Raw genomic sequence first — 115,343 nt, forward strand, 5'->3', positions numbered from 1 at the left:
GCTCTGCCTTTGCAAAACGCAATAAAGGTTCAGTAGGTAGTAATTCTAATGCCTCGTTAATACGTTGTTCAGCGACCTCATATAGTCCTTGCATTTGATAATAATCCGCCAATGCTAATAAAACTTGAGGATATTCTGGTTCGTCTGGACGCACAGACATAAACATTTCTAATGCCTCGTCCTCATTTCCAATGTCCATTAGCAACACAGCACGGTCAATTTTTAATTGTGTTTCTTCAGGGAACAAAAATTGTAAATGCCCAAATAATTGATCTGCTTCAGTTAAAAAACCGTAATTTACTAACAGCTCAGCAATTTCATACTGTACATTTGGATCAGCCTGCATTTTAAGCTGTTCCATTAAATCTTGTATACCTTCTAAATTTCCTTGCTCAATTACTTCTATCATTTTGTTTTGAATATCCAAATGCTTCACCTATTCTCATTAATTTCAATCATTATGCTACATGACAAATTCTTTATGTACAAGGAAAAACCCTCCTATTTTGCGGAGAGTTTTCGCTTTTATTTTATTCAATTAATTACAGCTTGTACATCTTCAAAGAATGTTGGGTAAGAGACTGCAATACAATCAGCATCATCTAACTCTATTGCACCTTTAGTAATAAGTGCGGCAATTGCTCCCATCATGCCAATACGGTGATCTCCATATGTTCGAATAGTACTACCAGTTAAAGGTGTTGGTCCATTAATAATCATACCATCATCTGTCGCCACTATATCTGCGCCAAGCTTTTTCAATTCATCCACAACTGCTGTTATACGGTCTGTTTCTTTTACCTTCAGCTCTTCTGCATCTTTAATAACAGTTTGTCCATTAGCCTGTGTTGCTAATAATGCAAGAATCGGGATTTCATCGATAAGTCGAGGAATAACGTCGCCACCAATTGTCGTACCTTGCAATTCAGAAGTCGAAACAGTGATAGTTCCAGTTGGTTCAGAAGCTGATTCATCATCGATTTCAATCGACATATTGGCATTCATTTCTTGCAATACTTCAATAATACCTGTGCGTGTATGATTTAAACCAACGTTCTCTAACGTTATTTCACTATTTTTAGCAATCGTTCCCGCAACAAGGAAAAACGCTGCAGAAGAAATATCGCCAGGTACAGCGACATGAGTAGCAGTCAATTGTTGACCACCTTTTAGTGACACAATGCCATCTTCATTAGTAATTTCTGCACCAAATTGACGAAGCATACGCTCTGTATGGTCACGTGATACTTCCTTCTCGCGAATAACTGTCGTTCCTTCTGCATTAATACCAGCTAATAAAATCGCGGACTTCACTTGTGCACTTGCCACTGGCATTGTATAGTCTATTGCCTGTAGCTTCGTACCTTGAATTGCAAGAGGCGTAAATTGACCATCCATACGCCCTGTTATTTTAGCACCCATTTCTCGTAATGGATTTATAACACGTTTCATCGGACGCTTAGCAATGGACTCGTCGCCATTTAAAACTGTATGGACATTAGAGCCCGCCAGTAAACCGAGCATTAAGCGGGTTGTTGTACCAGAATTTCCGGTATATAAAATATCAGTTGGTTCCTGCCAAGTAGCCATGCCATTACTCTCGATTACGACATTTGTACCATCAAGTTCAATCTGTACACCTAATTTACGGAAACAAGCAATTGTATTTAAACAATCATCACCAAGTAAAAAACCACTTACCGTCGTGCGCCCTTTCGCAATTCCGCCGAACATAATAGAACGATGAGATACTGACTTATCACCTGGAACCGTTATTTTCCCACGTAATGTTGGCTTATTGTAATCTAAAGATTTACTCTTCACCATTCTATTCACCTACCCTTTATGAAATATAAATTTCGTATGGACTGCGCTTTTGTATACAAGCAGCAGCACGTTCACGATCTTCTGCATTTTGGAAACTAACAACTAAAATACCGAAGACATCTTCTCGCGTTTCCACGATACGAATATTCGTAATACTTATTTGTTCCTCAGCTAGATAAGCTGTAATTTCAGCAATACTACCAGGATAATCAGGTACATCTACATATAAATCATAGGTCATGTACATTGCACCTTGTGAACTAATCGGTAACTCATCACGCACCGATTTAGCTTTTGCAAAATAATCCTCAATCTGAGTTGCCTCTCCCGTAATCAGAAGGTCCTCTACACGTTTCATTTCAGCTTGCCACTCAGCCAATTGCCCTGCAATTTGTTGACGATTTTGCATCGTTATATCGCGCCATAGAATAGGATTAGAAGACGCAATTCGTGTCAAATCTCGAAAGCCCCCTGCTGCTAACATTTTTGTTATAGGGTTATCAGCTCCCTCAGCATGTAATTGATGAACTAAAGAAGCTGCCACTATGTGTGGAAAATGACTTACTACGGACGTCATATGATCATGTTCAGAAGCTGAAACACGCATTAATTTAGCGCTAGTATATTGCAGTAAATTCTGCAGTATATTAATCTTTTCTTCGTCCTCACCTTCTAAAGGTGTGAGCATATAATACGCATTTTCAAATAGATAAGGCTTGGCCGCTAATACACCACTTTTATGGGACCCTGCCATAGGGTGGCCTCCGATAAATGTAATGCCGTTTTCGCGAAGCTCAAATGCTTTTTCCATAATTAATGACTTTGTACTACCTGTATCTGTCACAATTGTAGCAGTTGGAAGTTCCCAAGATTTAAGAGACTCCATCCATTCTAGCGTAGCATTTACAGGTGTTGCAAAAATAATAATATCTACTTTTTTTGCTGTTTCTTCAGGATTTTTCGTAACATCTTGGACGACGCCAAGTACTTTTGCACTTTGTAATGTGTCTGAATTGGCATCAAAGCCAATCACTCGGACATTCGGTGATTTTTGTAGAGCTAATGCTATCGATCCACCTATTAGGCCAAGCCCTACAACAAGAACAGTTTGTTTCATGAAAAAACTCCTTGCTCCTGTAATACTACTTCTAATTGTGTTAAGAAACCCTCATTTTGAGCTTGTGTACCAATTGTCACACGAATATAACCTGGTGTACCTAGTGCATTACCACTACGGATAATGAAACCCCGTTTCATCAATTCTTGGAAAACAACATCACTGTCAACTTTCACTTCCATTAGAATGAAATTCGTATCAGTTGTAAAAAAATGTAAATTATTTTTTCCGCAAAATTCTTCGATTTGTTTTTTACCTTTATTGTTTTCCTCGCGACATTTTTCGATATATGCATCATCTTCTAATGCGACTTGTGCGATCGCTTGGCTTAAAACTGTGTTATTAAAAGGACCACGAACTGGATCCAATTTTGCAATTAATTCTTTATTGGCAATACCATATCCTACGCGGAAAGCAGCAAGACCATATGCTTTAGAGAACGTTCTTAAAATAATGACATTTGGATAGTCTTGAATATAAGGGATTGTATCTTTATGTCTAGCGTTTGTAACATATTCAAAATACGCTTCATCTAACACAACCAATACATCAGACGGAACTTTCTTCAGGAATGCTTGTAATGGTGCATCTTCTACCACTACACCTGTTGGATTATTCGGGCTACATACCCACACAACAGCTGTATTGTCATCAATTGCTTCAAGCATTGCATCTAAATCATGATTACCATCTACTAAAGGTACTTCACGAATTTCAGCACCTTCGATTTTTGCGTTAAGGCCGTATTGAGAAAATGTTGGTTTTGCCATAACAGTATTAACACCTGGATATAATAATGCACGTGTAATAATACTGATTAATTCGTCAGAACCGTTACCAAAAATTAATTCATTTTCTTCTACGCCTAGTTTAGTAGCCACCGCTGCACGTAAGTTCGTTGCATAACCATCAGGATACAACGCGAAGTTAAATGATTCATTTGCTAAAAATTCACGTACTTTTGGTGAGCTACCAAATGGATTTTCATTTGATGCTAATTTAACAATTTCATCTAAGCCAAATTCTTTTTTCACTGCATCTATTGATTTTCCAGGTTGATATGCTTTCATACCTGTGATTTGTTCTTTCCATTTCATCGAACGTTCGCCTCTTCCTTAGTAGTTGATTACTTTGCTAAATCGGGTCTTAATTTAACTGCGTCATTTAAATAAATGTGACGAATCGCTTGCTGACTAATTTCCGTATTCACGTGCAAAAGTACTCGAATACATAATGGCAACGCATCAGGAACATTCATCTCGTGCATACACATAACCGGCACATAACTCCAGCCTTCCATAGTACGTACTGCTTTCGCTGGGAATGCTGAAACTATATCAGGTGTCGTAGAAATGACAACTGATGCAACATCGTCTGCAACAATATTATTAGCTTTTACGATTTCTTCTATTAATTTCTCTGTCTCTGCTAAAACGATTGCCGCCTGATCAGACTGCACCGTTATGGCTCCACGTACTCCTCGAATCACGCGAGCACCTCCTTTATTAACACACGAAGAAGACCATCAATTTCTTGACATTCTTCTATTGATATTTGTTGAACAAACGGCTCACCAATTTTCTTTAATAAAACAAATTGTAAGATGCCATATTCTGCTTTTTTATCTTTCATTAAATAGTCTAGTAGTTGTTCAAATGTAAACTGATTAACTGCATCAAATGAGTAGCCGTTACGTATTGCAAATTCGATGAAGGAGCGAGTAACCGTTGCAGGTATTGTACCGTATCGCTCACTTAAAATAAGTGCATAGACCATCCCGATCATAACTGCCTCACCATGTGCTAATTTACCAAAACCTGAGGCTGCCTCAATAGCATGGCCATATGTATGACCAAAGTTTAAAAACTTTCGAACAGAATGTTCTTCCTCATCTTCTGCAACAATACCAGCTTTAACACGAATACCTTGCTCAAGGTGCATAGCAAGGTCAGCTTGACTGAAATCCAAAATAGAGTTTGTAGACATTAATTCCGCTAACCACTTTTCATCTGAAATAAGTGCATGCTTAATCACTTCTGCCATCCCAGAACGCACTTCTTTTTCTGGTAAAGTTTTTAAATATGAAATATCATATAAAACTCCTTGGGGCTGATAAAATGCCCCAATCATATTCTTCCCTAGAGGATGATTAATAGCTGTTTTACCACCAACTGCACTATCATGCGCTAATATCGTAGTAGGAATTTGAATAAATGGAATACCACGCATAAATGTGGATGCAACAAACCCCGTTAAGTCACCAACTGCTCCTCCGCCAAATGCGAAAACAAATGTTTTTCGGGTGCATTTTTGTTCTAATAAAAATGATTGTGCTGCAAAGAAGCTTTCAAATGTTTTACAATCTTCTCCCGCTGCTAATATATTCACTTTAAATGGGTATGGAAATTCCGCTGTAAAGCGTTCACTATGTAATTTCCATACATTTTCATCTGTAAAGACAATAATTTTATCAGCCTTAGAGAGTTGTTGATCAAATGATTTAACTGCTTCAGTTAGACTATTTGCACTTATTTGTACTTCATACGCATGGGATTTCGCTTTAACTGGAATATTCATTGTTAAAACTCCTTCGTATATTGTTTATGCGCTGCAAGCTGTTCCTTTAGCTGTGGTAATTGATCACTATGGAAATGCTCCATTACTGCATTTGCTATTTCCCAGGCAATAACATGCTCTGCTACAACAGAAGCCGCAGGAACTGCACAACTATCAGAGCGCTCAACACTTGCTTTAAATGGTTCTTTTGTTTCAATATCAACACTTTGTAACGGTTTATACAAAGTAGGAATTGGCTTCATAACTCCACGGACAACAATTGGCATACCTGTTGTCATACCACCTTCTAAACCGCCTAGACGATTTGAACTTCTAGTGTAACCGTCTTCCTCAGACCAAATAATCTCATCATGCACTTCGCTACCTTTGCGATGAGCCATTTCAAAGCCTAGACCGAACTCTACCCCTTTAAATGCATTAATACTTAACATAGCAGCTGCTAGTTTTGCATCTAATTTACGATCATAATGTACGTATGAACCGATACCAGCAGGTAAACCTTCTACGATTACCTCTACAACTCCACCAATTGAATCACCCGCTTTTTTAGCCTCATCAATTGCTTCAACCATTTTTAGAGATGCTTCTGCATCTGCACAATAGCATGCGTCTTCTTCGATTATTGCGCGGATTTCAGCGACCGATTTTCCAGCAGTAGATTCAGGATTTGCAATAATTCCACCAATTTCAGTAACATGAGAAACAATTGAAATTCCTAACTCTGCTAAAAGGGCTTTTGCTACAGCACCAACCGCTACTCGAACGGTTGTTTCACGAGCTGAAGAACGCTCTAATACATTTCGTAAATCACGATGACCATATTTCATACCACCAACTAGATCAGCATGTCCAGGGCGAGGGCGAGAAATTTGACGTTTAATTTCTTCAGGATTAACATCCTCTGCTAATGGTTCTGCACCCATGATTTTCGTCCAGTGTTTCCAATCATCATTTGTAACAACTAGCGCTACTGGAGAGCCTAAAGTACTGCCATGGCGGACGCCTGATAAGATTTCAACTGTATCCGTTTCAATCTGCATACGGCGACCTCTACCGTGCCCACCTTGACGTCTTTTTAATTCTTTATTTATTAACTCTGCCGTAATTGGCAATAGAGATGGTAACCCTTCAATGATTGTTGTTAATTGCGGTCCGTGTGACTCTCCTGCTGTTAAATATCGCATAACACTTTCTCCCTTCAACTCGCTAAAGTATATGTTTTTCACTATAACATATTTTAATCAAAAAAACAGTGAATAAACTGAACTTTTGCAAACTCTTATTAATTTGGATTTTCTACCTATTTTAGAAAAAATCGCCTTTCGCATTCATTGCGAAAAGCGTCCTTTCGTTAACCTATATATATAAAAACATTTACAGCTTTCTATAAAAAAACGTATCCTCAATATCTAATTGATATCTAGAAGGATTAAAAATTTGTTCTGTTGAACCTACAAATAATACGCCACCTGAACGAAGTGACTTACTAAAGTTATCGTAAATTTGATCCTTTGCTTCTTCAGTGAAATATATCATCACATTACGGCAAACAATTAAATCATAGTTTTGATCATATGTATCTTTTAATAGGTTATGCTTTTTAAATGTGACTGTTTTTTTTATTTCGTTTTTAACCTTATAAAAAGAGCCATCATTATCAAAATACTTCTCTTTGATATCATTTGGTACTTCTGCTAAAGAGCGTTCAGGATAAACACCCGCTTTTGCTTTTGCAATGGCATTTTCGTCTAAATCTGTTGCTGTAATAGAGATTTGGGATAATGGCACATGATTTGATAACGTCATCGCTAAAGAATATGGTTCTTCACCTGTAGAACAAGCGGCACTCCAAATTTTCAATTTCTTATTTTGCTGTAATAGACGAGGGAATATTTTGTTTTGAAGAACTTCCCATCTCTTGCCGTTACGATAAAATTCGGAAACATTAATAGTCATACGATCCAAAAATTCATCTAATAGTGCACGATCTTTGTCTAAAGCATTATAAAAATCGATGAAGCTTTTATAGCCTTTTTTTTCATACAAAGATGTTAAACGCCTTTTCATTTGAGCCTCTTTGTATAAAGCTAGGTCAATACTTGTTTTTCTCTTAATACTTTCTACAAATTGTTCGTAATCCGTCATAAGCTTATCTTCCCTCTCCTTCAACCTAATTCTATTATAATGGATATAAGTCATTACTTAAATAGTAGAAATGCAGACTTGTTTGACAATTTAAACAAATCTATTCGAATTTTTAAACTTATAAAATAACAGAGAAAAAAAGCTGTCCGCAAAATTGCGAACAGCTTTGAAAATATGAATTATACTAATTCGTTTTCGTTGAAGAATAAACCGATTTCACGTTCAGCTGCAGCTAAAGAATCTGAACCGTGAATAACATTGTGAGAAACAGTAGTAGAGTAATCTCCACGAATTGTTCCTGGAGCTGATTCAGCAGGGTTTGTAGCGCCCATCATTAAACGTGCTACAGAGATTACGTTTTCGCCTTCCCATACCATTGCGAATACAGGACCAGAAGTGATGAATTCTACTAATTCACCGAAGAATGGACGTTCAGCATGTTCTGCGTAGTGTTTTTTTGCAAGCTCTTCAGTAATTTGCATTAATTTAGCGCCTTTAAGTTCGAAACCTTTACGTTCGAAACGATCTACGATTTCACCTACTAATTGACGTTTAACGCCATCAGGTTTAACCATTAGAAATGTTTTTTGAATAGCCATTGTTAAAATACAACTCCTTAAGAAATGTTTACAGGTTTTATACCCACCGTAAAATATTATCATTGTCCGACAGATAGTTCAACATATAGTATTAAAATTTGCGCTTACCCATATATAATGCGATATCACGCAAGGATTTTTTGATCGAATTTTGCGGAAGAGCTTCAACTTCACGTAATGCTTTTTGCAAATATGTGTCGCTTATCTTTTTCGCCTTCTTAATTGCTTCTGATTCACGAATCTTCCCCAAAAACTCTTGTCTTTCATCTTCGGTCATTGTACCAGCCAATGCTTTTTCAATGAGAGGACGCATAGTAGGGTCATCTTTCACTAACAAAACGGGCAAAGTAATATTACCTTGTAGTAAATCACTTCCTGCCGGCTTACCGAGTTGTTTGTCTGTTGATGTCAAATCAAGAATATCGTCGATAATCTGGAAAGACATGCCGACAAAATAACCGAATCTCTTTAAATGGCTTGCAACGCGTTCGTCTGCGCCCGCAACAACAGCACCTAGATGGCAACTAGATGCTATAAGTAATGCGGTTTTACGTTTAATCCTTCTAAAATAGTCACGCATATTTTGATCGAGTTGCATTTTATCTTCGATTTGGATAACCTCTCCAACACAAATTTCTACCATCGTTTCTGATAAAATTTGATGCGCTTTCGGATTATCGATATCAGTAATATATTGCAGTGCTCGTGCAAAAATAAAGTCGCCAGTGTACATTGCCACTCTGTTATTCCATTGAGATTTAACTGTAGGTCTTCCTCTTCTCATTTCCGAATCATCAATAACATCATCATGAACGAGTGAAGCCATATGAATTAACTCCAATGATACTGCTACTTTTTTTATCATTTCAATATCATACTGACCAAATTTAGCAGCAAGTAAAACGAAAACGGGACGAATTCTTTTCCCTCCAGCTTTTAACAAGTGAAGAGAAGCATCATTCAAGAAGTGAGAAGACGAATTCAACGCTGTTTCTAATTCTTTTTCGATGATTTCTATATCTGATTTCAAATCAGAATAGAGTAGTTTTAACTTCATCTTTTCCACGTGAATAAACCTTCTCCCACCTAGTTTTCTTTTTTGAAGCCCATATGCATAGCAGCAGCTCCACCACTATATGCTTTATATTTCACATTTTCGAATCCTACTTGCTCGAACATTTTCTTCAATTGTTTCATACCTGGGAATTCATCCGCAGATTCCTGTAACCATGAATATTCTTTATAACTTTTAGCAAATAGCTTACCAAAAATCGGCATAATGTATTTGAAGTATAATCTAAATAATTGACGGTAACCAGGAATTTCTGATTGTGATGTTTCTAAACAAACTGCCATACCACCAGGCTTTAATACTCGATTTATCTCACTCAACACTTGCATATAATCCGGTACATTTCGAAGCCCAAAACCAATTGTTACATAATCAAATGAATTATCTGGGAAAGGTAATTCCATGGCATTCCCTTGCAAAAGATTGATTTGAGGATAAGATTTTGTTTTCTCAATGCCCACATTTAACATGTTTTGACTAAAATCCAGACCTGTTGCTTGTCCAGTTTCGCCAACAGCTTCTGCCATAGTAATCGTCCAGTCTGCCGTGCCACAGCAAACGTCTAAAGCTTTTGAGCCTGGTTTCACTTGCATACGATTCATCGTATCTTTGCGCCATTTTTTGTGTAATTGAAAGCTAATGACAGAGTTCATTTTGTCGTAGCTATCAGAGATATTCTCAAACACTTCATGTACGCGTTCTTCTTTAGATTGCGACACTGTTTTCAACCTTCTCTCGTCGTTTGATGTTCACATGCAATTCTTGGCATGCGATTTACAATGAGCGTTTTCACTTCATCTTGAAGAAATGGAGAAGTTGAAATACTTCGAGTAAATGTAGATGAAAGCTCTGATACTAACTCTTCTAAAATTCGCTCTGCTGATCTCTTCGTAGAAGTAAACTGCTCACTTTTCTCAATGGCTGCCACTATGCGAGTCTTCATATGTGTTTCTTGTAAGTTACGCAATTCATAAGATAGTCTATTTAATAATAAGCCTTGCTGCATTAGTGGTATATATTGGTCAAAATAATAATGCTTCATAAATTGTTCAATAGACTTCGATTCGATGACAGTTAATGCATGCAACCAATCTGTTATAGGTCGAATAGTTGGTTCATAGATAGCTGTCTTCTTTTCACTAATGTCAACGATACCATCCGATAATGAGCGAATCAAAGCGATATTAGGTATTTTAGACAATAGTTGATAATATATGCCACTATAAAAATCTCCTGCCAAAACCGTTAATTGTTGATCCTTCGATGTAGCGTCTACTTCATCGATTTGGTCATGAGCATGAAGTGCAGTGTAGATAATACCAATTGTTGTAGATACTTCATCTTGCTCATTAGTCCATATTTCACCATTCAAAAATGGCAACAATAGATAAAACAATGTCACATTTTCAACGATTGGCTGACCTGTATATTTGAGGAGCGTTCTATGATGCAATTGCATTAAAATATTGTTTTGTAGTTCTTGTATTTTGTTATCAATGATAGTTGCATTCATAAACTTTTCTCCATTTCAGTTCATTTCCTGTTGTCATATACTTTACGAACATTTATATTATTTTCGTGCAATACTAGTTTTTTTAAAAATTAAGTTTATGATTATTTTTTTGCTTCACTGTTTACGACGCCATAAGCTGTATGAATTTCTGCTTTACCGCGAATTTTCATAGCTGATGTATGCTCTGTAAATTGTGCAATCATAATTTCTCCGCTATCTAATTTTTCGGAGTGATGAAACTTTGTATCTGTACCGCGAGTTAAACCGATTACGTGAACGCCATCTTCTTCTGCACGGATTACTATATAGTCATTCTGAGACATATCAACATTCTCCTTGCTACATTATTTCCTTTGTTCATCATATCACAAATAAAAGGCTATTTTAAGACATTTGAATGAATGATAGTATTTCTGAACGTTTTATGTCGTCTTCTTCAAAGATTCCTTTTGATACAGATGTGATAGTCTTAGCTCCAGGCTTTTTAATTCCTCGCATTGTCATGCACATATGCTCTGCTTCAACAACTACATAAACACCTTGTGGCTTAAGCATTTCCATCAAGGTATCAGCAATTGTTGCAGTAATTCGTTCTTGTAATTGCGGACGATGCGATACTGTTTCAACAGTTCTTGCTAATTTACTTAAACCTGCTACAACGCCATCTTTTGGTATGTATGCAATATGCGCTTTACCATAAAATGGTACTAAGTGATGTTCACACATTGAGTAGAACGGGATATCCTTCACAAGGACAACCTCATCATGACCTTCATGGAAAACTGTTTCAAAATATTTTTTTGGATCTTCATGCAATCCTGAGAACATTTCTTGATACATTTTTGCAACACGCTTTGGTGTATCTAAAAGCCCTTCACGATTTGGATCTTCTCCAACTGCTTCAAGAATCATTTTAATCGCTTGTTCTATTTTATTTAAATCCGTAGTAGTCAACATTAATCCCCCATTATATCTACATTACTAGTTACCTTGTGATGTTAGCACAATCAAAGCAAAATGCAAAATGCCTTGCCTAATATTAGAGCGGGTATTTTTGGTGATTTATCCATTACCTTTTTTATCAAAACCATATTAGTTTTAAATTTTTTGATTTACTTAACTCAATAGGCAATTTCATATGTATTCACTTTTCGTTGTAATCCCTAATCCATCCATTCTAGATAGCAGGTTTTGTAGAGAATATCTCTGTACGCTTAAATACCCACTAATTCTAGAACTTATTTATTTTTCCGTTTTACAATTAAAAGCTATATAACTATATAACATACGAAACTAAAAAAGTGAATAATTCTAAAACAAATAGTATCTTAATCGCTAAATTACAGCATGAATTATTACAATTCCCTGCTCCTCACACTAGAAATGAACAAGAATAATAAATTTCTTGTTCATTTCTAGTGTCTAATTCATTTAAAAAAATCTAGCTAATAGCAAACAAAAAGAACAGCTTTCCGAAGAAAGCTGTTCTATGTACCCTAGATACTATTATTTGACAGCATCTTTAAGCGCTTTACCTGGTTTGAAAGCAGGCACTTTGCTAGCAGCGATTTCGATTTCTTCACCTGATTGTGGGTTACGACCTTTACGAGCCGCACGTTCACGTACTTCAAAGTTACCAAAACCGATTAATTGTACTTTATCACCCGTTGTAAGAGCTTCTTGAATTGTATCAAATACTGCTTCAACTGCTTTAGAAGCGTCTTTTTTAGAAAGACCTGCAGCTTCAGCAACAGAGTTAACTAATTCTGTTTTATTCACACCATTCACCTCCTCTCAAGGGGCATTGACTCAATCATGTAAAAAGATTATCACAACCGAAAACCCTATGCAACAATATTTATACTCCTTTTGCCTAGTTTAAGCAAATATAATCCTTATAAAACGCAAAAAAACCTTTTTGCACAGTCACAAAAAGGCTTTTTTTTCTTATTTTATAGGTAATTTGGTAATTATAAAATGAAAGTTACCATACCACGATCACCTTGGTTTACCATCCGTTCAATCGTTTGACGCATTCTCGTTTTTGCATGAGCTGGCACAGCATTTGTTTTATAAGCTATACTTTCCTTCATGACCTCATAAAGCGGTGTACCAAATAATTGGGTATTCCAAAGTGCATCTCTATCATGATAATATCCGTGTTTCAAATCTTTTAATAGCTGCTGACTATGAAACTCAGACCCTATTAATGGAGCAAATTCCGCTTCCATATCAATACGTAAAATATGATACGACGGCGCATTTGCCTTCATGCGTACACCAAAGAAATTATTTTGTTTAATGATTTCTGGTGGTGTTGGTTCAAGTTCTTGCATATTAGGCAGAGTAACTCCATAACCATCTTTTTTCGCTTTTTCAATGGCTTCATGGAAGCGTTTATGAGCCTGTCTAGCTTCCTGTGATTCTTTAATAAATAACAGCCATTCCTTTTTAGTAACTACTGGTTCATCCAAAAATTGTTCACAAATAGCTTGATATATATCATTTTTTACTTGAATAGTAATTCTCGCACTACCCATACCTGGATTGACATCGGTTACTTCTGCATTGGAAATATAATCTTCTTCACCTAGTTTTGTTGCAATATGTTTGACATCTCGAATTTTCGTTACAGAATCACTCCATGTAGTGATGGCGTCATTTAAAGAGACGTTAATTGTATTCGTATCTCCAATGACCTCCATCCAGTCAGGGCGTTCCACTTCGATCGATGTAATTGGAAATTCGTAAAGTGCTTCTTTCAAAATTTCATTTACTTCTTGCACACTCATTTGATCCGCAGAAGTACTAATTACTGGTACCTGATAGCGATCAGACAGCTCATTTTTCAGCGCCACAGTATCTTTATGCGCAGGCATTTTACTATTTATTACCACAACAAATGGCTTACCAATTGACTGAAGTTGCTCAATTATTTCAATTTCTGCTTTTTCAGCTGCCTGCCTTGGTATACCATTAACAGAGCCATCTGTAGTAACAACAATACCAATATTTGAATGATCACGGATGACTTTATCTGTTCCAATTCTAGCCGCTTCCTGGAAAGGAATTGGCTCATTATGCCACGGCGTGTGTACTAATTTCGGACCATTTTCATCCTCATACCCTTTCACACCGTCAATAATATAACCCACACAATCAGCTAGTCTAATTTGCATCGTAAGGGGCCCTTCTCCTACTGCAATTTGTGTTCCTTTAGCTGGGACGAATTTAGGTTCGGCAGTCATTATAACAGGGCCTGGAGAGCTTTGAGGCAGCTCGTCCTGTGCTCTTAATCGTTCTGCTTCATCTGTGATGTTTGGCAATACCATAACTTCCATTACACGCTTTGTAAACGTTGATTTCCCTACTCGTACTGGCCCTACTACCCCAATATATACATCACCGTTTGTGCGCTCCACAATTTGCTCATATAATTGTTCTGAAATGTGAATCCCTCCTATTCTACGCAATCTATTCTATGCATGAAAAAAACGTTTCATGCTAAAAGCATCAAACGTTTTAGAAGGTTATTTTTTATCGGTTAAGAAAATGACTTCATTCTTATCGTTTACTGTGTACGGTAAAGAATAGGCTGGTAAAATAGAGTATTTATCAGATAACAAATAACGGATGTCATCGCCTGATTTTACTTTTGGATTATCTTCATCTAATATACGTTGTAATTCAATAGAATAATCAATACAAATTTCTCCACTACCTTTTACAACTAAAGGCAGATTTACACTCGAATAAGGACTTGGGACTGAAGGTGATTTTTTGTAACCCATCTTCACATAATCCATTTGATAAATATCACCAATAATTTTATCAGAGATTGGGACGAAACCATTCACACCTTTTTTTATGTTCAATTCACGAATTATTTCTGCACCACGTAAATCTACTAGTTTAACAAGTGGTTTTTTACTCTCTGCATTCCAAATGACATATTGATAAATTCCACCCTTTTCATAGGCATTCCCAGGAATCTTGTCTAAATGACCATTTAGTAATTTTTCGAATTTAATGGGGTACTTTATATATTGATCTACTTTCTCATCACGATTTTCGATTGGTAGTAATCCGCCTGAAGAATCTCTAAATGAATCTATCGCCTTTTGGACAACTATTAGTTGTGCTTCATCTGGAACTTGATTCTCAGCACGTTCAGATTGCGGATACATACACCCAGATAAAAGAGTAGCTATTACAGCCATCAACAATAACATTCTCGTTTTTTTCATATACTTACCTCATTTTCTTAGGATTACCATGTGAAGACGACAAACATCATCGTCAAGAAACCTATGAATAAAAATAAATATGAGATCAACGCTATAATTGAACTCACTATTGCATTTTTGATTTTATGACGACTTAAGTAAATTAACCCCATCGCTACTAACATAAAACCAATAGAATAGAAAGATATCCACATCATATCCATTGGAGAAAAAGGAGTACCATTTAGTAGGACTAAGCTTGACAACAGACCAACCACCTTTCATTTCTAGAAACCGTTTCCATTCTCACAGATGAAATTATATCACAAAAAAACAAGAGGTGAGGAAGCATCACCTCTTGTCCATATTAATAATAGAGCTTGATATTACTGCATTTCAAACACTTTTATATCAGTTTTGTTTATCGTACAATTTTGTGACAAATGTCACAATTATTCAAAGAATCCTGCCATTTCGTGTGTTTTCATACGTTGCATAAGTTTTTCGACACCTTCAGTAGCATTTTGTTCTTCAAATAACACCTCATACAACGCTGAAGTGATTGGCATTATTACATCGTATTTCTCAGCAAGTTGATGTGCCCCTTTTGTTGTACGGACACCTTCCACAACCATGCCCATTTGGTCCAGTACTTCCTGTAACGTCATACCTTTTCCAAGCATATTTCCTGCACGCCAGTTACGTGAGTGAACACTTGTACATGTAACGATTAAATCGCCCATACCAGCAAGCCCTGAGAATGTTAAAGGCTCTGCACCCATTTTCACACCTAAGCGTGATATTTCTGCTAAACCTCGTGTAATAAGCGCTGCCTTAGCATTATCACCATATCCTAAACCATCAGTTACACCTGCAGCTAAAGCAATAACGTTTTTCAACGCACCACCCATTTCAACACCAATAACATCTGTATTCGTATATATGCGGAAATACTGATTCATAAACAGATCTTGTACACGCTCGGCAGATGCCAAGTTTTCACAAGCTGCAGCAACAGTAGTTGGATGATGTAAAACTACTTCCTCAGCATGACTTGGACCAGAAAGAACAACGATGTCTTCAATGAATGCTTCATCTATTTCTTCTCTCATAATCTCAGAAATGCGTAATAATGAATCGGGTTCGATTCCTTTTGAAACATGGACAAATAAAATTTTACGATCTAAAGTCTTCATCATTTTTTGACAAGTTTCGCGAATACCCTTTGTAGGTACAGCCATCACAATAACGTCAGCATGTGCAACCGCATCATCTAATATATGTGTCGCTCTTAATGTAGTTGGTAGTTGTACGCTTGGCAAATACTTCGCATTTGTGTGTTGCTCATTAATTTCTTTAGCCTGATCTTCTCGATGTGACCAAAGTAAACAATCATGACCATTTTCAGCTAATACTATTGCTAGTGACGTGCCCCATGAGCCCGCACCTAGAACTGTTACTTTATCCATGTTTGGATCCCCCCACCTAGATTTAACTATTATCCTCGGGCACGTGTAATCAAACGAATTGGCGTGCCTTCGAAGTCGAATGTTTCACGAATACGATTTTCTAAGAAACGTTCATAAGAGAAGTGCATAAGTTCTGGTTCATTTACAAAGACAACAAATGTTGGTGGCTTAATTGCAACTTGAGTAACGTAGTAAATACGTAATCTGCGACCTTTATCAGTAGGAGCAGGGTTTCTTGCAACAGCATCTGCGATAACTTCATTTAATATACTTGATTGAATACGCATAGAGTGATTTTCATTTGCTCGGTTAACAACTGGCAATAATGAATGAACACGTTTTTTCGTTTTCGCTGATACGAATACAATTGGCGCATAATCCAGGTATTGGAATTGCTCGCGAATCACCTTTGTTGTATGATTCATCGTTTTTTCATCTTTTTCAACGGCATCCCATTTATTTACTACGATAATGACTGCTTTACCAGCTTCATGAGCGTAACCAGCAATTTTCTTATCTTGTTCTTGGATACCTTCTTCGCCGTTTAAAACGACTAAGACAACGTCTGAGCGTTCAATAGCTCTTAGTGCTCGAAGTACACTGTATTTTTCAGTAGTTTCGTACACTTTTCCTTTTTTACGCATACCTGCAGTATCAATTATTACGTATTCCTGTCCATCAAATTCATATGGTGAGTCAATTGCATCACGTGTTGTACCAGCAATATCACTTACGATGACACGTTCATCACCTAAAAACGCATTTACTAAAGATGATTTACCAACATTCGGACGGCCGATTAAAGAGAATTTTATGACATCGTCACCATATTGCTCTTCATCATCTTCTGGGAAGTGTTTTGCCACTTCGTCAAGTAAGTCCCCTAATCCAAGGCCATGTGAACCTGAGATTGGAAAAGGTTCGCCAAATCCTAATGAGTAGAAATCATACATCATTTCACGCATATCTGGATTATCAATTTTATTAACAGCTAAAACAACTGGCTTTTTTGTTTTATATAAAATTCTCGCAACGTGTTCATCAGCTAAAGTTACGCCTTCACGACCATTTGTCATAAGAATGATAACATCTGCTTCATCCATGGCAATCTCTGCTTGGTGACGAATTTGATCTAAGAAAGGCTCTTCTCCAATATCAATTCCGCCAGTGTCAATAATATTAAATTCATGTGTTAACCAATCCGCAGAACTATATATACGGTCACGTGTTACTCCTGGAATATCTTCCACGATAGATACACGCTCACCTACGATTCTGTTAAAAATAGTCGATTTCCCGACATTCGGACGGCCTACGATCGCTACGACCGGTTTCGTCATAATTTATTCATCCTTCCAACTTCTAATAGTACATATTATACAACAAAAAAGGCGATGGTACCTTATAAGTTCCCCATCACCAACAATTCAAGTCATCATATATGTATATATTACAATGATACACAGGGCATTACAAGAAAAAAACAGGCGGATGTGAGAAGAACCCGCCTGCTCCATATAGTTATTTGTTGCATTTAACGTTTTTTATTCAGAGAAATTTTTTAATTTGTCACCAATAACATCCGCAAAAGAGAATCCTGAAGTTTCTTCAGGTAGTTCGTAGTCAGTATAATCTTCCTCTTCAGCATTTTCAAGCAACGCTTTAATACTCAATGATAAGCGGCTTTCATTTTTATTGACATCGAGCACTTTTACTTCAACTTCTTGACCTTCTTTTAGTACTTCATGTGGTGTTGTAATATGTTTATGTGCAATTTGAGATATATGCACTAAACCTTCGACACCTGGGAATACTTCAACAAAAGCTCCGAAGTTTACTAGTCGTTTAACAGTACCTGTTAATACAGCGCCTTTTTGTGCTTTCACTTCGACTTCTTCCCATGGTCCAGGTAAAGTGTCTTTGATAGATAGGGAAATGCGTTCGTTGTCTTTGTCTACTGACAATACTTTAACAGTTACTTTTTGACCTTCCGAAAGTACGTCTGACACATTTTCCACATGTCCATGAGACACTTGTGAAATATGGACTAAACCATCTACTCCACCAAGATCGATAAATGCACCAAATGAAGCTAATCGTTGAACAGTGCCTTCTATTACGTCACCCTCATTGATACCGCCTAATAATTGCTCTTTTTTAGAAGCTTTTTCACCTTCTACGATCGCTCGATGGGATAAGATTAATCGGTTTTTCTGTTGATCCATTTCAACAATTTTAAAGGCCATAGTTCTACCTTTGTAATCTTCAAATGATTCAACAAAATGATCTTCTACAAGAGAGGCTGGTACGAAGCCACGTACACCTAAATCTACCACTAGGCCGCCCTTCACGACATCTTTTACTTCTGATTCGATTACTTCACCATTTTCAAACTTGGTTGTTAACACTTTCCACGCATGAATAGCATCTACTCTACGTTTTGAAAGCACATAGTTCTCTTCTTCTACTTTTGTAATGATTAATTCAAATTCGTCGCCGACTGAGACTGCGTCGGAAGCTTTATCAACATGCAAGCTTGAAAGCTCACTGATTGGTACGACACCATCAAATGGTGCACCTTCAATTGATACGGTTACTGCCTTTTCTTCAACTTGAGCAACGATACCTTTGACGATATCTCCCTCACGGAATTCTTGACCTTGATTCAAGTTCATTTCTTCAGACATATGTAATCCTCCTTCACAACGTTCCATCTCTATTTTATTCCAATTCTCTTACAAAAACAAAAATTATCTCTTTTTTATTGGAAGTTTTTTAAATTTTCTTATAATGTTCATCGAGTATCTCTTGAATACTCGCCATAATGACCTCTGTTACTTCTTCTGCTTTTGCTCGACGTTCTCTATAAGGTGCGATATCAATTGGTTTACCATAGACCACTTTTAAGCGTCTGAATGGCTTGTACGGTCCAATAATGGCACATGGCATTACATTTGCTTCGCCTTTTAATGCGAAAAATCCTGCGCCTGAAAAACCTTTTCCAAGAGTACCTGTTTTGTTTCTTGTACCTTCTGGGAAAATACCAACCACTTGACCTTGTTTCAATAAGTCAAGAGCAGTGCGTAACGCTTGGCGGTCGCTTAATCCACGTTTAACTGGAAATGCATGAACACTTGGCAAAATACTTTTCAAAATAGGTAATTTAAAAAGCTCTTCCTTTGCCATAAAATTCACTGGTCTAGGAGAAGTAATTCCTACAACAGGTGGATCAAGTGCATCTATATGATTGGAACATAGTAAAATGCCTCCCTCTTTCGGGAAGTTCTCAAGCCCAATCACTTCCATGCGGTAAATCGGTTTTAAAGCGGTAAAGACAACAGATTTAGCAAATTGGTAAAAGTCCATCTTATGCCCTCCTTTCACTCACTAATTTTAAAATAGCATCTGCTGCTTGTTGAATAGACAGCTCAGTTGTATCTAAGAAAATGGCATCTTGTGCTTGAACAAGTGGTGAAGCTTCTCTTTCACTATCTAATTTATCACGTAGTGCAATCTCTTCTTGTAATTGCTCAATAGTAGAAACAATACCTCGTTGTTTATTATCTTCAAAACGACGACGTGCACGTTCCTCAACTGTTGCAGACATGTATAATTTTAATTCGGCCTCTGTTAAAACAGCTGTTCCGATATCACGACCGTCCATAACAACCCCGCCTAATTTCGCCATTTCTTGTTGGCGTTGAACCATAATTTCACGCATAGCTGCATGTGCTGCTACTTTAGAAACATTACTGGTTACTTCATTTGAACGAATTTCTTGAGAAACATCTTGACCATCTAAAAATACCAGCTGTCCATTTTCTGAAGGTTTTAATGTAATGTCAGTCATTCCTAATAAATTTGTTACACTTTCCGCATCTTCTAAATTTATATTTTCTTTCAATGCTTTTAATGTAAGAGCTCGATACATAGCACCTGTGTCAATGTATGTATAACCTAGAGCCTCTGCTGCAATTTTAGCAATTGTACTTTTACCTGCTCCAGCAGGGCCGTCAATTGCGATTTGAATATTCTTTTTCACGGTTTCAACCCCTTCTTTCCGTAATATTGTATCACAACCGAAATGCTGAGGCGACTCGTTTAACTACGAATCATGTAGTGCTTAAAAACCAAATTCTTGTTCTAACTTTCAGCACTTAAAATAATCACTATCATAACGCTATGCTACTTTTATTGCTGCTATTTAAAATTAGCAAAGATAGTGTCTCCTTTTTAATAGTTTTACTTAAAGTCTGCTATTTGACATATTCCCTATTAAAATAAAAAGTCCTCTAAAAATCAGAGGACTCTTTGATAATTAAAAAGCTGTTTCCTTTTTCCGAATTAAGAGTTGACGCTCAAAACAGAAGCGCACTAAGTATTGACGATCTAGTTCATCTGTGTCAGTAAAATGTAACGGTGCAATGACACAATCGTCTCTTTCAATAATTCGAATGACTGATGCTCTCGTTTGTATATACTTAACATCCTTATTTGAAAAAGGTAAAGCAATCGTCATATCAAATTCATCATTTGCTTTAAATGATACTTTTTGATTTAAAATGATTGCTAAACCTCCAGCGCTAATGTCTTCTGTGACAAATTGATAATATTCATCTTTGAAGCGTATAGCGACATCAACAGGTGTTAAGACACGAACGAATTCTCTACGTTGTATTTTATAAATTTCCTCGTCGGTTGGAAAGGACAGCATAATCATTGGAATATTAGCTTTTACCCTTCCAAGTACTTCTGTTTTGAAAGCGTGGGCTATCTTCTCTTCATCAATAAAAGATGCATGGAATTGACTGCCCCTAGACAAAAACGAAGTCTTATTAGTTGTTGTGCTTACTGGATAGTCAATATAAATATTACCATCCTTTTGTTCCACAACTTTACATTTAAAACGTTCCATAGATTCTGAATTGATGGGTTCTAACGTGATTAATGTACCTATTTTAAGTTCCATGTCAATCTCCCTTTATGCCACTTTAGTAATGGTTCAATTATGACATGGATTGTTAAAATATGCTAGAGACAATACAATATGCCCAGCACTTGGTCTATAATTTTTCATTCTTGATGATTTCGCCCGTTTCTGTATCTACCAATACTCTGAATGTATGTGGAACATTCTTATTGTAATAAACAACTGTCAACTCGTAGCACAAACGTTCTTCCATTTTATCATTTTCACTATAAGATAAAGCTTCTTCTACAATTTCAACATTTTTATCAAAAAACGTTTTCCAATCAATCTTTTTCATTGGTTGATCTTTTAATGTTTCTTTTTGAATATACTCCATACCATTAATTCCAATGATTTCACCGTTGTCTTTTGCAATCTTCACTTGTACGCCATCAGCATATACCTTTGCTTTATTAGATGGATTAATACGTACATAATTTAAATGCCATGCCATTGTATTTTCTCTAGATGCTTCAATTTCAAGATCATCGAAGCCTAGTTCTTTCATCTGTTTATTAGCCTTGTTAATAAGTTCTTCTTGGCTTAAAGTACTTTTATCAACTGGTCGTTCCACTAAAAACGATAGTAAGTGTCCGCCCTTTTTCGTAATATCTGCATAACCTAATCTAATTCCTTCATGGAAAGTAATGTGATAGAAAGGATATGGAGCTGTTTTTTCACTTTGTTCAATACGAATTGTTGCTTTTTCATATTGTGGGAACATTTCTTTAAAACGTGCTAAAGCTTCTTTTTCTGAAATTACTTTATCTTTTAATGCTATTAGATCTTTTTTCTTTTGATTATCCGTTTCACTTGATGTTAACGGAAAATCACTTTCTGCGTAAGATTTTACTGTTGCAGATAGGTTCGAAAAATTATTTTTTACATCCTTATTGGATAGTTGATTGAGCCATTGATTATAGTGCTTATCTTCTTGTAATAAATGTGCTGTAGCAACGTCCCACTCACTTGAGAATGAACTTAAATTTGAAGCTACATTGGAAACACTTTTATTCCAATTTGTTTTCGATTCTTCAGAAGTCATTGTTAGTTTTGCTTGATTACCTAAACGCCCTAAATAATTCATCCATTGTGTTGTAAATTCACGATCTAGAGGTAATCCTCCAATTGTTTGTCGAATATCCGAAGATAAACGCCAAACATCTTGTAAAGAATCATTTAATGCAGTAGGGTCACTAAAAAGTAGTGATTGTTGCACTGATTTTTGTAGCTCATTTAATTGGCTAGAAGCATCTGACATCTGATTTGTATATTGAGCATGTAATAACTGTTTTAAATTTGTTTTTTCCTTGGCCGAAGTATAACTAAATACCGAAAGAACTATAACAGCATAGACAAGAAAGAATGTTAACTTTTTCAATCAAGCACCTCCTATAAGCAAAAAATATGCTGACCTATTGTTTTGATTTGCTGCCTTGTCCAAATCCATTCACTAGTAGCTGTTTTTGGATTAAAATAATAGAGCGCATTTTCAGTAGGATCCCAACCGTTCATCGCATCAATTACTGCTTCCATTGCACGATCATTAGGTGTCAGCCAAATCTGACCATCAGCAACTGCAGTAAAAGCTCTAGGTTGGAAAATAATACCTGAAATCGTGTTTGGAAATTCTGGACTATCTAATCGATTTAAAATAACAGCTGCTACAGCAACTTGACCTTCGTATGGCTCACCTCTGGCTTCACCGTAAACCGCATTTGCCATTAGTTTCAAATCTTGATCTGAATATTTAGTTGGTAGTTGTGTATTAGATTGTGTACCTGTTCCCTGTTGAACTTGCTGATCTAGTGGTTTACCACCATAATGTGTAAATCGATTCCCCTTATTTAACTGCTCCATTACAAATTCTTTATTATAATTTGAAGCTGCAGCTAATTTTTTCTTCGTGGTTGTACCAGCGACACCATCTACTTTCAACCCATACTTTTCTTGGAAGTTTCTTAATGCCCAATACGTACCATAACCAAACTTACCATCAATTTTCCCGGTATAAAAACCGATATATTGCAATCTTGCTTGCAATTCAATTACATCATCGCCATTTGCTCCCCTTGCAATCACTTGATTAGAAAATGCTTCTCCGCGATGCACATCGTTCATTGCGAAAATAGTGAAAGTCATAAGTATGATGAGAAGTACTTTAAAAAGTCTCATTGATTGTGAGCCTCCTTTTTCGTAGAATGTCTCAATCTACGTTTTTTATACAAAACCCCATAAAAAAATGCCAAGAGAAGTAGAAGATTTCTCTCGGCATTTATATTTTTTTTTGAGCATATAGGTGTTGAATTAAGTGATTGTGTGCTTGTTTTACTTTTCTTAGTCCAAACCACCATAAAAACAACATAAAAGGAATCATTAAATAAGACCAATGATCTTGTAAAAAGAAGATTAAATTGTATGCATTGTGAAGTATAATAGGTGCACATAATGCAACTACGATATATTCATTTACTTGTTCTTTCTTAGAAAACTTTGATTTCCCTAAATAGTAACCCATGACGACACCAAATAATGCATGGCTAGAAACTGGCATTAACGCACGTAAAAATGCCGTGTTTACACCGTATGAAAGTAAGTATAAAATATTTTCTACTGTCGCAAAACCTAATGAAATGGCGACTCCATATAAAACCCCATCATATGGGTCATCAAACTCTACATGATGGTAAATGGCAATCATTAATATCAACCATTTAAAAAATTCTTCAACGACTCCAGTAAAGACGACATTTTCCAAGATCGGATTCGAAAAAATCTGCTCTTCTTGAAAAACATACTGTAAAAATAGAATAGGGAACGTTAAGATTGCGCCATATATAAATGTATGGAACAATGTTCTCCGAGGCTCCGTAGCCATCTGATTGCGTAGGTAAAAAAAGCTAAACAGCGCGAGGCCAGGAGCAATCGCCACTGTTAATAGGATAAACATGTAGTTGCTCCTTTCAATCTATGTCTATTTATTATACCATTCATAACACATAGCAAAAGTAATCCAAGGAGGATTTGTCATGAAAAAAACAATTTTATTAATACATACTGGTGGAACGATATCAATGCATGTAAACGAAGAGTCAGGTGCTGTTGTTCCAAAAGAAACTAATCCATTAATCGTAGAAAGTAAAAAACTAAGACAGTATGCTGATATTATAGAATTAGATGCTTTTAATTTACCTTCTCCACATATGACGCCTATAGAAATGCTCAAATTGAAAAATCTCATTTTAGAAGCAATCAGTAAGCAAGAAATTAATGGTGTTGTCATTACTCACGGTACTGATACTTTAGAGGAAACAGCTTATTTTCTTGATTTAACAACGAATCTAGAAATTCCTATTGTCTTAACAGGAGCTATGCGCTCTTCTAATGAATTAGGGGCTGACGGGGTTTATAATTTAGTTGAAGCAATGAGAGTAGCCGTTTCCGAGGATGCAAAAAATAAAGGTGTACTAGTTGTTATGAATGATGAAATTCATGCAGCTGCTAATGTTACAAAAACTTCTACTTCGAATGTTGGTACTTTCCAAAGTCCACAGTATGGGCCACTTGGACTTATTACTAAAACAATGATTCATTTTCACCATGCTCCTTTGCAAAAACAATATGTAGAAGTTTCTTCAATTGAAAAAAAGGTCGCCTTATTCAAAGTTTATGCAGGAATGGAAGCTGACCTTTTATTGTCGTCAATAGATAGTGGTTACCATGGTGTTGTATTAGAAGGCTTAGGCCAAGGAAACGTTCCACCCGCTGTCGTAACTGGCATTAAAGCACTGCTCGATCATCAAATCCCAGTTGTTTTAGTTTCACGCTGTTTTAACGGCATTGCACAAGGCGTTTATGGTTATGAAGGTGGCGGCAAAATGCTTGAGGATATGGGTGTCATTTATGCTCCAGGGATTAGTGGCCAAAAAGCTCGTCTTAAACTTTTAATCGGCTTAAATCAAGTGCATTCCCCTATTGAAGTTGCACATTTCTTTTAATGAATTTTTCACTTTTATCTTTAACAAAAATATTTAAATAAAAGCGAGCTGACTAATAAATCTGATTTCTACTCATTGACGATCCCTTTTGAAAATCAAGAATGTTGATTTAACAGCATTCTTGATTTTTCATTTAGTTCTTTTTGGATGATATAACCCTTTGGATAGACCATATATTTTTTAAAGCTTTCTCAATATTATTAGTTCTAATTTTGATGAACTAACTTTCAATTCCCTTTAATTTACTTCATTTATAATCTGTTGAATTATTTTCATACTCTCGATATCTTTTTGTCTAAGTTTTCTTCCTGTTCCTAATTCATGAATTTTCTTTTCTTCAAGTAATTGGTGTGGACTCAACACACAAACTGATACACCCTGTAATTTATAAAATTTAGTAGATAAAGCATCAGACCTCCATACCCAATCTGGGAAACCATTTGCTATAATGTCCCCATCTTCTGAACGCTTTACGAATACTATACTCACATCAACATCATTTTTTATAAAATCAGTTTGAAACTCGCTAACTGAGATTATCTGAAAGCCCGCATGTTCAAGGGCTTTTTCCAACTGTTCTCGATATTGTATCCATGTAACAAAATCAATATCAGAGTGTGGTCGAATAATCCTCCCAAGTAAAAAATCTATAGCCCACCCCCCTCTTAACCATAAATTATTATTAAGGGCTAAACTAATTCCATTTATCTCTTGAATTATTTTTAACTGGGTCTGTGTTTTATCAAACTCTTGAATAATGTTTTTGCTATCCACCTTAATACACATCCTTTTATATTTTTTACGTACTAAAATATATTCTCTTAATTATTTTTATATTTTTGAGATGAGATTGTGCGAAATTATACACTAACATTAATAAACATTTTGAAAACGCTTTTATTTTTGTCTTACTTAAGAACTAGTTGCCCTTTACTATACTTAGTTTTTTGATTTACAGCCTATTAATAAGTTGCTTCCAAGAGCTTTTTGCGATCATTCTCCAATCCTCAGCTTCACTATTTAAAAAAACTATACTTTGCAGAGGTAGATTAGTAATGCTAACATGAAATATATTTCATATTTGTACAAAGGGGGGGGCATATGGAAAACATCTTCATGTTCGTTCTTATATCTGCGTTATTAGTAATGGTCCCAGAAGTAGATTTATTATTGGTTATCAAAAACACTATTTAATACGGTAAAAAAGCAGGTCATTTTACGACATTAGGTATTGTAGCAGCCTTATTTGTTTGGACACTACTCGCTGTATTAGGCTTAGCTGCGATTGTAGCGAAATCATTATTTTTATTTAATTTAATTAAGTATTTAGGGGCTGCTTATTTAGGATGGATGGGAATCAAAGCTTGGCTATCAAAAGGCTCCTCACCAATTGAGTTATCTGGTAAAGAAAATGAAGTTGGAACTACTGAGTATTCCAATAAGGCGCATAAATCATGTTTTTACCAAGGAATACTAACTGATTTACTCAATCCAAAAACCTTAATTGTATATATGACACTAATGCCTCAATTTATAAATACGAATGGTAATATTATTTTTCAATTATGTATTCTTGCAGCAATATTAATGGCTTTAGCAATTGTATGGTTTATCATTGTTGTCTATGTATTAAACATTATTCGAAAATGGTTTATGAAACCAGTCGTTCAAAATATATTTAACAAAACAACAGGTGTAACGCTCGTCTTTATTGGGGTGAGGTTAGCTCTAGAGGAAAAAGCCATATAAAAAGAGCCAGTCTCCTTCTTTAATAGTTTGACTGGCTCTTTTTCAGAGTAATTATTGTAATAACTGAAGGTATTGATTTTCTTATTTTCTCCTCAAAAATATTACCTTTAAACCTAATTACGAATTCCATATACCAAATATAGTAAAAGCTGTCTCTAAGTCAAAAAGACTAGTGAGACAGCTTTTTTTATTTCTCTTTTATATAGCTGGCAATTTGGTCACCGTGGAAGCGACCATTTTCTATAAAGATTTCATTTGCATTATTACCTGCAGCAATAACACCTGCGATAAATAGGCCAGGAACATTCGTTTCCATTGTCTCTGGATTAAATGTTGGGCGTCCTGTTTCACTGTCAACTGTAACGCCCATTGCTCGAATGAAATCATGATCTGGATGGTAACCTGTCATAGCAAAGACAAAATCGTTTTTTACTGCAAATTCTTTGCCTTCTTTTGATAGGATAACTTCATCTTCCTTGAAGGCAATAACATTAGTCTCAAACATCATTTCTATTTCACCATTACGCACAAGGGCGTCGAAGTCTGGCAGTACCCACGGTTTAATACTTGGTGAGTATTCTGCACCTCTGTAAACAACTGTTACATGAGCACCCGCTTTATGAAGAGCTAATGCAGCATCAATTGAAGAGTTTTTCCCACCAACTACTAATACATCTGTATCAAAATAGGGGTGAGCTTCTTTAAAATAGTGATGGACTTTAGGTAGTTCTTCCCCTTCAATCCCCATGTAATTTGGATGATCATAATAACCCGTTGCGATAATGACATATGGAGTTATATATTGATCTTTATCTGTGTTAACTTCGAATGTACCGTTGTTTGGTGTTACATTAAGAACCGTTTCAAAGCGATTAATTTGAATGTTTTTACGTTTTACTACTTCACGGTAGTATACTAAAGCCTGATTTCGTTTCGGTTTAGGCTGTTCAATGATAAATGGTACATCTCCAATGGCCAACTTTTCACTTGAACTAAAGAATGTTTGATGTGTTGGATAATTGTAAATGGCATTTACAATATTTCCTTTTTCAATCACTATTGGTTGTAACCCAATTTCTTGTAATGAAATCGCTGCTGCTAAACCACATGGGCCGCCACCTACGATAATTGCATCTATTTGACGCATGAACCTTCACTCCTCATAAATAAACATCTCCTATAAACATGGAGATGTGACACTGTATACTCTTTTATCATCTCTATTATACGCTCATCCATTAAATATTTCTTGGTTCTTGCACTTTTTTCGACAAGGTTATGTTAAATTTAACTGCTTTTTTCTACAAAAATAGAGCTGGCTCTACAAATAGGTAGAATCAGCTCAGTTTTACTGTTGGTTATTCGAATTGTCAACGCCTTTCCGCTCCATATGCTCACTCGGGAAACCGCCCTCGCTCAAGTTGCTTTAAAGTAGCAATGAAAAATGTGATCTGTCCCTTCATATGTTACTTTATTATTATAATCTGATTTAAGTATCCCAAAAGACCAGATTAGATTTAATGATAGTCACCACAACTTGAAGTAAGAAAAAGCGTATCCATTTGATTATAGAAAAGCAACCAGTTAAAGAAACCATTCAAGTACTGTTGCAATTATATAAAGTGGTATTCCAACAATCAACATACCTGTAACAATGTAAGAAATGCTTGTTAAAATAAACTTAAAGAAATCATAGATAGCACCAGCTAAGTCATCTATAAGCCTTAACATTTCTAGCCTCCTTATTCAAAACCTGGCTATTTGTAAATTAAATATCCCTCAATCATTCATTACTTTCGAACCACTTTCATTTGACCTACATTTATCAAATAAATAAATTTCATACTAAATTGATTCGACACGCTTCCAAATATACCTGCTTTACTAAAATACGAATATAGCATTCGACAAAAAAAGCAGACAATGATTAAAACGTCACTGTCTGCAATAGAATGTTGGTGAATAATGAAACAACCACAATGTTAGGAAGATAAGAGTACTAGGTATTCTTTAGAATCATTCCACTTTACCAATCTTTTCAGATATCTATTCAATTTTATAACCATAGTTATTGTGGGATCGCCAAGCTCGATCCAACTACAACATTATCACTAGTCAAGCCATTTGCTTGTTTAATCTTCGCAATGCCATCTATACTACCGTAATACTTCATGGCTATGTTATAAAGTGTATCCCCTGTTTGAACAGTATGTAAACGACCACTCACCTGCGCTTGTTGATAGGCTTCATCAGGTGAGGTTGTATTGGTTTCAGTAGTCTGTCCGTTATTATTTGGAGTCGTTGTAACAGTATCCTTTGGAGGTTCTACCGCTGCATTGTCATCCTTCTTTGTGGATGTATCCACTTTTTCTTTAGTTGCTGTCTTTTCTTCTTTAACTTTTTCTTTTTCCTTCTTGTCTTCCGCTTTGTCTTCCGCTTTTTCTTCAGCTTTTGCTTGTGTATTTGCTTTTGTATTGGTTTCAAATTTCACATGATCTTTTTCTAATTCCGTTTCTTCATTACCACCCTTGTCATAGAAAAAACCAACATAAATAAGGATGGATATAGGAATTGATATAAAGATAACGGCTAAAATCGTTGGTAATGGATTAATACGTCGTTTCTTTTTCTTATTATTATTACCATGAAGCTGACTACGGGTCATTCTCGAAGGGTTTTCGTTATTCTCAGAATCGAGCTTTAACTTAATGGTTTGACGATGCTCTTCTATTTTTTCGCGATAATCCTTTTGAGCCATCTTAACCACTCCTTTTTCACTAGTACTATTCTATATTATGACGAAATAAAACATAAAAGTAAATGTACGTTCTGTTAAAGATTCGGCAATAAAGCAGTCAACCTCTCTTTCCACGAACCTATATTTCCCTTCATTTCTAAATGCTTCCTTCTTTTCAAAATTGAAGAAATTTCTATTCCACAATAATGGCAGCAATGAGCAGGTTTTTCTTCTAATGACTGCCCGAAATAATGTAGTAGCTGCTCACGTATACATTTCTCTGCTGTTACAAGTTCCTTCATTTCGTCTACTTGATGAACTTTACTAAAACGAATTGCAGTAAGCTTTTGTTGCACTTCTTCTGGCATCAAACTTTGCATCCAATAAGAAAGTACACGAAACCCAGTTTCACTTATTTGATGTTGATCTAGCATAATTGCTGGGTTTCCACCTTGCTGCATGTATGCTACATACTGTTCGACATGGCGTTGCTGAGGTAAATCTTCTGTGACGATAAATTTCGTCATATCCTCATCATTTGGAACATAAAGCAATATTGACAGTGCTTCCTGTCCATCACGTCCTGCACGCCCTACCTCTTGCATATAGTTGGCTACAGTAGATGGTATATGATCGTGAATGATTTGACGAACATTATCTTTGTGAACTCCCATACCAAAAGCGTTAGTTGCACAAATCCATTCGAGCTGCCCAGCCAAAAATTGCTGTTGGATAAATTGTCGATCTTCTGCCTCCATCCCCGCATGATATGCTGCTGCTCGAATACCATTAGCTAAAAGTTGCTCAGCATAGACACCCGTTTTTTTACGGGACTGTGTATATATGATCCCTGGACCACAAGTTTTTAAGACATGATCCACTATCCATGGGGCTTTTTCAGCGGTGTTTTCAAGTTGTACTACATCATAGTGTAAATTGAAACGGTCCACAGAATGAATATATTCAAATGGCTCTCTCATATGCAAATAATTCTTCATATCTTTTACAACTTGCTCTGTTGCAGTAGCACTTAATGCTAAAATCGGTGGGCGTTTCGTATCATCTAGCCAGTCAGTAATTTTTAAATAATCTGGTCTAAAATCAAACCCCCATTGTGAAATACAATGCGCTTCATCTACAACAATTAGTCCTAACTGCATTTCACGAAGTGCGCCTTGTACTTGTGGATTCATCAACATTTCCGGTGATGTAAAAATGAATCGATATTGCTGTAAATGCTGTAATACATTTCGTTTCTCAGACATTTGCAAAAATGAATTTAATGCTACAACACGCTTTTCTCCATATCGTTTTAATTGCTCTACTTGATCTTGCATTAACGATAACAATGGAGAAATGATTAATATCGGTTTATTTAATATATAACCAGGTAATTGATAACAGAGCGACTTTCCCATTCCAGTTGGTAATAGAGCAATCACATCTTGACTTTCAATGAGTGCTTCTATTACTTCCTTTTGACCAGAGCGAAATGTTGAATAACCAAAATGTTGTTGTAATAGCTTCTCCAAATTTGTCATTTCACATTTCTCCTTTCGCCGCAAGAATGAGCCTGATTTGGAAATAAGAAAGTTCAGGAACAACATCACGCAATACTTTTAATTTTTTACTATTTACTTGTTTTACAGCATGTACAATTGCCTCAACATTTTGAGACTCAACAAATTGTTCAAGTGGAAACTGCGACATAGTCATCGCCATCTCTACGAAATGATCTTCAATCGTACTTTCTTTCAAACGACGCATCGTAGCAATTTGTTCTAACGTAAAACCTTGTTGAAATAAGTTTGCAGTCTTTTGAGATGACTCTGTTAAGAGTTGTTCAATACGTACTCCTTCAGCAAGTTGTGACAAATAGTGCTTGGGCTCTTCATATAAAGTATCTAACCACATATGCAGTGCTTCTATATAAGCTAGTTGAATATCTAACAAAGAACGATTTTGTTCCCTAGCAAGCTGTTGCCACGTCCAGCCAGGTGTATTAAATCCACTTAAACGATAGAGTAAAAGATTTAATGAGGAATCTTCAACATCCAACTTATTAAGAGAATCTGAGATTTCAACTCTCATAGCATGATAAAACATGTCTGATTTATAATTATTTTTTACTAAAAATTTTTTTACCCATAATTGAATATCTTCATCTTTTTGGATTGGAGCAAACGATTTTATTTCCTGTACTGAATATGACAATGATTGTACGACTAATGATAATCTTTTGAAAAAGATATGCTCATTCCCTCGATAATACCAGCCATTAAAATACATAGGTTTACTTTTTCCAAGTACCTCTAAACCGGTATTTGTTAGTATAAAATACTGTTCATCTCTATATGTAGCATAGCCTAAGTCAATTAGTTGTTCTGCATACTCCATATATATTTCTTTTGTGAGTTTAGGTGTTAAGCCGAAAAAAGAATGGAGATTAAAATTTCCTACATCTTGAATTGTTTGTCCTGAACGTTTTCCTTTTAGCAAATGAAAACCCGCTGAAACGGAGCGTTCACCTCCAAATTTATGAAAAATCTGTAACAAAATTTGTTGTATGTACAATGCGATTTCCCCCATGAATAAGTAATTTTGGTTGAAATGTGTTGAAAAGCACTTTAGAATGAAAAGGAAGCTAATTAGGAGCGATTGTAAAAAGGAGAGAGAAGCATGGCGAAATTTACCATTGTTGATAAAGATACATGTATTGCATGTGGTGCTTGCGGCGCTGCTGCACCAGATATTTATGATTATGACGACGAGGGTATTGCCTTCGTTATTCTAGATGATAACATGGGAACTGAAGAAGTTCCAGATGATCTAATGGAAGATATGCAAGATGCATTCGAAGGATGTCCTACTGATTCAATTAAAGTAGCTGACGAGTCATTCGAAGGCGATGCATTAAAATACGAATAGTATTAAAGTACAGAGACTATTTTCACTAAGTGGAAATAGTCTTTTTTTGTTGTAGTCATATGTTGCACAACTTATCCGTATATTGAGTAAAAGTTGTCCTGCCATTATTCGAATTATAATTTATTTTCTTTATTTTTTGGCAAATAGTAATTTACATTAAAACTATTTAAGTTCAAGGGGCTGATACTTTGAAAAACTTACTCATAGGACTGATAAAATTTGCACTATCCACCTTTTTTATCTTTATCTTTGTATATATTAAGATATTTTCAGAGGCTGGTCCTCTAATGTCATTTGATTACGATGTGAGCGAAATCATATTCATCTTTATAGCTATTATGTTAGGTATGGTATCATCTGAATTGCTTATAAATGTATTTCATTACGAATAGAGAAAAAACTGCAGAATTGCTTCTGCAGTTTTTTTAATAACTTTTCGTCCGATCACGTTTCATTAAATAACTAATAAGTAATAATGCAGATCCTGCACCTAGCTGAGTAAACCAAGTAATATTAACAAGGGGACCTAGCTCATCAGTAAGGTAAAGAATAGCTATAAACAAGCCAAAAGTTACTACTCCCAAAACTCCTGATTTAACGATAGTTCTTTTCGACATTTTTTCTTCAAATGCACTTTGTTTTAACTGCTTCAATATTAGATAAAGTAAGCCTGAGCCTATTGCAACAACTGCAACGACATTTATTATAGATGAATATAAATAAATCTGATCTGATTTTGTTAAATAGCGACCAATAGCTCCAATAATAATGAACCAACCAATTATGTCACATAAAATTTCGACACCGAAAGTAACAAGACTTCCCTTCTTTTCTTTCGGCAATGCCTCCACTATTTCTTCAGCGTACAATTTTGGATTAGAACCAAACACATCACTTGCTGTTTTCCCTTCCGCTTGAGCTAATAATAAATGGTCGAGGATCTCTGTTAATACTTCCTCTGATTGACGTTCAGAGAGTAATAAATGCGCTCTAATATAGACAATTAATTTATCAAAATAGATTTCATTTTCTTTCGTTAATAGCTTACGTTTTTCATTATTATCTGCTATTAACTTCTTCACTATAACCATTTCCGCTTATCCCCTCTCGGTAGTCGTTCACACCACTTAGAATTTTATAAGATATAGAATTAATCCTTACTTACTAACCCTTCTCTTTCATTAGTTTTCCTACAGCATCAGAAATACCAAGCCATTCAGAGCGAATATCATCTAATGCTTCTTTGCCCGCTGTTGTAAGTTTATAATATTTACGATTAGGGCCATAATCTGAAGGTCTCATTTCTCCTGTAATTAATTCATTCTTTTGAAGCCGTAGAAGAACTGGATAAATTGTACCTTCACTGACATCAGATAAGCCTATTGTTTGTAGCTTTTTTGATAGCTCGTAGCCATAGACAACTTCATTTTCAATTACTGCCAATACGCAGCCATCTAATATGCCTTTTAGCAATTGACTTCTTATAGACACCCTATTCAACACCCCTCAGTACATTGCATGACAAGATAGCTATATAAATAAAACACTATTTTGTATTACAAAATAGCTACATTTACTATATATTGGAATGGTTTGGTTGTCAACTATGTGGTTATACAAAGTAGCTAAATCACTAGTTGCATTAACTACTAATTTAAGGTAGAATTTTAGTATCAGGTACTAATAGTAACTATATACAGGAGGCTATTATGGAGAACTTACTACAATTAAAAAATAAAAATATCGTCGTAATGGGCGTGGCAAATGATCGTAGCATTGCATGGGGAATCGCAAAATCTCTTTTCGACGTCGGCGCTAACGTCATCTTTACTTATCGAAAAGAACGCTCTTTAATGAAATTGGAAAAGTTAATGGCAGGTTATGAAGGCCAAGAGGCTACTTTCATCCAATGTGATGTGAATAGTGATGAAAGTATTAAAGCTGCTTTCGATACAATTGGTGCTAAAGTTGGTACAATTCATGGTATCGTACATTCAGTTGCATTTGCAAACGCAGAGGATTTAAAAAACCGTTTCCTTGAAACTTCCCGTGATGGCTATGCTTTTGCACAAGACACAAGTGCCTATTCACTAATTGCAGCTGCAAAAGCTGCACATCCTTATATGACTGAAGGCGGTTCAATTGTAACAATGAGTTATCTTGGAGCTGAACGTGTCTTAGAAGGATACAATGTTATGGGTGTAGCTAAAGCTGCCCTAGAAGCATCTGTAAGATATTTAGCAGCGGATATCGGTGCTGATAATATTCGTGTTAATGCGATTTCAGCTGGTGCGATTAAAACTTTAGCAGCAAAAGGCGTACCTTCATTCAACAAAATTTTAAACCGTATTGAAGAAAGCGCACCGTTAAAACGTAATGTTACACAAGCTGAAGTAGCTGATATGACAATTGTTATGCTTAGTCATTTATCTCGTGGCGTCACTGGCGAAACGATTTATATTGATGGTGGCTATAATATTATGGGAATTTAATAATATTACGCACTCTTAGGGGTGCGTTTTTCTCGTTATTACGTTACTTTTTCATCCTGTCAAAATAGTCAATACTTACCCTCAAATAATTTATGCACCAAAACCGCGAATGCCCACTAATACAATGATTAATAAACAACCTAGCACAACAATTGAAATAGTACTCATACCAAAATATTTTAAGGGTCCACTTTCTTTTGATTTTACACCTTTAATACCTAACCAAAAACTTACTATCCAAGAAGCAATCCATAACGAAAGCACACCATATCTTCCATTTAAAATCACTTATATCTCACTCTTATTCAAAAGATTTCAATATGATCATTCTGAATATAATCGATTACCTGATCAATATAAGATTCTAAAGGGTATGAAGTATCTATCTTTAAACAGTTTATTTCTTCTGGCTTCTTACTATTTTGAATTGTATATAAAAAATCCTCTTTTGAATTTATAGAAGCGATCTGACTCATCTTACGATTTCTTGAAGCTAACCGATGATTAATTTCTTCAAAATCATTTAGTAAGCACTCCACATACTTATAAGTTACATTATGCTTTTTCTGTAGTGAAAGACCTCTATCAATCATTTCATCATATAAGCATGGACTATCAAAAATCACACTATTGCCTAGCCCAAGATAATAATCTATTAGCTGCCAATCCATTTCATAAGAAATAGAACCTGATGTTTTTCTATCTAATATTTCTTTACAACTCGCTAATAAGGCTGATTTGATAATGTCATGATCTACTATAATCGCACCAGTACGCTTTGCAATAGCTTGCGCAAGTGTGGATTTACCTGATCCAGGAAATCCAGACATTTGAATAAAAAACACTGTTCTATAACTCCTTTCACTACCAAACTAGGTGAAGTTTATCTTTATAAAAATGAATAGCGCGCTCGTATTCCTTAATACTTTCATCTTTAGTAGACGAGATAATCACATCAAGTAATTGCCCAATAGAATCTTCGTGCTTTTTCAAATTGAACAAAGTCATCGCGTAAAATACTTGGAGCGCTTTAAAATTCGGATATTTTGTGATACCTTCTTGAAATACTTTTTCTGACTTCTGATACTCCCCAATTGTTCGATACGTGCTACCTAAACCTAGATAAGCATTAGGTTCATCTTGATTATTTAATCCTAGTAAAATAGCTTTTTCATAGTATAGTATGGCTTCATTTTCAAGACCTAGAACATCTAAGCTCCATGCAGTTTGATAATTTACTAATCCATCTTCCGGGTAATCCCGATGAATATCCATCATTAATTGATTAGAATCTCTTAATAAATTTTTCTCTCGTAGTTGTAAAACCTTTTCTAGTCTCTGCATAAATCGGCTCACTCCCTAATATACGATGGACTAATAACCCATTTTTCTAACTCTACAAAGATTACATTTATTAGTATCTCTTCCGTTTTGCCACATGCTCTAATTTCTTTGTACAACTTACACAATGAAAGTTTTTTGCTTTTCTCTCTTTATATAGCTTGTAATGCTTCGTACCTTCTATCAATTTATAAGGTTCTTTACACAAACCACAGACTACTTCATAATAAATCACCATCGTTTATTGCCCCTCTCCATATAAATTTTATTGATTTCTTCGCCTAGCATTCAATTTAAATAGCAACCAGATTTCATCAACTCTTCCTATAACTGTCCGGATCTAATCCAAAAAACTATCCGATATGATCCCGATATCGAAACGCCAAGTATCAAAATAATCAAGATTCTAAATATATCTAATCTATTTATTTCATCTAGGGCCTCCATATTGATGACCACCCAAATGCTTAAAAAGATTACTGTTAAATAAAAACATATATTAGGAATTATCCACAGCATCCTTTTCATTTTGTTGTCCATAAAAACCCCCTTTTCACTTCTCTCTAACATCTATACATCATTATCCTATATATTCAAAATAATTACATCTAATATAAAAAAGACTAACTAATTTCAGCTAGTCTTTTTCCTTTTATCAAAACCATCTAATTCAAAAAAATATTAGAGTGAATATGTTCAACATACTTTTTATAAACAATAAGAGTATTAATTAAGAGAAATGATGTTGACTTTAGATACTTACATTTCCTAAACTTAACAAGCTAACCGAGCATAACAACTTCCATATGTTCTTTCGTAAATTTGATATCTGTTGACAGCGAATATGCTGATGAATTTATCTTTGAAACAACACATTTTGCTAATTCACCATTTTTAAAGTGGACAACAGCGCCATCATCTACTGCTAATCCAGATGAAATTCTTCCATTACTTATAAGCTTAAATAGTGCTTGTTTACTCTCTTCATCATTGTAGTAAGGGCATAAAACTCCTTTTATTAAACCTAAGCCTGCGGAAATTTTGTATACTAAGGATTCGTCCTTCCATACCCCTTCTTCAAACAAGTATATTGCGCTCGTACCTGCTCCAACTATGATTTTCCCTTTATGATAGGCTTCTTTAAGTTTCTCTTCCATCTTAAATTTTCTCCATATATTGATCATAAAATTCAAGTTACCATCACCAATATAAAGAATGTCTTGTTTCTCTATTATGGAATTCAGACATTTTTCATTCATGTCAGAAATCGTAATATGTGTAGGCTTACATTTCTTAATAGAAAAAACTTTATAAAAATCTTTAATATACCTTTCATTATCCTCACTCGCTGTTGCTATAAAACAAATGCTAGGTTTTATATTTACTGCTTGCTGTAATATATATTGTTCTTGTAATGGATTATCTATATTTGTTGAAAAGTTGCCACCTCCGAGTGCAATAAATTGCAACATCTTACTGTCATCTATACAAGTCATAGTATGTTACCTCTCCAGTTAAAATTCGTTAATTTATCGTTTTTATATTTCCAAACTTCTAACACTTTCTTAATCTAATTAGGTTGGAACTTTTTTTTCACGATCCAATGATACGTAAACGTGACTGTTAAAATTACCCAAAGAATTGTTGCAAATAGATTAATAGAAAAGTTTGCCCCCACTGAGCCAGTTATAAGCAAATTCATCGCATGTTTGCTCATTCCAGCTGGATTTACCACATCTAAGACTGGATGAAGCCCTACTAACATTCTACAAATTAGTAACGTAATAATACCTATTAATGCAATTAACGCTTGGCTATTTAACACTGCGCTTAGCATTGTAGTGAACGATAAGCTAAAAAGGATCCACAATAAATAACAAAAAAGTGCAGTAATCATTAGTGATAACTCTATACCGGTAAACAGGAAATGAATGTATAACAAAGAAACGACATAACCAATCCCCACACTTATTGAGACTAATAAATAATTAGAAAGGAGCTTTCCACCAATATAAGAGCTAACAGTAACTGGCCTTGTTAAAATAAATGCTAACATTCCACTCGATTTATCTGATTGAATTAACCCCATCATAGCAATGACAATTATCATTATGCCAAGTTGATCGAATTGTGAGCCCAACGTTGCTGCAAGAACCTGCCCTCCTGTCTGTTCAGTCATAGATGGATCAATTGAAATTCCTTGTGTACCACCAAGTGCTTCTAAAATTGAGGGTAAGTAATATGTCATGATTGGCTGCGTCGCGCCTAAAAAGATAAAAACAAGGGGCAACCAGATTAATTTGAAATCATTCAACACTTGACTATATTCTTTTTTCATTAGTACAGCTAAAGAATTCATGTACCCACCACCAATTTCAAAAATATTTCTTCAAGGGTTTCGTGTTCATCAATTTCAAAACGTATAATATCAACATTATTTTCTAATGCATTCTGGATAAGAGAATTTTTATATTTTACAACATCATCTAATGTAACTTTTACTTTATGGCCAGTCATTTCTGCATCTTTTACATACGGGAGCATTTTCACTGTATCTACCCAAGATTTATCATTATGTGTGATTTCTAAATATACAACAGGTTTACTATTACGACTTATCAGGTCAAGCATTGTTGTATCTTCAATTTTTATACCATTTTTAATGACAACGAATCTTTCACAAATTTCCTCTGCGTCACTTAAAATATGGGTTGATAATAATATTGTTGTTTCTTGCTTAATTTCTTGAATCAAATTTAGAACCTCTCTTCTACCTATCGGGTCTAAAGCCGAGACCGGTTCATCCATTACGATAAAAGCTGGTTTATGTAACAACGCCTGTGCTATACCAAGTCTTTGCTTCATACCACCTGAGAAAGTTCGAACTTTGGCATCCTCTTCATCTGAAAGCCCCACTTTAGCTAATATTATCGGTACATCTCTATTCAATTCTTTTTTTGAAATACCCGACAGTTGCCCCATAAAAAAAAGTGTTTCTTTCGCGGTCATCCATTCATAAAAATTTGGATACTGAGGTAGGTAACCTATTTCACGCTTCATTTTCGAGATGTTTTTACCTTCTAAAAGTACTTCACCTTCGTCTGTATGAAGGATATCAGCAATTATCTTAATTAATGTCGATTTTCCCGCTCCGTTAGGTCCTATTAATCCTACGCATTGACCCGTTTCTAATACCATTGAAAATTGACTAACGGCTTTCTTTTCCTTAAATTTTTTTGTTACATTTTTAATTTCTAGTTTCATTATGCTCTACTATCCTTTCTTCCTATTACGAAATATAAAATCGGACCTATTGTATTGCAAAATAAAATAACAAGTGTCCAAATAAAGACATTTTCCCTAGTCTTACGATTACGATATAAATCTAATAAAGCAATCAAAATTAAAATAAATCCTACTGCCATAAAAGGTAATATGATTGGTAAAACTCCCATCCAATCTATATCCTTTAAATCTTCCAGATTATAATGTAATTGCATTTTATATCCCCTCTCTTGAATTTATTATTCATTATCATTATTGATAATGATAATATAATTGTAGTACATTTGTATAGACTTTTCTCAAATTATTTTTATTTCAACCAATTTTTGTGAATTAAAAATAATATAAATATTGTACTTGTAATTTTAATAATTCATGTTGATAATATTATCAATATGGATAATGAAAATTTTTTTCAAAGGAGAAATAATGAATAATAAAGCTGAAGTTTTAATTCACCCTGTAAGAATGAAAATATCTCAAGCTCTTATGAGAAATAAAGAAACTGGTCTCACTCCACTTGAAATGGTGAAGATTATAGAAGATGTGCCACAAGCCACTCTATATAGACATATTCAAGTGCTTTTAGATGCTGGTATTATCCAAATTATAAAAGAGAAAAAAGTCAGATCTGTATTTGAGAAATACTATTCACTAAACGAGGAAGCTGCTCGACTTGACTCAGAAGAATGGCAAAAATTATCCAAAGAAGAAAAGGTTAATTATTTATCTTATTATCAATTATCTTTAATGACTCAATATGAAAGTTATTTATCAGGATTAGAACTAGACGGATCTAAAGAAGACAAGGCAACCTTTTCACTTTTAGAGTTAAAAATTGACGATGAACATTTTGATAATTTCCAGCAAGAATTAAATAGTTTAATGATCAAGTATTACAATAAAAAAATTAACAACCAAAATATCCCTACACGTACAGTCGCAGTAACAATTATTCCAAAATCTTAGCTTTAAAATATGGTTAGGACTACACCATAATTAAGTGAAAATAATGAGAAAGTAAAGTTGCTCCTATTTGATACCTCTTCGCTATTTTCTAAATATCGGAAACTAAAGTTTAATAAATACAAAATAGGCATATAAAAAGGACTAGCTGAATTTCTAGGCTAGTCCTTTTTATATTAAATTTCATTTCATCTTGAAAATACTCAAATCGTCCATCCTTTTAATGAGAGCATATCAGATGCTCTCAATTCATCACTCTCTATAACCATCACTTGCATACCACATTCACTAGTAGTTTCATGCCATTCACCCTTGTCCCAAAACACAACATCACCGGGACCTACCGTTTTTCCGCCTTCTTTACCAGCAACATTACCTGCTCCGTTTAATACTATAAGCAATTGATTCGTTACTGTTTGATGGTTACCTATCACACCATCCTCTTCTAAAGTCATTAAACTAATATTCGTTGATGTTGAAGTTTGGCAAATATGCGATAGTTGAAAATCCGAATCAAACGCATTCATCCTTCTTTTAGTTATATTAAATATTTGCAATTACTCTCACCCCTAAATGTTTATTGCGAACTTTTTTTTCAATTGAGCTTCATAATTCCAGATTTTTTTCATGGCTACTCAAAAAACCTCTTTGCAATTGTAATAAAACTAGTGAAAGAACTACTGCATTAATAGCATAAAAAATAGCATACACAACAGACTCTTTCTTTTCGTAAACTTCGAAAATCGGTAAAATATTAGGAACTACTAATAATATTATTGTAACGACAGATGAATAAAAGATACTTTTGTGTTTAAAAACCCCAATAAAGCTTGAAATGAACACAATCAATAGAGCGAAATAATGATAGTAAGGAATAACAGACACATATTCTCTCCTCTATAATGTTATTTGTTACTGATAAAATATAATCACTTCACTTACATGATTCACTAACTTTCTTACACACAAAAATCATTGAATAACTATCATTCGTTATTAGGTTTTCTTGCCAATCTTGATATATTTGAATAACTTCAAACCCATGATTCGCAAGCATTCGTTCCATCTCCTTTGGGTAAACATACCTTAATGTAATATTAGTACTCACTTCATTTACTATATGATTTGTTTCATCTTTATATTTTCGAATTGTTGTATAATATTGCAATTGATTGAGCGCATCATATTTTGCAATTGTAGATACATCCACTTTATGTTGCGTGTCAATATCAATATACGTATACCAGTGTTCTTCTGTTTCTGGCTGTAATAATTCTTCAGCACTTGGAAATCTCGTATTAAAGATGAAAATGCCATTTTGAAAAAGATGTCTATTAACCGATGAAAATAAGCCATCTTGATCTTCATTCTTTAGAAAATGTTGAAAAGAATTCCCAACAGAGAATGCAAAGTCGGTTTTAATATTTAATTCTAACTTCGTACAGTCTTGCTGAATCCATTTTATTGGTAATTTCATTTTACTAGCTTTCTTCTTCGCTTCATTTAGCATACCTTCATGTGAATCTATTCCTACTATCTTATGACTACTTTTGGCTAGAGGTATCGTTGCCCTGCCAGTTCCACATGCAATATCAAGAATTGGACCTTCAGCCTTTGACGCCCATTTTTGTAGAAATGGAATATCATCTGTGTAACGGTTATTTTCCTTATCGTATAATACTGGATTATCATATTCTTCTGTATTGTGTTTTATTGACATAATTTAATATCTCCTTTTATCTTTTTGATTCATCAATCTACCAGTACTTATGTAAATTTCCCCCTAATAATCTTCCATTTTTTTATTGTCCCATATTTTCAAAATTATCACATTAACATTCTAAAAATACTGCTGCTAATTTTCTATTTGAGGCGCTTTTTTTGATATTAGTAAATATGAACAAAAAAACTGCGAGAGTACTCCTCGCAGTTTTCCCTTATACAATCTCTTCAAAATATTGCACTGTTTTCATCGGGTCCCCTATTTCCCTTAAGGACCACACCTCATCTAAATACACTTCAGCAAGTTTCTCATATCGTCCACCATGTTTTACTGCCCATTCGATCGCTACTACACTTTCATAAACATGCGCCATTTTCTTTGCTAATTTTTTCGCCTCAAAACTTTGTAAATCGGCATCTAAACCCGCGAATTTAGAAAGTTCTTCTGTTAATAATTTTAGCTGAATAACGACAATTTGTTTTTGCTCATTATTTGTAATTTGCTGTAGACGTTTTTGCATAACATCCGTGAATACAGTATGTGCTGAGTATTTATTTACTAAACGGATTAATTCTAATCCTAGAATATTCGCAGTCCCTTCCCAAACCGTAAGAACTTGGGCATCACGTAATAATCTTGGTGTCACAAAATCCTCAATATAGCCATTTCCACCATGCATTTCAATTGCTTCGTGTGCAAAATGAATTGCTTGCTCAGCTGTTTCCTTTTTCATAATAGCGATATACAAGCGGTTCAATATCACTTCTTTTTCCGTAGCTTCACCCGCTGTCACTCTTTCATAAAGTCCAATCAAATCAAATACGGTTGCTACTTCCACATGAAGTGTTGCTGCAAGCTTACTTAATGTATCTCGTACCATAGGAAAATCGGCCAATCTCTTGCCAAATGCATTTCTACGGGTTGCATAGTCTTTTGCCTCAAGTAATGCTCTGCGCATAATGCCAATAGATGCAACCGCATTACAAATCCGTGAGAGATTTAAAGCTTCCATCATATAGTAAAATCCTCTAGTAGGATCTCCCACAACAAAAGCTTCAGCTCCATCAAATTCTACTTCACCTGAAGGTACTGCCCTAACACCTAGTTTATCTTTCAAACGGCGCACACGTAAATGATTGACTTCTCCGTTCTCCTTACGCCAAGGTACTGCAAATAATGTTAATCCTTTTGAACCTCCTGAGGCCCCTTCAATACGTGCAAGCACCATTGCAACTCCGCACATTCCTGCGTTCGATGCGAAATATTTTTCACCATATAATCGGAAATTGTTGCCTTCTTTTATTGCTTTTACAACATTGGCACCAACGTCTGAACCACCTTGTCTTTCTGTTAAAAACGTAGCCCCTTCAAATAATGGACCTTCCCCTGTAGAACAAACAGGTGTTAAAAAACGCTCTTTTAATGACTCATCTGCATAATGGTCTAATAAATAAGCTGTAGCCATAGTTAAAGTGACAGGACAATAAAAGCCCGGCTCAGCATGGGATAATAAATATCCTTGTGCAAAGCTATATGTGTAATTCCCTTTCACACCAAGCGCAGGAATCTCCTTATGCACATAGCCCACAATCCCCGTATCATAAGTTTCCTGTATAGTTTTTTTATAGCCATCATTAACCCATACTTCAGAAACTTCTTCCCCATATTTATCATATCGTTTCAATCTCGGTTCGCCTTCACGATCAGTATGTTTTGCACGTAAGTCGATTTCGTTAGCACATAATTCACCAAAAACGCTTAATTCTCGATTAGCATAATCTAAAAAATCTGCATCTAATGTTTTTTCTAGTATAAGTTGTAAAGTTTGGTTATCATGAAAGAAGTTTCGTGCTGTTTGCTCAGTTACATCTTGTAATACTTTCATTGAGCTACACCTACATTTCTTAGAGGTTGTTTCAATATTTTTCCTGATGCATTTCTTGGTAGTGCTTCGACTTGTTCAAATAGCCTTGGCACTTTAAATTTCGCTAAATGCTCAGTTAAATAAGACTTCAACTCCTCTACATCGACTTGTTCAGCTGAAGCAAATACAGCTTTTACAGTTTCCCCCCATTCAGGATGAGGAACTCCTACTACTGCAACTTCATGAATACCAGCATACTGCAATATTTGTTCTTCAATCTCTTTTGGATAGATATTAACCCCACCTGAAATAATTAAATCTTTTTTTCTATCAACAACCCAAATGTACCCTTCTTCATCAAACTTAGCTAAGTCACCAGTTTTCAACCATTCACCTATAAATGCTGCTTTAGTTGCCTCTTCATTTTTATAGTAACCTAGCATATTACCTTCACCTAATAGAACAATTTCCCCTACTTCTCCTACCGCTACATCATCACCAATATCGTTAACTATACGTAGTTCTGTATGGAGTGGTGCACGGTGTCCTATGCTTCCTGCCTTATTTTCATGTTCATGTGCCATTAAAATCGAACCGCTTGGTCCTGCTTCTGTTAAACCATATACACATACCAAATTGTCAGTTTTAAAAGCGTGTTGAATGAACTCTACTTCTTTTTTAGATACTGGTGCACCACCATATACCCACCATTTCATTGAAGAAAGGTCAGCATCACTTAACTTTGGACTTTGTGCTGTTAATAGATATGCTACCGGTGCTCCAAAGAAATGCGTCGTCTTCTCTTCAATAACAGTATCGATGAAAAGATCTGGTGTGAAAGTTGGTGTTAATACCGCGGTTGCTCCAACAATCATTCCAGCCATTAAAAATAAGTGTAAGGGAGCAGAGTGACTAAGTGGCATCATAAGGAGTAATCTACTCTCTGGCTTCATCTCCATTTCTACACAAATCATCTGGGCAACTGTTAATATATTTCGATAACTAAATAGTACACCCTTTGGATTACCAGTCGTACCAGAAGTATAGAGAATAGTTGATTCATCATCTTCTTTTAAAGAACAATTTATTTCTTTATCTTTACTAGTAGCTACTAAATGCTCGAAACTTAACCATCCATCTTCTTCAGCACCTGTTTTAATTAGTAAACCTGGATTTTGTAATTTTTCGACTACAGGAAATAAAAGCTCATGAGTTATGAAAGCGATTGCATCTGAATGTTCAACAATATATTCCACTTCTTTTATTGAAAACTTTGCATTGATTGGAACAATTACAGCTCCTAGACGCTGTACGGCAAAATAGCTAATCATAAATTCCACAACATTCGGCATATATAAGACAACTTTATCCCCCTGTTTAATTTGCTTTTCTTGTAAAGCATTAGCAAATTGATTAACTAGTTGATTTAACTCTTTGAAATTGATTCGCTTGCCTTGACTTACAATAGCTTCCCCATGTGGATACTTTCTTGCATTGCGCGTTAATAATTGTGAACTATTCAATATAACTGCCTCCTTTTAAACTATTTAACTTTTCAGTAAAATCAAGATGTAGAGTTTCCAACTCATCTCGAATTTCCTGTAACTCCCGCATTTTCTCATCGATTTCAGCCATTTTTAATTTTCCATATGCAACTGTTCTTTCAAGTTGTTTTTTACCTGTTCTATCCTTGTCAAATAGTAAAACCATTTCTTTGATTTCCTCGAGTGAAAACCCGTATCTCTTACCTCTGAAAATCAGTTTTAGCTTTGCATAATCTGAATTTGTGTACATTCTTTTTTTTGCATTTGTCCGTTGTGGAGACAATAAACCAAGTTCCTCGTAATAGCGAATTGTCCGTGTCGTTACATCGAATTCTTTTGCAATATCTGTAATTGTCCTCAATAGCGCCACCATCCTAACAAGAACTTAGAAGCAGTATATCATTGACGTTAACGTAAAGTTCAACCAATAACTATTCTAGTTTTCTATGAAAATACAACAATTCATTAAACGAAAAGCGCACTACAAAAATGTAGTACGCCTCATAATTAATCTAAATCAATAGTCATCACTTATAAAATGATGCACAATATCCGCTACCTTCCCGGGCTTAGCTAAATACATATTTTCTCCAGCCCACATTGATAGATATTCTGCTTTTCCTTGCTGACCTGCTACTTTACGTAACTCCTTTGTTAAATCATTTTGAACTGGATAAGGAGCAATCGGTTGATTTGCCATGTAAGTCATAAAATCGTTTACAATCCCTCTAGCAGCTTTCCCTGAAAAAGCGGTTGTCAAAGCTGTTTTATCTTTTTCTGATTTTAAAATTGCTTCTTTATGTAGTGGATGTGCGCCACTTTCTTCAGTTGCTAGAAGCGCCGTACCAATCTGAATAGCTTCTGCACCTTCATTAAGTAATTCAAGCATATGCTTTTTTGTCATAATACCCCCAGCAGTAATGATGGGGATGTTTATTTTGCCGATCGTGTTTTTAAGTAGCTCCATTGTTGGAATTAACGTAAGAGGCTCTAAAAACGTCCCACGGTGGCCACCTGCTTCCCCACCTTGTAAAACTACAGCGTCTAATCCAGCTTGTTCCACCGCAATTGCTTCTTCTACAGTCGTAGCAGTGCCCATGCAATAAGTCTCATGTTTGTGTAAATAGGATATTGTTTCTTGATCTGGTATTCCAAAAGTAAAAGAGCAAATTTTCACACCCTCATCAACGACTACTTTTACCTGCTCGGCGAACTCACTGAAAGATAGCACAACCTTTTCTTCCGACAACCCAAGTTCTTGTTGAAATGGCTTTAATGCCTCGTACGCTTGTGCAATCTGTTCATCAGTTGCCTCAACCTGTTCTGGAACAAACAAATTTACTGAGAATGATTTGTCAGTCAAAGTTTTTACTTCTCGAATACTATTTCTAGTCGCTTCCGCATTTAAATACCCTGCACCAATAGAACCTAAAATACCTGCATTTGCACTTGCTGCTACAAATTCAGGCGTCGTCACTCCAGCCATTGGTGCTTGTAAGATTGGTTTATCTATCCCTAAAATATTTTGAACAAACAAAGATTCCATTACTGACTCCCCTTTATGTTTTTTTCTCACTTATTACTAACGCACCTAATATCGTCAGCGCTAATCCCCCCCAAGATAACGCTTCACTGTATTCAAAATTACGAAAGAAAAATTTCCCTGCTATAGTTAGTATACCGATGAATAATATAATGGACCCTACTATTTTGCGATTCATATCATCACATTCTTTCTGTATGGCTTTCCATCAAATTTATTATAACGAACTGTCAATACTTTATCATTTATATGTCCTTTACAATTCTCAGCTAAAATTACATTTTATTATTCATTTTCTCTACAATTTTAGTTGAAAATGCAATACGATATATTTTTATTTTTTAATATGTACTTGTAATCATCATATAAAAAAATAAATTCAATTATACAAATTGGAAAAATAATGGTAATATCGATAAAAGAGTTATTTACAATATTTTGTAGAGAAAGTAGGAATTCAATGATTTATGAAGCTGATATCAATGTAAGAAAAAAGTTAGTACCTATGTTCGAAAATATGGATAGTACTATTGTTCTCTCATGTCTACAAGGACATATGGGAACCGCTTGGGTTGACAACCTTGAAAATCCTAAAGTAGCACAAGTAACTGTGGGGATTTTTGTATTTTATGCTGGAAATCCTAATACAAAGGAAGCAGAAGAACTATTATTCAATCTACCTGATTATACACTTGCAATTGTTAATAATGATGAATGGAAACTACTAATTGAAAAAGTACATAAAGGATCTACAGAAAAATTCCAACGATATAGATTTGAAAAGGTTCCTGAACATCTAGATGTGAGCTATATAAAGAACTTATTATCTACACTACCAGAAGGTTATGAACTAAAAAAAATAGATAAAACTATAGTGAATGAACCATCTTTTCATGAGCTTTCTGAAGACTTTATAAGTCAGTTTAATTCTATAGAAGATTTTTTAGATAGAGGTGTTGGTTTTGCTATTTTAATTGAAGGGAAAGCTGTGTGTGGGGCCACATCATATAGTATTTATGATGATGGGATTGAGATTGAAGTTGCTACACACCCTGATCATATAAGAAAAGGCTTAGCAACAATAACAGCTTCTGCCTTGATATTAGATTGTCTTAACAGAGGAATTTATCCTAGTTGGGATGGTGCTAATATAGAATCTGTTAAATTAGCTCAAAAGCTCGGATACATTTTTAAAGAATCTTATGATACTTACTTTATCGATTATCAAAAATAAGCCCTAAAGTTATTTTGTTTTTATTCTATTTTTAAGGAGTGGCTCAGCATGAAAAGAGGAATCATTGATCGTTTTGAAGGGGACATTGCTGTTGTTGAATTTGAAAATAGTCTGGAAGATTTTTCACTTACTCAATTACCTAAAGGTGTTCAAGCTGGAGATGTACTACTGTTTGAAAATGGAGAGATCACAATTGATTCAGAAGGAAAAGAACAATTGGGAAAAGAAGTAGCTGATTTGATGGAAGAGTTGTTTGAGGATTAATCTTTACTTCAATTCCTTTTTTTGTTTAGATTGCTAATTAGCAGATTTTTATTTTATTACATCGAAGATATGACCTTGGATTTATAAGAAGGCTAAAATGTGAAAAAATTAATTTCAAGGGAGATATTTAGTTGTATCATTACCGGTATAGGTTTATATTTTGTTTTTTTAGAGTATTAAATGTCTCCATTTTCTATTACTTTTAATTTGTTTGTCGTTTCTTTCTCTTGATATTTTATACAATATAATAGAAAAAAATAACACCCCCTATTCCCCATAGGGGGGTGTTATTTATCCATCCTCATAGCAAAAATATTTTTTTCTTCTACAGCTGATATTCACTATTTTTATGTATCAAAACTACACTATTTCTTCCTGAAGGCGAACTTGTAAATCTTTCAAACTTCTTTACTTATAAAGGCGAAATAAAGGAAATTATTAAGGATTTTTGAAGATTTTATTCAAGACAATAGAAATTCAAGTGGTTTTCTACATCTTCTCTTATTCATCCCCCCTAATTCCAAGATTTATATTTTATCAGGAAAACTAACATTGCTGGAATCACTATCTTAGTCATTTTCAGTAACCTTTTTCAATTATTTTCTAAATTATCGGAATAATTATGATAAAATAATAAATACAAGCTATATTCTTGGATATTCTAGGTATTATATTAAATTTGAGCTCTTGGAAGCTACATCCATTGAATTATTGTGAAAACGAAGCTGGAGAATTCATATATATTCAACTTATTTTCAAGGTATATCTCTGGTTGTAAATCAATATTCTTAAACAGTCTATCAGTTTAAAGTGTCTTAGGAAATCTCATTTCATTCATAAGATGTTCCTACTTTTTAAATCTATTTCAGCGTCTTATAAATAAACTAATTACATAAATGGAGTTCATAATATGCATGTTAGAGAAAATGGATTAATAAAGCAATGGCAAGCCTTTATAGAAATCACCAAAAACATCGAAAACACTACAGATGTTCAAAAAATAATTGAAGTCGTTATCGACACAATCGATAAAGCAGACGGAGGATTCCTACTTTTATGGGATGCAACACAAGAAACTCTCATTATTGAAGCTGCTGTTAATTTTAAAGAAGAATATTATATTCAGAGCAGGCTCGCTTCTGGTGAAGGGATATCTGGCACTGTGTTTAAAACTGGAAAAACGTTAGTTATCCATGGTGAAAGCGCAGTAAAGAAAGCAATGAGTAATATGAAAGAACCTAACTATCAATATTACTTAAAGTCTTCCGTTCAGCAGGTCCCACCAAAAAGCTGCCTTTCAGTACCTATTACTTATAAGGATAAAAAAATAGGTGTCTTAACTTTAGATAATTTTTTCTCTAATGATTATTTCACTGAAGAAGAAATAGGGTTTGTTGAAGCAATTGCTACTCAAATTGCAATAGTCTTCATCCTTAGCCAAAATCTTGAGGAAAAAGAAAAACGTGCACAAACTTTGAGCTCAACTTTAGCATCTCACCATAGTTTAAATGAAATTATTTTAAATGCACGTGATACAAAACAGATTATTTTATCATTAGCTAGTATGATTGACAAAGAACTTCTGTATTTTGATGCAGAGGGTCACTATTTGTTTGGTAGCCATAGTAGTACTAATATGAATCTCCCGACGATAATAGATTGGATAGAACTATCACTTTATCAATTCCCATCAAAAAAACAGTATTTTCAAGTTTCTTTGCCAAATGAATTGACTGGATACATTTTTAAAATATCCTCTTTATATGGTATAACCGGTTATCTTCTAGTTATTTGCCCAGCAAATTCACTAGATGTCTATTCAAAATTAACACTATCTCATGGCACTGCAATAATGGCTATTGAACAAATGAAGGAGCAAAAATTTTTAGAATCAAAAGTCCAAGAAAGAATGGCACTCTTTCAACAATTACTGATTTCTCAATCAGATCAAACATTAAATACGATGTTTGATGATACATACTTTCAAGCGTACTGCTTACTTTCTTATAAGCAGGAAGGTTTTAACGAGGCGAATTATGCAAACACATTAAATCTAGAGTCACAATATCAAAATAAATTCCGACCAATTGGGAACTGCATATTTTTCCCACATAAAGATTCTTTAATCATTTTAATTGCCTTAAGAGATCAACACGAGAATATCGAAAGCTCCCTTAATAAATATATTACTCTACAAAATAATGAACGAATTTTAATTGGTCGAGTTATCGCAAATATTGAAGGGATATTTGCGTCTTATCAGGATCTAGAACTTTTACAAAATACTCAACACTTAATAGATGGAACAATTATTTCATATAAAAAACTTGGAATATATCGTTATCTACTATCCATGTCTTCCATAGAAAAACAATATTTTGTTGAAGAAATATTGAATCCTATTTTACCCTCTCAAGATAACCAACGTACTAAAAACGACTTGTTAGATACACTTATTAATTATTTTCATTGTCATAAAAATGTTGCTCAAACTGCAGAACGAATGCATATGCACCAAAATACAGTCTATTATAGAATCCAACAAATAGAAGAAAAACTCCAACTCGATTTAAACGATATTCAACATGCCATGAATATACAAGCTGCTTTATTTTTATATAACCAGCAACCATAATAAATCCACGAGACTAAAACTCTCGTGGATTGTCATTTCTATATATTCTATTAGTTGTTCTTGTTTTCAAGCAAATATTTCAGTGTTGCAGCACCTAAAGTATTTGCAGCTATTAACATAGAACGCTCATCAATATTAAATCTAGGATGATGATGAGGGTAAACCTCTTCCCAATTCGGATCTTTCGCACCTGTAAAGAAGAAAGTACCCGGTACATGATTTAGATAATAGGCAAAGTCTTCACCACCCATTACTGGCTCACATACACGAAGTTCATCCACACCTGGAACTTGTGTTGCTAGGTCCATAATGAATTCCGTTTCTTTCGTATGATTAACAACCGCAGGATACCCACGTACAAAGTTATATTCATAATCTGCTTTTGTTAAATAGCATGAAGCTTTTAAAACTTCTTCAATTTCTTTTTCCAATAAATCACGTGTATCCTCATCAAATGTACGAACCGTACCTTTCATATAAACAGAATCTGCAATTACATTAAAGGGATTTAGTGCTTCGATATGTCCTATTGATACTACAGCTGGTTTAATCGGGTCTACACGGCGAGCTACTAGTTGCTGTATATTTGTGATAAATTGAGCAGCAATAACGATCGAATCCTTTGTATTACTTGGATCAGAACCATGTCCGCCCTTTCCTTTTACAGTAATATAGATTCCATCAGCTGCTGCCATTAAAGGACCATCTTTTATCATTAAATTCCCTAATGGTTCAGGGGCCCATAAATGTGTACCAAATATAACGTCTACTCCGTCTAAACAACCATCTTCTATCATTGCAATTGCCCCACCAGGAGCAAGTTCTTCAGCGTGTTGGTGGATAAAAACGATTGTTCCTTCCAACTCATCTTGTAGCTTGTTTAACACTTTAGCTAATACTAAAAGTGTTGCTGTATGTCCATCATGTCCACATGCATGCATAACGCCATCTACTTTGGATTTATAAGGGATATCATTTAGTTCTTGAATCGCTAAGGCATCAAAGTCTGCTCGAAGCGCTACAGTTTTACCTGGTTTTGCACCATGCAATTTTGCAACTACACCTCGTCGACCGACGCCTTCAGTCACTTCATGTCCAAGGTTACGATGATATTCAGCAATATATTTCGGTGTATTTACTTCTTCAAATGATAACTCTGGATTTTCATGTAGGAAACGTCTAATTTCTATCATTTCTCCATAATTCTCTTTCAATAAATCATATAATTTTTCCATATAATTTCCCTCACTTTAAGTAAATTGAATCACCAGGTCCAAGTGGCAATCCTAATAAGAACCAAATACTAAACAACAAAATCCATCCAATCGCAAAGATAACTGAGTATGGTAGTAAAGCGGAAATCAATGTTCCAATACCGATATTTTTATCGTATTTTTTAGCAAAGGCTAAAAGAATTGCAAAGTATGCAAGCATTGGTGTTATAGGATTCGTTATCGAATCCCCTACACGATAAACTGCCTGTGTTAATGCTGGACTATAATCTAAATACATGAACATTGGAACAAAGATTGGTGCTAATAATGCCCATTTAGCTGAAGCACTTGCAATTAGCATGTTTATACTTGCACATATTACGATAAAGCCAATTATCATTGGTAAACCTGTAAAATCCATCGCTTGTAATACTTCAGCACCTTTAATCGCTAAAATTGGACCTATATTACTCCATCCAAAATAAGCAATCATTTGGGCTGCTACAAAAGCTAATACAATAAATGAAGCCATATCTGCAACAGATTTAAACATTTTCTCTGCAACATCTTTGTCACTCTTAATATTCTTTGTGACAATCCCATAAGCTAAAGCTGGTAACAGGAAGAAAAATAACATGATTGGTACAATACCCGTCATAAATGGAGAAGATAAGAAACCACCTGTTTCAGGATCACGTAAAATACCATTAGATGGTACAACCGTAATTAATAGAATAATAACATATATTGCGGTTACGATACCTGCCCATTTTAAGCCTTTATTTTCAATAGGAGTAATAGGTTCAAGTTTTTCCAACTCACCGTTAAATTCTCCAAAACGTGGTATCGTAAATTTATGTGCTACAAATGTTCCTAAACCTACTAAAACAAATGTTGAAGCAATTAGGAAATAATAGTTCATTGTTGCACGACCAGTATATTCAGGATCTACTAGATGTGCTGCAGATTCTGTGATTCCAAGTAACAGAACATCAAGAGAACTAATTAACAAGTTAGCACTAAAGCCACCCGCAATTGCGGCATATGTAACGACTAAACCAACAAGTGGATTTCGTCCAATACTCATAAAGATTAAAGCAGCAATTGGTGGTAAAACTATGAATGCTGCATCTGCTGCTACGTTTCCAACCAATCCTGTTAATATTAAAAATGGAATAATCAGTTTCTGTGGAGCACTCATCACAGATTTTTTCATCAATGCTGCGATTAAACCTGTTTGCTCTGCTAAACCGATACCAAGCATTGAAACAATAACCATTCCAAGAGGTGGAAATGATGTGAAATTTGACTGCATTTCACCTAAAATACGTATTAATCCTTCTTGATTAAGTAAATTGATAACGGCAATACTCTCATCTGTTCCGGGTTTCACAGCCGAAACATTGAACTTAGCCATTATCCATGACAATCCCAAGATCAAAAACGCCATTATAACAAAGAGCGTCACAGGATCAGGTAATTTATTTCCCGCTTTCTCTACTCCATCTAAAAATCGTTCAATTATCTTCTTTTTTGGCTTTTCGTTCATCGTTTTCGTCATCAAAAACCCCCTTTTTCTGAATATTTAAATGATAATGAATAATAAGTGATATTGATATAGTGTAAAACATGAAATTCTCTTGTTGTTTTTGGAGATTTCTCTAAAAAGACAAAAGAGTATATGTCCATGTATCATTTCGAATACTTAAAATATTTTAGAACTTCCGCTGAAATACTATTGTAATAATTGTAAAAATATTTTCTTGTTAATTAAGAGGAAACCACCTAAAACCCATTTAAACATGTTCTATTTTAGTTTTATAAAACCATCGTACAATCCATCTATACTTTCTGTTGAGTAGCATTCATGATACCCTATGATTATTTAAAGAGCTTTTAGTTGTACTCTCTACAGTTAACACCCTTTACTTTTAATATACAATTAATGTATTTGTAACCATAATACACCCAATTGTTGATAAGATAAATTAGCAAGATAAACCAATTGAAAGGGGAGAAAGTATGGAGAACATTAAGAATTATGATGATTTAAAAAATATGTTAGACAGTTTACTACGAGAACCCGAACAATTTTGGGATGAGTTTTATTCAGATCGTGAAAAGAGGATTCCCTTCTTTGAAAATAAACCAGATGAAAACCTAGTCAGTTATTTTGATCGAAAACTTTTAAACTCTGGTCATGCATTAGAGTTAGGATGTGGACCTGGTAGAAATGCAATTTACCTAACTGAAAAAGGCTATAAGGTAGATGCAGTAGACTTATCTGTAGAATCATTGAAATGGGCTAGGGATAGAATGATTGAAAAAAATATTACAATCAATTTTATTAATCATAATATTTTTGATTTATATATAGAGGATTCAAAATATGATCTAGTTTATGATTCAGGTTGTTTTCATCATATTGCACCACATAGGAGAATGGATTACATAGATTTAATTAAAAAATCGCTTAAGCAAAACGGATACTTTGCTATTAACTGTTTTATCGAAGATGGACCTATTGGAGGTTCTAGTATTTCAGATTGGGAAGTGTATAGGATAAAAAGTTTACAGGGCGGCTTAGGATTTACAGAAGAAAAGCTAAGAAGGGTTTTTCAAGACTTTGAGTGTATTGAAGTACGAAATATGAGAGTAGCCGAATCAAATGAACCCGTTTTTGGTATAGACGGACTACTAACAGCTATTTTTCAGAAAAAGTGCTGAAAGCAGAAATCTAAAAAAGCCTCTCCAAATGGAGAGACTTTTTGACGGTTTTAGCTATTAAACTTGAACTAATCTGATTTTATTAGCTACACGTTCAGTTAGCATAGTTGTTGCTTTTGGTAGTACCGCTTTGAATACTGGATTTAGGACTGGTGCTACTAAACCACCAGCATTTACTTCTAAGAAACCGACCATCTCGGTTTTTTCAGCTTCTAATGCTGTTGCTTCAAAATATCCGTTTCCAGTAAATTTATCTGTTAAACCAATAAGGTTAAATGTAATTTTAGTTGGCTCTATCCAATCAATAATATCTATTTGTACTTTCACAGTTTTTTTCAAGACACCGACATTTCCAGCAAATGTCCAAGTAGATTGACGATCATTGATGATTTCATGTTCTCTATATCCAGGTACAAGTGTTGCCCATTTCTCCATATTGCTTACAAAGTCCCAAACTTCAGTTGCTGGTAATGGAATTTCTACTGCATGTGACGCTGTTGCCATAATCGTTCACTACTTTCTCTATTGAATATTTACAATTACTAGTATAGCGAAAATCTCTTAAATAATCGACAAATTAATACATATCCAAAGTACTTTTTATCCTCCTATTTGATTAATAAGTAAAATAATATTATAGCTACAATAGCATGTTTATAATTTTATAAACTATTAAACTCACACCTAGTATGTCTTAATACCTAAAAAATCTAATCATTATCCAATATTGGATAACGATTAATTTCCTCGCATTAGCCAATCACCACATGATACTATTTATCTTGAATCAAAAGATGGTATTTTCGTGATACCTAAATATAATATTTGATTTTTAAACTCAATGATCATTTCGCTAAAAGAAATCTATTTTCCCCTAGTCATATACCCTATTTTTTTATTAATAAACCAAAGTCCTCAACCATTTTGCGTCAAGTTCTTTTCTCAGCTACTAAAATTTAGCCAAAGTCAATAAGAAACCTTTTCATTCATAACAAATTTCAGGAAAAATTAATTATTGATCATTTTAGCTATGAAGTGCTGGCCACGGATATGCACGTACGATTAGTGAAGTCTATTTTACATATCCAGATAAACAAAAAATCACTTTATTTTATTACTTTTCTCATAAAAAAAGCTCTTTTATGAACAAAGAGCTTTTAGAATTGTTTAGTTTACACCAGAGACACGGCCAAATCCTACTAAATATTGGTTCCACCAATCTAAAGATTCAACAACTACACCATTATTTTGTGCATCTAGCATTCTATTATTTCCTAAGTATATTCCAACGTGTGCAACACCTGAACCGTAACTAAAGAATACTAAATCCCCAGCTTTCGCACTGCTACGATCAATTTTTTCAGTTGCTAGATACTGCTGTGCTGCTGTTCTTGGAAGAGAGTATCCTGCTTGCTTGAATGACCATTGTGTTAAACCTGAACAATCAAACCCTGAAGTTGGATTGCTCCCACCCCATACATAAGAAGTACCTAAATATTTACTAGCTTCTGCAATGGCTTCTGTTGCAGCTTTTGAACCTGAAACATTTGGTTTAGATTGATTGCTGTCATTTGGACTACCACCATTACTGCCATTCCCAGAGTTATTTCCATTCCCAGAGTTATTTCCATTACCAACATTATTATCATCACTTACAAATCGTGTATTCTGAAGGTCTTTTAACTTCTGAGCTTCTTCTTCTTTTTCTTTGAGCTCTTTTGCAATACGTTCTTCCTCTTTTTTAGAGGCAATTTGTCTTTTTAGCTCTAATGATTTAACTTTATTTTCAGCCTTTTTTGTTTCAAGTGCGCTTTCTTCCTCTTGCATTTGTTGGAATTGTTTTTGCAATTTTGCTTGTGTTTTTTCTAAATCATCTTTTTGATCAGCCAATTCTTGTTTATCAGCTTCCTGTTCTTCTAACAAGTTTTGATCTGCATCAATAATTGTTTTAACACTCATTGCTCTACTGACTAAGTCTGTAATACTGTCAGATCCAAGCACTGCCTCTATGTATGGGCTAACTGTGCTATCATTTTTTTGATAGGCTTTAAGTCGATCGTCGATTATTTCTGAACGATTTTCTATACGCTCTTCAGTTTCCACAATAGATGCATTAACTTTTTTCAAGTCTTTTTGAGTTACTTTGTAGTCTTCCGTCTTTTTTTGTAATTTCTTCTTTAAATCTTTAATCTCATTATCTAGCTTTTTAATTTTCTTATCTATCTTTACTTTTTTTTGTGTCATTTCTTGTGATGTTGCTGCATCTGCTTGTAGAGGTTGCGCGGTGTACATAAAGCCGCTTGTTAACGCTAATGTCATAACCGCTGTGCGGCCCCATTTCGTATTCATCTTCAAACTTAGTCAACTCATTTCTCTAATCTTTATTTCATATCCCAATTTTCTCACTCATTTATTCTACCATGACTTGAAAAAAATGGGCACTGAATATCCCAACCTTAATAAAAGCGTAATTCGTGTCATGTTTTTGTAACAATTAGGTAATTTTGTCACCTTACTAATATCGGTACCTTACACATGTGTTTAATAAATGCTTTATAAAGTGATTACATTTATCGACAAGTAGCTATACTATTTTTAACTGTTAATAATTATTTTACCAGCAATTTAATGTATGCTATTATTTCTACTATATTTTTGAAAGGATGATTACCTAAATGAAGTATGCATTGATTGGAGATTTGCACTCGTGTTTTGAAGATACTAACGCAGTTTTACAGCATATAAATCAAACGGCTGAAGATGCCACAATCATTGGTTTAGGTGATTTATTTGAATGTAAAATAGGTAAAAAAAGAGCAAAAAACATTAGGGGACTAGCATTTGAAGAGGCTGCTGAGCATTCAGAGCACTTTAGCAATTTGCTACAGTTCCCTTCTGTTCGAGGAAATCAGGAGGAACGCATTATGCAAGTAACGGGTCTCCGAACTTTTCATGAACTTCCGGAGATTCTAAAAATTGACGGTGCGCACATTATACATGGACATCAATTTAAGTGGTCGTTAGATTGGAAACCCCTGTTAACAGATGCTAAACAATCCGTCTTCTTTTTTGGTCATAGCCATGATTCCGCATTTTATAAAAAAGGTAAAAGAAAATCTTTTACTTATGGTAAACCTATTCAATTGAAGCAAAAAAAATACGGGGTTAATGTTGGTGCTGTAATAGGTTCTAGAGAATGGTGTCTATATGATTCAACAGCGCGAACTGTTACATTTATGAAAGCAAAACAAATGAAAAAGCACTCGAGTTAGTATAATAACTCGAGTACTTCTCTTAGGTTAGAAATTATTAGTTGGCGATAGACCAATCAATTTGATCAAGGAAATCCGTTACATCTTCACACACTTTATCGCGTTCTTTACCTGTTGTAATGATGTGTCCTGATTCTTTATACCAGATGATATCTTTTTCTTCAGCATCAACTTGTTCATAGATAAAAGGTGCACTTTCTTGGTAAATCGGCGCATCTAGAGCACCTTGCATAACTAATGTCGGTGCTGTAATTTCATGTAAGTCTTCACAAGTTTCTTCTGTGATTTTTTGAATATCATTTAAAGAGCCTTTTGGCGTTGCTTTTAAACTTTCAAGTTCAGCAATGATTTGTTCTCTTGTTTTACCTTCAAATGATTTATATATTTTAGCATAGTCATATAGGCGATCAAAAAGCCCATCAGTATTTTCACGTTTGATTGGTGCACACATTGATACTACGCCTTTTACTGGGAACTCTTCACCTACGCGTAATGAGAATACTGCACCAAGTGAAATACCAACTACTGCAATATCTTCGTACCCTTGGTCTTTTAAATGGTTATAGCCTGCAACAACATCATTCCACCAGTCTTCAGGACCTGTTTCAAGTAATTCTTCAGGTGATCCACCATGACCTTTATACATCGGTGCATGAACTGTATATCCTCGATCTTGCAAATATTTTCCTAATCTTTTTACATCCTTTGTACTTCCTGTAAAGCCATGAAGTAATAATACTGCTTTACTTCCTCCTTCAAGTGTAAAAGATTTAGGTGCGACTAGTTTCATTTTGACTATCTCCTTTGTAATCGACAAGTAATTAATTTTTGGCTTTCGCCATTCCGTTTATGTAAAACATATTTAATTTAATTTTCTTTAAAAACTCTATAGAGTATTAGAAATGTTTTCATTTCTATTTAAAAACAGACTTTCGCAATAAAATATCCCCTTAAAAATGTCAATATTTTTGTTGTGTCTATTTTATGTCTACCTCATATTAACATTGACGATTAATAATGTATAATTTATAATTCTTATCATTATCATGCATAAAAGGTATCAATTGATTCACTATAAAAAAGGTGGTCTTTTCATGGAATGGCAACAACTCGAATACTTCCAAAAACTAGCTAACATTCAACATATGACCCGCGCAGCTGAGCTTTTATCTATATCACAACCTGCACTTAGTCGCTCTATTGCACGACTTGAAGATGAGTTAGGAGTACCATTATTTGAAAGACAAGGACGTTCTATTATTTTAAATCGTTACGGCGCTATGTTTTTAAAACGTGTAAATAATATTATGCAGGAATATCAGGATGGTTTACATGAGATTCAAGAGCTCGTCGACCCAAATCAAGGTGAAGTTTCACTTGGCTTTTTACATACACTAGGTACAAATGTAGTACCTGATTTAATACGGCTATTCCGCAAAGAATTCCCTGATATCCATTTTCAACTTATTCAAAATCATACACATACACAATTAAAACAACTAAAATCAGGCGAGCTTGATTTATCTTTGCTAGCAGCGATGGAAGTCGAAAAACCTATCCAATGGACTGAATTATGGAGAGATGAGTTGTATCTGATTGTGCCGATTTATCACCCACTAGCTATGAAGAAGAGTATTACACTTAAAGAACTAGCTGATGAATCATTTATTTTGTTAAAAAAAGGGTACGCTTTACGTATTACGGTTGATGAAATTTTTGAGAAGGTCGGAATTACACCTAAAATCACTTTTGTAGGTGATGAGGTAGGGACTGTTGCAGGGTTTGTAGCAAATGGACTTGGCTTTTCATTGTTACCGGACGGTGAGGAAATTAATCCTAGGAAAATTGCTAAAATTCATATCAGTGATGTGAAATGTGAACGTATTATTGGCATGGCCTGGGCAGAGGGGCGCTATTTATCCCCTGCTGCAAAGCAATTTCAAAAATTCATACTGGATTTCTTTGAGGCACGAAAAAAAGCATCAAAAGAGCATAAATAGGCCCTTTTGCTGCTTTTACTTTGGTATAAAGATAGATTTACCTTCAATAATATCTATTATTCTAACTCAACTGCTAGTTCAACTATTTCTCCTTCATGTTCTTCTAATAATTCCAAGATGTCATGATCATCTATATAAAAATCATTGGCAAATTTAATGCCACCATAACCATCTTTTCCTTCAAAGCAGAAGATTTCAGCTGTACCTCTATATTCTTGTAATTGAGACTTTTGCAAATGTAGGTTCATTTGTACGTCTTCCCCATCAAAATCAATAAAGTATTTTGCGAGCGCAGTTTTATCTATGTAAAGGATATTGGGTCCTTTCATTTTTTGAATAATAATTGTTCCTTTTAAAGTCGGCATAGTAAATTCCTTTCTGCTTTTTTGGCATATTAAACGGATAAAAGGCTGCCAGTGTATGGGAGATCCCGACATATGGCAGCCTTCTATAAATTTGTTTAAGCGATTACTTCGCCAATTTGTGCTAAACGTTCTTTTACTTCAACCTCAGTTAAACCATTACGAGGGATATAGCGATTACGAGGATGTACACGACATTCATGAGTACAGCCACCTAAATGCTTATCTTCATTTTCTTTTGAAGCGATAATTTGCTTGTTACATTCAGGGTTTGAACAATTAATATAACGTTCACAAGGTTCGCCATCAAAATGATCACGACCTACGATTACATGCTCTACTTGATTCACGGGTACAGTTAAACGTTCGTCGAAAACGTAACATTGACCGTCCCAAAGCTGACCTTTAGCTACAGGGTCTTTTCCGTAAGTAACGATACCACCGTGTAATTGACTCACATCTTCAAAACCTTCACGTTTTAACCAACCTGAGAATTTTTCGCAACGAATTCCACCCGTACAGTAAGTTAAAATTTGCTTACCTTCTAGTAGTTCTTTGTTGTCGCGAATCCAGTCTGGTAAATCGCGGAACGTTTCGATATCTGGGCGAATCGCGCCTTTGAAGTGGCCTACATCAAATTCGTACGTATTACGTGCATCAACGATTACTGTATTCTCTTCTTGCATCTTCTCTAAGAATTCTGCTGGCTCTAAGTAATTACCTGTAATTTCATGCGGGTTAACATCGTCTTCTAGGCTTAAATTTACAAGTTCAGGTCTTGGACGTACATGCATTTTCTTGAAAGCATGTTGCTCTGATTCATCAATTTTGAAAACGATACCGTCAAAGCGAGGATCAGCTTTCATATGAGCCATGTAAGCATCTGTTTGTTCCACAGTTCCTGAGACTGTTCCATTAATACCTTCTGAAGCGACTAAAATACGACCTTTTAACTCAATTGATTTACAGTATGCTAAATGCTCTACAGCAAATGCCTCTGGGTCTTCAATCGTTGTGTAAAAGTAATAAAGTAAAACGCGGTAATTCAATGTTGTTTCCACCTATCGAGTATATTTGCAAGATATAGTTATAGGGTTTTAATGTATAGCATTATTCTTGCATTTGTTGTTTAATAGTACTTTTCAAAAAGAGCACCTCTATCATTATACATCATTATTCTGTTTTGTGTTGGGAGACGATTGAGGGACTTTTGAAGGAATAATGGAAACAGGGTTGTTAATTAAATAATATAGCGTAGCTACCGCTCTTTAGCATATTCTAATCCAAGGAGGCCTAATTTCACTTTATTACACAGTGCTACATTTGAATATAGTAATTCTTTATCACTTGCTCAAATTTACACCACAGTATTAATTGGCTTTTACAGGTTTCATATTTAGTCTACAGGGAATTAGTACCTTAAGATTATAGGGAGGTTTACATATGTTTAGTTTTATTTGGTTTTTGATTATTGGAGGAATTTTGGGGTGGTTAGCAAGCCTAATTATAGGTAAAGACATCCCCGGAGGAATTATTGGCAATATTATTGCAGGTATTATTGGAGCTTGGATAGGTGGTAATTTATTTGGTCAATGGGGACCAGCCTTAAGCGATTTCTATATCCTACCAGCTTTACTTGGTTCAATTATATTAATTTTAATAGTAAGTTTCATAATGACCTTAACTCATAAAGAATGATGAAAGCCTGAGCGTTATGCTCAGGTTTTTTTCTTTTCTTTGTTTAATATAAATGTAAGAGAATCACTAAATTCTTTTCCCACCTTTTCCCTTGAAAATATAATGATACGTGAGCGGATAATAAAGTTACAACGTGTTATTAAAAGAATTAATGAATAGATAATGATAAGAGCATAAATTGATTATTGTTGTCAAAATATGCTCTCAAAGTATAACCGAACAATTTATATCGGCACTTCTTTTTCTTCCTACAGCTATTAGTAATCCTGTTTCTTTAGCTTTTTTTCACTTTATTGTTATCATAAAAAAAGCAATGAGATATAGGGCCTCATTGCTAATTGATGTTAAATTCAAATATTCTGCTCTTCATAAGAATATTGCGTCATACGAATAGCAACTTTACGTAACATTAAATCTACGAAAAAGAAAACGCTTCCTAAAATGAAGCCAGCAGTAGCAGCTGTTATTATTTGAAGTGACCAAACTCCACCTTGTGAGTAATATGCAACTGTAATCGGAATGACAATTCCTGTTCCGAAAGCCATATGCAATAGTAGAGAGTAACCTCTCACATTCATTTTACGCTCTGCTATTCGATCTGCTATATACGAAGCTAATAAACCGTATGTAAAAATAATTGGAACGACATATACGGTTAATGCAAATGCACTGTGTAGAAAATGTTCATCTGTTTGCATAAATAATAAAGGTAATGTAAAAAAGGCAATTATTGATGTAAAAAAGGAGCTTAATAATTTTCGTTCAGCCATTCACATACATCCTTTCTTTTATGGAAGTTAATCTCGATATATCGAATAAATTATATAACATTGTAAAATCACAAGTTATATATTCTCGTTTTTACATCATTATCTTACTCAATGTACTGAATATTCTATTTATTAACAGTATTATACATTCATTCAACGTTTTATTCAATTATAAAAGCCGATGTCTTTTTACAAACATCGGCTGAAGGTTTAATTTAAATAATGCATTCGTTGTTTTTCAATCCATTTTTTCATGCTATTAAACAATAGCATGAATATAATCATGACAATGAATCCTTTTATAATATTAAAAGGTAAAACACCTAGTACAATCATTTTCGTTAATGCTGTTCCAGTTGTAGCTGGGACATTTAAAAAGTACGTATACATAGGTAAGAATAGTACATAGTTCAGTAAACTCATACCTACTGCCATCGATAGTGTACCAATGACAAACCCAGTAGTTAGGCCCTTTGTACTTGAAAGTCGTTTATAAACAAAATATACCGGCATGATAAATAATACACCTGTTGTAAAGTTTGCAATATGGCCAACTGGCATACCTGTAGGACTCCCTGAGAAAATCCAATCTAACACGTTCTTAAATAACTCAACTAGAATACCTGCTAGTGGCCCCATGGTGATTGCTGCGATTAAGGCTGGCACATCACTAAAGTCCACTTCCAAAAATGCCGGAAACGGTGGTAGAGGGAAGTTAAATAGCATTAAAACAAAAGAAATACTACTTAACATTGCAATTGCAATCCTCTTCTGCAACTTCATGTTCTTCATAATACTTTTCTCTCCTTTTGTAGATCCACTTCAAAAAGAGGAAAGGTATAGTCGTTGTTGCTATGCAAAAAAATACCCTTAAGCACATAGTGTACTTAAGGGAGAATTTAGGCATAGTCAAATAAGCGTCTTATTGATACTCAAATTGAAAGACGACCGTACCTTCACCTTCTCCCATCCAGACTATACTGTCGGCTTTGGAATTTAACCAAATCCTGCCTTGCGGCTCGCGGGCTCAAGAGTATTGCTTAGTTCTCTAATACCGCCGATCGGGAATTTCACCCTGCCCCGAAGATGAACCATAATTTAATTGTAATACACTATAACTATATGCAAAAAAACACGAATTGTAAAGTCTTCTAACTTACAATCCGTGTTTTACATTTAATTTACATTTTTTCAATTGGTAAATAGAATGTGAATGTAGTTCCTTTATCAACTTCACTTTCCACTGTAATTCTACCCTTATGTGCTTCAACAATATTTTTGGCAATGGCAAGACCTAGACCAGTCCCACCCTTACCACGTGTTCTAGCTTTATCAGCTTTATAGAAACGCTCAAATACATACTGCAAATCATCGGCAGGTATCCCTGCACCGTTATCTTTTACTTGAATGCGTGCAAAGGATAGCTGACGGTCTACAATAACTTCTACACTTCCTTCGACTAGTGTATGACGTATGGCATTGTCAATTAAGTTTGTTAATACTTGTTCTATACGGTCTTCATCCATTTCTAAGTGAAGTGTATCTTCGATTGTTGTATTAAATGTCAGATTTACGTGTTTCTCTTTTGCTACTTGAACAAATTTTTGCGTAATTCTTTCAATAACAGGTGATATTGGAACAGAATCTTTATATAAACGCATATGTCCTGATTCCATACGAGCTAAGTCAAGCAAGTCTGTGACTAAACGCCCCATTCGTTGCGACTCATCATAGATGATTTTAATCATTTCTTTACGTTCTTCTTCACTTGAGACGACATCATCCATAATCGCTTCACTATAGCCTTGAAGCATCGCTATTGGAGTTCGTAATTCATGTGAGACATTCGCTATAAAGTCTGAACGTAATTTATCTAAACGATGCTCTTCCGTTTTATCTCGTAACACAGCTACTGCACCGCGCACGGAATTTCCACTATATAACGGGCTAATTGAAATCGCATAATAGGATCTTTCAATTTCAAGCTCTACTTCCAGCTCTTCTTCCAAGTCTAAAACGTGGTCAAGCATATGATAAATTTCAGCAGGAATAGGTTTATCACTATTGGCACTCTTATTGATAAACCATTTTTGTAGTAAAAGTTCCGCAGGTGGATTGCTGACCAAAATGGTACGGTCACGATTAAACGTAATTACTGCGTCTGTCATCGATGTCAATATACTTGATAGCTGTTCTTTCTCTTGGTTAATTACTTCTAAGTGGTGTTTAAGTTGTTTGCCCATTTGATTGAAAGCAGTCGCTAATTGACCAATTTCATCATTTTGTAAAACAGGTACTTTTGTTTCAAAATTACCTTTTGCTAATTCAAATGCTGCTTCTCTCATTTTACGAAGAGGAGACGTAATTCGAGTTGATAAGAAAAACGCAAAGAAAGTTGTCAACATCAAAGCAATTGCCGCCGCTAGAAAGACAATTTTAGTCGTTTCTTCTGTCGTCCTATGTATAGCGTCTGGGCTTTGATAAATAAATATGGCTCCGTGTAGTTCGCTTTCAACATCTATAGGAAAAGCTAAAACGATGTAAGACTCCATATGTTCTTTTTTCGTTGTTGAAGGAAGCATCATTTCTTTTACAACTGGTGCATTCGATGTAAATACTTTATCAAATGCTTTTTCATTAAGAATTTGTTGTTTAATTCCCTCTTGATTAAGTCCCTCTTGTAATGAAAAAGAAACTTTACCTGGTTTCTCGGCGATTAATGCATTTGTTTCATCACTCAGAACATCTGAAATAATAGCCTTTGTAGAGTCCGTTGTTTCACGGTCATTGATAATACGAGCAATTGTGGAAGCTTCTTGACGTAATGAGGACTCTGTTTGTTTAGTATGGTAGTTTGATAAAAATTCGAGCATTAGTACAGTGAAAACAAACAATACAAAAGAAACGAGAAGCAATATGGTTACCCATAGCTTCCCGACAACGCTGTTCCACATTCTATTCATTGACTACCTCAAATTTATAGCCAACGCCCCATACCGTTACAATCATTTTTGCCGCATTTTCAGAAACACGGTTTAGTTTTTCACGTAAACGTTTCACATGTGTATCAACTGTACGTAAATCTCCAAAAAAATCATAATGCCATACTTCTTTTAATAATTGCTCTCTGTCGAATACTTTATCTGGTGATTTTGCTAAAAAGTACAATAATTCGTATTCTTTTGGTGTTAAATTGACTTCTACACCATCAGCAGAAACTCGGTGTGCGTCATGATCGATTGTTAAATGTGGGAAGACGACTAAATCTTTTGATGCAGAAGTTGTTGTAATTGGTGAGAATGCTGCAGAACGACGTAAAATAGCTTTTACACGTAAAACCACTTCACGTGGGCTAAATGGTTTTACAATATAATCATCAGCTCCTAGTTCGAAACCTGATACTCGGTTTGCCTCTTCACCTTTTGCCGTTAATAGAATAATTGGCGTTGTTTTTTTATCACGAATTTCTTCACATACTTGTAAGCCATCTTTTTCAGGCATCATTATATCAAGGAGAATACAATGGTACTCATTTGCTAATGCCTTTTCCACTGCTTCTTCTCCGTCTTCAGCTTCTTCTACTACATACCCTTCACGTTCTAAATACATTCTTAACAAACGGCGGATTCTATCCTCATCGTCTACTACTAAAATTGAAATTTGTTCATTCACAACTATTCCTCCCAAAACCATCTATATTTCTATTGTACAATCAGCCTATCGAAATGAAAAGAAAAGCCCTTCCCTATAAAGGAAAAGGCTTTAGCTTTTCAACAATCCCAAGCTGATTATTAACCAGCGTAAGAGTGAAGACCTGCTATGATTAAATTAACAGCAACTAGGTTGAACATAATGATAACAAAACCAATTACTGCTAACCAAGCTGACTTCCCACCTTGCCATCCTTTTGAAAGGCGTAAGTGTAAGAATGCTGCATAGAATAACCATGTGATAAGTGCCCAAACCTCTTTAGGATCCCAGCCCCAGAAACGAGACCATGCTTCTTGTGCCCAAATCATCGCGAAGATTAATGCACCAAGCGTAAATACTGGGAAGCCAATTAATACCGAACGATAACCAATTTCATCCATCAATTGTGAGTTTGCACGTTTTGCGAACGGTTGCATAATAACCGCAATTGGTTTACGAATGATTAAACGAATTAAACCGTATAAAAGCGTACCAATTAGGATTGACCAAACTACTGTTGTCAATTTTTTCGCATTAACAATTGCTGGTACGTCTGCAATTGGTTGCATTTTATCTGCGGTTAATAATTCAGATTGATGCATCCCGAACAGCGCCGGTGTGTTATACGTAATTTCTTTAGTATTACCATCTTTATCTACGTAGCTAAATTCCGCTTCATAGCCTGTTACGTTAAATGTCGTTGTAACTGCTACGAAACCTAGTACTAGTACTAAGGCGTACATAACAACTTCTATCCAGAAACTTTGTTTAGATTTTTTTGTTAAGTCAATATTTTTTAGTAAGTAAATTAAACCTGCAACAGCACTTATTGCTAGAATAGATTCTCCAATTGCTGCTGTAATTACGTGAATATATAACCAGTAACTTTTTAACGCTGGAATTAATGGGTTTACTTCACGAGGGAACATACTAGCGTAAGCAATAATAATAATTGCGATAGGTAAGGCAAAGAGTCCAAGTGCCGGCACTTTATAGATAAAGTAAATTAAGATAAATGCTCCTACAACGAACATGCCGAATGCTGTCGTGAATTCAAACATATTACTAACAGGTGCATGTCCAGCATACACCCATCTAGTAATGAAATAACCAAGATTTGCTATGAAGCCAACTAGCGTAATGATAATCGCTAATGAACCCCATTTTTTTCCTGCATCAGCTGATTCGTCTTTTGAACCACCTTTGACTGCACCACCAAAAAGTAAAGTAGCTATTAGGTATGCGACGAACGCTACAAATAGTAGATTTCCGCTTAAGTCAATTAAACTCATTAGATGTTGTCACCTTCCTTTTCTTTGTCTTTCAATTTCTTCTCAGCATCCTCTGCTTTTTGATCTTCATCATGTTGATCTACATAAACCGGAAGATGAGCGTACTCCGTAACTGCATCCAAATCTTTTTTCATACTGAACCAGTTTTTGTTTGTATGCGATGCCATTAATAAACGACCATCTTTTGTTTTTAATAGCCATAAGCGACGGTGGCTCCAATAAGAACCGATTGTGACACCTAACATAAAGATTATGCCACCTAACATTAGTATCATAAGTGTTTTATCTTTACGGACTGTTAAGCCTGATACGTTACGTGTATCAACAGCACTAAATTTCATTTTATACTTAGTTTCACCTAATGGCTCAAGTGTTTGTTTAATAGCTACAAAGCTTGTTTCGCCTTTTGGTGTTTCAGGTGTATACATATCAAAAATAAATGCTGGATTATTTGGTAATGGTGAAGCTGTTTGTGGTTCTCCGTCTTCAAAACCTGCAAAGTCTGGGAAGTATTTTTTCAAGACAACTTTACTATCTTTTCCAACTTTATATTCTTTTTCAGGATTAGTTAAATCAATTGCTACTGATCCTAGGGATTTCTCCGACTTTTTATCAATTAAATCAAAGTGCATCGTCTTTAACTCATTCAAGCGGAAATCCATTTGATAAAGTGCATAACCATCATATTTCAACGGCTTATTTACGATTATCGGCATTTCTTTCACTAGAGTTAAATTAGATGTATCACCAGGAACTGAGTCTTCTGGTGCTTTATATAACTTAACATCTGTTTGATAGTTTTTCGCAACAGCGTTGACCGCTTTTTTAGATTCATTAAATTCTTCTTTTTGTTCATCTTTTGAATACGTTTCAAAAGTGAATTTTTTACTTTCTAAATAAAAGCCTTCCATTCCTGGAATAGCCATTGTTTCGCCTTCACGGATCCAAAGTGTTTTATCAATGTAAAAACCTGGCATTAAGCGAAGCATAACACCAAATAGGAAAATGATTAAACCAACATGGTTGATATATGGACCCCATCTAGCAAAACGACCTTTTTCAGCTAATAACGCGCCATCTTCACGACGAACATTGTATTTCATTTCTTTCATTTTCGCTTCTGTTAGATCAAATGCTTTATCAGCTTCTTCTGATGACATTTCACCAGAAGCAAAAATACGTTGTCGTTTCAAGAAGTTTTCATGACGTTTTACTCGTTGATTTTTTAGAGATTTGTATAGTGGAATTCCTCGGTCAAGACTGGCAACAATAATCGAAATACCAAGCATGCCGATTAACGTCTGGAACCACCATGAACTATAAATATCTGCTAATCCTAATTTATAGTAAATCGATCCGAAAGTACCATAAGCAGCTTTATATGCAGCAGCAGCGTCTTGATATTCTGTAAGAGATACATAAATCACTTGAGGTAGAAATGTACCAATGCCCGCGGCAACTAACGTGATAATAATAATTGCAACTCCAACTTTTACACTTGAAAAGAAGTTCCAAATTTTATCAATAATCGTTGTGTTATACGTTTTTGAACGAATCGCGGTTCCTTCATAACGCATATCTGCTAATTTTCTGCTCTTTTCTTCTTCAGTAAGTGGGCTACCACATTTCTCGCATAAAGTTGTGCCTTCTGGGTTCTCGTGACCGCATTCACAAATAATTTTTTTCATCTTCTAGAACTCCTTACTCTGGCTTGATACTTGAAAAGAATTCAGCTAACATTTCTTCTGTCAATTCGCCTTCATGTACTCGAACAACTTTACCTGTTGGATCAATAAATATAGAAGCTGGTAAGTTATTTACATTATAAGCCCTTGTGACACTTTTTGTTTTATCGATTACAACTGGGAATTTTAAATCGAAGTCAGAAATGAAATTTTCTACTTCAAAAACTGTTTGTGCTTGGTTAATAGATAATACTTCTATACCTTGGTCTTTAAACACCTTATACTGATTGTTCATTGCTGGCATTTCTTTTTTACAAGGTTTACACCAAGTACCCCAGAAATTCAACATGACACCCTTACCTTTATAATCAGATAAGCGATGTGTTTGACCATTTAAATCCACTAGAGAAAAATCTGGTGCTTCTGCCCCAACTTTTAATAATCGAACTTCATCCTTCGTAGCTGTTGTATATATGGTATAACCAATTGCTACTACAAGAATTGCTAAAATCAGCGTTCTTACATAAAATCTCTTTTTCTTTTTATCCATACTCGAAGTAGACCTCCTAAAAAACATCCGAAACAATCTACCTAATTATAGCAAAGTTTTGAATGACGAAATTTTGAATATTTGAAGTGTTTGTGAACGTTTCCATTCTGAGCATAGTGTTTTTATATCATTTTTTTGTAGGTTGCCTCGTGTTGTTTTATGCTATGTAAAATTGGTTAAGACGTCTAGAAAATACTAACTAAACGCCTTGTACCTATTTTGGAATGTTAACGGTTATTGACATACATTAGGTTTAACCTATCTTACCTGTCTCAGCTAATACTCTTAATTGTTTCACTTCATGATGTGTCAATTCTCTTGACTCACCTGCATTCAATCCATGCAATGTTAAAAAAGCAAACTGTTCACGTTTTAATTTTTGTACTGGGTAACCTACTGCTTCAAACATGCGGCGCACTTGACGATTACGGCCTTCATGAATTGTTATTGCTACAATCGCCTTGCCTGATTTGCTATCTGAAGACATTAGTCTCACGCGTGCTGGTGCAGTCTTTCCATCCTCAAGCATAACGCCACGCTCTAATTGTCTTAATGCTTCTCTTGTAGGAATTCCTTTTACACGTGCTACATATGTTTTATCAATTTTGAATTTTGGATGTGTAAGTTGGTAAGAAAATTCACCATCATTTGTTAAAAGTAGCAAGCCTGAAGTTTCATAATCTAAACGACCAACAGGGAAAATGCGTTGTTCAACTTCGGGGAATAAATCTGTTACTGTTTTACGACCTTTATCGTCTGTTACAGCTGAAATAATACCTCTTGGTTTATATAGAAGATGATATACTTTACGTTCTTTTTCTAATTTAACTCCTTCTACTTCTACTGAATCAGAAGGAGAGACTTTTGTGCCAAGCTCTCTAACTACCTGTCCATTGACTTTAACTAAGCCTTGCTTAATCATTTCTTCTGCTTTTCTACGTGATGCAATACCTGCATACGCTATTACTTTTTGTAGTCTTTCCATTCGTTCACCTCATAAGTTAAATACTATTAGCCTGTCCAAAATTATGGCACACTTTCTACTATAAGAAAAGTATTAGTACCTTAATTAAGTCCTTAACTAATATGTTTGTAAACAGTTTATCTGCTTTTTATATCACTTTTTTATATAAAATCGAAAAAGGCTGCTAATATAAGCAGCCTTTTCTCTACTCAACCATTTATTTCCACTGTACATCAACAATAGCATCCTTAACTGGTTGGTCATCTATATAAAATGACCATCTACCTATCGAGTCTTTAGTTTTGGACCTAGGTAACTGTAAGATATGTTTTACCTTTTTTACTTCTTTCTTCGTCAGAAGTAAGTGCTGTGGCTCTGTTAATTTAATATTAATATCTGATTGTACAGAATACGTACCTTCTTTTGCTATTACTTCATTCGTATAATGTTTAAACACGTAATCAGCAAAATTACTATGGACAACCCAATCATTACCCTCATTGATCGTTACTACAATTACCTTTTTTCCATCTTTTTCAAAATAAGTAGCAAGTGTTCGTCCTGCTACTTTTGTATAGCCTGTTTTACCAGCTATCGCAAATTTGTTATTACGAACGAGCTTATGCTTATTTTCCCATAGTGTCCCGTTCCCTGTAGTACCTTTAAAATATTTTGTAGAAGCTATCTTCTCAAATTTTTCATTTTTCATGGCAATTCGTAACATTTGAGCTGTGTCATATGCAGAAGCTAAGTGCTTTTCATTGTGGAGTCCTGACGGATTTTCAAAATGCGTATTTTCCAAACCATAAAAGAGTGCGGTATCATTCATCATTTTAGAAAAACCTTCTAGAGATCCACCTGCAGCTTCTGCTATTGCCGCAGCTGCATCATTACCTGAACGTAACAATAGTCCATAGAGTAATGTTTCTAATGTTGTCTCTTCTCCAGCAGTTAAATAAATGGAAGACCCTTCACTCGTTGCTGCTCTTTGAGAAATGGTAACTGGTGTTTTTAAATCCAAATTCTCTATTGCAACAAGCGCAGTCCACATTTTCGTCAAACTAGCAATTGGTAAGGGTACATTTTCGTTAGACCCCGCTAGTAATCTCCCTGTCTCTGCATCAATGACTGCATATGAACTTGATGCAGCGGAACTAGGCGTCGTAGTAATTAGTAGTAAAACTACCATCAATAATCCGATTATATATCGGCGAAGCAATCGCCCACACCTTTCTTCTATTCTGAATCTGAATCTTGGAAAGCTTCTTGGAACTTAGACATGAATAAATCTGGGTTTTCATTAGATGAATCAGTTTCACCCATAGGTAAATCTGGTAATTCGTTTAAATCTTTCAAGCCAAAGTAGTTTAAGAACTCCTTTGTTGTGCCATATAATATTGCTCGGCCAGTTCCTTCAGCTCGACCTACTTCCTGTACTAAACCTTTTGAGCTTAAAGTATGTAGCGGTCGTTCACTTTTTACACCACGTAAATCTTCAATTTCTACTCTAGTAATGGGTTGTTTGTATGCAACAATGGCAAGGACTTCTAGTGAGGCTTGTGATAATGATTGACTAGGCGGGTTTTCAACAAGTCGCTGAATCGTATCTGCAAGGGCAGGTTTTGAAGTAAGCTGGTAGGTACCAGCTAATTCTTTCAGTGTAATGCCACGCCCTTCTTCTGTGTTGTAATGATGAGCTAATTGTTCCAAAGCTTGTGCTACCTTCTCTTCTTGCTCTTCAGTTAAGAAACTTAGTTGTCTGATAGTTAAACCATCTTCACCAATTACGAAAAGTAAGCTTTCAATTTTGCTCATCAATTGATTCAAGTTGTTCATCGTTCAAATCTTCCTTCCGTAATATTACCGTTAAATCTTCAAAGTTATTATTCTGCTCTACTGCTATTATTTGGCGTTTCATCAATTCTAGTAATGATAAAAATGTAATAACCAAAGTTGATTTATCTTCATAAGGGAATAGATCGAAAAAGCTTGAGCGTCCACCTGCTAATTTTAGCACACCCATCATAGTTTTCATTTGATCCTTTATGGAAACATCGTGCCTAGTAATTTTAGTCGTTAATGGCGCTTTTAGATGTTTTCGTCTAAGCATTTTTTGAAAAGCACCGACCATATCAAACACATTCACAGACGTTTCAAATAATGCTAATTGCTCTGCTGGAGCGAATGCTGAAAGATCCGCTGGCGGTCTTGTAAAATATTGCGCACGAGACGACTCTAAGTCTTTTAAATTCACTGCGGCATCTTTAAATTTCCTATATTCAATTAATCGGGCAACGAGCTCTTCACGTGGATCGGGCTCATCCATGTCGAATTCCGTTTCATCTAACTCCCCTTCATGGATTGGTAAGAGCATTTTACTCTTAATCGCTAGTAAAGATGCCGCCATAACTAAATATTCACTTGCTTCATTCAATTCAAGTACTTGCATTGCACGAATATGCTCCATATACTGAGCCGTAAGCTCCGCCATTGGAATATCATATATATCAATTTCCAAGCGATGAATTAAATGTAATAATAGATCGAGAGGTCCTTCAAAGGCCTCGAGTTTTACTTCATATGACATAGTCAACCACCTGACAGTTTATGTTCAAAATACAGTATAGAGGAATGGTGTTCGAAATGCATCCGATGTACCACCCATTATTTGTCCAGTTTCTAACATATTTCAATGGCAATCAAGATTACTTTGAATGTCACGAAGTGTTAGAGGAGTATTGGAAAGAAATAGCTCCAAGAGATAAAACTCACCCCTTAACAGGATGGATTCAACTAGCAACCGGCCTATACCATTGGCGCCGAGAAAATTTTAGTGGAGCCAAAACAATCTTAAAAAAAGCATATATTACTTTAGAGCAGTCCGTCAATTCTTCATTTATGGAAGAAGTGGACGGTATTGCAATTTTACACTCTATGCAGAAAATTCAACATGCAGTAGAAAAAAAAGAGCCTTTCCAAAAATTTATTCTACCAATTACCTCAGTAACCCTAGAGAACCAAGTTTTCACATCAATTGCCTTATTGAAAGAAACAGATGCTCATTACCTACAACATAAGCATATGCTACGTGACCGCTCGGATATTCTCCTGGCGAGAGACGAAAAAAGAAGAAGCAGACATTAAATTTCTTTGTCTGCTTCTTCTAGCATCGCTTTACATTTCTGTATGAACGGTGCAGTTTGATCACAAGCTGCGATCACACAATCCATATCCATTTTAGAAAGCTGTTTAACCATCTCTTTACCGAGTCCCTCACCTCTATGTGAAGGGTCAACCGATATATGTCTAACAATCCATTCGTCATCAGCAATCTCTACGCCAACTAAACCAATAAAGTCGTCCTCTTGTTTCCATAAAAACAGTTGCCAGTTTGGATCTGTATCGTATTGTCGAATCGTTTCTTGTAGTAATTTCAGATCTTTTTGATCTGGCATAAAAGACAAGAGCCCCATCGCAATTTTTTCGAATGCTTTCTTATAACGACATAACATTTATATGATCCCTCTTTTTGCCTTTAAGTATCTTTCAACATCCTACACGAAAAGCAAAAATTACGCAAATAGATTCACATTATTTACCTATATTTGATGGAGCAATATAAAGCCAATAAATAACGCCCCATGCTGTTGTTAATATTAGGAATAACAGAAGTAATAAAATATTACTTTTCTTCAATTAACGATTTACCTCCTTCCCAATCGTTAGAGGAAGGTCAAGCTTCACAAGATCTTCATAACTTTCGCGCTTTACAACTAATTGATGTGCGCCTTTTTCCGCAAAAACGACAGCAGGCCTTGGAATACGATTATAGTTACTCGCCATTGAATAACCATACGCACCTGTACAGAACACAGCCAAAATATCCCCTGATTCTGCTTTTGGCAACTTGATATCCTCAATCAGTTTATCACCAGACTCGCATAACTTACCAGCAATCGTATATGTGTTAACTAATTCGTCATTCATTTTATTGGCAATGACACCCTCGTATTTTGCGTCGTAAAGAGCTGGACGTATATTATCAGACATCCCACCATCAACCGCAAGATAATTCCTCGTATTAGGAACTTCTTTTTGAGAACCGACTGTATAAAGTGTTGTACCAGCGTCTCCAACTAGCGAACGACCTGGTTCAATCCAAATTTCAGGCATCGGCATTGAAAAAACAGCCATCTCTTGTTGTACTGCTTTGATCATATCATCTACATAAACTGCTGGTTGAAGTGGTGTGTCCTCTTCTGTATAACGAATTCCGAATCCTCCACCTAAATTTAATACTTGGCTAATGAAGCCGGATTCTTTATACCATTCGCCCATTTTATCACTTATTTTTTTTGCTGCTAAGCTGAAAGCCGCTGTATCGAAGATTTGTGAGCCAATATGACAATGCATTCCTTGTAATTCTAAATATGGGTGATTTTGCAATAGCATAAATGCACGGTCCGCTTGTCCATTATTTAAGTCAAAACCAAATTTAGAATCTGCTTGACCTGTTGTTATAAAGTCATGCGTATGTGCCTCTACTCCTGGAGTTACACGGATTAGGACGTGCATTTTTTGTTGACGTGCTTCAGATAGTTGTTTCAAGGCATCAATTTCATCAAAATTATCAATTACAATACATCCAATTTTCGAATCGAAAGCAAGATTTAATTCATCGTAGCTTTTATTATTACCATGGAAATGGATGCGTTCACTTGGGAAACCTGCTTTTAAAGCGGTATAAAGCTCCCCACCAGAAACAACATCGACTGATAGTCCTTCTTCAGCCGCTAATTGATAGATTGCAACGCTTGAAAACGCCTTACTAGCATAAGCAACTTGTGCTTGCACCCCTGCATTTTTAAAAGTATTAATAAATCCTTGCGCTCGCTCTCGAAAAAGGGCTGTATCGTAAACGAATAAAGGTGTACCATATGTTTTTGTTAAATCAATAGCGTCTACTTGTCCAATTGTTAAATGACCATTTTCAGTTACGTTTTGAGTACCATATAAATGCATCAAATCTCTCCCTTTATCCGTATCACCCAAAAGAATTCACGGAATTTTTCTATAACTAATTGAACTTTATCATAGAAAGAGAAATGTATGCAATGGCATATCATGAACGTTTTCGCTGTTTTGCACCAACAATATACGGTCTTAAAGCATCGCTCGTCATAGGGAATCGTATGAATATACGTAAAAAAGCTTGTGGGAAGAACGGAACAACTGGCCACATATAAGGTACTTTCATTGGTCGTAACGAACAAATATATAAGAAAAGCCCTAATATACCTAGGAAGAATCCATTAACTCCGAGCCATGCGGTTATGAGTAACAAAAAGATCCTAAATACTTTAATGGTGATACTCAATTCATACGAAGGAATTACAAATGTGAAAATGGCAGTAATTGCTGTATATAACACAACTTCAGGTGAAAAAAGTCCAACATCAATTGCAATATTCCCGATAATAACACCTGCAATTAATCCCATCGCAGTGGAAAGTGGAGTTGGTGTATGAATGGAGGCAAGCCGCAAGTATTCTATCCCTGCATCTGCTATTAATATTTGGAGTAATATCGGTATGGCGGACTTCTTATCTATTCCGACGAAATCTAAAAACGTAGGAATCAATTCATGATGCTTGATTAATAAATACCAAAAAGGTAATACTATGAGGCTTAAAAAAGTCCCGAAGAAGCGTAAGAAGCGGACAGCTGTTCCAATAAAAGGGGCCTGACGATATTCCTCTGCATGTTGTAAATGATGAAAAAATGTTACGGGTACTAAAATAATTGAAGGTGACGTATCGACAATTATCGCGATATGACCTTCCAATAAATGAGCGGCGGTAATATCAGGTCGCTCAGTGTAGCGTACAAAAGGTAGTGGATGGAAACCTTGTTTAAATAACCATTCCTCTATTGATTTATCCGCCATTGTTAAACCATCATGATGGATTTTCTTCATACGCTGGCGTATATAATTGAGATGGTCCTCATTGGCAATACCCTTCATAAATACGATTGCTGTATCTGTCTTGCCTTTATCAGAGATTTGATGCAATTCAAACCGCAAGGATGCATCTCGAATTCGCCTTCTTATAAGCCCTGAATTTTGTACAATATTTTCTGTAAATCCATCACGTGACCCCCTAATAACTTTTTCATTATCAGGTTCCTCAGGTTGTCTACCAGGATAAGCCCTTAAATCCGCTATAAAAGCATAGCCAGATGGAGTTATAAACGCCACCTGGCCCCCTAATATCGCAGTTAATAGCTGTTCCTGATTCGTCATCGGCTCCCAAGCAAAATACGGGAAGCAAAATTGGAAAAATTCCGGCTCAGTTTCAGGTGTATATCCTTCCACCTCTTGAGTCGGTTGAATATTGACAAGAATTTCTGTGAAGTTGGCACTATCAACGAGCCCATTAATATAAATAGAGAACACCGGCATTTTGTATAAATGCAAATGTTTCATTCCTATATCAAAGCTTTCGCTTTCACCGAATTTTGAAATCATAAACTTTTCTGCTTCTTCTATACTTGCGAAAATAGGTTTTTGTTCTTCAGTCATTTTTTTGCCGCCTTTTCTAATCCTTTCAATTGACCTGGTGCTAGCCAAATTTTCAACTGTGATAAGATTCGTTTTTCTAGTCGCGATACTTGTACTTGTGAAATGCCAAGTCTTTCAGCAATTTCACTTTGAGTACAATCTAAGTAATAGCGTAAATAAATAACAGATTGTTCCCTTTTACCAAGTCTTGTTAAAATATCTCGAAGTGGTATATGCTCAAACGGCCTTTCAGAGGTAGCATCTCTCATTTGGTCCATTAACGTAATTGGATCACCATCACTTTCAAATAATTGTTCATGTAGTGATGCAGGGTCCCTTAGAGCATCCGAAGCCATTGCTATTTCATCAGTTGTGACTTCCAACAAATCGGCCAATTCCTTCATCGTAGGGGGTCTTTCATTGATTTTAAGAAAATCATCTGTGGCATGCCGAATTTTATAGTTAAGCTCTCTAATAGATCGGCTTACTTTAACCATACCGTCATCTCTTAAAAAACGTTGAATTTCACCAATTATCATAGGTACTGCGTACGTTGAAAATTTCACTTGGTATGACAGATCAAATTTGTCAATCGACTTCATTAAGCCAATACAGCCTATTTGAAAAAGATCCTCTAAATCTGCCCCGCGTGAAGCAAAACGCTGTACGATTGACCAAACAAGACGCGTATTCCCCTCTACCATCTCCTTTCTAGCGTTTGCATCGCCAGCTTGAGACTGCAGTATGAGTTCTCGCATTTTCTCCTGTGTCAGTAATATAGAAGAGGCTTGTGGTTTAGATGTCATTTTCTCACCTAGCGGCAAACGGTGAACCTACTGGTTGAAATTGCTTCTTGAAGGTGACCGTTGTCCCTTTCCCGCGTTCGGACTTAACAGATAACTGATCCGTGAAGCTTTCCATAATTGTAAAGCCCATGCCAGAGCGATCCATTTGTTGCTTTGTCGTATATAAAGGTTCCATTGCTTGCTGTACGTCTTCAATTCCACATCCTTGATCTGAAATCGTCACTGTTACTTCTCTATCAACACGAGTAGCATAAACAGTTACAATGCCTGTGCGATTTTCCTCATAGCCATGAATAATTGCATTTGTAACCGCTTCTGAAATGACAGTTTTTACCTCAGACAATTCCTCAATCGTTGGATCTAGCACTGTCATGAAACTCGTCATCGCCATACGCGCTAGTGCTTCATTTTCACTGACCGCTAAAAACGATAAAGTCATTTCATTATCCATTCAAAATCCCCCCTAAAGTTCGAATTACTTCATCTTCTGTACCTTGCCAAATATATTTGGACAATCCTGAAAACTGGAATATTTTCTGCATTGTAGCAGACGGATTTAAGATGACTGTTTGTCCATTGATTGGCGCTAAATCACGCATTCTTCCTAAAATTAAACCAATGCCAGCGCTATCCATAAACTGTAGGTCACCTAAGTTCCAAACAATTGCGTGAACGCTACCTTGGTATATTGCTTGTGAAATGTCTTCTCGAATACGGTTTGCAGCGTGATGGTCTAAATCACCTTGTAAACGAATAACGGCAATGCCATCCACTGTCATTTGAATTAGTTGTTGCATAGTCATACCTCCTTTTCACAAGCATATTCCACATTTGTTTTGCGTTATCCTTCTGCATGACAATTTAAGAAGAAACCTTCTAAATTTAGAACTAAATCGACAGTAAATGGATGTCATCTTTATCCATAAGTATTGGAGATTCGAGGAAATTTTAATCAAAAAAAATCTCTATTTTTATAAAAACAAAATTGAATGGTGGAAAATGGAGAAAATCAAGAAATTAGGTCAACAAGTAATGTGATCTTTTTTAATATAGATCTCATTTCACAGTATTTTAGTTTTTGGCTGTTTTCTAAAAGATTGTTATTTCTGTTAAAACATAAAAAAGTTAATATACGAGATGATTATATTTAGGTTAGATGATTTTAATAGTTGATATTAAAAGGACTACACATATAGATAAATGTGTAGTCCTAATTTAATATTTTGTTGCACTAAAATCCTATTTATTTAGCAAGGAATCTAATGATCTTAGCTAACATTCGTTATTTAGTACAACCCATCTACATCTTCTTTCGTGTTAATAAAGATGTTTTTAGTTTGTGTGTATGCATCCAATATTGATTTGTAAGTTTCACGGCCAATACCTGATATGCGCTTGTGAATCATTGAACATAGCAGAATAATATTTTGAGAGAATAATTTGATGTCTAATTAACAAAACTGATATTGTACATGTTGCAAAGTTGAAAGACTGGAGCAAGGATATCAAAAAGAAAAACAAGATGGCATACATGTTCTTAGAAAAATTTACATTGAATGAAATGTAAATTTTTTTCAATAGAATAAATGAAAATTATAAGACAAAAGTGGACTGCACTCTGTCAAATAGATAATGGCAGTTCACATCTTGTAGATTATCTATTTTTTTATTTTGAACCTTATGATTTGATTAACAATACCCTTAGAGAAAACAGCCTAGTTATTCTTTCAGTAAACGCATTCTTCCACCACCACAAAATTTATTTTTTTCAACATTTAATCAACAAAAAAAGCTGGTACTCAATTAAATGAGTACCAGCTCTTAAAAAATTATTCTGTTATGATAGCCTCGATTAATTTCGGTGCTTGAGGTGCTTCTTTGGAAATTTTAATATGTGAATAGATTTTATCAATCACTGAAGAGACATCTTCTTGGTTTGCATAAATTGTTACGAGAGACTCACCTTTCGTTACTTTATCGCCAACTTTTTTGCGTAGCATTAAACCAACAGCTAAGTCGATAGTCGATTCTTTCGTAGCACGACCTGCGCCTAAAATCATTGCAGCTGTTCCAACTTCATCAGCTTCGATAAATGATACAAAGCCATCTTCTTTTGCTGGTACTTCGAAAGTATATTGAGCTTGAGGCAACAATGAAGTATCATCCACAACTGCAGGGTTACCACCTTGACCTTCAATAAATTGTTTGAAGATTTCTAATGCGCTACCATTTTTGATAACTTCAAGTAATTGTTCACGCGCTTCTTCAATTGTTTTCGCGTGACCACCTAGAACCACCATTTGACTACCAAGTGTTAAGCAAAGCTCCGTTAAATCTTCCGGACCTTCTCCTCTTAAAGTATCAATTGCTTCTTTTACTTCTAATGCATTACCAATCGCAAAACCAAGCGGTTGGCTCATATCAGAAATAATAGCCATTGTGTTACGACCGACATTATTGCCGATTTGGACCATTGCATGTGCTAAATTCTTAGCATCCTCAACAGTCTTCATGAAGGCACCTTCACCCGTTTTTACATCAAGTACAATAGCATCTGCACCTGCGGCAATTTTTTTACTCATAATTGAGCTCGCGATTAAAGGGATGCTACTTACTGTTGCTGTCACATCTCTTAGAGCGTATAGTTTTTTGTCAGCAGGTGTTAAGTTACCAGTTTGACCAATAACGGCTAATTTAATGTCATTTACTTGCTCAATAAATTGCTCTGTCGTCAATTCAACATGGAAGCCTTCAATAGCCTCTAATTTATCAATAGTGCCTCCTGTATGCCCTAAACCTCGTCCACTCATTTTAGCAACAGGAACACCGACAGCTGCTACTAAAGGGCCTAATACTAACGTTGTTGTGTCACCAACGCCACCAGTCGAATGCTTATCAACTTTAATACCTTCGATTTTAGATAGATCAATCTGATCTCCTGATTCAACCATTGCCATTGTTAAATCTGCACGTTCACGATCGTTCATATCTTTAAAATAAATAGCCATCAATAAACTACTTGCTTGATAATCTGGAATTGAACCGTTTGTATATCCTTCTACGAAAAAGCGAATCTCTTCCGTAGTTAATTCTCCACCATCACGTTTTTTTTCAATAATATCAACTATTCGCATTTTATTACTCCCTCACTTATTTTAAATTTGATAAGAAGCTTGTGCCAAATTCCGGTAATTTCACATTGAAGTTTTCTGCAACTGTTGCACCAATATCAGCAAATGTAAGTCTTAATGGTAATTCATGACCTTCTTTAAAGCGTGGTGAATAAGCGATTAATGGCACATATTCACGTGTATGATCACTTCCAGGGAAAGTTGGATCATTTCCATGGTCAGCTGTTATTATTAACAGATCATCTTCCGATAACGCTTCCAAAACTTCTGGTAAACGACGGTCAAATTCTTCTAACGCTTCACCATATCCAATTGGATCTCTACGGTGACCATAAGCTGCATCAAAGTCAACTAAGTTTAAAAATGATAAACCATGGAAATCCTTACGTACAACTTGTGATACCTTGTCCATACCATCTGTATTATCCTTTGTACGGATTGCTTCTGTTACACCTTCATTGTTAAAGATATCTGAAATTTTACCTAAAGCAATGACATCAAAACTAGCATCTTTTAATTCATTCATCACTGTACGTCCAAATGGTTTTAACGCATAATCATGACGATTCGATGTACGTTCAAAGTTACCTGGAGTTCCAATGAAAGGACGAGCAATTACACGGCCTACTAAATATTCAGGTTGTAAAGTCAATTCGCGAGCGATTTCACATATTTTATACAATTCATCTAATGGAACAATTTCTTCATGTGCCGCGATTTGTAATACTGGATCAGCAGATGTATAGACGATAATAGCGCCGGTTTCCATATGCTCTTTACCGTAATCGTCAATCACTTGCGTACCACTTGCTGGCTTGTTACAAAGTACTTTGCGACCAGTACGTTCTTCTAATTGCTCGATTAAAGTTTGTGGGAAGCCTTCAGGATACACTTTGAACGGTTTATCAATATTTAAACCCATAATTTCCCAGTGTCCTGTCATTGTATCTTTCCCAACTGAAGCTTCTTGCATTTTGCCGAAATAAGCTGCAGGTTTTTCGACTGGAGTAATACCAGGTAACTCACGGATATTTGATAAACCTAATTCCCCCATATTGGGCATAGTTAAGCCATTCATTTTTTCTGCAATATGACCTAATGTATCTGCACCTACATCACCGAACTTTTCAGCATCAGGTGCTTCTCCAATACCTACTGAATCCATAACGATTAAGTGAATGCGTTTAAATGGTTTTGTGTTCATTTGTGTTCCTCCTTTATCTTTACATTCATTTTACCAAACTATACGAAAAAATAAATGTCAGACCTCTGACATTTAAAATTTTTTTTTATGCACGTGGGTGGAACTGCTTATATACTTCCGATAATCGCGTCTTACTAATATGTGTGTAAATTTGAGTTGTTGAAATATCAGCATGTCCAAGCAGTTCTTGAACTGCACGTAAATCAGCACCATTTTCAATTAAATGCGTCGCAAAAGAATGACGTAAAATATGTGGTGTGATTTCTTTATCTATACCCGCTTTCTCTGCATAATCCTTCATTAATTTCCAACAAAATTGTCGTGTTAAGCGATCTCCCCTTTGGTTGATAAAAAAAGCCTCTGATTTATGTAGCTTATCTTCTAGTATTGGTCTTCCCTTTTCTAAATATGCCAAGCATGCTTCTAAAGCTTTTCGTCCAAGTGGAATAATACGTTCTTTACCACCTTTACCAAAGACTCGTACGAAGCCCATTGTAGTATGAACATCTTCTAAATTCAGTGCAATACACTCACTTATTCGCATACCACTTGCATATAACAACTCAAGCATCGTTTGATCGCGAATTCCTTGAGGTTTTGCAAGATTGGGCATGGCTATTAAGTTATCAATTTCTTCAATCGATAAAATTTTTGGTAATTTTTTCTCTAACTTCGGCATTTCTAAATGCACTGTCGGATCCCCACTAGCTCTTTTTTCTCTTAACAAAAATTGATGGAATGAACGGATTGATGAAATATGTCTTGAAATAGTTCGTGCAGACTTCCCTGATGTTTTTAACATTTGCAAATGATGTAATATATTCACTCTGTCTATATCATCAAAATATTGTACACCTTGACTTACAAAAATATTCTTAGTATAAGCAGTGATATCTCTTTTATATGATTGTAATGTATTATCAGAAAGCTGGCGTTCAACGCGTAAAAAGTGTAAATAATCTTGGATTGCATCTAGTACATCTTGGTTCATTTTGGTTCCCTCCTTAAAAATAGGTAAATAAAAAAGGACAGCACCTCCGCCATCCTTTGTTTGTAAGCTATAAACTTATGATTGATTGCTATTGTTATCTGACTCTTTAACATGACAGCGCCAGCAAATACCGTGAAATGTTAATCTATGGTCTTTAATAATAAAATTCCATCTTTTTTCAACGACTGCTTCAACGTCTTCAAGTAAATCCTCTTGAATTTCATCAACAGCACCACATTCGATACAAACGAGGTGATGATGAAAGTGAGCAGCTCCTTCTTGACGTAAATCATAACGAGATACACCATCGCCGAAATTGATTTTATCGACGATTTTAAGCTCCGTTAAAAGCTCCAATGTTCGATACACTGTTGCAAGTCCGATTTCTGGTGCTTTTTCTTTAACGAGTAAATAAACATCCTCAGCACTCAGGTGATCTTCCTCATTCTCTAAAAGCACTCTTACTGTCGCTTCACGCTGCGGCGTCAGTTTGTAGCTCGCACCATGTAATTGTTTTTTTATTCGATCAATACGGCTTTCCATACGACGCCCCCCTAAACTTCTTTCATTATACCAAAAAGTCAATTCTCATTACAAGATTGAATTGATTATAATTATAATAATTATTATTTGATAGTTATTTTAATTTATAGATAAAGTGAATTGCAAGCAATTCGCCCCCTAAAATTACTAGAGTGGCTATGAGAACTACTATTACACGGGGTAAAATCGGTAACTTCTTCCTGACAGCATAAACTGGTTCAGGTACAAGTACTATGCAAAATACCATTAATACTATACTGTAAAGCAATTGAAAAGGAAACCACCATGCAGCATATGACCAAAATGCGTTTTGTGTGTCTATTAAATAACCTGCACTGTATCCAAAAAATGCCGATTTTAATACAACAACAACCCTCGCCACATGTCTTAAATAATTATGAGATGCGAGCAACGAAACAATAGCAAATGGAATGACAACTGGCAATAAAGATTGCCAAATTGACGGCTTCCCTTGTAGGAGTACCCTACTATCCATTTTACGAATGAGCCATTCTGCTTGTTCAACAGTAGAAAGTTGCAACAGTAAAATTCCTCCGATAAAGCCAATTGCAATAATTAAGAAAAAGTAAATAATTTGAAATGATCGGTTCATATAGGTCACCTTCCTTTACTTCGTACAACCTATGCTTGTCCCGACCTATTTCATAACTTATTTTACAAGATATTTTTCATCCACATAATTGCAAACACTGTTTTAGCATCATAAATTCTTTCTTCACGAATCATTTGTTCAGCTTCTTCTAACGTAACTTCTAATAATTCGACAAATTCATCCTCATCTAGACCAGCAGGATTCTCAATTCTATATAAATCTCTCGCAACATATATATGAATAACTTCATCTGCAAAGCCTGGAGATGTGGCAAAAGATTGAACAAACGTGAAGTTTTTCGAGCCATACCCTGTTTCTTCTTCTAACTCGCGGATAGCTGTATACTCAGGTTTCTCACCTTTTTCTAATTTACCAGCGGGAATTTCGATAATACTACGCTCTAAAGGTTTACGATATTGCTCCACAAGAACAATTTTACCTTCGTTTGTTATAGGAATAATTGCTACTGCTCCTGGATGAGTTACTAATTCTCTAGTTGATGTGTTGCCATTTGGTAATATGACTTCATCCACTTTGACTGAAATAACTCGACCCTCAAAAATTTTTTTAGAACTAGTCGTTTTTTCTTCAAATTTTTTCATGATTATAACCCTCTCCGTTGTGCTTTTGTTATTAATCATTGTACCATTATCATATGAGGAGTGATATTTTTGAAGAGTAGAAAATTAGGTAATAGTGATTTAATTATTTCAGAAATCGGCCTTGGTTGTATGTCTCTACCAACTGATGAAAAAACTGCTAAATGGATAGTAGATTCGGCGGTAGATCATGGTATTACCTATTTTGATACCGCGGATCTATATGATAAGGGCATCAATGAGGAACTTGTCGGTAAGGCACTAAATGGAAAACGACAAGATATTATACTAGCTACTAAAGTGGGCAATGTTTGGGACAAGGACGGAGAAGGATGGCACTGGGACCCTTCAAAGAAAAATATCGAACATCAAGTAAAAGAAAGTTTGCGTCGCTTACAAACAGATTATATTGACTTATACCAACTACACGGTGGAACAATTGGTGACCCTTGGGATGAAATAACCGAAGCATTTGATCAATTAAAAAAAGAAGGTATCATTCGGGCATACGGTATTTCATCAATCCGCCCAAATGTTATTAAGGAATTTTTACCAAAAAGCGATGCAGTATCTGTCATGATGCAATATAGCTTGCTAGACCGCAGACCTGAAGAATGGTTTGATGTGCTAAAAGTTAATAACGCATCTATTGTGACACGTGGCTCTTTAGCAAAAGGTTTACTAACAAATGAATGGTCAGACCGCTTAGCAAAATTAGATGGGTACCAAACTTATAGTCAATATGAACTTCAAGCTACTCTAGAAGAAGTAGCAAACAATACAAAAGATGTACATGCAGCAGCACTTGCTTATGTATTACAATCACCTATTGTAGCATCTGCAGTGATTGGAGCAAGTTCAAAAGAACAATTGGAAGCAACAATTTCAGCTTACAATAATGCAGCACCGATTTATGCTAAAGAACTAGAGAAACTAACAAAAATAGATACGTATAACGCACATCGATAATTTTACTAGAAGGATTCAACATCACGAATCCTTCTTTTTTTACAACAAAATGACACTAACTATATATTTTACTTATTTTTAACAATCCTTATAAACTTATACTATGAATTTTGCAATTAGTAGCGCGATTAGTGCAAATGGGGTCTGTAATATGAAACCAACTAGTAAATACACTCCCACCTGCTTAGGTGTGATTAAATTTTCTAATAATAGCTTTCTAATACTAAATAGACAAAATGGTATTAAGATGGCAACAGCGGTAATGACACCAGGTACATATTTTTTTAAGATTATACTTTGCACAACATGCCCTATTCCATTCGCAAGGAATACACCAGCGACTAATAAGGCAAAGAATTTTATGGGCAGTATTCCGATAAATCGTTTATTATTAGCCGCTTTCACACAGCCAATCACTACGATAATCCATAATAAAATAAATGCGATAATAAATTCCTCAGTAGAAACGGAAAAGGGGAATTTCATAGTGAAATTTTCAATGGTTGCGATTTCCTCCAAATCATGAATTAAAAAAACAAGAGGAAAAATCCATATAAGTAATTTAATTTTAGAAACTTCCATACTTCACCCCTATTATTCTCAAGCTATTTATAAGTTATCAATGTAAAAAAAAAGAATTATTATACTAAACATTTAGTGTGAAATTTCACCATATGTTGGTACAGAATAAAAGGTAGCTCTGAAAGAAATCTTTCAAAACTACCTTCTATAACGCACTACAATGACCTTTTTATATAGTTAAATTATGAAACTTCCATAATTCATTTGTACAATGCCGCTTTAAGCAATCCAACTATGTCTTTTGTTAACTATTAAACTTTGAGCCCTTATCTCCGTACTCATTCAATAACTCTGCAAACGATTTGTTCTTCTCACGTTGTTTACGTTCAAATGCTAACTTTGCCTCGCGTTCATCCTGTGCTGCTTGTTCTTTTGCAACAAGGTCTTTTTTAGCAAGTTTTAGTTTCTCTAACACATCACCATTAAGTTGGTCTTTTAATGTTAGTGCCTCACTTTTTGCGGATTGTTGTTGTGCTGGTTGTTGTCTTTGTTGTTTTTTCTTTTTAGCCATGGTCAATCTCCTTCTTACGTTCTTTTTACGATTGTTGCAACACCTTGCCCTCCACCTATACAGAGTGTAGCAAGACCCGTTTTAACATCTCGCTTCTCCATTTCGTGAAGTAGTGTTACTAGTATTCTAGCACCACTTGCACCAATTGGGTGACCTAAAGCAATTGCACCCCCATTGACATTTAACTTCTCATGGTCAAAATGCAATTCTCGATCAACTGCAATTGACTGAGCTGCGAATGCTTCATTCGCTTCAATCAAGTCAATTTGTCCTAACTCTAGTTGCCCTTTCGTTAAGACTTTTTGCACCGCCCTAACAGGACCACTTCCCATTACAGCTGGATCTACACCTACACATGCGTTTGAAACAACTGTTGCAATTGAATTAATGCCCAACTCATCGGCTTTAGCTTTTGACATTACTACAAGTGCGGCTGCACCGTCATTAATACCAGAAGCATTTCCCGCTGTCACAGATCCTTCTTTTTTAAATGCAGGTCGTAGCTTTCCTAACTTTTCAGCTGAAGTTCCCGGCTTTACATATTCATCTGTATCAAATACGACTGGTTCACCCTTACGTTGAGGAATTTCTACTGCAACAATCTCTTCTTTAAATTTCCCCGCTTCTTTTGCTGTTGTCGCTCTTTCTTGGGAACGAGCTGAGAAGCTGTCTTGCTCTTCACGAGAAATTGCATATTGGTCACATAAATTTTCAGCTGTAATTCCCATATGATAGTCATTAAATGCACACCATAAGCCATCAGTAATCATACTATCAATCACCTTCTGATCGCCCATACGGAAGCCATCACGTGCGTTATTCAATAAATATGGTGCTTGGCTCATATTTTCCATCCCGCCTGCGACAATGATATCTGCATCGCCTGCAATAATGGCTTGTGTTGCTAAATGAACAGCTTTAAGACCTGATCCACAAACTTTATTTATAGTTAAGGCAGGTACCTCTTTTGGAAGTCCTGCAAATATAGCTGCTTGACGAGCTGGATTTTGACCTAGACCAGCTTGTAATACATTACCCATAATCACTTCATCTACTTGTTCAAAAGGCACCCCTACCTTTGACAGCGCTTCTTTTATAACAATTGCACCAAGTTTTGTTGCAGGTACATCCTTTAACGCGCCTTGGAAACTCCCAATTGCTGTACGTACAGCACTTACAATAACAACTTCAGTTGTCATAATTATTCCCCCTTGTTTAAGTACGAATTTATTTGCTAATATGTACATCCCTTCCTTACAATGGAATATAGGAGGGGATGTTATGTTCAGTTTACCAAATAATGCGACAATTATCGAGGTAGGTCCAAGAGATGGATTACAAAATGAAAAAAACTTAATTGAGACTAATGAGAAACTCAAATTCATTAAATGCTTGCAAGATGCCGGCATTACAGAAATGGAGTTAACTTCTTTTGTCTCACCTAAATGGGTGCCACAAATGGCTGATGCAGAAAATATTGTTAAGAACACTGCTAAAGTAGGTAGACAATTTGTCTTAGCACCGAATGCTACAGGTGTGGAGCGTGCGATGGAGAACGGTGCAGATGCCATTGCCGTTTTTGTTGGTGTTAGTCATACATTTAATAAAAAAAATATTAATAAAAATACTGACGAAGCCATGGATAGTTTAGCACCTGTCGTGGCAAAACTGAAAGAGCAAGGAAAATTTGTACGCGCATGTATTTCAACAGCTTTTTATTGTCCATATGAAGGGAAAATTGAAGTTAAAGACACAATTTCTTTATGTAAAGTATTTGCGAGTTGGGGTGTGGATGAGCTAAGTGTTGCAGATACTATTGGCATGGCTAATCCGGTAGAAAGTTATACCCTATTTAAGCTTTTGAAAGAAGAATTACCTAACTTACTTTTGACTGCCCATTTTCACGATACGCGAAAAATGGCTCTAGCAAATATATATGCTGCATTACAAGCTGGTGTGGACCGATTTGATACATCAGCGGGTGGTCTTGGAGGTTGTCCTTTTGCAAAAGGTGCTACAGGAAATGTTGCAACAGAAGATGTTGTACATATGCTAGAAAGTATAGGAGTTCACACAGGGATTGATGTCGAAAAAATTTGCGAAGCAGCAAAAATTGTCGAACCTTTAATATCCGGAACAATTGATAGTGGTCAATTCCGGCTCTTTAAGCAAAAGTAGAGGAGTGATGATCATGAAAAAACGTGTGCTTTGGATTTTCGGGCTTATTTCGGGTACACTTGGCGCCATTACAGCCATTCTCGGATACTTGTTTTCAAGTCGAATTATGTATATGAAGAACAAAGATGCAGCCTTCATATTACAACGAGAAAAGGAAGCAAAGCGTTTTGACGAAGTTTGGTTTGAGCATGTAAATAAGGAAGAGATGTGGGTTGATTCCCCGAATGGCTATTCAATTAAAGCCATCCACTTCCAGCCTTTGCAAACAAATAATACGATTATTATTTGCCATGGTGTTACGGAAAATAAAATTAATTCCGTAAAATACGCTCGTCTTTTCGAGCGCTTAGGCTTTAACTCAGTCGTTTATGATCATCGTAGACATGGTGACTCTGGTGGCAAAACAACAAGTTACGGACATTACGAAAAATATGATTTACAAGCAGTTATGAAAACTTTAAAGCAGAAGCTAGGTGGTGAAGGTATAATTGGTGTACAAGGAGAATCTATGGGCGCTGCTACTACATTATTATACGCAGGTACATTAGAAGACGAAGCCGACTTCTACATTTCCGATTGCGCCTTTTCCGATTTTTCAGAGCAATTATACTACTTAATGATGAAACAAACACCACTACGTAACAGCATAGCAATTAAACTTGCTGGTATCTTCTTAAGGATGCGTGATGGATACTCTTTAAAGAGCATTTCACCTAAAGAGGCTGTAACTAAAATTGAAAAGCCAGTACTGTTTATTCATAGCCTTCCAGATGACTTCATCTTACCTGAAATGACAATTGAAATGTATAGCTTAAAGCCTGGCCCTAAAAAGTTAAAGCTTTTTGATGTAGGTCCTCATGCACAATCCTTTAATATGAACCCTGAAGCCTATGAAATGTTGGTCGCAGACTTTTTAAAAGAGTTTGTCTTTAAAGACAAAGACAAAAAAATAGCACTCAATTGAGTGCTATTTTTTATTTACCGCTTAATTTATTCATTGAGTTCATCATTTGTTTGATTTGTTTTTCAGACGGTTTACGTCCCATTTGAGACATCATTACTCGTAGCATCTGTTCGTTAATAGGTGGGTTGTCTTTTAAGTATTTCATCATATATTGACGGGCAACAAAGAAACCGATAGCTACTCCTGCTATTAATGCCACGATAACAAGTATAATCCATAACGTAGTATTCACTGGTTTTCCTCCTCCAAGTTTCTTATGCGAGAAAACTATCTCCAACAAGGATTATACAATAAAAAACCACTACATACTACTGTTTGACAAGATTTATCGTCTTTCGTGAGAATGGAATTTAAGTGGTTTTAACCAACCACATTCCATTTCATCTTTATTAAATCCGATAAAGCAATCACTTAATTTTGACAATGTTGCAAATAAGTCTAACTCTAGCATGCGTGACCCAACACAGACAACAGCTATGTAATAAGGAAAAATATCAATTTGGATTTCCCCTTTAAATTCATTCATCAAAAAGATTTGGTGATCCTTCGTTTGAATGCCTGAAAAGCTATTACCTAATTGTTGTTGAATGATTAGTTCAATTTCCATCATATCCAAAGGCTCACATAAATAGGAGATCTCTTGCGTCGGATGTATTGCATGCTCATACGAATTTGAGGATTGAATTAAATCGAATAGTAAACGTTCTCTACCATAAACAAAAGCCTGATGTTTCTTTTTCACATGAAAGATTGAGTACATTCGCAAGATTACCACTCCTCTCTTGTAAACAGTATAGCAAAGATTGCAAGAACATTTTGTCAATTGACGTCCGATTTAAAGCACTTTATTTGTCAAAAAAGAAAAAGTAGAGGAAAAAATCCTCTACTTTTCAATATTATCGCTATTTTTTTAAGCAAATAATGCTTTTACTTTTGAAACAACATTTTCTACAGTAAAGCCATATTCTTTCATAACAATTTCACCTGGCGCACTTGCACCAAATTTATCAATTGCTAGAACATCACCTTCGAAGCCAGTATATTTATGCCAGCCGAATGATGAACCCATTTCAATTGCTAAACGTTTTGTAATTGTTTTTGGTAATACCGCTTCTTTATATGCTGCATCTTGAGCTTCAAAACGATCGAATGATGGCATAGAAACAACCGATACATCGATACCTTCAGCTGCTAGTTGCTTTTGAGCTTCTATAGCAAGGCTAACTTCTGAGCCAGTTGCTAAAATTAGTGCATCCGCTACTTCTTTAGTTGCTTTTGAAACAACATAAGCGCCTTTTGAAACACCTTCAGCTGCAAGTGAAGCTGAGTGTTCAGACACTGGTAAGTTTTGACGAGAAAGTACTAATACTGTTGGTTGGTTTTTAGACGAAACGGCTAATTTCCAAGCTTCAGCAGATTCGTTTGCATCAGCAGGACGAATAACAGAAAGATTTGGCATAGAACGTAATGCAGCTAAATGTTCAACAGGTTCATGCGTTGGACCATCTTCACCAACAGCGATACTGTCATGCGTAAATACATACGTTACAGGTAGTCCCATTAATGCAGATAGACGAATTGCTGGACGTACATAGTCACTGAAGACGAAGAATGTACCACCAAAGACGTTTACACCACCATGAAGTGCCATTCCATTTAGAGCTGCACCCATAGCAAATTCACGAACACCGAACCAAATGTTACGACCTTCTGGAGTTTCTGCTGTGAAATCGCCAGCATCTTTCATGTATGTTTTATTTGATCCAGCTAAATCCGCACTTCCTCCGAAGAATGAAGGGGTGTTTTTTGCAAGTGCATTGATTACTTCACCAGAAGACGAACGTGTAGCAATAGATTTACCTGCTTCATAAACAGGTACTGCAGATGCGAAATCTTCAGGAAGTTCCCCATTCATCGCATTTACAAACTGTTCTGCAAGAGCAGGATATGCTTTTTTGTATGTTTCAAATTGTTCATTCCAAGTAGCTTCTGCAAGTGTTCCTTGAACTTCAGCTGCTTGTTTGAATGTCGCATATACCTCTTCTGGTACATGGAATGGATCATGAGGCCATGAGTAGTGTTCTTTAGTAAGTTTCACTTCATCAGCACCTAGTGGCGAACCGTGTGAGTCAGATTTACCTGATTTGTTTGGTGAACCGTAGCCAATAACTGTTTTTACTTCAATAATAGTAGGTTGGCCTTTATGTGCTTTGGCTTGTTCAATAGCCGTATTTATTGCTTCAATATCATTACCATCAGCTACATGAATGTAGTTCCAGTTATATGATCCAAAACGTTTTTGAATATTTTCAGAGAATGATTTATTTAAATCGCCATCTAACGAAATGTCATTGCTATCATATAGCACTATCAGTTTTTCAAGTTGTAAGTGACCAGCTAAAGAAATTGCCTCAGCAGCAACACCTTCCATCAAATCTCCATCACCACAAAGTGCAAATGTATAATGATCTACTACTTCATGTTCCGGCTTGTTATAAACGCCTGCAAGGTGACTTTCCGCCATTGCCATACCGACAGCCATTGCAATACCTTGGCCTAGTGGTCCAGTTGTTGCTTCAACTCCAGCTGTATGACCATATTCTGGGTGACCAGGTGTTTTTGAATCCCATTGACGGAAACTTTTGATTTCTTCCATTGGTAAATCATATCCACCTAAGTGTAATAGGCTATACAAAAGCATAGAGCCATGACCTGCTGATAAAATAAAGCGATCGCGGTTAAACCATTTAGGGTTTGAAGGATTGTGACGAAGTTGTTTTGTCCAAAGAGTATAAGCCATTGGAGCAGCCCCCATCGGTAATCCTGGGTGACCTGAATTAGCTTTTTCAATAGCATCAATTGACAAAGTTCGAATAGTGTTAATTGCAAGCTGATCTGCTTGTTGAGTCATTTTAATAGACATCCTTTCTTAAGCTAAATAGTGTACTATTATATTTTAGTCAACATTCTTATATAAAACAATGTTTTCTCTATAAATATGTGTTTAATTTAATCGATTATTCTTATTTTGTTTTTGACGTAACTTTTCAGGCGTTACTTCATTTCCCTCCGGGTCGAAAACACGGACATTTTCAATCGTCTCACGCATCGAAGATCGGAATGTGTCTAAATACTCTTTACGAAGTGTTGTTTGTTCTTTTGCTTCTTCTACAGTTAAACCTTGTGACTTTGATTTTTTCGAAAGTTCACTTATACGTTGTAATTTTTCTTTTGATAACATTTATTTCTCACCTTTCATACAGACCTTAATACAAAGGTATGCAAAAAAGACCGCAAGCGCAAGCTTTTAGTCTTTATTTTTCTCCTTTAATTCCATAAATCTTCGATGAATTGTCGCTTTACTAACTTGAAAGCCCAATCCTCTCAAAGTATCTGTAATTTCTTCAAATGTCATACCTTTTTGTCTAAGTTGAATAATTTGTTCAATCGGGACATCTATGCGATCTCGTCCCTCAGGATTCCCTCGATCTTTTAAATTCTTTTCTGGTCTATATCCGTTCTGTACAGCTCGTCTCATCCCTCTACGGATTTTCGCATTATGTAATTTACGTTGATACTCTTCAACTATCGCTAGTATTTCTAGCAACATAGCATCCATCTCATTTAGCCGGACGTGACCTGCATCACTTAATGTAAAAATATCTGTATTCGTTTTTTGCAGTAAATGAAGTACCGCCATTCGGCCATTTCCACGCCCTAAGCGCGTCTCATCTTGAACAAATAGTGCCGGTTGTTCATATTCCTTCACACACTCAAGTAGATCAAGTAAACCTTCCCGATCAATATCATATCCGCTATGTCGATCTGAAAAGACTTGTGCAACTTCATATCCTTTACTCGTTGCAAATTCCCTTAACTCAATCTCTTGCCTTTCAAGCGAAGTATCTTGTGTATCTTTTTCGGTACTTACACGGCAATAGAGTATTGCTATTTTTTGTTTCATTTTTTATCACTCGCCACTTCTACTCCTATATTTGGAACTTTTATATTATCATGTTCCGGAACTATTAGAGTATGCCCCGCATAAATAGTATCGTCAATTAAATTATTTTCATTTTTAACCTTAGCTATCCATTCATGATCAGCCATTTTACCTTTATATCTATCTGCAAGAGAAATTAAAGTATCTCCATCATGAACTTTAATTTCTTTATATGATGTATTCCCACTATTTGCAACCACTAAAACTGTTGTAAACATTACGCAAAATCCAAAAAGCAATGTAATGTATTGATTTTTTTTGAACCAACTCACACTTATTCTCCCCTTTTTTCGAATACCTGTTCGGAATGTATGTTCTCAATATAAACCGAACGTTTGTTTTTGTCAACGGTTTTTTCGAACTTATGTTTGCATTGTTTGTTCGCTAATGCTATACTATTAATAACTTTTACATAGTATGAGATAAAGAGGTGATTGGATTGAAAAAAGTATCGAAAAGACAAGAAGATATATTGTCTTTCATCAAAGAGGAAGTTCGCACTAAAGGATACCCACCTTCCGTCCGTGAGATTGGTGAAGCAGTTGGTCTTGCATCAAGTTCTACAGTCCACGGACATCTTGCTAGACTTGAGAGCAAAGGACTGATTCGACGAGATCCAACGAAACCTCGTGCAATCGAAATTTTAGATCAACAAGATTCTACAATCGCAAAACAAGGTGTTGTACATGTACCACTAGTTGGTAAAGTTACTGCAGGCCTTCCTATTACTGCAATTGAGAATATCGAAGAATACTTCCCTATCCCAGATTCTTATGGAACAACTGAAGATCAAATTTTCATGCTTGAAATTATGGGTGAATCTATGATCGAAGCTGGTATATTAGATGGAGACTATGTAATCGTGAAACAACAAGCAACCGCGAGTAATGGCGAAATTGTTGTAGCGATGACAGAGGACAATGAAGCAACTGTAAAACGATTTTTTAAAGAGGAATCTTATTTCCGCTTACAGCCAGAAAACTCTTCTATGGAACCAATTATTGTAGATCGAGTTTCCATTTTAGGAAAAGTAGTTGGTTTGTATCGTAACGTTTTATAAATGACAATAATATCAGATTGCAATAATCAATGAATTTTTTGATTCTTGCAATCTTTTTTTATATACATAAACATAATATATTATTTGTATAATCGCACATTCCATCTAACGAAATACCTTTATTTCACATTCCATCTTAGCTAAGTATAAGTTTGGAATTTATCTTCTTGGGTCGGTCGGTCTGTTTTTTTATTCTTTTAGGTTAAAGGTTAAGTGAGATAGGTGCGGTTTAAAGATGCCCCCTATTATCCCCTCATAAATGCAGGCTTCGGATGACAACGTATTACAAAAAAGTATCCAATAAGTTCCAAAACTTTATTTTTAGCTCGATTTATAATGTGGTGGAACCGTGCTTACAGGACCAATGCCATTCTCTACGAATTTCTTCGACTTCGATGGTCGGCTGCATCTTGTACGTAGTTCCATGTCATCTCACCACAGTAACCGTTTTGTTGATGGATTATTGATTGATCTCGTACTTTTGCCAGAAGGCTTATTACATTTTAAATTCCAATTAATTTGAATACTATACAATCTAATTAATAGTACAAATATTCGTATAAAGTTATAATTGACGTATCTTAAAAATCAAAGGAGTTTTGTCTTATGAGTCAAAGAGTTCCCTATTATACTGTTGCACCTGATGGTTTGAAAATCATGATGGATATGGAGAAGTACACCAAAAAGTCTACTATTAATCGAACTACTAGAGAACTTATCAAAATTAGAGTTTCACAAATTAACGGTTGTGCTTTTTGTATAGATACTCATACTTCCGATGCTCGTAAGATGGGTGAAACGGAACAACGAATTTATTGTTTAAATGCTTGGAATGAATGTACTTTTTATACACTTGAAGAAAAAGTTGCTCTAGAACTATCTGAACATATTACTTTAATCCCTACTAAAAGAGTTCCTGAAGATCTGTATAAGCGAGTTCGTGAACTGTATAACGATAGAGAATACGTTGACCTTGTGCTAATCATCAATCAAATCAACAGTTGGAATAGAATTTCTATTGCAATGGGAAATATAGCAACCGAAAAATAATCCCTCTCAACGAGCACCTTAAGGTGTTCGTTTTTTCATTCCCTTCACATCAACCAATTTCCAACTTTCAAACTCCCCCTTATTTCATAATTTTTTCTTTTACATTAGGATACTCCTTTAAATAAGCCTCTGTTGCATTTCCTAACTCAATATAGAAATCTGCAAATGATTGTTGTTTAATTGTAAGTACGCCCAATCGCCTCACCTCATTATGCTAATTGCTTAATTATTATCTTTCTCCAATTGAACCAGTAATTTATATGTGTAAATATAACCTTTCATAATCAACCCGTTGAATATCAGAATCATTGTAATCAGGATGTTTCTTTATATATGTTTTTACCTTTGTGAATTCGTCTGTAGTATTCAACTAATCCCTCCTATTTTTCCATATCATCAATAACCCATTTCTCATGAGAAAAACTAAGGACTTTCCTTATTGTTTCTAAATCAATTTGTTTCTGAGCCGCATCAATCGTTTCTTGAGAGTAGTGTTGAATGCTCGCTTCCACTTCTTCAATTAACGCTAGTACAGATTCGCTTGACAACTGTTTAATCCATTCCATATTTCTCACCACCCACAACCACTATAAGTAATTGCTAAAAGTAAATATATTACATATTTAGTAATCTATATATTACGAATAAACAGAATAATCAATTTATTATATATTTTTCTAAATTATTAAGTATAATACTAATAAGGGAGGTGATTGATATGAAAAAGAAACTAGGAATGCTTCTATTTGCTGCAGCACTTTTCGGTGCAACATCTGCATCTGCTTCCGCAACTACTACTGATACCTCTACTTTAGGAGTAAATTGCGTATGGTTAGGTACTGCATGGGCATGCGATTACTAAAACTATACTAGAGATAATAGTTTTTAATCATTTGCCACTTTATAGTGGTTTTTTTATTTGGCGCACTTCACCCTCAAACAAACGAACTCCATCCAATAAGGGAATTTGGACAACTAGGCATTCGTTTGTGTCAGAGCAAAATAAAAACACCCCGAAGGATGTTTAAACTCATCAACCTTTATCTTCTAAATTTTCTAGAAATGCTATAGCAAACTCATCGTAATTTATTAATCCTTTATCATGTAGAAGTCCCGCTAATGATGTTACTGCTGAAAATACTACTGTGATGCCCCCTTTTTCTTCTACAGCATTTAAAATTAAATCATTCATTTTTTGATCATCCATTTCTACCACCACCCACAACAATTATAAGTTGGATAAGACTGCAAGTCTGTAATGCATATTTGATAAAATTATTAAGTTTACAGACATAAAAAAGCCACACCGGTTAGATGTGACTTTGTTTTTAAAATAACATTTGTTCTATTATTTTGATTTCTTGTTGTAGTTTAATCTTTTCTTCTCTAATCTTTTCTAATTCGGTTAATTCGTTATTATCGATTAACTTCAATTCTTTCTTAGCTAACTCAATTAATTTTCGACACTTCTTATTATGCTCATCTGACAATGCTTTATTTATATTTTCTTCCATAAGCACCCAACTCTCTTAGAGCTAATTATAGCACAAATGGGAATACCTAAAGTCATTACATATAGACTATTTTCAGATTATTCTATCACTTTAGCGCTAATAAGACATATTACTAATCTATCACATTACACTCATCAACCCCGTTGTATGTATCTGGTTGTCTTCCCGTCTCCATCCAGTCCATAGCAAACGTCATGCTTTCAATCATGCTGTTGATCTGCGTTTCATCTTCAAAGTTAGCTTCATGTAAATTAGCTTTCATTTAGTGCAGCGCATTTCTACCTTCTTTAGATTCTGTAAGTAAATTATCAGCCCAGTTATCCATATATATCGCCCCTTTTAGATAAATAAAAAAGGAGCATCAAATAAACACAGTAATTGCGTAAATTCAGTGCTCCGAGTTGTTCTCGTAAGCGGTTATTTATTTTTATTTATTTTAACACACTTAAATCTAGTTTTGTAAATTTAGTAGCTCTTCTTCAACTAAAGCCCCTGTTAGTTTAAGAGTCAAATTAATTAAACATAATTTAACCTTTTATCAATTTAATAACTCGTTTCGGCTACAATTTTTAGGAATAATGCCGAATTTAGCAATCAAAAGAATCAGTAAAAATACAAAACAACTAAAACCTGTATTATCACTTGTAAGTAAATTTAACTGGATAACTTGCATCGCAACTAAAACGTTTAATATATAAGAAACGAGAAAACCAAAAAATGAAGCACACGTTAAATAAGTGCCGAATAACAACCTTCTGTAATTAGATACATCTGGTCTATTAGTTTTTTGGATAGGTAAAGTATGTTGAACTTGTTTAAATAAGCCGTATGTGAAACCGATAATTAATAAGATAACTACTACATAACCAATTACATCATCCATCAGTCCACCCCCCTATATTTTCCAATTATACACCAGTTATCTTTATAAAGATTTTTCTTCTTTAACCAACCTGCCCCTTTAGTTGAACGAGACATTATCCTAAGTTATTTAATTTAGTACCGCTTTTAACGCTTCTTCAATGTCTGACTTCAATTCATATAGTGTCTGCATAAAAATCTTCATCATGTTTTAAACCCTCATAATTAATTGCTATTTGAGAACGGTACTCTATTTCCATACAGTTTTCAGAAGTTAATCCTTCTAATTGAAGCCTCAGATTAATTTTCAGAATCCATAATAAGATTACTATTACAACTCTTCTAACTTGAATTTATTTATTCTATAGACTTCATCACAAAGAAGATCGATATCCTCTTGATTATGACTGGTCATAATAATTGTTTTCCCTTCCTTTTTAAAATTAAGTAAGAGACTACGTAATTTTTCTACACTTTCAAAATCTAAAGCATTAAATGGTTCATCTAATATTAACACTTCTTGATTTTCCATGAAGGCTTGTGCTAAAGCCAGCTTCTGCTTCATACCTAATGAATACTTCCGTACTTTCTGTTCAGCTGTAGGCTGAAGTCCAACTAAGTTCATTGTTTTAATGATTTGCTCATCATCAATTTTATTCTGTATCATGGCCAGAGATTTTAGATTTCCAAAACCCGTTTTATTTCCTAGATATCCTGGCCTATCAATTATGATTCCAAAGTTCTTTGGAAAAGTAATATCCTTATGTAAATATTCTCCTCCGATTAATATTTCACCGTGATCGGGTCTAACAAATCCACAAATCAACTTAAATAATACAGATTTTCCAGAGCCGTTAGGACCTACAATTCCGTATATTTTTCCTTTTTCAATAGTTAAATCTATATCTTGAAATATAGTTAAGCCCTTATAGGACTTTTGGACATTTCTTACTTCAATTAGGCTCATATATAGTCATACTCCCTCAAATACATATTTTTTGTTAAGCAAATAAAATATACATATCCCTTCAACCAAAACTATGAGGATCAAATACAATGATATAGTCATTGGTGATGTGCCATATATCAAATGGCTGTACCCATTTAAACCCACTGGAATGTATTTATAACCAGGGAATAATAATGCTATAAAGATGCCTATTGTAACCAAATTGGTTGAACTGCTTTTTAAAACTATTTGTAACGTAATCAACAGCAGAAGGTAAATGCTTATTTGTAGAAGGCCATTGATAAAAAAGTGATATAGCAGAGAAGCAAAGTTCATATCTTCCACTACTGTCACTCGTAAAGAAAATTCCATGCCTTTAAAATATGCCACTGTTAAAGTCAAAATAAATATAAAAATCAAATACATTATTGCCATTAATAAAATATTACGGAACCATTCGCCCATCCATTTAAACATAGAGGTGTAGCGAATAATTTTGTAGTAGCTCAACTCTGAAAATTCTCTTGCTAAATAGACTTGTGCCAGATATAAAAAGCCGAAGAATACTACTATGTAATACATATACGACAAGAGAGTATAACCCGCAGATGATGTACCGAAAAAATTAAGGAGAAATAGATCAATTACAGTATTACTTCGGCTGTCTGCCATAAAGTAAGTTCCTAATACTAATACAGAAAGATATACGGCGATGCCCGTCTGAAAAGCAGTAAAGCTGACTATTTGTTTTCCATCTTTAAATTGCAAGGCTAAATAGATTAATCCGAGCGAAAAGATTGCGATTAAAGGGATAGTGAATGTGGTTTTCCAAAGATTTAATGTTTGAAACATAGCGACATAGTTTGATAAAGACAATTTCGCTAAGTTCTCAGGGAAAAGCTTCCAGGAAACAAAAGAAAATATATATAAAATGGCAACAACGAAGCTTATCCATCTCCACGACTGAAGAAAGACATATATAGTAGTAACCGAAGCTAAAATAATTAATGTCGTAATAAAGAACATACCTATTTGATATATAAGAGCAAGAATAGGGAAATCAAAATACTGTCTCATAATAGCAGTAGGTTCAAGTAAGTTACTTCCTGAACTCCATTCGTTTGCAAAGGGGAACCCTATAGTCATGATGAATGCAACTAATAACCAAACGATAATCGTCAAAGCTAAAAACATTAAAATTTTCTTAGAAGCCATGAGTACCCACTTTTTATATGAGCCTAATCTGATCAATAAATGATATTCAAAGTCCTTTACTAAAAAAGTCACATTGAAATATAAGAGGAATGGTAATACGAAATAAATAATCAAGTTAACATCACTTAATAATGTAATTAGCAGATCCCAAGCATTAACGGATGCATTACTTTCGATAATTGTTTTTCTAATTCCAAAACAAAAGATAAAAATAACAAAACCCAATATAATCCATCTTAACTGCAGCAACTCATTAATAAGACTTCTCAAAATGACCATTCTGTCGAATTCCTTTTCTTAAGATATACATAACTCACTATCGCAGTTATTAATAAAATCGTAAATGGTACAAATACAGTCCATAATTTTTGTTGCATTATAGAGTACGGGAAAACTGTATATAATGGTGCAAACTTTGAAATACCTAACACCGCAGAGACAAAGCTCATACCTTGATACCATACAAATGGTATCGATAAAGCAACAAATGAATTATCTAAGATCAGGCATAAGATTAAAGGTAAAGTAGCATATAAAACTCCATTGATACCTACCCAGAGGGAGTATATGAATCCATACACAAAAGGCCCGAAAACTAATAATTGATCGAAAGTTACCGTACCATGCAAATTCCCACTAACCCCAACTTTAGAGATAAATGTAACTTGAGGGTTTATATATTGAGCGAACAGGAACGGTAAAAACGCATATAAAAATGAAACCCCAAATGAAAGAAGTGCATTTACCATGATTTTAGCGTTCAAATATGTATTAAAATCTATTCTTATCTTGGTATATGTTAAATAATTATTATTTCTTTCATGAATTATTGTATCCGCAAAAACGAATAATACTAAAATCGGGAAAATCATTGCACCAATACCGTTGAGCAAACGCCCGTAGAGATCGATATTGTCAGTGAAGGAATAGCCATCATGGATTATTAAGTATTGTATCCATACAGGTAAAGTAATAATAAGAAACCAAGTTAGAACCCTATTAAACGTAAATATTTGCTTAAATTCAACCCCTATTTGTTGTTTTAACATCTCTCTCTCCCCTATTTTTCGACTTAAAATAAGTAACACTTCAAATAATGGTAACTTTATAAAATACACCTGTAAACACTAAGTTTCCCTAATTAATAGTATCAACTCCACAAAAAAGATAGATTAATTAGAATTTTTTGTGTAACCTTATTGAACTAACCTGCCCCATTAGTTCAATAAAAAAAAAGCTGTCTATGCAGCTCTATAATCTTTTGCTAAAGCACCCGTTAATTGAAAAAGAGCTTAAGGTCTCTACTCTTGATTAAAATGCATTAACTTATCTAAAGGCATATCTGATTCTTTGAAGCCGTATTTCGTTATCATCATTCGTTCTATCGCTTTTTCAGGGTTCTCTTGATAAATCTTAATAATTACTTCACAATGTGACAATGCTAAGTGTTCTGTAAGCATCCGAGCAAATTCCCCGAGTATTTCTCTATGTTCATCTTTAACAGGTTTATCAGAGAAATATGTAGCAGAGACATAGTTTACACGCTGGTCATCTTCTTCATAAATTAAATCTGGAATTTCAAAATCATCTAATGTGGCAGGTCGAAATTCATCTAAAATGGCGAAAGCATAATGTTGGCCCCCAATTTGAACATCCCACACTTCAAAGTCCCTTAATCTAATTTTACGTTCAAAATAATCAATCAAACTTAAGTCTCCTTTCAATTTATTGAACTGCTGATAATCATTCAAGATTATATTTTCTTATTAAACTATTCTGCTCCGTTAGTTCAATAAGAAAAAGGCTCTACTCCTTATTGAAGTAAAGCACCCGTTAGTTGAATTAGAACAGCGACGCTTTTTAAACAATCGCGCCCGATTTCGGTATTATAATATTGTTATCCCTTTGCCCTTTTCGGCCAAATAAAATTGCTTATGGCAATCAAAAAATCGATACCTAACACAAGTGTCCATATTTTCAAAAATCCAGCCAACACTTCTGTTCGAGCTGAATCGTTAATTAAATAGATTAAGGTGAATAAAACCCCGGCACCTATTAGAAAAGCAAGCACATGTTGTCCCCAGCTTTTAAAATAATGTTTCGCATAATCGATGCCAAATCTCTTAAATGGTTTCGCTCCTTGTTTCATCACATAATATTGAAAACGTATATCAGCCCATTCAATCATGCTCCTACCGAATGCGATTGAGATTCCAATATATACAGCAGAAATTGCATGCACTTGGGTAGCAGTCGCACCACGATACAAGTCAATACCCGTGGCAACTAATAAAATTAAATCAATAACAGGTGTTAAAGCTAGGAAAAATAATCCTAATTTATTTCTTTTTAGAATATATCGTGTGAATAGACCTAAAGCGATAATAACCCAAAACCCTATTTCACAAGCAACGATCAGCCACGCAATTACATTCACCTCAAAACCCCCTTGTATAACGCACACAATTATCTGTTTACCTATAACAATTCAACAATACTCTTCAACTAACCTGCCCCGTTAGCTCAGTAAAAAAAGAACCTGCCCCGTTAGCTCAGTAAAAAAAGAAATGTCTGAACAGCTCAACGATCTTCTACTATAGCACCCATTAGTTGAAGAAGAAAAAAGAGACGCATATTCAACAATCGCGCCCGATTGTTGAATATCAAGATAGTGATTTCTCCTTTTTACAAGATACTTTTATGATCTCGGAAGAGGAGAAAAACCCCTTTTCATTTGTTTAAATGTCTCATTCATCCTTCCAACTACGTAAAAGTTCTTCGAAAAAGAGTTTCGGCGCAGAGGACTGGTCATCTTGTAGATAACTTTTTGCCACAGCCATAATATTTAACTTCGGAACAATAAATATATATTGTCCGTATAAGCCATTCGCATAGTAATATTCAATTTTGGTGTTACTATTAGTAATTTCACAAGTCCATAGCTGATAACCATATCCAGCTGTTCTGTCTTCTTCTGCTTCAAATTGTTTATATGGTTTTTTTGCCTCGTGGATCCAGTTAGATGAAACCACTTGATTTGATTTACATTGCCCTTCGTTTAGTAATAAAAATCCAAACTTCACCATGTCCTCTAAATTTAATGAAATACTAAAGCCACCCTCGTGAATTCCTTGCGGGTCCTTTACCCATATGTATTTTTTTATCCCTAATGGATGGAATAGAAATTCTTCAGCAAATGAGGCGGTAGAACCTCCAGAAACTTTTTGGATGATCGCGCTTAGTAAATGAGAGTTTCCACTATTATATTCAAAGGTTGAACCTGGTCTATCTATAACTGGTTGTTCTAGTATGAATTTAACCCAGTTTTTTGAACTTTGGAATTTTCCTACTTGTAACCCCGAAGTCATAGTCAGCAAATGAAATAATGTGATTTCCTCCTTCATTGGGTCATTGAACTCTAATATTTCCGGAAAGTAGTTATAAATAGGTTCATGAATGTTTTTTATTAGCCCTTTATCGACCATAATTCCAATTAATATAGACACAATACTCTTTGTAATGGAATAAACCTTTGTCGGATTTTCTACGACTTTTTTATTCTTTAAATATTCAAAGATCCGTGTATTTCCTTTATAAATGACAAAACCTTCAATTTTAATCTTCTTCACTTTCTTCTCTAACTCATTAAAAGATATTTCACTCATACATATAATCCCTCCTCCACTAAATTGCGTCATTAGTTTATGTACATCAGTTTATAATTTAACCTAAATTTTAACATAAATTCATTAATTTTATCAAAGGTGTTATTCAATTAAATAGCCCGATTGTTGAACACAAGTTAAATAACACTCTTCAACTAACCTGCCCCGTTAGTTCAATAAGAAAAGAAATGCTTCTTCAACAATCGGGCCCGATCGTTGAAAATGATTAAACAGTTCTGTTCCCCGATCCCATAAACCATCTTTTAATATTCTCCCTTACTTATACCTACTTAATATTTCTTCTGGAATATGACAATAATCATTTGGACATCTAGCTAACCTATCTTGATGTTCTTCTGCACTTCTCATATAGTTTATAAGAGGTAATACTTCAACAACTATAAGGTCATAATCATTTCTCTCACTAAGAAACGCCTTCGCCCCTTTTAAGTGTTCAGGCTTTTCACTATATACTCCTGTTCTGTATTTCTCGCCAACATCCTGTCCTTGTTTATTCAAACTGTATGGATCAATGATTTCAAATAAATACCCCATTAATTCCCTGATTGTTACAACTGTCGGATCAAATCCTGTTTTTACACATTCGGCGTATCCATCATACTCACCCTCAAGTGTATGACTTGTTCCATTAGCTCTTCCTGCTTCTGTAAACTTAACTCCAGGTAAAGTTTTTATAAAAGCTTGTACTCCCCATAAACATCCACCTGCAAAATATACTACTTCCATATTGACTCTCCTCTTTGTTTAAAAAATCAAAAAAATTCATTCCTAGTAAATAGAAGGAAAAAACTGTAGTTACTAAGTCTACTACACATTAAATTAATGACAAATTTTATTATTCCACATTATGGCCCGATTGTTGAATACAAGTTAAATAACACTGTTCAACTAATCTGCCCTGTTAGTTGAATAAAAAAAGAGCTGTCTGAACAGCTCAAAGTCCTTCTTCTACTTAATCACCTGTCAGTTGAATATTAGACTTCAAAATATTTAGTTTTTCTTTAAATTAATATTATTTATTATTAAGATAAAAGAAAAGATTATTAAAAGTAAAAATCCAACCAAAGACAATATATCTGCAATTAGAACTAACAAATGTCCAATTACATGTCCTCCATAACCTCCAGGGAACATTCCAAGTTTAGCGTAACCAAGTATAGGACTATTTAATAAAGCAAGTACAGCACTTCCTAAAATACAATAAAGTAATTTCACATTTCTACCCATTGAACCTATCTCCTTTTAATTACCGGTACAATTTATTTTTAAACAAATTCTTTCTTCTACTAAACTACCCCTTAGTTTAAGCACATTTCTTCACAATCTTTATAGTGATTTTAACATAAATATCCAACAAAAAAATCACCTCTAAGAAAAACATAGAGGTGATCAATATCATTTTTGTATAAATCAAAATTAAAACCTTTGAGTATACTTAATCTCACTATGAGTAGGTTTCCCATTCTGTCAGCTAATCTCCTGTTTTCCGAACCCTGTTGGAGATGATCAACTGGTTTTAATTGTCCATCACTTACAAAGTATAATGCATCTTCATATAGATTAACTTCAGCAATCATATCATCTCGAAATTGTTTTTCTCCCAATCGCTACACCTCTAAATTTATTTTTATTTTTATTGAATCTTTCTGAAACTTGTCCCGTATCTTTTTGGATCCAATTACTATTGGTACTGCAATTGGTACTACTTTAATTACTAGTTTCGCCACTAAGGGAGGTAGCGAACCTATTAAAACACTAATCGATATTTGGTATCTTGCTTTTGGAAGATTACAATTATTTTCAGACCAAAAACGTGCAAAGCATGAAGCATTTTTAGAATCTTATATAAATGAATTAGTACAAGAAATATCCGCTATTCTTGAAGAAAATTTAATTGAACCGCCTTTAAGTATTGTGGGCCCTGCTTTAGAAGCTTCACAGTATTATTTCGAGGAAGATAGTCTAAGAAGTATGTTTGCTAAATTAGTTTCCTCTTCAATAGATAGCAGTAAATCAAATTACGCTCATCATTCATTCGTGGAAATAATAAAGAATTTATCATCATTGGATGCGCAAAATATGTCGCTTTTCAAAACAGAAGAATTTCGTCCACTACCTCAAGATTATTCACCGAAGAATCCTGAAGCTACAGCTATTATAAAACCTGGAATAATTCAAATCACCCATTTTGGGATTAATTTCCTTACAACTTGTTTAAAATTTATTTAGAATATCGATGGGTTTTTTTATAATATTTATTGAATTAAAAACTTATCGTCACTTTTTTCTAATTCTAAGCGCATTTTATCTAACAATAATTTTGCGATAACTATGGCTGTAATAGTTGAAATGATTACACTAACTATTACAGTAATCCAATTAATTTCATCCATCATGGCACAAGCTCCTTACCCTGGATATTTAACCGTCCAGCTACTTCAATGGCATAAAATCTGTTGCCTTATCTCTACAAAGCCCTGTATGGCTCATGATTGTGTTTAAATGTGATTCAAATTGTTGGTCGAGTGCTGCCGTATAACCAAAACGTTTAATGATGCCAATAACTATTGCAATATGATTTACTACTTTTTCAATCTCGCTCATCTTCCAATACCTCCAATCCAATTAGACGCTGTGTCCATTCAGCTATTTTCAACGATAATTTTGCAAATTGTTCATTCGATAACTGTCCGTTTTCAAACTTGCGTTCCATACTTGTGAAATATTCATCTTGTTGGGCAATAATAAATTCGTGCTCTTCATATGTCATATGCTACACTCCTAATAGATTGAATCGTTTAGTTAATTCACATCTATTTTCTCCAATTGACGTTTAGTAATTCCTTTTGTAGCGAGAAGTATTAACACTTAAATGACCACATTTACTTAACTGCGTTTCTCACTCATTCTCCAATCCCTCCAATATGTTTATAAGATCCATACGCAACTGACATGAAGACGGAACAAAGGTGTATACTTCTCTTTACTGAAGTGCCGGCTGTTGGATAGGACGTTTTTATTATATTATCCTTAGTAACTACAGTAGTCATACTTGAGATACCATGTTTCTTAGGGTTAGGTTAAATAAAGGAGCGAATTACGATGCAAATCAAATTTAAAATTGAAGATGAGGTTTCAATATTAAAAGGTAATAATTATGCAGTTTATTTAGATAGTTACTTAGAAGTTTTCCACTATGATGAAAAAAAGGAAACCTTACTCTTTTCAACAACTATGCATAGTACGATTTTGATTGAATTTAGTAGTGTACTAATAAGACTATATCAGACAGAAAAAAAACAAACTCTCGATCCATTTGGTAATGCATCTGTTTATAGTTTCACAAAGAGTGGAAGAAATTTATATATTATCAATTTTGATGAATTATCGAATGACATTGAATGGGAGTATAAATATGACCTAATTGAATTCATTCAATCTTATACAAAAGAGCTAAAACACTATCTTGATAGTATGGTAGCGGTTGAAAGTGACGTACAAAAGAACTCAAGCTATAAACTATTAGAAGAAAAGTATATATTATTAAAAAACTTTGTTAATTGATATATAGAAAAATCTAAGTAATTCATCATTTGGCAGATACTAGTATTTTTGTATCTGCCATTTGTTTTGCTAAATTTTCAAATTATCATTAGACAAAAATCAACTATCAAATGTGGAACGAATTACACTTTTTCTACATATTCCTTCTTTGCTGTGATGTACATACCGCTCTTTGTCTTTAAACGATACGCATTACCAGTCTTAACAATATCGACAATTGTATACTTCTCATTTACTTTTAAAGCCTGTACCTTTTTTGATTTACCGAATACTACTCCGTCATATGCGGTACATGGTTTTTTAATGCTGTACAAACCTTTTCCTTTCTTATAGTATTCTTCAGTGTTGTTTGGCTTACTTACAGGCTTAGAAGCTTTTGCGGTTGTTATTTCTTTCTTTTTGTATCCTAACTCATAAAGTTGATAAAAATTTCGCAACGAAAAATCCTGCAGCACATGCAAAAATCACACAAAAGACTGTCAAACGCTTAAAGTTTCTTCAGCCAGAACTTATACCAGATGTTTTAGAATTTCTTTATGAGCGTAGCTTCGGGCTCGGTATTTACTTTGAAGCATTATTTGAAAGTGGTATGCGTAAGGGCGAATGTTCTGGTTTGGAGTTAGATGATATAAATTGGACAGAAAATACCATCCGTATTAACGATTCATATAACTACAATGCTACAAAAGCTGAAAAGAAGATGGATGGCGTAAAAACTTCAGCATCCGAGCGTACGATTGTGATGCGTGAGGAATATATGAAGAAGCTGAAAACGTATGTAAAGTATCGCATGGAGAAACGACAGCTAATAGGAACTCTGTATAATAAGGATAACAATTTTGTATTTGGACGTGACGATGGTACACCCTTCCCTAAATCCACACTATACAATGCTTACAAGTCTGCAATGGAACATATTAATCATGAATTACTACCAATTCATTCTACCAGACATACCCATGCAGTTATGCTGCTAGAAGCTGAAGTCCCAATGAAAGAAGTACAGGAACGTTTAGGTCATGGATCAATCCAAATTACATCAGATATTTATTCTCACGTTACCAGGAAAATGGAAAATAAATCAATTGAGAAATTCGATGAATACATGCAGAAAAAATCAGTGAAATGATATATCGTAAAAATTTCGTGGTAAAAATGTGGTAACTTTTCAAATGTGTTACCACGGGAGTATGAATCGTGGTAAATAAAAAACCCGTTGAAGCTTAGAGCCTCAACGGGTTTAACTATTAATACATTTTCAAGTATTGGTCACGTTCCCATTGGTGAACTTGTGTGCGGAACATATCAAACTCAATTTCTTTTGCTTCACGGAAGTTTTCATAAATATGAGTTCCTAGTGCTTCTTGAATTACTTTATCTTTCGCTAATGCTTGTAGTGCGTCATCAAGGTTTACTGGTAAGTTACCGATACCAGCTTCCTCACGTTCTTCTGCACTCATCACATAGATGTTACGATCTACTGCTGGTGGTGGTGTTAATTGTTGTTCTATACCATTTAACCCTGATTCTAAAATAACAGCCATAGCTAAGTACGGATTAGCAGCTGGGTCAACTGAGCGAACTTCAATACGAGTTGATAAGCCACGAGAAGCTGGAATACGTACTAGTGGTGAGCGATTTTGTCCTGACCAAGCAATGTAGCATGGTGCTTCGTATCCTGGTACTAAACGTTTGTAAGAATTTACTGTAGGGTTTGTTACTGCTGTAAAACCTTCAACATGTTTTAAAACACCAGCCATAAATTGCATAGCTGTTTCAGACAATTGCATTTCAGCTTGTTCATCAAAGAACATGTTTTGTTTTCCGTTAAATAGAGAAACGTTACAGTGCATACCTGAACCACTTAAACCGAAGATTGGTTTTGGCATGAATGTCGCATGTAAGCCGTGTTTACGAGCAATTGTTTTAACAACCAATTTGAATGTTTGGATGTTATCACATGCAGTAATTGCATCAGCGTATTTGAAGTCAATTTCATGTTGTCCTGGAGCAACTTCGTGGTGAGAAGCTTCGATTTCAAATCCCATTTCTTCAAGTTCTAATACGATATCTCGACGACAATTTTCACCAAGGTCTGTTGGCGCTAAGTCGAAGTAGCCACCGTGGTCATTTAATTCTAAAGTAGGTTCGCCTTTTTCATCTAATTTGAATAAGAAGAATTCTGGCTCAGGTCCTAAGTTGAAGCTTGTGAAACCCATTTTTTCCATGCGTCCTAAGATACGACGTAGATTGTTACGTGGGTCACCTGCGAATGGAGTACCATTAGAATTATATACGTCACAGATGAAGCGACATACTGTGCCTTTACCAGTAGTCCATGGGAATACCATGAAAGTACTTAGGTCAGGATATAAGTACATATCTGATTCTTCAATACGAACGAAACCTTCAATAGAAGAACCATCGAACATCATTTTGTTATCTAATGCTTTATCTAATTGACTTACAGGAATTTCAACATTTTTAATCGTCCCTAAAATGTCAGTAAATTGTAAACGGATAAACTTTACTTCTTTTTCAGCTACTAATTTCTTAATATCTTCTTTTGTAAATTTCCCCACTCGATTCACTCTCCATGTAATAAATTTTATATTATACTCAGTTTCTTATTGAAAGAAACGTGATAAATCCCCTTGACGGATAGATGTTTTTTGAAGACGTTGTGCTTGCTGCATCTCTTCTCTTAGAATGCGACGTAAATCTGCATCCGTAATGTCTTTTTTACCTAAATTCGCGATTGCTGGTTCATTTTTTAAAGCAAATACTTTTTTGATACCTGCCATATTAATACCCTGCTCCAACAAGTCTTTAATTTCTAGCAATGAATCGACATCATTTAAGGAGAACATCCGACGATTGCCTTCTGTTCTTGCAGGTTCGATTAAATTATGTTCTTCATAATATCGAATCTGACGAGCCGTTAAGTCTGTCAGTTGCATGACTATACTAATTGGAAGTAATGGCATTGATCTTCGTATTTCACGACTCATATCATTCACCTTCCCCTTTACAATTCAAATAATACATCATGTTAGATTTTCTGTCAATACCATGTTATATAAGTTAACACGAACTATTATATAAAGAAAAAAGCTTAGAGCCGTCTGGTTTTCAAAGCTTTTTCATTGTTTTAGTTATGTGTTTTTTCACACTATTTTCAGTAAATTATTTTTTTAATTTTTGTACAGCACTTAAAGCTGCATACTTAACATGTTCATAAGTTAAACCACCTTGAATATACGCAGTGTATGGTGGACGAATTGGTCCATCCGCTGATAGTTCAATGCTTGCACCTTGTACAAATGTTCCAGCTGCCATAATGACATCATCTTCATAACCAGGCATATAGGCTGGTTGAGGTGCAAAATGAGCGTTTATTGGGGAACTCGCTTGAATAGCTTGGCAAAACGCAATCATTTGATCTGCCGTTTTGAATGATACAGATTGGATTAAATCAGTTCTTGATGCCGAATAATGTGGCGAAGTCGTCATGCCAATTGATTCAAGCATTGCAGATGTGAATATCGCACCTTTTAAAGCTTGCGCAACAACATGTGGCGCTAAGAAGAAACCTTGATAAAAGTCTGCTAAAGCATTTAAAGTCGGTCCAGCTTCAGCACCTATTCCTGGGGAAGTCATACGGAATGCACATTGTTCAACTAAATCTGCACGTCCAGCAATGTAGCCACCTATTTTAGCTAAGCCACCACCCGGATTTTTTATCAATGAGCCAGCCATTAAATCTGCTCCAACATCTGTTGGTTCAATTTCTTGAACAAATTCACCGTAACAGTTATCCACGAATATAATAGCTGATGGTTGAATTTCACGAATTGTGTTAATCATGTCAGCGATTTGTTCTACTGTGAAGGAAGGTCGTGATGCGTAGCCTTTTGAACGTTGAATTGCGATTACTTTTGTTTTTTCAGATACTGCTTTTGTTACTGCATCCCAGTTAACATCTTTATCATTCTCTAAGTCAATATGTTGATAGCTAATATTAAAGTCTTTTAATGAACCTGTATCTTTGTCACCACCATCAACAATTGATTGTAACGTGTCGTATGGTTGCCCTGTAATATACATAAGTTCGTCTCCAGGACGCAATACACCAAAGAGGCTTAGAGTAATGGCATGTGTGCCAGATATAATTTGCGGACGAACGATACAAGCTTCTGCACCAAACACTTCTGCATAAACGCGTTCTAAATTGTCGCGTCCCTCATCATCATAGCCATAGCCATTTGATGGGTGTAGATGAAAATCACTTACTTGATGATTACGAAAAGCTGCTAAAACTTTTTGTTGATTGAAGAAAGCCACTTCATCGACGTGATCATGGTACGGTTTAACTTGTGCTTCAATTTCTTTTGCTTTTATTAATAATTCATTACTAATTGTTGTAGAATACGTCATTTTTTCGGCTCCCTTTTTATTTTTCCATTACTATCTTACCAATAACAACTTAAGAGTCAATCACTCAATCAGTAAAACTTGTAATTATCACTATATTTGGTACAATTCAAGGACGTTATGAGAAAGTTGAGGATTTATTATGGCGTGGGATGTATTAAGTATTGTCGGTACAATTGCCTTTGCTGTATCTGGAGCAATTGTGGCAATGGAAGAAGAATATGATTTGTTTGGTGTTTATTTACTCGGGATTGTGACTGCATTTGGTGGTGGAGCCATTCGAAACTCACTAATAGGTGTTCCTGTCTCTGCTCTTTGGGAACAAGATATGATGTTTCAAATTGCACTTATATCTATTACTATCGTTTTTATTTTCCCGCAAAAGTTATTGGAACATTGGCATAAATGGGGCAATTTCTTTGATGCTATCGGCCTATCAGCATTTGCGATTCAAGGAGCACTTTTTGCTGTAAAGTTAGATTTGCCCGTTAGCGCTGCTATTGTAGCTGCGGTATTAACTGGTTCTGGCGGCGGTATTATCCGGGATGTACTAGCCGGTCGTAAGCCTCTTGTTTTACGCGAGGAAGTATATGCCGTTTGGGCAGCAGTTGCCGGTATAGTTGTTGGCCTAGGCATCTTTAAACAAGATTTATGGTTATACATATTATTCGTTAGTATGACCGCTCTTCGTGTATTATCATACATGAAACATTGGCGATTACCCTTTAAATCATTAGGGGGACAAAATTCAGTCAAATAAAAAAGACGAATCAATTTACGATTCGTCTTTTTTATTACCTTAAAATTCCAACTCACCTTCCCAAGCGAGCATGCCACCTTCCATATTCGTAACATCATATCCTAAACCAGACAGATAAGAGCACGCGCTACCGCTACGCCCACCTGCATGACAGATGAAAATATAAGGTTTTGTTTTATCTAATTCATCAATTCTTTCAGGTAGTGAACCAAGTGGTATATGGATAGCCCCTGGGATTATACCATTTGCTACTTCCTCATCTTCACGAACGTCTACTAAGAATAAATCTTCATTTGCGTCAACTTTTTCTAAAAGTTCAGTTGTTGTAATAGTTTTCATCATTATAATCCTCCATTATAAATTAAACATATCAAATATCTCTATAAGTATAGCTAGAAATAAAAAATTCGGCTAGTCTTTATACTAGCCGAATTCATTTTACTCTTCGTTATCTTGTGAGATATTAATGGATTTTGAAGGGGCGAATGTCGAAATGGCATGTTTATAAATCAAATGCTGTTTCCCATCAGATTCCAGTAGTACCGTGAAATTA

135 protein-coding genes, 2 pseudogenes and 1 riboswitch (2 of these 138 cut by a window edge) are annotated in these 115,343 nt (G+C 35.1%); of the genes and pseudogenes, 24 read left to right on the forward strand and 113 right to left on the reverse strand.

Annotation, left to right across the window (positions count from 1 at the left end; all coding sequences use genetic code 11):
• From BK137_RS01620 to prsW, 27 genes are all read right to left on the reverse strand, one after another.
• A protein-coding gene (locus BK137_RS01620) for a tetratricopeptide repeat protein (protein ID WP_038191192.1) crosses the window boundary here: on the reverse strand, positions 1 to 409 show its 5' end (the start). It extends 827 nt beyond the left edge of the window; 409 of the gene's 1,236 nt are visible here — the first part of the coding sequence; the start codon lies at positions 407 to 409; the stop codon falls past the left edge of the window.
• Between the two features lie 125 nt (positions 410 to 534).
• Positions 535 to 1,827, reverse strand: coding sequence for a 3-phosphoshikimate 1-carboxyvinyltransferase (gene aroA, locus BK137_RS01625; protein ID WP_038190653.1), 1,293 nt, complete (start codon positions 1,825 to 1,827; stop codon positions 535 to 537).
• A gap of 16 nt (positions 1,828 to 1,843) precedes the next feature.
• Positions 1,844 to 2,944, reverse strand: coding sequence for a prephenate dehydrogenase (locus tag BK137_RS01630; RefSeq protein WP_038190661.1), 1,101 nt, complete (start codon positions 2,942 to 2,944; stop codon positions 1,844 to 1,846).
• Positions 2,941 to 4,041, reverse strand: coding sequence for a histidinol-phosphate transaminase (gene hisC, locus BK137_RS01635; RefSeq protein ID WP_038190662.1), 1,101 nt, complete (start codon positions 4,039 to 4,041; stop codon positions 2,941 to 2,943). The genes BK137_RS01630 and hisC overlap by 4 nt, the downstream gene beginning before the upstream one ends.
• 29 nt (positions 4,042 to 4,070) lie before the next feature.
• Positions 4,071 to 4,433 carry a chorismate mutase gene (gene aroH / locus BK137_RS01640; RefSeq protein ID WP_038190663.1) on the reverse strand — a complete coding sequence of 121 codons (363 nt, stop codon included), beginning with the start codon at positions 4,431 to 4,433 and terminating at the stop codon, positions 4,071 to 4,073.
• Positions 4,430 to 5,521, reverse strand: coding sequence for a 3-dehydroquinate synthase (gene aroB / locus BK137_RS01645; protein ID WP_038190672.1), 1,092 nt, complete (start codon positions 5,519 to 5,521; stop codon positions 4,430 to 4,432). Before aroB ends, aroH begins: the two co-directional genes overlap by 4 nt.
• 2 nt (positions 5,522 to 5,523) lie before the next feature.
• Positions 5,524 to 6,705, reverse strand: coding sequence for a chorismate synthase (gene aroC / locus BK137_RS01650; protein ID WP_038190673.1), 1,182 nt, complete (start codon positions 6,703 to 6,705; stop codon positions 5,524 to 5,526).
• 190 nt (positions 6,706 to 6,895) lie between these two features.
• The gene (locus tag BK137_RS01655) at positions 6,896 to 7,666 is read right to left on the reverse strand and encodes a CheR family methyltransferase (RefSeq protein WP_038190675.1); all 771 of its coding nucleotides are present in this window, start codon (positions 7,664 to 7,666) and stop codon (positions 6,896 to 6,898) included.
• Between the two features lie 179 nt (positions 7,667 to 7,845).
• The gene (gene ndk / locus BK137_RS01660) at positions 7,846 to 8,265 is read right to left on the reverse strand and encodes a nucleoside-diphosphate kinase (protein WP_038190677.1); all 420 of its coding nucleotides are present in this window, start codon (positions 8,263 to 8,265) and stop codon (positions 7,846 to 7,848) included.
• Between the two features lie 91 nt (positions 8,266 to 8,356).
• On the reverse strand, positions 8,357 to 9,331 hold the full coding sequence (hepT, locus tag BK137_RS01665) for a heptaprenyl diphosphate synthase component II (RefSeq protein WP_038190681.1): 975 nt from the start codon (positions 9,329 to 9,331) through the stop codon (positions 8,357 to 8,359).
• Between the two features lie 20 nt (positions 9,332 to 9,351).
• Positions 9,352 to 10,056, reverse strand: coding sequence for a demethylmenaquinone methyltransferase (locus BK137_RS01670; RefSeq protein WP_038190684.1), 705 nt, complete (start codon positions 10,054 to 10,056; stop codon positions 9,352 to 9,354).
• Positions 10,057 to 10,061: 5 nt separating this feature from the next.
• Entirely contained in the window at positions 10,062 to 10,850 is a 789-nt protein-coding gene (locus tag BK137_RS01675; RefSeq protein ID WP_051448851.1) for a heptaprenyl diphosphate synthase component 1, read from the reverse strand.
• A gap of 101 nt (positions 10,851 to 10,951) precedes the next feature.
• Positions 10,952 to 11,173: a trp RNA-binding attenuation protein MtrB gene (gene mtrB / locus BK137_RS01680; protein WP_038190686.1), complete on the reverse strand. Its 222-nt coding sequence runs from the start codon at positions 11,171 to 11,173 to the stop codon at positions 10,952 to 10,954.
• Positions 11,174 to 11,234: 61 nt separating this feature from the next.
• Positions 11,235 to 11,804, reverse strand: a complete 570-nt coding sequence (folE, locus tag BK137_RS01685) for a GTP cyclohydrolase I FolE (protein WP_081730155.1) — start codon at positions 11,802 to 11,804, stop codon at positions 11,235 to 11,237.
• A 552-nt stretch (positions 11,805 to 12,356) separates the two neighbouring features.
• A complete protein-coding gene (locus BK137_RS01690) occupies positions 12,357 to 12,629 on the reverse strand; it encodes an HU family DNA-binding protein (protein ID WP_038190738.1) in 273 nt (90 codons plus the stop codon).
• 191 nt (positions 12,630 to 12,820) lie between these two features.
• The gene (spoIVA, locus tag BK137_RS01695) at positions 12,821 to 14,323 is read right to left on the reverse strand and encodes a stage IV sporulation protein A (protein WP_327192377.1); all 1,503 of its coding nucleotides are present in this window, start codon (positions 14,321 to 14,323) and stop codon (positions 12,821 to 12,823) included.
• A gap of 57 nt (positions 14,324 to 14,380) precedes the next feature.
• On the reverse strand, positions 14,381 to 15,097 hold the full coding sequence (locus BK137_RS01700) for a hypothetical protein (protein ID WP_038190740.1): 717 nt from the start codon (positions 15,095 to 15,097) through the stop codon (positions 14,381 to 14,383).
• 23 nt (positions 15,098 to 15,120) lie between these two features.
• Positions 15,121 to 15,342, reverse strand: a complete 222-nt coding sequence (locus BK137_RS01705) for a DUF2768 domain-containing protein (protein ID WP_227752011.1) — start codon at positions 15,340 to 15,342, stop codon at positions 15,121 to 15,123.
• 186 nt (positions 15,343 to 15,528) lie between these two features.
• Complete coding sequence (locus BK137_RS01710) at positions 15,529 to 16,545, reverse strand: NAD(P)H-dependent glycerol-3-phosphate dehydrogenase (RefSeq protein WP_038190742.1); 1,017 nt, start codon at positions 16,543 to 16,545, stop codon at positions 15,529 to 15,531.
• 29 nt (positions 16,546 to 16,574) lie between these two features.
• Complete coding sequence (der, locus tag BK137_RS01715; protein ID WP_038190744.1) at positions 16,575 to 17,885, reverse strand: ribosome biogenesis GTPase Der; 1,311 nt, start codon at positions 17,883 to 17,885, stop codon at positions 16,575 to 16,577.
• A 204-nt stretch (positions 17,886 to 18,089) separates the two neighbouring features.
• Positions 18,090 to 19,232 (reverse strand): 30S ribosomal protein S1, encoded by a 1,143-nt coding sequence (gene rpsA / locus BK137_RS01720; RefSeq protein WP_038190745.1) that lies wholly within the window; start codon positions 19,230 to 19,232, stop codon positions 18,090 to 18,092.
• Between the two features lie 88 nt (positions 19,233 to 19,320).
• Positions 19,321 to 19,911: a lysophospholipid acyltransferase family protein gene (locus BK137_RS01725; protein ID WP_038190746.1), complete on the reverse strand. Its 591-nt coding sequence runs from the start codon at positions 19,909 to 19,911 to the stop codon at positions 19,321 to 19,323.
• Between the two features lies 1 nt (position 19,912).
• Positions 19,913 to 20,587: a (d)CMP kinase gene (gene cmk, locus BK137_RS01730; RefSeq protein ID WP_038190747.1), complete on the reverse strand. Its 675-nt coding sequence runs from the start codon at positions 20,585 to 20,587 to the stop codon at positions 19,913 to 19,915.
• Positions 20,588 to 20,863: 276 nt separating this feature from the next.
• A complete protein-coding gene (locus BK137_RS01735) occupies positions 20,864 to 21,514 on the reverse strand; it encodes a flagellar brake protein (RefSeq protein WP_038190748.1) in 651 nt (216 codons plus the stop codon).
• A 94-nt stretch (positions 21,515 to 21,608) separates the two neighbouring features.
• Positions 21,609 to 22,895, reverse strand: a complete 1,287-nt coding sequence (locus BK137_RS01740; RefSeq protein WP_038190762.1) for a PepSY1/2 domain-containing protein — start codon at positions 22,893 to 22,895, stop codon at positions 21,609 to 21,611.
• An 11-nt stretch (positions 22,896 to 22,906) separates the two neighbouring features.
• Positions 22,907 to 23,689: a spore cortex-lytic enzyme gene (sleB, locus tag BK137_RS01745; protein ID WP_038190765.1), complete on the reverse strand. Its 783-nt coding sequence runs from the start codon at positions 23,687 to 23,689 to the stop codon at positions 22,907 to 22,909.
• Positions 23,690 to 23,789: 100 nt separating this feature from the next.
• A complete protein-coding gene (prsW, locus tag BK137_RS01750; protein ID WP_038190769.1) occupies positions 23,790 to 24,464 on the reverse strand; it encodes a glutamic-type intramembrane protease PrsW in 675 nt (224 codons plus the stop codon).
• Between the two features lie 79 nt (positions 24,465 to 24,543).
• On the opposite strand from prsW, the gene BK137_RS01755 reads away from it, so the two are divergent.
• Complete coding sequence (locus tag BK137_RS01755) at positions 24,544 to 25,512, forward strand: asparaginase (protein WP_038190776.1); 969 nt, start codon at positions 24,544 to 24,546, stop codon at positions 25,510 to 25,512.
• Positions 25,513 to 25,749: 237 nt separating this feature from the next.
• On the opposite strand, the gene BK137_RS01760 is transcribed toward BK137_RS01755, so the two are convergent.
• A complete protein-coding gene (locus BK137_RS01760; protein WP_081730156.1) occupies positions 25,750 to 26,286 on the reverse strand; it encodes a nucleotidyltransferase domain-containing protein in 537 nt (178 codons plus the stop codon).
• A gap of 441 nt (positions 26,287 to 26,727) precedes the next feature.
• Here BK137_RS01760 and BK137_RS01765 point away from each other — a divergent pair.
• Positions 26,728 to 27,261, forward strand: a pseudogene (locus BK137_RS01765) (LysE family translocator); the annotation flags it as partial.
• 187 nt (positions 27,262 to 27,448) lie between these two features.
• Here BK137_RS01765 and BK137_RS01770 read toward each other — a convergent pair.
• From BK137_RS01770 to BK137_RS01785, 5 genes are all read right to left on the reverse strand, one after another.
• Complete coding sequence (locus BK137_RS01770) at positions 27,449 to 28,408, reverse strand: YpdA family putative bacillithiol disulfide reductase (protein ID WP_038190781.1); 960 nt, start codon at positions 28,406 to 28,408, stop codon at positions 27,449 to 27,451.
• Positions 28,409 to 28,845: 437 nt separating this feature from the next.
• On the reverse strand, positions 28,846 to 28,992 hold the full coding sequence (locus BK137_RS22145) for a hypothetical protein (RefSeq protein ID WP_164491936.1): 147 nt from the start codon (positions 28,990 to 28,992) through the stop codon (positions 28,846 to 28,848).
• 337 nt (positions 28,993 to 29,329) lie between these two features.
• A complete protein-coding gene (locus BK137_RS01775; RefSeq protein WP_038190787.1) occupies positions 29,330 to 30,019 on the reverse strand; it encodes a LysM peptidoglycan-binding domain-containing protein in 690 nt (229 codons plus the stop codon).
• 74 nt (positions 30,020 to 30,093) lie between these two features.
• Complete coding sequence (locus BK137_RS01780) at positions 30,094 to 31,539, reverse strand: RecQ family ATP-dependent DNA helicase (protein ID WP_038190788.1); 1,446 nt, start codon at positions 31,537 to 31,539, stop codon at positions 30,094 to 30,096.
• A gap of 1 nt (position 31,540) precedes the next feature.
• On the reverse strand, positions 31,541 to 32,572 hold the full coding sequence (locus BK137_RS01785) for a YpbB family protein (RefSeq protein WP_162148723.1): 1,032 nt from the start codon (positions 32,570 to 32,572) through the stop codon (positions 31,541 to 31,543).
• A 105-nt stretch (positions 32,573 to 32,677) separates the two neighbouring features.
• Here BK137_RS01785 and BK137_RS01790 point away from each other — a divergent pair, with 105 nt between their 5' ends.
• Positions 32,678 to 32,926, forward strand: a complete 249-nt coding sequence (locus BK137_RS01790) for a ferredoxin (protein WP_038190800.1) — start codon at positions 32,678 to 32,680, stop codon at positions 32,924 to 32,926.
• 425 nt (positions 32,927 to 33,351) lie between these two features.
• Here BK137_RS01790 and BK137_RS01800 read toward each other — a convergent pair whose 3' ends face one another.
• Both BK137_RS01800 and BK137_RS01805 read right to left on the reverse strand, forming a co-directional pair.
• Positions 33,352 to 34,017, reverse strand: coding sequence for a DUF1129 family protein (locus BK137_RS01800; RefSeq protein WP_038190806.1), 666 nt, complete (start codon positions 34,015 to 34,017; stop codon positions 33,352 to 33,354).
• A 73-nt stretch (positions 34,018 to 34,090) separates the two neighbouring features.
• Positions 34,091 to 34,417 (reverse strand): PadR family transcriptional regulator, encoded by a 327-nt coding sequence (locus BK137_RS01805; RefSeq protein ID WP_038190809.1) that lies wholly within the window; start codon positions 34,415 to 34,417, stop codon positions 34,091 to 34,093.
• A 218-nt stretch (positions 34,418 to 34,635) separates the two neighbouring features.
• Between BK137_RS01805 and BK137_RS01810 the strand changes: the two genes are divergently transcribed.
• Positions 34,636 to 35,418, forward strand: a complete 783-nt coding sequence (locus tag BK137_RS01810) for an enoyl-ACP reductase FabI (RefSeq protein ID WP_038190811.1) — start codon at positions 34,636 to 34,638, stop codon at positions 35,416 to 35,418.
• A 90-nt stretch (positions 35,419 to 35,508) separates the two neighbouring features.
• On the opposite strand, the gene BK137_RS22150 is transcribed toward BK137_RS01810, so the two are convergent.
• From BK137_RS22150 to BK137_RS01850, 7 genes are all read right to left on the reverse strand, one after another.
• Positions 35,509 to 35,682 (reverse strand): hypothetical protein, encoded by a 174-nt coding sequence (locus BK137_RS22150; protein WP_155981211.1) that lies wholly within the window; start codon positions 35,680 to 35,682, stop codon positions 35,509 to 35,511.
• A gap of 41 nt (positions 35,683 to 35,723) precedes the next feature.
• A complete protein-coding gene (locus BK137_RS01820) occupies positions 35,724 to 36,263 on the reverse strand; it encodes a P-loop nucleotide/nucleoside kinase family protein (protein WP_038190817.1) in 540 nt (179 codons plus the stop codon).
• 19 nt (positions 36,264 to 36,282) lie between these two features.
• Positions 36,283 to 36,762, reverse strand: coding sequence for a tetratricopeptide repeat protein (locus BK137_RS01825; protein ID WP_038190819.1), 480 nt, complete (start codon positions 36,760 to 36,762; stop codon positions 36,283 to 36,285).
• A gap of 779 nt (positions 36,763 to 37,541) precedes the next feature.
• Entirely contained in the window at positions 37,542 to 38,255 is a 714-nt protein-coding gene (locus BK137_RS01835) for a Type 1 glutamine amidotransferase-like domain-containing protein (RefSeq protein WP_051448853.1), read from the reverse strand.
• 74 nt (positions 38,256 to 38,329) lie between these two features.
• On the reverse strand, positions 38,330 to 39,118 hold the full coding sequence (locus BK137_RS01840) for an ABC transporter permease (protein ID WP_038190835.1): 789 nt from the start codon (positions 39,116 to 39,118) through the stop codon (positions 38,330 to 38,332).
• Complete coding sequence (locus tag BK137_RS01845) at positions 39,115 to 40,023, reverse strand: ABC transporter ATP-binding protein (protein ID WP_038190838.1); 909 nt, start codon at positions 40,021 to 40,023, stop codon at positions 39,115 to 39,117. Before BK137_RS01845 ends, BK137_RS01840 begins: the two co-directional genes overlap by 4 nt.
• Positions 40,023 to 40,259, reverse strand: coding sequence for a PLD nuclease N-terminal domain-containing protein (locus BK137_RS01850; RefSeq protein WP_038190841.1), 237 nt, complete (start codon positions 40,257 to 40,259; stop codon positions 40,023 to 40,025). The genes BK137_RS01845 and BK137_RS01850 overlap by 1 nt, the downstream gene beginning before the upstream one ends.
• A gap of 214 nt (positions 40,260 to 40,473) precedes the next feature.
• On the opposite strand from BK137_RS01850, the gene BK137_RS01855 reads away from it, so the two are divergent.
• Positions 40,474 to 41,013 carry a helix-turn-helix domain-containing protein gene (locus tag BK137_RS01855; protein WP_038190842.1) on the forward strand — a complete coding sequence of 180 codons (540 nt, stop codon included), beginning with the start codon at positions 40,474 to 40,476 and terminating at the stop codon, positions 41,011 to 41,013.
• 200 nt (positions 41,014 to 41,213) lie between these two features.
• On the opposite strand, the gene BK137_RS01860 is transcribed toward BK137_RS01855, so the two are convergent.
• The 8 genes from BK137_RS01860 to BK137_RS22155 form a co-directional block, all read right to left on the reverse strand.
• On the reverse strand, positions 41,214 to 41,567 hold the full coding sequence (locus tag BK137_RS01860) for a cupin domain-containing protein (RefSeq protein ID WP_038190844.1): 354 nt from the start codon (positions 41,565 to 41,567) through the stop codon (positions 41,214 to 41,216).
• 49 nt (positions 41,568 to 41,616) lie between these two features.
• Positions 41,617 to 41,895: a hypothetical protein gene (locus BK137_RS01865; RefSeq protein ID WP_038190851.1), complete on the reverse strand. Its 279-nt coding sequence runs from the start codon at positions 41,893 to 41,895 to the stop codon at positions 41,617 to 41,619.
• A gap of 49 nt (positions 41,896 to 41,944) precedes the next feature.
• A complete protein-coding gene (locus BK137_RS01870) occupies positions 41,945 to 42,730 on the reverse strand; it encodes a class I SAM-dependent methyltransferase (protein ID WP_038190855.1) in 786 nt (261 codons plus the stop codon).
• 217 nt (positions 42,731 to 42,947) lie between these two features.
• Positions 42,948 to 44,618, reverse strand: a complete 1,671-nt coding sequence (locus tag BK137_RS01875; protein WP_038190857.1) for an acyl-CoA dehydrogenase family protein — start codon at positions 44,616 to 44,618, stop codon at positions 42,948 to 42,950.
• Entirely contained in the window at positions 44,615 to 46,120 is a 1,506-nt protein-coding gene (locus tag BK137_RS01880) for a class I adenylate-forming enzyme family protein (protein ID WP_038190860.1), read from the reverse strand. The genes BK137_RS01875 and BK137_RS01880 overlap by 4 nt, the downstream gene beginning before the upstream one ends.
• Positions 46,113 to 46,502 carry a MerR family transcriptional regulator gene (locus BK137_RS01885; RefSeq protein WP_235175777.1) on the reverse strand — a complete coding sequence of 130 codons (390 nt, stop codon included), beginning with the start codon at positions 46,500 to 46,502 and terminating at the stop codon, positions 46,113 to 46,115. Before BK137_RS01885 ends, BK137_RS01880 begins: the two co-directional genes overlap by 8 nt.
• A gap of 156 nt (positions 46,503 to 46,658) precedes the next feature.
• The gene (locus BK137_RS01890; protein ID WP_038190875.1) at positions 46,659 to 47,687 is read right to left on the reverse strand and encodes an NAD(P)H-dependent flavin oxidoreductase; all 1,029 of its coding nucleotides are present in this window, start codon (positions 47,685 to 47,687) and stop codon (positions 46,659 to 46,661) included.
• A gap of 13 nt (positions 47,688 to 47,700) precedes the next feature.
• Positions 47,701 to 47,862 (reverse strand): hypothetical protein, encoded by a 162-nt coding sequence (locus BK137_RS22155; protein WP_155981212.1) that lies wholly within the window; start codon positions 47,860 to 47,862, stop codon positions 47,701 to 47,703.
• Positions 47,863 to 48,144: 282 nt separating this feature from the next.
• Between BK137_RS22155 and BK137_RS01895 the strand changes: the two genes are divergently transcribed.
• The 3 genes from BK137_RS01895 to BK137_RS01905 all read left to right on the forward strand — a co-directional run bounded on the left by BK137_RS01895 (position 48,145) and on the right by BK137_RS01905 (position 51,817).
• Positions 48,145 to 48,918 carry a GNAT family N-acetyltransferase gene (locus BK137_RS01895; RefSeq protein WP_038190877.1) on the forward strand — a complete coding sequence of 258 codons (774 nt, stop codon included), beginning with the start codon at positions 48,145 to 48,147 and terminating at the stop codon, positions 48,916 to 48,918.
• A gap of 48 nt (positions 48,919 to 48,966) precedes the next feature.
• Complete coding sequence (locus BK137_RS01900; protein ID WP_038190881.1) at positions 48,967 to 49,182, forward strand: DUF3006 domain-containing protein; 216 nt, start codon at positions 48,967 to 48,969, stop codon at positions 49,180 to 49,182.
• Positions 49,183 to 50,092: 910 nt separating this feature from the next.
• On the forward strand, positions 50,093 to 51,817 hold the full coding sequence (locus BK137_RS01905) for a helix-turn-helix domain-containing protein (protein WP_038190883.1): 1,725 nt from the start codon (positions 50,093 to 50,095) through the stop codon (positions 51,815 to 51,817).
• Positions 51,818 to 51,867: 50 nt separating this feature from the next.
• Here the strand turns inward: BK137_RS01905 and BK137_RS01910 are convergent, their stop codons facing one another.
• Both BK137_RS01910 and BK137_RS01915 read right to left on the reverse strand, forming a co-directional pair.
• Positions 51,868 to 53,052, reverse strand: coding sequence for a M20 metallopeptidase family protein (locus BK137_RS01910; protein ID WP_038190886.1), 1,185 nt, complete (start codon positions 53,050 to 53,052; stop codon positions 51,868 to 51,870).
• Positions 53,053 to 53,062: 10 nt separating this feature from the next.
• Positions 53,063 to 54,592 carry an AbgT family transporter gene (locus tag BK137_RS01915; RefSeq protein ID WP_235175778.1) on the reverse strand — a complete coding sequence of 510 codons (1,530 nt, stop codon included), beginning with the start codon at positions 54,590 to 54,592 and terminating at the stop codon, positions 53,063 to 53,065.
• Between the two features lie 461 nt (positions 54,593 to 55,053).
• Here BK137_RS01915 and BK137_RS01920 point away from each other — a divergent pair, with 461 nt between their 5' ends.
• The gene (locus BK137_RS01920; protein ID WP_038190889.1) at positions 55,054 to 55,758 is read left to right on the forward strand and encodes a class I SAM-dependent methyltransferase; all 705 of its coding nucleotides are present in this window, start codon (positions 55,054 to 55,056) and stop codon (positions 55,756 to 55,758) included.
• A 57-nt stretch (positions 55,759 to 55,815) separates the two neighbouring features.
• Here the strand turns inward: BK137_RS01920 and BK137_RS01925 are convergent, their stop codons facing one another.
• The gene (locus BK137_RS01925) at positions 55,816 to 56,262 is read right to left on the reverse strand and encodes an SRPBCC family protein (RefSeq protein ID WP_038190892.1); all 447 of its coding nucleotides are present in this window, start codon (positions 56,260 to 56,262) and stop codon (positions 55,816 to 55,818) included.
• A gap of 663 nt (positions 56,263 to 56,925) precedes the next feature.
• Positions 56,926 to 58,107, reverse strand: a complete 1,182-nt coding sequence (locus BK137_RS01930; RefSeq protein ID WP_038191203.1) for a C40 family peptidase — start codon at positions 58,105 to 58,107, stop codon at positions 56,926 to 56,928.
• A 326-nt stretch (positions 58,108 to 58,433) separates the two neighbouring features.
• On the opposite strand from BK137_RS01930, the gene BK137_RS01935 reads away from it, so the two are divergent.
• The gene (locus BK137_RS01935; RefSeq protein ID WP_038190895.1) at positions 58,434 to 59,030 is read left to right on the forward strand and encodes a metallophosphoesterase family protein; all 597 of its coding nucleotides are present in this window, start codon (positions 58,434 to 58,436) and stop codon (positions 59,028 to 59,030) included.
• Between the two features lie 37 nt (positions 59,031 to 59,067).
• Here the strand turns inward: BK137_RS01935 and BK137_RS01940 are convergent, their stop codons facing one another.
• Entirely contained in the window at positions 59,068 to 59,820 is a 753-nt protein-coding gene (locus BK137_RS01940) for an alpha/beta hydrolase (protein ID WP_038190897.1), read from the reverse strand.
• A 304-nt stretch (positions 59,821 to 60,124) separates the two neighbouring features.
• Between BK137_RS01940 and BK137_RS01945 the strand changes: the two genes are divergently transcribed.
• A complete protein-coding gene (locus tag BK137_RS01945) occupies positions 60,125 to 61,030 on the forward strand; it encodes a LysR family transcriptional regulator (RefSeq protein ID WP_038190898.1) in 906 nt (301 codons plus the stop codon).
• A gap of 56 nt (positions 61,031 to 61,086) precedes the next feature.
• On the opposite strand, the gene BK137_RS01950 is transcribed toward BK137_RS01945, so the two are convergent.
• Together BK137_RS01950 and trhO are read right to left on the reverse strand one after the other, a co-directional pair.
• Positions 61,087 to 61,395, reverse strand: a complete 309-nt coding sequence (locus tag BK137_RS01950) for a hypothetical protein (RefSeq protein WP_076065222.1) — start codon at positions 61,393 to 61,395, stop codon at positions 61,087 to 61,089.
• A gap of 95 nt (positions 61,396 to 61,490) precedes the next feature.
• On the reverse strand, positions 61,491 to 62,453 hold the full coding sequence (gene trhO, locus BK137_RS01955) for an oxygen-dependent tRNA uridine(34) hydroxylase TrhO (protein WP_038190904.1): 963 nt from the start codon (positions 62,451 to 62,453) through the stop codon (positions 61,491 to 61,493).
• Positions 62,454 to 62,835: 382 nt separating this feature from the next.
• Here trhO and BK137_RS01960 point away from each other — a divergent pair, with 382 nt between their 5' ends.
• Positions 62,836 to 63,090 carry a GlsB/YeaQ/YmgE family stress response membrane protein gene (locus BK137_RS01960; protein ID WP_038190907.1) on the forward strand — a complete coding sequence of 85 codons (255 nt, stop codon included), beginning with the start codon at positions 62,836 to 62,838 and terminating at the stop codon, positions 63,088 to 63,090.
• Between the two features lie 350 nt (positions 63,091 to 63,440).
• Here the strand turns inward: BK137_RS01960 and BK137_RS01965 are convergent, their stop codons facing one another.
• The 11 genes from BK137_RS01965 to BK137_RS02015 all read right to left on the reverse strand — a co-directional run bounded on the left by BK137_RS01965 (position 63,441) and on the right by BK137_RS02015 (position 74,628).
• Positions 63,441 to 63,860 carry a hypothetical protein gene (locus BK137_RS01965; protein ID WP_038190910.1) on the reverse strand — a complete coding sequence of 140 codons (420 nt, stop codon included), beginning with the start codon at positions 63,858 to 63,860 and terminating at the stop codon, positions 63,441 to 63,443.
• Between the two features lie 210 nt (positions 63,861 to 64,070).
• Positions 64,071 to 64,652, reverse strand: coding sequence for an ECF transporter S component (locus BK137_RS01970; RefSeq protein ID WP_038190912.1), 582 nt, complete (start codon positions 64,650 to 64,652; stop codon positions 64,071 to 64,073).
• A gap of 162 nt (positions 64,653 to 64,814) precedes the next feature.
• Positions 64,815 to 64,952, reverse strand: a riboswitch (FMN riboswitch).
• 89 nt (positions 64,953 to 65,041) lie between these two features.
• Entirely contained in the window at positions 65,042 to 66,823 is a 1,782-nt protein-coding gene (locus BK137_RS01975) for an ATP-binding protein (protein WP_038190915.1), read from the reverse strand.
• Positions 66,816 to 67,532 carry a response regulator transcription factor gene (locus tag BK137_RS01980; RefSeq protein ID WP_038190918.1) on the reverse strand — a complete coding sequence of 239 codons (717 nt, stop codon included), beginning with the start codon at positions 67,530 to 67,532 and terminating at the stop codon, positions 66,816 to 66,818. Before BK137_RS01980 ends, BK137_RS01975 begins: the two co-directional genes overlap by 8 nt.
• A gap of 119 nt (positions 67,533 to 67,651) precedes the next feature.
• Positions 67,652 to 68,842 (reverse strand): c-type cytochrome biogenesis protein CcsB, encoded by a 1,191-nt coding sequence (gene ccsB / locus BK137_RS01985; RefSeq protein WP_038190921.1) that lies wholly within the window; start codon positions 68,840 to 68,842, stop codon positions 67,652 to 67,654.
• Positions 68,842 to 70,530: a cytochrome c biogenesis ResB family protein gene (locus BK137_RS01990; protein WP_038190925.1), complete on the reverse strand. Its 1,689-nt coding sequence runs from the start codon at positions 70,528 to 70,530 to the stop codon at positions 68,842 to 68,844. Before BK137_RS01990 ends, ccsB begins: the two co-directional genes overlap by 1 nt.
• A 13-nt stretch (positions 70,531 to 70,543) precedes the next feature.
• Positions 70,544 to 71,077 carry a thiol-disulfide oxidoreductase ResA gene (gene resA / locus BK137_RS01995; protein ID WP_038190928.1) on the reverse strand — a complete coding sequence of 178 codons (534 nt, stop codon included), beginning with the start codon at positions 71,075 to 71,077 and terminating at the stop codon, positions 70,544 to 70,546.
• 253 nt (positions 71,078 to 71,330) lie between these two features.
• Entirely contained in the window at positions 71,331 to 72,062 is a 732-nt protein-coding gene (locus BK137_RS02000; protein WP_038190931.1) for a pseudouridine synthase, read from the reverse strand.
• Positions 72,063 to 72,258: 196 nt separating this feature from the next.
• Positions 72,259 to 73,260: a D-alanyl-D-alanine carboxypeptidase family protein gene (locus tag BK137_RS02005; RefSeq protein ID WP_235175779.1), complete on the reverse strand. Its 1,002-nt coding sequence runs from the start codon at positions 73,258 to 73,260 to the stop codon at positions 72,259 to 72,261.
• A 17-nt stretch (positions 73,261 to 73,277) separates the two neighbouring features.
• A complete protein-coding gene (gene scpB / locus BK137_RS02010; RefSeq protein ID WP_038190934.1) occupies positions 73,278 to 73,877 on the reverse strand; it encodes an SMC-Scp complex subunit ScpB in 600 nt (199 codons plus the stop codon).
• Positions 73,843 to 74,628 carry a segregation/condensation protein A gene (locus tag BK137_RS02015; RefSeq protein WP_038190937.1) on the reverse strand — a complete coding sequence of 262 codons (786 nt, stop codon included), beginning with the start codon at positions 74,626 to 74,628 and terminating at the stop codon, positions 73,843 to 73,845. Before BK137_RS02015 ends, scpB begins: the two co-directional genes overlap by 35 nt.
• A gap of 56 nt (positions 74,629 to 74,684) precedes the next feature.
• Between BK137_RS02015 and BK137_RS02020 the strand changes: the two genes are divergently transcribed.
• Entirely contained in the window at positions 74,685 to 75,185 is a 501-nt protein-coding gene (locus BK137_RS02020; protein ID WP_038191205.1) for a DUF309 domain-containing protein, read from the forward strand.
• Here BK137_RS02020 and BK137_RS02025 read toward each other — a convergent pair.
• From BK137_RS02025 to BK137_RS02080, 13 genes and pseudogenes are all read right to left on the reverse strand, one after another.
• Positions 75,182 to 75,553, reverse strand: a complete 372-nt coding sequence (locus BK137_RS02025; RefSeq protein ID WP_038190938.1) for a GNAT family N-acetyltransferase — start codon at positions 75,551 to 75,553, stop codon at positions 75,182 to 75,184. The genes BK137_RS02020 and BK137_RS02025 overlap by 4 nt on opposite strands.
• A 184-nt stretch (positions 75,554 to 75,737) precedes the next feature.
• Positions 75,738 to 77,063: a diaminopimelate decarboxylase gene (gene lysA, locus BK137_RS02030; RefSeq protein ID WP_038190941.1), complete on the reverse strand. Its 1,326-nt coding sequence runs from the start codon at positions 77,061 to 77,063 to the stop codon at positions 75,738 to 75,740.
• A 100-nt stretch (positions 77,064 to 77,163) separates the two neighbouring features.
• On the reverse strand, positions 77,164 to 78,624 hold the full coding sequence (locus tag BK137_RS02035; protein WP_038190953.1) for a spore germination protein: 1,461 nt from the start codon (positions 78,622 to 78,624) through the stop codon (positions 77,164 to 77,166).
• Complete coding sequence (locus BK137_RS02040; protein WP_038191206.1) at positions 78,621 to 79,409, reverse strand: SigF/SigG family RNA polymerase sporulation sigma factor; 789 nt, start codon at positions 79,407 to 79,409, stop codon at positions 78,621 to 78,623. The genes BK137_RS02035 and BK137_RS02040 overlap by 4 nt, the downstream gene beginning before the upstream one ends.
• A 4-nt stretch (positions 79,410 to 79,413) precedes the next feature.
• Positions 79,414 to 79,860, reverse strand: coding sequence for an anti-sigma F factor (gene spoIIAB / locus BK137_RS02045; RefSeq protein ID WP_038190956.1), 447 nt, complete (start codon positions 79,858 to 79,860; stop codon positions 79,414 to 79,416).
• Positions 79,853 to 80,206, reverse strand: a complete 354-nt coding sequence (locus tag BK137_RS02050) for an STAS domain-containing protein (RefSeq protein ID WP_038190959.1) — start codon at positions 80,204 to 80,206, stop codon at positions 79,853 to 79,855. Before BK137_RS02050 ends, spoIIAB begins: the two co-directional genes overlap by 8 nt.
• A 489-nt stretch (positions 80,207 to 80,695) precedes the next feature.
• A pseudogene (locus tag BK137_RS22940) lies at positions 80,696 to 80,797 on the reverse strand (hypothetical protein); the annotation flags it as partial.
• A gap of 441 nt (positions 80,798 to 81,238) precedes the next feature.
• Positions 81,239 to 82,543, reverse strand: coding sequence for a pyrimidine-nucleoside phosphorylase (locus BK137_RS02055; protein ID WP_038190962.1), 1,305 nt, complete (start codon positions 82,541 to 82,543; stop codon positions 81,239 to 81,241).
• A 16-nt stretch (positions 82,544 to 82,559) separates the two neighbouring features.
• A complete protein-coding gene (gene deoB, locus BK137_RS02060) occupies positions 82,560 to 83,744 on the reverse strand; it encodes a phosphopentomutase (RefSeq protein WP_038190965.1) in 1,185 nt (394 codons plus the stop codon).
• Positions 83,745 to 83,829: 85 nt separating this feature from the next.
• Positions 83,830 to 84,735: a site-specific tyrosine recombinase XerD gene (gene xerD, locus BK137_RS02065; protein ID WP_038190968.1), complete on the reverse strand. Its 906-nt coding sequence runs from the start codon at positions 84,733 to 84,735 to the stop codon at positions 83,830 to 83,832.
• 75 nt (positions 84,736 to 84,810) lie between these two features.
• The gene (fur, locus tag BK137_RS02070) at positions 84,811 to 85,278 is read right to left on the reverse strand and encodes a ferric iron uptake transcriptional regulator (protein WP_038190970.1); all 468 of its coding nucleotides are present in this window, start codon (positions 85,276 to 85,278) and stop codon (positions 84,811 to 84,813) included.
• Positions 85,279 to 85,372: 94 nt separating this feature from the next.
• Positions 85,373 to 85,891, reverse strand: coding sequence for a hypothetical protein (locus BK137_RS02075; RefSeq protein WP_038190973.1), 519 nt, complete (start codon positions 85,889 to 85,891; stop codon positions 85,373 to 85,375).
• 62 nt (positions 85,892 to 85,953) lie between these two features.
• On the reverse strand, positions 85,954 to 86,493 hold the full coding sequence (locus BK137_RS02080) for an NUDIX domain-containing protein (RefSeq protein ID WP_038190976.1): 540 nt from the start codon (positions 86,491 to 86,493) through the stop codon (positions 85,954 to 85,956).
• A gap of 69 nt (positions 86,494 to 86,562) precedes the next feature.
• Between BK137_RS02080 and BK137_RS02085 the strand changes: the two genes are divergently transcribed.
• Positions 86,563 to 87,459, forward strand: a complete 897-nt coding sequence (locus BK137_RS02085) for an aldo/keto reductase (protein WP_038190979.1) — start codon at positions 86,563 to 86,565, stop codon at positions 87,457 to 87,459.
• Between the two features lie 96 nt (positions 87,460 to 87,555).
• Here BK137_RS02085 and BK137_RS02090 read toward each other — a convergent pair whose 3' ends face one another.
• The 3 genes from BK137_RS02090 to BK137_RS02100 all read right to left on the reverse strand — a co-directional run bounded on the left by BK137_RS02090 (position 87,556) and on the right by BK137_RS02100 (position 89,751).
• Positions 87,556 to 88,041, reverse strand: a complete 486-nt coding sequence (locus BK137_RS02090; RefSeq protein ID WP_038190981.1) for an HXXEE domain-containing protein — start codon at positions 88,039 to 88,041, stop codon at positions 87,556 to 87,558.
• 244 nt (positions 88,042 to 88,285) lie between these two features.
• Positions 88,286 to 88,552, reverse strand: a complete 267-nt coding sequence (locus BK137_RS02095) for a YqkE family protein (RefSeq protein ID WP_038190985.1) — start codon at positions 88,550 to 88,552, stop codon at positions 88,286 to 88,288.
• Positions 88,553 to 88,566: 14 nt separating this feature from the next.
• A complete protein-coding gene (locus tag BK137_RS02100) occupies positions 88,567 to 89,751 on the reverse strand; it encodes an acetyl-CoA C-acetyltransferase (RefSeq protein ID WP_038190988.1) in 1,185 nt (394 codons plus the stop codon).
• Positions 89,752 to 89,833: 82 nt separating this feature from the next.
• Here BK137_RS02100 and BK137_RS02105 point away from each other — a divergent pair, with 82 nt between their 5' ends.
• Both BK137_RS02105 and BK137_RS02110 read left to right on the forward strand, forming a co-directional pair.
• Positions 89,834 to 90,730: a hydroxymethylglutaryl-CoA lyase gene (locus tag BK137_RS02105; protein ID WP_038190991.1), complete on the forward strand. Its 897-nt coding sequence runs from the start codon at positions 89,834 to 89,836 to the stop codon at positions 90,728 to 90,730.
• A gap of 13 nt (positions 90,731 to 90,743) precedes the next feature.
• Complete coding sequence (locus BK137_RS02110; RefSeq protein ID WP_038191004.1) at positions 90,744 to 91,694, forward strand: alpha/beta hydrolase; 951 nt, start codon at positions 90,744 to 90,746, stop codon at positions 91,692 to 91,694.
• A gap of 10 nt (positions 91,695 to 91,704) precedes the next feature.
• Here BK137_RS02110 and BK137_RS02115 read toward each other — a convergent pair whose 3' ends face one another.
• The 6 genes from BK137_RS02115 to yneA all read right to left on the reverse strand — a co-directional run bounded on the left by BK137_RS02115 (position 91,705) and on the right by yneA (position 95,969).
• Positions 91,705 to 91,926 (reverse strand): YneF family protein, encoded by a 222-nt coding sequence (locus BK137_RS02115; RefSeq protein ID WP_038191006.1) that lies wholly within the window; start codon positions 91,924 to 91,926, stop codon positions 91,705 to 91,707.
• 93 nt (positions 91,927 to 92,019) lie between these two features.
• On the reverse strand, positions 92,020 to 92,454 hold the full coding sequence (gene sirA, locus BK137_RS02120) for a sporulation inhibitor of replication protein SirA (protein ID WP_235175786.1): 435 nt from the start codon (positions 92,452 to 92,454) through the stop codon (positions 92,020 to 92,022).
• Between the two features lie 150 nt (positions 92,455 to 92,604).
• Positions 92,605 to 94,605 carry a transketolase gene (tkt, locus tag BK137_RS02125; protein ID WP_038191011.1) on the reverse strand — a complete coding sequence of 667 codons (2,001 nt, stop codon included), beginning with the start codon at positions 94,603 to 94,605 and terminating at the stop codon, positions 92,605 to 92,607.
• A gap of 93 nt (positions 94,606 to 94,698) precedes the next feature.
• Positions 94,699 to 94,935 carry a DUF896 domain-containing protein gene (locus BK137_RS02130; protein WP_038191014.1) on the reverse strand — a complete coding sequence of 79 codons (237 nt, stop codon included), beginning with the start codon at positions 94,933 to 94,935 and terminating at the stop codon, positions 94,699 to 94,701.
• A 66-nt stretch (positions 94,936 to 95,001) separates the two neighbouring features.
• Entirely contained in the window at positions 95,002 to 95,658 is a 657-nt protein-coding gene (locus BK137_RS02135) for a YneB family resolvase-like protein (protein WP_038191017.1), read from the reverse strand.
• Positions 95,655 to 95,969: a cell division suppressor protein YneA gene (gene yneA, locus BK137_RS02140; RefSeq protein WP_038191020.1), complete on the reverse strand. Its 315-nt coding sequence runs from the start codon at positions 95,967 to 95,969 to the stop codon at positions 95,655 to 95,657. Before yneA ends, BK137_RS02135 begins: the two co-directional genes overlap by 4 nt.
• Before the next feature lie 167 nt (positions 95,970 to 96,136).
• On the opposite strand from yneA, the gene lexA reads away from it, so the two are divergent.
• The 3 genes from lexA (at position 96,137) to BK137_RS02150 (ending at position 97,807) form a co-directional block, all read left to right on the forward strand.
• Positions 96,137 to 96,757, forward strand: coding sequence for a transcriptional repressor LexA (lexA, locus tag BK137_RS02145; protein ID WP_038191032.1), 621 nt, complete (start codon positions 96,137 to 96,139; stop codon positions 96,755 to 96,757).
• A 349-nt stretch (positions 96,758 to 97,106) separates the two neighbouring features.
• Entirely contained in the window at positions 97,107 to 97,280 is a 174-nt protein-coding gene (locus tag BK137_RS22160; RefSeq protein WP_155981213.1) for a hypothetical protein, read from the forward strand.
• A gap of 83 nt (positions 97,281 to 97,363) precedes the next feature.
• A complete protein-coding gene (locus BK137_RS02150; protein WP_038191034.1) occupies positions 97,364 to 97,807 on the forward strand; it encodes a carboxymuconolactone decarboxylase family protein in 444 nt (147 codons plus the stop codon).
• 79 nt (positions 97,808 to 97,886) lie between these two features.
• On the opposite strand, the gene BK137_RS02155 is transcribed toward BK137_RS02150, so the two are convergent.
• Entirely contained in the window at positions 97,887 to 98,003 is a 117-nt protein-coding gene (locus BK137_RS02155) for a terminase small subunit (RefSeq protein WP_143690974.1), read from the reverse strand.
• 184 nt (positions 98,004 to 98,187) lie between these two features.
• Entirely contained in the window at positions 98,188 to 98,373 is a 186-nt protein-coding gene (locus BK137_RS02160; protein WP_038191036.1) for a hypothetical protein, read from the reverse strand.
• Between the two features lie 152 nt (positions 98,374 to 98,525).
• On the opposite strand from BK137_RS02160, the gene BK137_RS22165 reads away from it, so the two are divergent.
• Positions 98,526 to 98,669, forward strand: coding sequence for a hypothetical protein (locus tag BK137_RS22165; RefSeq protein ID WP_155981214.1), 144 nt, complete (start codon positions 98,526 to 98,528; stop codon positions 98,667 to 98,669).
• 171 nt (positions 98,670 to 98,840) lie between these two features.
• Here the strand turns inward: BK137_RS22165 and BK137_RS22170 are convergent, their stop codons facing one another.
• The 12 genes from BK137_RS22170 to BK137_RS02215 all read right to left on the reverse strand — a co-directional run bounded on the left by BK137_RS22170 (position 98,841) and on the right by BK137_RS02215 (position 107,636).
• On the reverse strand, positions 98,841 to 99,014 hold the full coding sequence (locus BK137_RS22170; RefSeq protein WP_155981215.1) for a hypothetical protein: 174 nt from the start codon (positions 99,012 to 99,014) through the stop codon (positions 98,841 to 98,843).
• Positions 99,015 to 99,135: 121 nt separating this feature from the next.
• The gene (locus BK137_RS02165; protein WP_038191038.1) at positions 99,136 to 99,321 is read right to left on the reverse strand and encodes a hypothetical protein; all 186 of its coding nucleotides are present in this window, start codon (positions 99,319 to 99,321) and stop codon (positions 99,136 to 99,138) included.
• A gap of 538 nt (positions 99,322 to 99,859) precedes the next feature.
• Positions 99,860 to 100,204 carry a hypothetical protein gene (locus BK137_RS02170; protein WP_038191040.1) on the reverse strand — a complete coding sequence of 115 codons (345 nt, stop codon included), beginning with the start codon at positions 100,202 to 100,204 and terminating at the stop codon, positions 99,860 to 99,862.
• A gap of 309 nt (positions 100,205 to 100,513) precedes the next feature.
• Positions 100,514 to 101,149 carry an ABC transporter ATP-binding protein gene (locus tag BK137_RS02175; RefSeq protein WP_038191042.1) on the reverse strand — a complete coding sequence of 212 codons (636 nt, stop codon included), beginning with the start codon at positions 101,147 to 101,149 and terminating at the stop codon, positions 100,514 to 100,516.
• A gap of 6 nt (positions 101,150 to 101,155) precedes the next feature.
• On the reverse strand, positions 101,156 to 102,625 hold the full coding sequence (locus BK137_RS02180; protein ID WP_038191044.1) for a hypothetical protein: 1,470 nt from the start codon (positions 102,623 to 102,625) through the stop codon (positions 101,156 to 101,158).
• Positions 102,613 to 103,395 carry a hypothetical protein gene (locus tag BK137_RS02185; protein ID WP_038191046.1) on the reverse strand — a complete coding sequence of 261 codons (783 nt, stop codon included), beginning with the start codon at positions 103,393 to 103,395 and terminating at the stop codon, positions 102,613 to 102,615. The genes BK137_RS02180 and BK137_RS02185 overlap by 13 nt, the downstream gene beginning before the upstream one ends.
• Before the next feature lie 252 nt (positions 103,396 to 103,647).
• Positions 103,648 to 104,052: a hypothetical protein gene (locus BK137_RS02190; protein ID WP_038191060.1), complete on the reverse strand. Its 405-nt coding sequence runs from the start codon at positions 104,050 to 104,052 to the stop codon at positions 103,648 to 103,650.
• A gap of 191 nt (positions 104,053 to 104,243) precedes the next feature.
• On the reverse strand, positions 104,244 to 104,783 hold the full coding sequence (locus tag BK137_RS02195) for a hypothetical protein (protein ID WP_053418064.1): 540 nt from the start codon (positions 104,781 to 104,783) through the stop codon (positions 104,244 to 104,246).
• Positions 104,784 to 105,093: 310 nt separating this feature from the next.
• Entirely contained in the window at positions 105,094 to 106,011 is a 918-nt protein-coding gene (locus BK137_RS02200) for a serine hydrolase domain-containing protein (RefSeq protein WP_051448688.1), read from the reverse strand.
• 276 nt (positions 106,012 to 106,287) lie between these two features.
• On the reverse strand, positions 106,288 to 106,758 hold the full coding sequence (locus BK137_RS02205; protein WP_038184388.1) for a peptide-methionine (S)-S-oxide reductase: 471 nt from the start codon (positions 106,756 to 106,758) through the stop codon (positions 106,288 to 106,290).
• A gap of 264 nt (positions 106,759 to 107,022) precedes the next feature.
• The gene (locus tag BK137_RS02210; protein ID WP_038184385.1) at positions 107,023 to 107,259 is read right to left on the reverse strand and encodes a hypothetical protein; all 237 of its coding nucleotides are present in this window, start codon (positions 107,257 to 107,259) and stop codon (positions 107,023 to 107,025) included.
• A gap of 110 nt (positions 107,260 to 107,369) precedes the next feature.
• Positions 107,370 to 107,636 carry a hypothetical protein gene (locus BK137_RS02215; protein WP_038184382.1) on the reverse strand — a complete coding sequence of 89 codons (267 nt, stop codon included), beginning with the start codon at positions 107,634 to 107,636 and terminating at the stop codon, positions 107,370 to 107,372.
• A gap of 64 nt (positions 107,637 to 107,700) precedes the next feature.
• On the opposite strand from BK137_RS02215, the gene BK137_RS02220 reads away from it, so the two are divergent.
• Entirely contained in the window at positions 107,701 to 108,261 is a 561-nt protein-coding gene (locus BK137_RS02220) for an Abi-alpha family protein (RefSeq protein ID WP_162148711.1), read from the forward strand.
• A gap of 26 nt (positions 108,262 to 108,287) precedes the next feature.
• Here BK137_RS02220 and BK137_RS22175 read toward each other — a convergent pair whose 3' ends face one another.
• The 3 genes from BK137_RS22175 to BK137_RS02225 are packed head-to-tail and all read right to left on the reverse strand — an operon-like array spanning position 108,288 to position 108,802.
• A complete protein-coding gene (locus tag BK137_RS22175; protein WP_155981181.1) occupies positions 108,288 to 108,428 on the reverse strand; it encodes a hypothetical protein in 141 nt (46 codons plus the stop codon).
• A gap of 37 nt (positions 108,429 to 108,465) precedes the next feature.
• Positions 108,466 to 108,636: a hypothetical protein gene (locus tag BK137_RS22180; RefSeq protein ID WP_155981180.1), complete on the reverse strand. Its 171-nt coding sequence runs from the start codon at positions 108,634 to 108,636 to the stop codon at positions 108,466 to 108,468.
• Positions 108,623 to 108,802 carry a hypothetical protein gene (locus BK137_RS02225; RefSeq protein WP_038184378.1) on the reverse strand — a complete coding sequence of 60 codons (180 nt, stop codon included), beginning with the start codon at positions 108,800 to 108,802 and terminating at the stop codon, positions 108,623 to 108,625. The genes BK137_RS22180 and BK137_RS02225 overlap by 14 nt, the downstream gene beginning before the upstream one ends.
• 332 nt (positions 108,803 to 109,134) lie before the next feature.
• Here BK137_RS02225 and BK137_RS02230 point away from each other — a divergent pair, with 332 nt between their 5' ends.
• Positions 109,135 to 109,596, forward strand: coding sequence for a hypothetical protein (locus BK137_RS02230; RefSeq protein ID WP_038184376.1), 462 nt, complete (start codon positions 109,135 to 109,137; stop codon positions 109,594 to 109,596).
• A 122-nt stretch (positions 109,597 to 109,718) separates the two neighbouring features.
• On the opposite strand, the gene BK137_RS22785 is transcribed toward BK137_RS02230, so the two are convergent.
• On the reverse strand, positions 109,719 to 110,051 hold the full coding sequence (locus BK137_RS22785; protein WP_268746465.1) for a DUF5776 domain-containing protein: 333 nt from the start codon (positions 110,049 to 110,051) through the stop codon (positions 109,719 to 109,721).
• Here BK137_RS22785 and BK137_RS02240 point away from each other — a divergent pair.
• Positions 109,979 to 110,725: a tyrosine-type recombinase/integrase gene (locus tag BK137_RS02240; protein WP_051448686.1), complete on the forward strand. Its 747-nt coding sequence runs from the start codon at positions 109,979 to 109,981 to the stop codon at positions 110,723 to 110,725. The genes BK137_RS22785 and BK137_RS02240 overlap by 73 nt on opposite strands.
• Positions 110,726 to 110,843: 118 nt before the next feature.
• Here BK137_RS02240 and glnA read toward each other — a convergent pair whose 3' ends face one another.
• From glnA to BK137_RS02255, 3 genes are all read right to left on the reverse strand, one after another.
• Positions 110,844 to 112,178: a type I glutamate--ammonia ligase gene (gene glnA, locus BK137_RS02245; RefSeq protein WP_038184368.1), complete on the reverse strand. Its 1,335-nt coding sequence runs from the start codon at positions 112,176 to 112,178 to the stop codon at positions 110,844 to 110,846.
• A 45-nt stretch (positions 112,179 to 112,223) separates the two neighbouring features.
• The gene (locus tag BK137_RS02250; RefSeq protein ID WP_038184365.1) at positions 112,224 to 112,607 is read right to left on the reverse strand and encodes a MerR family transcriptional regulator; all 384 of its coding nucleotides are present in this window, start codon (positions 112,605 to 112,607) and stop codon (positions 112,224 to 112,226) included.
• 175 nt (positions 112,608 to 112,782) lie between these two features.
• Positions 112,783 to 114,033, reverse strand: a complete 1,251-nt coding sequence (locus tag BK137_RS02255; protein ID WP_038184362.1) for a methionine gamma-lyase family protein — start codon at positions 114,031 to 114,033, stop codon at positions 112,783 to 112,785.
• 139 nt (positions 114,034 to 114,172) lie between these two features.
• Between BK137_RS02255 and BK137_RS02260 the strand changes: the two genes are divergently transcribed.
• Positions 114,173 to 114,790, forward strand: a complete 618-nt coding sequence (locus BK137_RS02260) for a trimeric intracellular cation channel family protein (protein WP_038184358.1) — start codon at positions 114,173 to 114,175, stop codon at positions 114,788 to 114,790.
• A 39-nt stretch (positions 114,791 to 114,829) separates the two neighbouring features.
• Here BK137_RS02260 and BK137_RS02265 read toward each other — a convergent pair whose 3' ends face one another.
• Positions 114,830 to 115,129, reverse strand: coding sequence for a rhodanese-like domain-containing protein (locus BK137_RS02265; protein WP_038184461.1), 300 nt, complete (start codon positions 115,127 to 115,129; stop codon positions 114,830 to 114,832).
• Between the two features lie 99 nt (positions 115,130 to 115,228).
• Positions 115,229 to 115,343, reverse strand: the end of a protein-coding gene (hfq, locus tag BK137_RS02270; protein WP_038184348.1) for an RNA chaperone Hfq. 116 nt of this gene lie beyond the right edge of the window; only the last 115 of its 231 coding nucleotides appear in the window; its start codon lies beyond the right edge, outside the window; it ends in the stop codon at positions 115,229 to 115,231.

This window comes from Viridibacillus arenosi (assembly GCF_001955655.1).
Classification (GTDB): domain Bacteria; phylum Bacillota; class Bacilli; order Bacillales_A; family Planococcaceae; genus Viridibacillus; species Viridibacillus arenosi.

Bases quoted from the DNA above. Each gene is read 5' to 3' on its own strand.
- resA (WP_038190928.1), bottom strand. From the start codon at position 71,077: ATGGATAAAAAGAAAAAGAGATTTTATGTAAGAACGCTGATTTTAGCA.
- BK137_RS01770 (WP_038190781.1), bottom strand. From the start codon at position 28,408: ATGCGTCAAATAGATGCAATTATCGTAGGTGGCGGCCCATGTGGTTTA.
- BK137_RS01870 (WP_038190855.1), bottom strand. From the start codon at position 42,730: ATGTCAATAAAACACAATACAGAAGAATATGATAATCCAGTATTATAC.
- prsW (WP_038190769.1), bottom strand. From the start codon at position 24,464: ATGTTTATCCTATTAACAGTGGCGATTGCTCCTGGCCTCGCGCTGTTT.
- deoB (WP_038190965.1), bottom strand. From the start codon at position 83,744: ATGAACACAAAACCATTTAAACGCATTCACTTAATCGTTATGGATTCA.
- BK137_RS01935 (WP_038190895.1), top strand. From the start codon at position 58,434: ATGAAGTATGCATTGATTGGAGATTTGCACTCGTGTTTTGAAGATACT.
- BK137_RS01755 (WP_038190776.1), top strand. From the start codon at position 24,544: ATGAAAAAAACAATTTTATTAATACATACTGGTGGAACGATATCAATG.
- BK137_RS01900 (WP_038190881.1), top strand. From the start codon at position 48,967: ATGAAAAGAGGAATCATTGATCGTTTTGAAGGGGACATTGCTGTTGTT.
- BK137_RS02250 (WP_038184365.1), bottom strand. From the start codon at position 112,607: ATGAGTCGTGAAATACGAAGATCAATGCCATTACTTCCAATTAGTATA.
- aroC (WP_038190673.1), bottom strand. From the start codon at position 6,705: ATGCGATATTTAACAGCAGGAGAGTCACACGGACCGCAATTAACAACA.
- BK137_RS01735 (WP_038190748.1), bottom strand. From the start codon at position 21,514: ATGGAACTTAAAATAGGTACATTAATCACGTTAGAACCCATCAATTCA.
- BK137_RS01810 (WP_038190811.1), top strand. From the start codon at position 34,636: ATGGAGAACTTACTACAATTAAAAAATAAAAATATCGTCGTAATGGGC.
- BK137_RS01780 (WP_038190788.1), bottom strand. From the start codon at position 31,539: ATGACAAATTTGGAGAAGCTATTACAACAACATTTTGGTTATTCAACA.
- BK137_RS01910 (WP_038190886.1), bottom strand. From the start codon at position 53,052: ATGGAAAAATTATATGATTTATTGAAAGAGAATTATGGAGAAATGATA.
- BK137_RS02230 (WP_038184376.1), top strand. From the start codon at position 109,135: ATGCAAATCAAATTTAAAATTGAAGATGAGGTTTCAATATTAAAAGGT.
- BK137_RS01895 (WP_038190877.1), top strand. From the start codon at position 48,145: ATGATTTATGAAGCTGATATCAATGTAAGAAAAAAGTTAGTACCTATG.
- rpsA (WP_038190745.1), bottom strand. From the start codon at position 19,232: ATGTCTGAAGAAATGAACTTGAATCAAGGTCAAGAATTCCGTGAGGGA.
- BK137_RS02255 (WP_038184362.1), bottom strand. From the start codon at position 114,033: ATGACGTATTCTACAACAATTAGTAATGAATTATTAATAAAAGCAAAA.
- BK137_RS01775 (WP_038190787.1), bottom strand. From the start codon at position 30,019: ATGGCTCAAAAGGATTATCGCGAAAAAATAGAAGAGCATCGTCAAACC.
- ccsB (WP_038190921.1), bottom strand. From the start codon at position 68,842: ATGAGTTTAATTGACTTAAGCGGAAATCTACTATTTGTAGCGTTCGTC.
- BK137_RS02205 (WP_038184388.1), bottom strand. From the start codon at position 106,758: ATGGAAGTAGTATATTTTGCAGGTGGATGTTTATGGGGAGTACAAGCT.
- BK137_RS02020 (WP_038191205.1), top strand. From the start codon at position 74,685: ATGCATCCGATGTACCACCCATTATTTGTCCAGTTTCTAACATATTTC.
- BK137_RS22145 (WP_164491936.1), bottom strand. From the start codon at position 28,992: ATGTTAAGGCTTATAGATGACTTAGCTGGTGCTATCTATGATTTCTTT.
- aroB (WP_038190672.1), bottom strand. From the start codon at position 5,521: ATGAATATTCCAGTTAAAGCGAAATCCCATGCGTATGAAGTACAAATA.
- ndk (WP_038190677.1), bottom strand. From the start codon at position 8,265: ATGGCTATTCAAAAAACATTTCTAATGGTTAAACCTGATGGCGTTAAA.
- der (WP_038190744.1), bottom strand. From the start codon at position 17,885: ATGACGAAACCGGTCGTAGCGATCGTAGGCCGTCCGAATGTCGGGAAA.
- BK137_RS02000 (WP_038190931.1), bottom strand. From the start codon at position 72,062: ATGGAAAGACTACAAAAAGTAATAGCGTATGCAGGTATTGCATCACGT.
- BK137_RS01850 (WP_038190841.1), bottom strand. From the start codon at position 40,259: ATGCAATTACATTATAATCTGGAAGATTTAAAGGATATAGATTGGATG.
- tkt (WP_038191011.1), bottom strand. From the start codon at position 94,605: ATGACTCAACAAGCAGATCAGCTTGCAATTAACACTATTCGAACTTTG.
- BK137_RS02160 (WP_038191036.1), bottom strand. From the start codon at position 98,373: ATGGAATGGATTAAACAGTTGTCAAGCGAATCTGTACTAGCGTTAATT.
- BK137_RS01915 (WP_235175778.1), bottom strand. From the start codon at position 54,592: ATGACGAAAACGATGAACGAAAAGCCAAAAAAGAAGATAATTGAACGA.
- BK137_RS01940 (WP_038190897.1), bottom strand. From the start codon at position 59,820: ATGAAACTAGTCGCACCTAAATCTTTTACACTTGAAGGAGGAAGTAAA.
- BK137_RS02200 (WP_051448688.1), bottom strand. From the start codon at position 106,011: ATGAGTGAAATATCTTTTAATGAGTTAGAGAAGAAAGTGAAGAAGATT.
- BK137_RS01945 (WP_038190898.1), top strand. From the start codon at position 60,125: ATGGAATGGCAACAACTCGAATACTTCCAAAAACTAGCTAACATTCAA.
- spoIIAB (WP_038190956.1), bottom strand. From the start codon at position 79,860: ATGGATAATGAAATGACTTTATCGTTTTTAGCGGTCAGTGAAAATGAA.
- lysA (WP_038190941.1), bottom strand. From the start codon at position 77,063: ATGCATTTATATGGTACTCAAAACGTAACTGAAAATGGTCATTTAACA.
- BK137_RS01835 (WP_051448853.1), bottom strand. From the start codon at position 38,255: ATGACTTGTATAGATGACAGTAAGATGTTGCAATTTATTGCACTCGGA.
- BK137_RS01960 (WP_038190907.1), top strand. From the start codon at position 62,836: ATGTTTAGTTTTATTTGGTTTTTGATTATTGGAGGAATTTTGGGGTGG.
- BK137_RS01975 (WP_038190915.1), bottom strand. From the start codon at position 66,823: ATGAATAGAATGTGGAACAGCGTTGTCGGGAAGCTATGGGTAACCATA.
- BK137_RS01925 (WP_038190892.1), bottom strand. From the start codon at position 56,262: ATGGCAACAGCGTCACATGCAGTAGAAATTCCATTACCAGCAACTGAA.
- hisC (WP_038190662.1), bottom strand. From the start codon at position 4,041: ATGAAATGGAAAGAACAAATCACAGGTATGAAAGCATATCAACCTGGA.
- BK137_RS02260 (WP_038184358.1), top strand. From the start codon at position 114,173: ATGGCGTGGGATGTATTAAGTATTGTCGGTACAATTGCCTTTGCTGTA.
- BK137_RS01855 (WP_038190842.1), top strand. From the start codon at position 40,474: ATGAATAATAAAGCTGAAGTTTTAATTCACCCTGTAAGAATGAAAATA.
- BK137_RS01675 (WP_051448851.1), bottom strand. From the start codon at position 10,850: ATGAATGCAACTATCATTGATAACAAAATACAAGAACTACAAAACAAT.
- BK137_RS01800 (WP_038190806.1), bottom strand. From the start codon at position 34,017: ATGGTTATAGTGAAGAAGTTAATAGCAGATAATAATGAAAAACGTAAG.
- BK137_RS01655 (WP_038190675.1), bottom strand. From the start codon at position 7,666: ATGACGGATTACGAACAATTTGTAGAAAGTATTAAGAGAAAAACAAGT.
- BK137_RS02035 (WP_038190953.1), bottom strand. From the start codon at position 78,624: ATGACTGAAGAACAAAAACCTATTTTCGCAAGTATAGAAGAAGCAGAA.
- BK137_RS22175 (WP_155981181.1), bottom strand. From the start codon at position 108,428: ATGATGGATGAAATTAATTGGATTACTGTAATAGTTAGTGTAATCATT.
- BK137_RS02165 (WP_038191038.1), bottom strand. From the start codon at position 99,321: ATGGAAGAAAATATAAATAAAGCATTGTCAGATGAGCATAATAAGAAG.
- BK137_RS02100 (WP_038190988.1), bottom strand. From the start codon at position 89,751: ATGACAACTGAAGTTGTTATTGTAAGTGCTGTACGTACAGCAATTGGG.
- BK137_RS01840 (WP_038190835.1), bottom strand. From the start codon at position 39,118: ATGAATTCTTTAGCTGTACTAATGAAAAAAGAATATAGTCAAGTGTTG.
- BK137_RS02095 (WP_038190985.1), bottom strand. From the start codon at position 88,552: ATGGCTAAAAAGAAAAAACAACAAAGACAACAACCAGCACAACAACAA.
- aroA (WP_038190653.1), bottom strand. From the start codon at position 1,827: ATGGTGAAGAGTAAATCTTTAGATTACAATAAGCCAACATTACGTGGG.
- BK137_RS01875 (WP_038190857.1), bottom strand. From the start codon at position 44,618: ATGAAAGTATTACAAGATGTAACTGAGCAAACAGCACGAAACTTCTTT.
- xerD (WP_038190968.1), bottom strand. From the start codon at position 84,735: ATGAACCAAGATGTACTAGATGCAATCCAAGATTATTTACACTTTTTA.
- BK137_RS01930 (WP_038191203.1), bottom strand. From the start codon at position 58,107: ATGAATACGAAATGGGGCCGCACAGCGGTTATGACATTAGCGTTAACA.
- BK137_RS02055 (WP_038190962.1), bottom strand. From the start codon at position 82,543: ATGCGAATAGTTGATATTATTGAAAAAAAACGTGATGGTGGAGAATTA.
- BK137_RS02040 (WP_038191206.1), bottom strand. From the start codon at position 79,409: ATGACATCTAAACCACAAGCCTCTTCTATATTACTGACACAGGAGAAA.
- BK137_RS02135 (WP_038191017.1), bottom strand. From the start codon at position 95,658: ATGAAACAAAAAATAGCAATACTCTATTGCCGTGTAAGTACCGAAAAA.
- BK137_RS01790 (WP_038190800.1), top strand. From the start codon at position 32,678: ATGGCGAAATTTACCATTGTTGATAAAGATACATGTATTGCATGTGGT.
- BK137_RS02025 (WP_038190938.1), bottom strand. From the start codon at position 75,553: ATGTTATGTCGTTATAAGAAAGCATTCGAAAAAATTGCGATGGGGCTC.
- BK137_RS02050 (WP_038190959.1), bottom strand. From the start codon at position 80,206: ATGCAACAACTAATTCAAATGACAGTGGATGGCATTGCCGTTATTCGT.
- sirA (WP_235175786.1), bottom strand. From the start codon at position 92,454: ATGTACTCAATCTTTCATGTGAAAAAGAAACATCAGGCTTTTGTTTAT.
- BK137_RS02210 (WP_038184385.1), bottom strand. From the start codon at position 107,259: ATGGGTAGAAATGTGAAATTACTTTATTGTATTTTAGGAAGTGCTGTA.
- BK137_RS01950 (WP_076065222.1), bottom strand. From the start codon at position 61,395: ATGCCGACTTTAAAAGGAACAATTATTATTCAAAAAATGAAAGGACCC.
- BK137_RS02110 (WP_038191004.1), top strand. From the start codon at position 90,744: ATGAAAAAACGTGTGCTTTGGATTTTCGGGCTTATTTCGGGTACACTT.
- BK137_RS02180 (WP_038191044.1), bottom strand. From the start codon at position 102,625: ATGGTCATTTTGAGAAGTCTTATTAATGAGTTGCTGCAGTTAAGATGG.
- BK137_RS02265 (WP_038184461.1), bottom strand. From the start codon at position 115,129: ATGAAAACTATTACAACAACTGAACTTTTAGAAAAAGTTGACGCAAAT.
- BK137_RS01970 (WP_038190912.1), bottom strand. From the start codon at position 64,652: ATGAAGAACATGAAGTTGCAGAAGAGGATTGCAATTGCAATGTTAAGT.
- BK137_RS02080 (WP_038190976.1), bottom strand. From the start codon at position 86,493: ATGAAAAAATTTGAAGAAAAAACGACTAGTTCTAAAAAAATTTTTGAG.
- BK137_RS02015 (WP_038190937.1), bottom strand. From the start codon at position 74,628: ATGTCATATGAAGTAAAACTCGAGGCCTTTGAAGGACCTCTCGATCTA.
- BK137_RS01845 (WP_038190838.1), bottom strand. From the start codon at position 40,023: ATGAAACTAGAAATTAAAAATGTAACAAAAAAATTTAAGGAAAAGAAA.
- BK137_RS01965 (WP_038190910.1), bottom strand. From the start codon at position 63,860: ATGGCTGAACGAAAATTATTAAGCTCCTTTTTTACATCAATAATTGCC.
- BK137_RS02130 (WP_038191014.1), bottom strand. From the start codon at position 94,935: ATGTTATCAAAAGAAAAATTACAACGTATAAGTGAACTTTCGAAAAAA.
- BK137_RS01825 (WP_038190819.1), bottom strand. From the start codon at position 36,762: ATGCAGAGACTAGAAAAGGTTTTACAACTACGAGAGAAAAATTTATTA.
- BK137_RS02105 (WP_038190991.1), top strand. From the start codon at position 89,834: ATGTTCAGTTTACCAAATAATGCGACAATTATCGAGGTAGGTCCAAGA.
- BK137_RS02225 (WP_038184378.1), bottom strand. From the start codon at position 108,802: ATGACATATGAAGAGCACGAATTTATTATTGCCCAACAAGATGAATAT.
- BK137_RS22170 (WP_155981215.1), bottom strand. From the start codon at position 99,014: ATGGATGATCAAAAAATGAATGATTTAATTTTAAATGCTGTAGAAGAA.
- scpB (WP_038190934.1), bottom strand. From the start codon at position 73,877: ATGAACAACTTGAATCAATTGATGAGCAAAATTGAAAGCTTACTTTTC.
- fur (WP_038190970.1), bottom strand. From the start codon at position 85,278: ATGGAAAGCCGTATTGATCGAATAAAAAAACAATTACATGGTGCGAGC.
- BK137_RS02150 (WP_038191034.1), top strand. From the start codon at position 97,364: ATGAGTCAAAGAGTTCCCTATTATACTGTTGCACCTGATGGTTTGAAA.
- BK137_RS02090 (WP_038190981.1), bottom strand. From the start codon at position 88,041: ATGGAAGTTTCTAAAATTAAATTACTTATATGGATTTTTCCTCTTGTT.
- mtrB (WP_038190686.1), bottom strand. From the start codon at position 11,173: ATGTCTCAGAATGACTATATAGTAATCCGTGCAGAAGAAGATGGCGTT.
- BK137_RS02075 (WP_038190973.1), bottom strand. From the start codon at position 85,891: ATGAACCGATCATTTCAAATTATTTACTTTTTCTTAATTATTGCAATT.
- BK137_RS01630 (WP_038190661.1), bottom strand. From the start codon at position 2,944: ATGAAACAAACTGTTCTTGTTGTAGGGCTTGGCCTAATAGGTGGATCG.
- sleB (WP_038190765.1), bottom strand. From the start codon at position 23,689: ATGAGACTTTTTAAAGTACTTCTCATCATACTTATGACTTTCACTATT.
- BK137_RS01700 (WP_038190740.1), bottom strand. From the start codon at position 15,097: ATGAAAAAAACGAGAATGTTATTGTTGATGGCTGTAATAGCTACTCTT.
- BK137_RS01905 (WP_038190883.1), top strand. From the start codon at position 50,093: ATGCATGTTAGAGAAAATGGATTAATAAAGCAATGGCAAGCCTTTATA.
- BK137_RS02185 (WP_038191046.1), bottom strand. From the start codon at position 103,395: ATGTTAAAACAACAAATAGGGGTTGAATTTAAGCAAATATTTACGTTT.
- BK137_RS01890 (WP_038190875.1), bottom strand. From the start codon at position 47,687: ATGGAATCTTTGTTTGTTCAAAATATTTTAGGGATAGATAAACCAATC.
- BK137_RS01990 (WP_038190925.1), bottom strand. From the start codon at position 70,530: ATGAAAAAAATTATTTGTGAATGCGGTCACGAGAACCCAGAAGGCACA.
- BK137_RS01725 (WP_038190746.1), bottom strand. From the start codon at position 19,911: ATGGACTTTTACCAATTTGCTAAATCTGTTGTCTTTACCGCTTTAAAA.
- BK137_RS22165 (WP_155981214.1), top strand. From the start codon at position 98,526: ATGAAAAAGAAACTAGGAATGCTTCTATTTGCTGCAGCACTTTTCGGT.
- BK137_RS01920 (WP_038190889.1), top strand. From the start codon at position 55,054: ATGGAGAACATTAAGAATTATGATGATTTAAAAAATATGTTAGACAGT.
- BK137_RS02170 (WP_038191040.1), bottom strand. From the start codon at position 100,204: ATGGATGATGTAATTGGTTATGTAGTAGTTATCTTATTAATTATCGGT.
- BK137_RS22180 (WP_155981180.1), bottom strand. From the start codon at position 108,636: ATGAGCGAGATTGAAAAAGTAGTAAATCATATTGCAATAGTTATTGGC.
- BK137_RS22155 (WP_155981212.1), bottom strand. From the start codon at position 47,862: ATGAATCGCAAAATAGTAGGGTCCATTATATTATTCATCGGTATACTA.
- BK137_RS02175 (WP_038191042.1), bottom strand. From the start codon at position 101,149: ATGAGCCTAATTGAAGTAAGAAATGTCCAAAAGTCCTATAAGGGCTTA.
- BK137_RS01710 (WP_038190742.1), bottom strand. From the start codon at position 16,545: ATGGATAAAGTAACAGTTCTAGGTGCGGGCTCATGGGGCACGTCACTA.